The sequence below is a fragment of the Chryseobacterium sp. PET-29 genome (assembly GCF_025736815.1).
In the GTDB taxonomy this organism is placed as follows: domain Bacteria; phylum Bacteroidota; class Bacteroidia; order Flavobacteriales; family Weeksellaceae; genus Chryseobacterium; species Chryseobacterium nepalense.
Genome location: NZ_CP107053.1, coordinates 1,557,129 through 1,672,471, shown reverse-complemented (window position 1 = coordinate 1,672,471; position 115,343 = coordinate 1,557,129). Strand labels below are relative to the sequence as shown.

Sequence of the window (115,343 nt, the reverse complement as noted above, 5' to 3'; positions counted from 1 at the left end):
ACAACTTTCTTAACGGCAGTGGTATTGTTCTTCTTCGGAACAGGACCTATCAAAGGTTTTGCCTTAACTCTGATGATTGGGGTTGCAATGACACTATTCACGTCTGTATTGCTTTCAAGAGTAATGATCTTCTCAAGATTAAATAAAGGAAAAGGACTTTCCGTATGGACGCCGGCAACTAAGAATCTTTTTAGAAATACCTGGATCGATTTCATCGGGAAAAGAAAATATGCTTACATTTTCTCAGCTGTTTTAACGGTGGTTTGTATCATTTCAATCGCTACGCACGGTTTCAAATATGGGATTGATTTTACGGGTGGTAGAAATTATGTAATAAGATTCGACAAAGACGTAAAAGCAGAAGATGTTGAAAACAAACTGGTAGCATTATTTAAAACGGAAGACGGCAAAAACTCTTCAGTAGAAGCCAAAACTTACGGAAATAACAATCAATTAAAGATCTCTACTGATTATCTTATCGAAGACGAATCTTTGAAAGCTGACCAGGTTATTGAGCAGAAATTATACGAAGGATTAAAATCAGAATTACCTGCAGGAACAACGTTAAAAGATTTTAAATCTGCAGATAAAGAACATGCAGGAATTATTTCTTCCGAAAAAGTAGGACCTTCTGTTGCGGACGATATCAAAATTCACGGGTTATATGCGGTGCTGGGAGCATTAGGAATTATCTTTATTTATATCTTATTGCGATTCAGAAAATGGCAGTTCTCCCTTGGTGCGGTAGCAGCATTGTTCCACGATGCAGTTATTATTTTGGGAGCATATTCTTTGCTTCACAAATATATGCCGTTCAATATGGAGATCAACCAGGATTTCATCGCTGCGGTTCTTACGGTATTAGGATATTCCATTAATGATACGGTAATTATCTTTGACAGGATCAGGGAATATTTAAGAGAGAAGAAATCATTAACATTGGCAGGGTTATTTGATGATTCAATTTCCAGTACACTGGGTAGAACGTTCAATACTTCATTTACTACAATCCTTGTAATCTTGGCCATCTTTATTTTTGGTGGAGATAACCTGAGAGGATTTATGTTTGCGATGTTAATCGGTATCGGTTTCGGTACTTATTCATCCATCTTCGTGGCATCGGCAATTGCCTATGACTTCCTGAAAACAGGTAAAGAAGAGGAAGTTCACGGTAAATCTACTACCAATAAAGAAGTACTTGCTTCAAAATAAAAGTAAACTACAATAAATAAGAAAGCCTTTCCAATGTGAAAGGCTTTTTTTTGCTTTGTTAATTGTTGATTGCTTACTGTTTGTATTTCATATTAATTCTTTAAACTCACACTCCGGAATCTCAAATCCTCAAACTCTTCAATTTAATTAGGAGCTTTTTCCTGCTTTCGCTACTCGCTTTTTTCTATTGGTGCGGCGGCGGAGCCGCCGCACCAATAGAAAAAGAGCTCAGACATGCCGCTCAATCAGGGCTAGGGTCAAAGCCAATATTTCAATATCTTATAAACATTAACAATAGCTGTCTTCCAAAAAATAGTAACGATTATATACAGACATCAAAAAAATTAAATTCACCATTAATAATTTATCATTTCATTACCCATTCGTAACCTGCAATTTAGAATCATTATTTTTCCCGATTTGATTATTTTTGCATCATTATGGAAAACTCAAGGAAAAAAGCGGCAATGAGCTTCATATTTATTACGTTGTTAATTGATATTACGGGATGGGGTATCATTATTCCGGTGGTTCCTAAACTTATTGAGGAACTGATTCACAGCGATATCAGTGAAGCAGCAAAATACGGCGGCTGGCTGGGATTTGCCTATGCATTTACACAGTTTATTTTTTCGCCCGTAGTGGGAAATCTGAGTGATAAATTCGGGAGAAGGCCAATCATCCTCATTTCTCTTTTCGGATTTGCCATAGATTATGTTCTGCTGGCTTTGGCACCTACCATTATATGGCTGTTTATCGGAAGAGTTATTGCGGGAATTACAGGGGCAAGTGTTACAACGGCAAGTGCCTATATTGCAGATATTTCAACAGATGAAGACCGCGCCAAGAATTTTGGACTTATTGGAGCTGCTTTCGGACTTGGATTCATCATCGGGCCTGTGTTGGGCGGACTTTTAGGGCATTACGGAGCCAGGGTCCCCTTTTATGCTGCAGCTGGATTGTGTCTTTTAAATTTTCTTTACGGCTATTTTATTCTGCCCGAAAGTCTTGATAAAGATAAAAGAAGAGAATTCAACTGGAAGCGCGCTAACCCGGTGGGATCCTTTAAATTTTTAGGAAAACATCCTGAAATTTCAGGTTTAATTGTTTCTTTAATTCTGATTTATATTGCCGGACACGCTGTGCAAAGCAACTGGAGCTTTTTTACCATGTATAAATTCAACTGGAATGAAAGAATGGTGGGAATCTCCTTAGGAGTAGTTGGCTTATTGGTAGGATTAGTTCAGGGCGGGCTGATAAGATGGACAACCCCAAAGTTGGGCGAACAGAAAAGCATCTATTACGGATTGACACTTTACGCGATCGGAATGCTGTTGTTTGCATTTGCTACAAAGGGATGGATGATGTTCATTTTTTTGATTCCTTATTGCTTAGGAGGAATTTGCGGGCCTGCACTTCAGTCGGTGATCACAAAAAATGTACCTTCCAACGAGCAGGGCGAGCTTCAGGGAGCGCTCACCAGTCTTATGAGTGCAACTGCGATTATCGGTCCGCCAATGATGACCAATTTATTTTATTTCTTCACACATGATGAAGCTCCGTTTAAATTTTCGGGAGCACCTTTCTTCTTAGCTTTTATTTTAATGGCCGTAAGCGTAATCATTACTTATTACAATTTTCAGAAGAAGGCTATAAAAAAAGAAGAACTTGAGTTAAATAAAAAAACGGACCTAATGTAAGGTTCGTTTTTTATATAATATTGTTCAATTCTTTGATTTTGATTGCGTTATTTTTATATATTTGAACAAAATAGCATGAATATGAAAAAAATCAAAATTTTATCAGGGATTATATCTGCGATCACACTTATTAATTGCAGCAGCAATGATGACTCTTCACAAAATAATAGCAATAACAATACTTCTGAAGTTCCTGCCGTTTACAAAAAAATATATGGGGCAGCAAGTATAACTTCAGATGGTACGTATGTTTATATTAAAACAACCGGAACACCAGATCATAAAAGTGTTTATTATCCTACGGGAAATAGTCTTTACGAAAATTTTTCCGGGACAACTTATGGCGGGTACACATTTTCTAAAAATCCTAATTCGATTTCAACAAAAAATTACACATTCAAAATTCCTCTGAATCCGGCAGTTAATTCAGCTCATCCAGCCACACCTCTGGGACCCATTGGAGTCTCACTTAACGGAGTGCCTTTTTTCAATCAATACGCCGGGCCAAATCAGCCCTTATCAGGAGAGATTGTTTCTTTCGATCAGTGGTGGGGACATCCTGCACAGGGAGGAGATTATCATTACCATGTCGAACCCAAATACCTTACTACTGTAAAAGTGTCAAAATCTGCACTGTTGGGTTTTTTACTGGATGGTTTCCCGGTGTATGGTCCTGAAGAAAACGGCGTAGCGGTTACCAATACTTCACTGGATGCTTACCATGGTCATACATCTGCAACTGCAGATTATCCCAACGGGATTTATCATTATCATATTACCAGTTCAGACCCTTATATTAACGGAAATGGCTTCTATGGAACTCCGGGAACTGTCAGTAATTAGTATTTTACTTTTTACTTTACTTTCTTGTGGTTCATCAGATAAAGAACGCATGAAATATTATAATCTGGACGATATTCATTTGGAAAATAAGAATGGAATCATACTGCTGAATAATCAGCCTTTTTCAGGTATTGTATATTCAATGTTCTCCAATACAAAAGATACTGCAGAAATTGTTGCTTTTTATAAAGGAAAAGAACATGGAGAATGGAAAAAATTTTATCCGAACGGTAGGTTGGCTGGGAGGCGTTTTTTTGAGAACGGAACCAAAGTGAAAACATTAAAAGAATGGTGGGAAAACGGAAATATAAAAATATCAGGTTCTTTCTCTGAGGGAGAAAATAACGGTGAATATCGGGAGTGGAACAGGAACGGACAATTGGTAAGGGATATGCATTATAAATTAGGATACGAAGAAGGAAGTCAGAAACAATTTTATGACAATGGTAAGATAAGATCCAATTATTTCGTAAAACAGGGTAAACGCTATGGCTTATTAGGAACAAAAAATTGTGTAAATGTTACAGAACGTATTTTTAAGAAGTAGCCTGATCGTTTTTTTGCTGCTTTTTTCGTGCCGGCAAAAAAAACAAGATGTACCTTATTACAACACTCCGGATTTTGAGCCCCAATTTTTATCTAAAGAGGAAGCTTCCGATAAAATTAATCATACCATTCAACATTTTTCTTTTGTTGATCAGGACAATAGGGTAATTACGGATAAAATAACGGATCATAAAATACATATTGCCAGCTTTATTTTTACATCATGCGGAAGTATTTGTCCCAACATGATCAGAAATCTGAAACTGGTAGACCGTAAATATAAAAATGATCCCGATGTAATCTTACTTTCTTTTTCAGTAACACCTTGGATTGATACCTCAGAAAAATTGAAAGATTTTAAAACAAAGAATAAAATTACAAATGCAAACTGGCACTTTCTTACCGGAAATAAAAATGAAATATACAGGCTTGCCCGGAAATCTTATTTTGCTGAAGAAGCTTTAGGATTTACGCGCGACAGTGCAGAATTTCTTCATACAGAACATATTATTCTTGTAGATGGGCAGAGAAAAATCAGAGGAATTTATAATGGTACCCTACAATCTGATATGCAGCAGCTTATAACGGATATAGATTTGATTAAAAAGAATACGTTTTAAAACTTAATATTTTATTAAAACTTAATAATAAGTATTGAGATTCACTTATCTTTTGTAATTTTGTAACATGGAACTAAGCATTGGAGAAATGGCACTGATTGCCGTGGCAATCGTAGTATTATTCGGACCGGATAAGCTTCCTCAAATCGCCCGTGATCTGGGTGCAGGGGTAAGAAAGATGCGTGGTGCAGTGGAAGATATCAAAACCGAGATCATGAAAGAAACGGATAATCCTGTTTCTGAGATCAAGCGTGAGATTGAAAAAGTAAAAGACGCCGCAAAAGATTTTAATCCGATGAAAGATGTTCAAAGCGATATTCTTGCTGATTCCCAGTCTTCAAATGAACCTCCAAAACCAAAACCTTCAGAGGATGAAACCTATGAGGGGCCTGTAAGCAGATAACGTATGGAGGAAATTATTCAGGAAGATAAAAAAGTCTTTTTATTTCTCAATAATTTAGGAGATTCTTCTTTTGACCAGTTCTGGATGTTGATTTCCAGCACCTGGATCTGGGTTCCGCTTTATATTATTTTCTGCTATTTTCTATATAAAAATTATAAGCTGAGATCATTAATTTTTATCCTGGTATTTATTGCAATAGGGGTAACAATATCAGATCAGCTGGCCGGTGTTTTTAAACATGGTATAGAAAGGCTTAGGCCTTGCCATGATCCTTCTCTTCAGGATCACATGAGGATTGTAAAATGCGGCGGACAGTTCGGGTTTTATTCTGCCCATGCTTCCAATACATTCTTTTTGGCAGCTTATTTAAGTATTTTGCTAAAAAATAAGATTAAATGGTTTCCTTATGCTATATTTGTGTGGGCTGCAATAATATCATACAGCCGCATTTATTTAGGAGTGCATTTCCCGATAGATATTTTGGTGGGGGCGTTTGTTGGAACTTTATTGGGAGTGGTGTTTTCTGCACTCGCAAGAAAAGTAATCAATAAACAAAATATAACCTCATGACAAAAACTCTATTTCTTTTAGCATTAACATGCTCCATAGTATCGCTGCAGGCGCAGGATAAAAAAATTGCCGAAGATTGTTTCCGTAAAGCGGATTACAAATGTGCGGAGGAAGAATATTCCAAATTGGTTCAAACTGAAAAAATTCAGAAATTCAAATCAGAATATTACAATTATCTGGGTACGTCACAGAGAAGGCTTGGTAAAACAACCGCAGCGTTCAAATCATATGAATCTGCATTAAAAGCGGATCCTATGTCTGCTGCAGTGTATGCTAATTTAGGTTCTATTCACGGACAAAAAGGAAATAAACAGGCTGCATTGGATTATCTTAATCAGGGACTTAAGCTTGAACCTGAAAATGCAGATATGTACCTTACCCGTTCTAAAGTTTATGAAAATTTAGGCAAGAAAGATCTGGCAGCGAAGGATCTAAATCAGATTCTCAGTTTTGCCCCGGATAATATTTACGCAAGAACCGGACTGGCCAATCTTAAAAAAAACAGCGGTGATCTTGAAGGTGCCTTAAAAGATTATAACCAGCTAATTTCAGAAAAACCGGAATCCCTTCTCTACAGTGGAAGAGGTGACGTCTACTTTAAACTGAAAAAAAATAAGGAAGCTCTCGCTGATGTCAACAAAGCAATTTCAATTGATCCTAAATTTGCTCAGGCGTACGTAAATAAAGCCTTAATTTTATTCGAAACGGCTAAGCCGAAGGAAGCTTGTGCAAGTCTTGATAAGGCAGTAAGCCTGGGATATGAGAAACCTTTGCTGATAGAATATTACTCTAAATGTGAAGTTAAGAAATAATGATATGCATTTTTATTAAATTGGTTTCAGTGCTCCATCGCCGAAACCAATTTAATAAAAACTTAAAAGCTCTATCAGTCGTTATGATAGGGTTTTCCCTGCAAAATCTGATCTGCGCGGTACAGTTGCTCTACAATAAAAAGCCGGATCATCTGATGTGTAAAAGTCATTTTTGATAACGATATTTTTTCGTTGGCTCTGGCGTAAACTTCTTCCGAAAACCCGTATGCACCACCAATCAGAAGATGAATTTTTTTCACTGAAGAATTCATCCAGGCATCTATTTTCTGAGAAAATTCACGGCTGGTAAATTGTTTACCTTTTTCATCAAGAATCATTACAAGATCTGTTCGGTCTATGTAATTCAGAAAAAGTTTGGCTTCTTCTTTTTTTAAAAGCTCGGGAGACAGGTTTCTGGCATTTTTTACATCCGGAATTTCAATGATTTCAAAATTCCAGTGTTTAGGTAGTCTTTTGATATAATAACTGATCAGGGAAGTAATTTCCTTATCGTCCGTTTTACCGATACAAAGCAAGCTAATCTGCATTTATTCCTAATTAAGCTTCAAAGATATTTATAAATCAACAGAATTCATAATCGCACTTTTCCTTGTACGAACAAAGTCTGAAAAAATCATTATTTTTGTACCACACCAATCCAATGAAAATATCAGTTTTACCTTTTTTGTTTTACTTTTTTCCACTAATTTCTTTTGCACAGGAAATTAATAAAAATGATGAAGCACGATATCTGGAAGAAGATAAAAAGAAAATTTCTGTTGTAGGAGGACTGAGTTATCTGCATAATTCATTTGGGTTGTTATATGAAAATAAGATTTTTCGATTAAGACCGAATGACGCATTTTATACAGAATTTTTTCTGCGGTACAGATGGCTGGATGTAAGTTTTTCATTTGCACCAAAGCTTACCAATATCAATAATGACGATCCTGAAAAAGGAAAGACGAAATATTTTAATTTTGGATTTACTTTTTTCCTAAGTCCGAAAATCAGGCAGTATCTGTATTTCAGCCAGGTAAAAGGTCTGTATTTTCAGGATACCAAAGAATTTTTACAAATGCTGTATGGCAGTGATTATAACGAAGAAGGATACCTCCAGTTTCCGGATGCAAAATACCGCTCTTTTAAAGGGGAAACGAGTTATCTCTGGATAGGAAATAAATCGGATTACCGAAGTTTTAACAATATGACTTATCAGCCTCTAAAGGATGTTTTCGTGGTAAGTACAGGCCTTTTTTACCAGTACAATATTCTTAGTGATATGAATAAAACAATCTATCAGGGAAATACTTTTACTGAAATTCAAAACAGTCCGTCTAAAGATATCAGGATTGCTTTAAGATCGGGTGGGGGTATTCAGAAAAAAATTAAAAACTGGTATGCCATATTGGAAGTTTATCCTGAAATATACTACGCAAAACTCATTGGCGAAGATTTTCATGAATTTAATATTGGGGGCTATTCTAACGGGAGAATTGGTTATGATAATGGAAAATGTTTTTTCGGCGCCGGTGCGCAGCTCAACTTGATCAATAGCTCCAATGAAAATTTTTATTCTGCGACACAATGGCTTTTTCGTGCGGGAATTGGTTTTCGTTTGAATTCTCCTACATTTGTAAATAAAAACTTTGATAAAATAGATAATATTTTAAAATAATATGGGTCTGAAACTTCCAAAATTTATACATAAAATTCAAGAATTTTTTGATGATATACACATTCCCCTTTTGGGAATATCGCTGTGGCAAATGTTTCAGATTTATATCAGGGGAATTTTTAAAGACAAAATAGGAAGAAAAGCAGCGGCTATTTCCTGGAGTTTTACAATAAGTTTATTTCCTTTCATTCTCTTTATACTTTCGGTAATTCCCTATATGCCGCATTATGAAACCTTGCAGTATTATATCTTTGATGTACTGATGCATAATGTTTTCCCTGCAAGTATGGAAGGAGATGTACGAAGTTATATTGAAGCAAGTATCGTCCCGAATATGAAGGGAATCAGTAATCTGACTATTGTTCTTGCCTTGGTTTTTGCCACGAACGGAACGTTTTCACTCATCAATGGATTCAATGAAAATACCCGCGAAAAGATGAGCGATGTCAAAGAATTTATACTTTCTTTTTTTATTACCATCGGCTTTGTGCTGATTGTTTTTCTTGCACTTTTCGGATTGTATTATTCTGAAGTGGTGTTAAAGCAGTTTACACCTGTTTATGATGTTTCATGGCTGGTTAATAACCTTTCGGAAATTATCGGTTTTGTTTCCTTTCCTTTATTTTATTTTATTCTTCTTACGCTGTTTTACTGGTTGGGAACCGTAAAAATTGCAAGATTCAGGCAGGCTATTCCGGGAGCGATCTTAACCACAGTACTGTTTGTGTTAACGACCTACCTTTTCGCATTATATATAAAGAATATTGCGCGCTACAACGTGCTTTACGGATCAATCGGAAGTATGATTCTTCTGATGGTGTGGGTAAATGTAAACGTTTATCTTCTCCTTTTCGGAAACGAATTGAATATGGCCATCAGAAAGCTAAGGATCGAAAAACTATTGTCTGACGAATTGAGAAAATCAAGAAATCAAAATACTGATTCCGATCAAGACGAATAAAATTCATTCTGAGGAATCGATCAGTTTTTGTCTGCTTCGGTAAATCTTCTGCGTAAACCGAGATTGAGAACAGGATATCCGGAAATGGCAACAATGAAAAAGCAATAAGAATGACAAACTTCCCTCATTCTGCATTTTAATTTCATTTTTAAACGACAGCAGTGCGATAAAAGTCTGCATGGTAAATTCTTATTAGCCAACAAACCTGTACCGATCATCTATTCCAAGAACTTTGAGGTAAAGAACTCAGTTTATCTCTTTTATTCTTGACCCATAAGCCTGGAAATTTTCTGCACCGGACGAATTAAATGAGTAAAAATACTGCAGCAAAGAAATCAGGATGATTCCTGAAGTCTGGTTGCTGCTGAAAATTTTAAGTATTTGTAAGACTCGTACTAAGACTGCAGTCTTCTCACCTTCGAAACTCCATTAATATCATTGAGTTTTTTAAAGGTTTGTTCAAGCTGACTTTTATTTTTTACTTCAAGATTAATAGTTCCTGTGAAAATACCGTCGTTGGATTCAATAGACATACTTTTCATATCCATTCCCATCGCACCGCTGATTACGGTTGTAATATCGTTAATCATTCCCATCCTGTCGAGTCCTTCAATCTCTATTTTCACTCTGTTTTTGAAACTTTCCGCATTTACCCATTTGGCAGGAATTACTCTGTAATCATACTGCGCACGGAGATTAATGGCATTCGGGCAGTTGTCGCTGTGTACTTTTATTCCGTCCGAAATGGTAATAAATCCGAAAATCTTATCTCCCGGAATTACCGTACAGCACTTTGCGTAGGTGTAATTGAGCTTTTCTTCGTCTTTACCGAAGACAATCATATCCAGGTTCTGCTCTTTAGGCTCTACAAAAGCAGTATTTTTTGAAGGGGATTTCCTGAATCTTGAAAGCAGGTTGTTGAATACGTTTTTACTTTCAATATATTTTCTCAGGCTGCTTGCGTCAAGTTCATTGCTTTGAAATTTAAGAAACAGCTCCTGCGAGGTTTTGAGGTTAAAAAATTTCTGAAGCTTATTCACTTCATCATCATTAAAATTAATCTTGGCATGGCGAAGCTTTCGCTGAAGAATTTCTTTTCCTTCCTCTACCAGCTGATTTTTTTGTGAGTTTAAATAACTCTTGATTTTCGATTTGGCTTTTGAGGTAACCACAAACTCCAGCCAGTCGGATTTTGGTTTCTGGTTTTGTGACGAAAGAATATCAACCTGATCTCCATTCTGTAAAACATACGAAATCGGAACAAGTTTTCCATTGATTTTTGCACCCAAACATTTCATCCCCAAGTCTGAGTGTACCGAGAAAGCAAAATCAAGGGCTGTTGCATTGGTTGGCAGAATTTTAATTTCCCCTTTAGGAGTGAAAACAAAAACTTCCTTGGAGTAAAGATTGAGTTTTATATTATCCAGAAGCTCGGAAGTGGAAAGATTCTGCTGTTGCTCCAGTACTTCACGGATTTCAGTTACCCAGTTTTCAAAATTCCTGTCTTCGGAACTTTGTTTGTATCCTTCTTTGTATTTATAATGAGCAGCAACACCTTTTTCTGCAATTTCATCCATTCTTTCGGAGCGGATCTGTACTTCAATCCACTTCTTGTCCGGTCCTAAAACCGTAAGGTGCAGACTTTCGTATCCTGTAGAACGTGGTTGCGTGATCCAGTCACGCATTCTGGAAGGATTACTGTGATAAACGTCCGTTACAATAGAGTAAATTTTCCAGGCCAGAAATTTTTCATTCTTTGCATCAGATTTATAAATAATCCTTATGGCGTAATTATCATACACTTCCTCAAAAGAAACTCCCTGCTTCAGCATTTTTCTGTAAATGGAAGAGATTGCTTTTGCACGCCCTTTTATCTTAAAATTCAGGCCTTCTTCATGCAGTTTTTCAGAAACTTCTTTTTTGAATTCTTCAATGTAGCGTTCGCGGCTTTCTTTGGCCAGCTCGAGTTTCTGTGTAATTTCAGTATAAACGTCGGGATTATTGTATTTTAAAGAGAGGTCTTCAAGCTCGGATTTGATGTTGTACAAACCTAAACGGTGCGCCATTGGAGCATAAATATACACGGTTTCGGAAGCAATTTTTTTCTGCTTGTCCGGAGCCATGCTTTCCAGTGTACGCATGTTATGAAGCCGGTCTGCAATTTTGATCAGAATTACCCTGAAATCTTCCGAAAGGGTAAGGAGAAGCTTTCTGTAATTCTCCGACTGAACCGATATGTTCTGATGGTTCATGATGGAGATCTTGGTAAGTCCGTTGACAATATTGGCTATTTTCTCACCAAAAATTTTCTTCAGATCTTCATAGGTATAATCAGAATCCTCAACTACATCATGTAACAGTGCACAGGCAATCGACGTAGCTCCAAGACCGATTTCCGTGGCTACAATTTTCGCTACGGCAATAGGGTGGTAAATATACGGTTCCCCGGATTTTCTCCGCTGATCTTTATGAGCGTCCAGCGCAATATCAAATGCTTTTCGGATAAGTTTATTATTTTCCTCATCCAAAGTGCGGTATGTGTTAGAAATCAGATCTTTATATCTGGCGAGTATTTCTTTATTTTCTTGTTCTAAGTCGTAACTCATTCGTGCTAAAGCCTATATTTACACGAAAATACGAAATTTTTTGCACTTTTCAAATACAAAAAGAACCCATAGACGGATCTATGGATTCAGGCATTTATTTTAATCATTTGTATTTTAAAATTTTACTTCGGAATCTATTCCCATGGTAGAACCTTTAATTCTTACATCCGGGCTATTGTGGATTTCCGCTTTGTTTCTGGCGCTGATAAAGTTTTTAAGGGTAGTATAATTTGCCTGTTCAAGACTCATATTTTCAAACAGATATGTTTTCATTACCGTATTTTGGTTAAACACGTTTTTAGCATCATCAATCTGATGTTCTTTTACTGCCACACTCACAATATATGGGGAATGATGATTGTCTTCGTTAAGATATACAATATATTCTGAATTCTCAAAACCAGAATCTTCAAGATCCGCTTCTAATTTTTTGTAATCGCTGTGAGGTTCAAATAATCCAGCTAAAATATTTGACATAGCACTAGTTTTTAATTATCATAAAGATATAAATATTTTTTCACTTTTGTTAAATAATTTTTAAAAAAAATAACATTTTATTGTTTTATCTATATGTAATTTATTTTTTATTTGATTTATCTATTAAATATAGAATGTAAGAAGAGCGGAATATTCCGCTCTTTTATTTAAACTCTTTCATTTTTTATTTCTTCCACGATTTCAGGATTTAACAGTGTGGTAATATCCCCGAAATTACTGAAGTCCCCTTCTGCAATCTTCCGTAATATTCTTCGCATAATTTTTCCTGAACGTGTTTTTGGCAATCCGGAAACAAACTGAATTTTATCCAGTTTTGCAATCGGGCCGATCTGTTCTGAAATAAGCTGATTGATTTCTTTTTTAAGATTTTCCCTTTGTCTGCTTTCCCCTGTTTCTTTTAAAACAACATAACCGTAGAGTGCATTTCCTTTAATGTCGTGAGGATACCCCACAATAGCAGACTCCGCCACGGCAGGATGCTGGTTGATGCTGTCTTCAATCGGAGCAGTTCCCAGATTGTGTCCGGAAACGATAATCACATCGTCCACACGCCCAGTGATTCTGTAATATCCAACTTCATCGCGAAGCGCGCCGTCACCGGTAAAATATTTTCCGGGGAAAGCGGTAAAATAGGTCTCTTTATACCGTTGATGGTCTCCCCAGATGGTTCTGGCAATACCCGGCCATGGAAAACGGATGCAAAGATTTCCGGTAACCTGGTTGCCCATAATTTCATTACGCTTGTCATCCATCAAAACCGGTTGTATTCCCGGAAGCGGTAATGTGGCGTATGTTGGCTTGGTAGGGGTTACAAATGGGAGAGGAGAGATCATGATTCCACCGGTTTCCGTTTGCCACCATGTATCTACAACGGGACATTTTTTCTTTCCTACATGGTCATTAAACCAATGCCATGCTTCTTCATTAATAGGTTCACCAACGGATCCTATCACTTTTAATGTGCTTAAATCATGCTTGTCTACCCATTCCACACTTTCTTTTGCTAGTGAACGGATTGCCGTAGGGGCAGTATAGAATTGGGTAACTTTATGTTTTTCAATTACTTCCCAAAATCTGTCCGGTTCAGGATATGTTGGTACTCCTTCGAAAATAACGGTTGTTGCACCATTCAGAAGCGGGCCGTAAAGAATGTAGGAATGTCCGGTAATCCAGCCTATATCGGCTGTGCACCAATAAATGTCGTTTTCTTTATAATTAAATACATTTTTAAAGGTATAAGCCGTATACACCATGTATCCTGCACAGGTATGGAGCATTCCTTTCGGCTTGCCGGTAGATCCGGAAGTATACAAAATGAAAAGCGGATCTTCTGCATCCATAATCACACTCACAAAATCAGGGGAGGCATTTTCATAAAGGTCTCCCATCCAGAAATCTCTGTGTTCCTTCATTTTGATGTCGTTATGGGTTCTTTTTACAACGAGCACTTTTTCTACGGTTGGTGTTTTTTCTAAAGCTTCATCAACGATACTTTTTAAATCTAAAACTTTATTACCTCTGTAGCTGCCATCGGAAGTGATCACCATTTTTGCTCCGCAGTCATTTACTCTCGAAGCTACGGCAGAGGCTGAAAACCCGGCAAAGATCACAGAATGAATAGCTCCCAGTTTTGCACAAGCCAGCATAGTGACTGCCAGCTCCGGAATCATCGGAAGATAAATGCATACCCGGTCTCCTTTTTCAATACCCATTTCCCGTAAAACATTAGCCGTTTTATTTACTCTGGTATATAATTCACTGTAAGAAATATGTTGTGCTTCTTCTTTGGGATCATTGGGTTCCCAGATAATGGCAGTCTTATCTCCTCTTACAGAAAGATGCCTGTCCAGGCAGTTTTTGGTAATATTTAATTTAGCATTTTTAAACCATGAAATTTTGGCTTCATTCATGTCGTATTTTACGACTTTGCTCCATCGCTGATACCATACAAAATTTTCATCAGCTATTTTATCCCAGAATTTTTTAGGATTTTTAATCGATTTTTTGTAATCTTCAAAATAATGTGGTAAATCTTCTATCAGGTAATTTCTCATATCCTTTTTTTTGAAATTGAATTCTGTTATTTTTAATAGTAGTTTAATTCTTCTTTTCTGCTCTGTATTCGATGATTTTTTGTTGAATTTCATCAATAATCTTCTCATCATCAATGGTTGACGGAATCTGAAATTCTTTTTTGTCCAGTAGTGTTCTGATGAGTTTTCTTAATGTTTTTCCAGAACGTGTTTTAGGAAGACGTTTTACAGTCATTACATTTTTAAGACAGGCAACGGCGCCAATTTTTTCACGTACATTTTTCACAATATCTTTTTCTACTTCTTCTTCAGAAATTTTGGAGCCATTCTTTAAAACAATCGTAGCAAAAGGAATTTGTCCTTTCAGTTCATCATCAATTCCTACTACGGCACATTCGGCCACATCCGGATGGGATGAGACAATCTCTTCCATTTCTGAGGTTGAAAGCCGGTGTCCTGCAACATTGATCACATCGTCAACTCTTCCGGTAATGAAAATATAGCCATCTTCATCCTTGATTGCACCATCCCCTGAAAAATAATAACCTTGATATTGCGACAGATAGCTTTTTTGAAAACGATCATTGTCATTCCAGATTCCAAGCAAAGCTCCCGGAGGAAGTGGTAGTTTAATCACGAGATAGCCTTCGTGGTGGGCGTCCAGCTCATATCCGTTTTCATCAAAAATTGTAATATCATAACCGGGAATGGGTTTTCCGGCAGAAGCTCTTTTGATGGTATAATTTTCATTAAAAGTCATTAAACCCAACATCGGCCAGCCGGATTCGGTCTGCCACCAATGGTCAATGGCGGGAACTCCGATGTGTTCCGCAAACCAGTCCAGTGTGGCAACGTCACATCTTTCACCTGCCAGAAACTGCTTTTTAAAATGGCTTAAATCATATTTTTTTACCAGTTCTCCGTTCGGATCTTCCTTTTTTATAGCTCTGATTGCCGTTGGTGCTGTAAACATTACGGAAACTTTATATTCTGAAATAATTCTCCAGAAAGTTCCGGCATCCGGCGTCATTATAGGTTTGCCTTCAAAAATGACTGTTGTATTTCTGTTGATTAACGGTCCGTAGACGGAAAAGCTATGACCGACCGCCCATCCGAAATCGGAAGCTGCCCAATATGTTTCACCGGGTTCGACACCATAAATGTATTTCATGGAAAATTTCAGTGCTGTGGCATAACCACCGGTATCACGCGTAATTCCTTTCGGTTTTCCTGTGGTTCCTGATGTATATAATAAATAGAGCGGATGTGTAGATTCAACGGAAAAGCAATCTGCTGGTTCTGACTGCCGGATCAATTCTTCATAATCAATTAATCCGTCAAACATTTCATGTTGGTTGTCTGCTAATCTCCTGTTAAAAACGATGATATTTTCTACTTTATCCTGCGCTAATTCAATGGCTTTTTCAACTAAAGGCAAATACGGAATCCTTTTGGCGATTTCCACCCCTGCTGTTGCCGTTATTAAGGCTTTAGGCTTACAATCATCAATTCTCACTACGAGTTCATGCGGTGCAAACCCCCCGAAAACAACATTGTGAATAACTCCTATCCGGGCACAGGCCAGCATGGCAAAGAGCGTCTGTGGAATCATTGGCATATAAATAACCGCGGTATCGCCCTTTTTTAAGCCTAAAGAAATCAAGCCTCCCGCCAATCTCGAAATTTCTTCTCTGGCTTCATTGAAAGTATACTTTTTCTTTTGTTTCGTTACCGGAGAATCATAGATAATGGCAGTCTGATCTCCAAAACCATCTTCAATATGTTTGTCGATGCTGAGATAGCACATATTGATTTTCCCGTCGGTAAACCATTGGGTGTAATCATTTTCGTCTTTGGAAAGAATTTGTGAAGGAAATTGAAACCAGTCGATTTCCTTTGCCTGGTCTTTCCAGAAACTTTCTTTATTTTCTATACTTCTTTGAAATAAATTTTCTGCATTCATAATATTTTTATTTTGTGTTTCAATCTTAAAAACTATCCAAACATTTCTTCGATTTGCTGCATCAGTTTTTTGATAGAGTAGGGTTTTGTAACATAGGCGTCAGCTCCCATCTCCAGGCCTTTTTCAATATCTCTCGGATTATTTTTTGCACTTAGGAAGATGACTTTTGTATTTTGTAATTTTTCATTTTGCTTAATGATCTCTAACGTGCTAAAACCGTCGAGATTGGGCATCATAATGTCGAGTAAAATAACATCCGGAATCATATTTTTTAAAAATTCCAGAACTTCGGTTCCGTCTCTGGCGATATACACGTCGTAGCCGTTTTTCTTAAAGCTGTACTCCAGTGACATTAATATCTTGTGTTCATCATCTGCAATGATTATCTTTTTCATTGTGTATTTCTTCTTTATGGTTCAACTTCATTGTTTTGGTTTTGGGGAACCCGAAGGGTTCAATTTCAATAGCCGTAGGTGAAACCTATGGAACACGGAATGTATTATAAACCAACCCGTAAGGGTTGAATATATTAATGTTCATTCTGATTCAATTCCATGTTCAGCTAAAAGTTTTTTAAATTCATCTTCAAATTTTTCTGTTTTATGATGTTCTTTTTGATTCTTTATATAATTTACAATTATTTCTTTGTCTCTTATCGAATTGGTAAACGCTCCGTACCCTTCCTGCCATCCCGAAAATTCAGGAAATAACCCTGATTCTTTCATCCATAAGTTTGTTGCAACTTTAATGTCTTTTACCAGATTGCTGAGATTTATATTGGGATGGAGATCACAGAAAATATGGATATGGTCCGGCATTCCATTAATTCTGTATAATTTACATTTTTTATTTTTTAAAATACCCCAAATATATTTGTATAATTCTGATTCATTTCTTTCGTTAATTGTTGGTTCTCGATGTTTTGTTCCGAAAACGATATGATAAAATATTTGTCGATACGTTCCCATTTTTCATTTGTGTTTTATTATTGAACCCTTCGGGTTCGGGTTTATTTTATATTCATTTTCATTTCCATAGGTTTTACCTACGGCTATTGTTGTTGAACCCTTCGGGTTCTTTATCACCGATCTTTCTACTTGGTAAAATAATCGTAAAAGTCACGCCCAGCCCGCTGTTTTCCGCGCTGATGGTTCCGCCTTGTGCCTGAACTATTTTTTTACAGATTGCCAGTCCCAGTCCGCTTCCTGTAGGTTTTAAAATATTTTGATTTTTCGACTGGTAAAATTTATCAAAAATCATTTCCAGATCTTCTTCAGGGATATGTTTTCCCGTATTGAAAATTTTAATAACCAGCTGGTTTTCTTTTTTAGATAATTTTGTCTGGATCGTTCCCTGCTCATCGGTGAATTTTAAAGCATTTCCCAAAATATTCTGAAATAATTGAATCATTCGGGCTTCGTCATATTCAAATAAAAAATGATTGAGCAGATTAACTTCGCTTAAATGAATATTTTTTTGATGAATAAGATGCAAAAGCGGATTTAATGCCTTTTTATAGGTTTCAATAATGTTATTCTCCTGAATGTGTAACGCTATTTCACCGTGTTCCAGTTTATCCAGATAGAGAATGTCATTAATAATTTCACTTAATCTGTCGGATTCCGTAATGATATTATTTAAAAACTCTTTTTTGATTTCTAGAGGAATGTCATCGTCATCGGCAAGGATTTCCCCTGCAGAGCGGATTGCTGTAATCGGAGTCCTCAATTCGTGCGCCACAGAGTCGAGAAAATCATCCTTCTGACGGTCTTTAATGATCAGGTTTTCATTGGCATTTCGCAAATCATCGGACAGTTTTTGCAGCTCTTCCGACTGTTCGGTGAGTTTTTTATTAAGCGTGATATTTTCTTTAGATTCTTCCAGAATGTTTAAAACCTCTTTTAAGGAAATTTTATCTTCTTTCGTTACACCTTCGATTAATATTTTTGCTGAAGCTGTTCCTATTCTTCCTGCGAGAAGATTTTCTGAAAACTTGATGAACCTTGAATCTGCAGTTTCTGTCTGAGAATCAATATTATATTTTAAATTAAAAATCCGTAAAGCCTGTTCTGTTTTATTTTTACCTAAAAATCGCTCCAGAATATTTTTAATATCTGATACGTAAGCAGTTCCGCGCCAGATAAATGCATTCTCATGATTTTGGATGTATTTATCGATATCCACATATAATTCGGCAAAATTTCGCTCACGATAATTTCCTTTTACAGTTACCGAAATAATGCTGAAGAGCGCTGTATTCACTAAAATCGACCAAAAGAAAATCTGTGGAATCCGGCTTAGAAAAGATATTTTAAAGAAATCAAAAGCATCATACATATCTCTTAGAACTCCCTTGAATTCCTGATTATAGGAAAAATAATACTGAGGAATTATTAAGCCGAAATAACAAATGATCAGTCCTGCTAAAAGTCCTGTAATAGCACCTTTATAGCTTCCTCTTCGCCAGAAAATAGCTCCGAAAAATGCAGGCGCCAACTGGGCAATAACGACAAATGAAATCAACCCGACAGAATCCAATGAAGTTTTCAGAATAAAATATTTATAAAAGGCAAATGCCATGATGATCAATGCGAAAATGCTGAATTTTCGGATGTTGGTAATATTTCGGGTATTCTGAATCTCGTTTTCCGATTTGAATTTTCCTAACAATCCATACGGAATAATCAGGTTATTGGAAAGCATAATGGATAAAGTGATGGCCGAAATAATAATCATTGATATACAGGAACTTAATCCTCCTAAGAACACCAAAACCGTAATCAGTGTATTGTTGAAATGCTGCGGAATTAAAATGGAGTAGAATTCAGGATTTACTTTCTGACCATCAAAAATTAGTCGTCCGCCCCAAGCGATGGGAAAGATAAATATGGTGAAAATCAGTAAGTAAAGAGGGAAAAACCAAATCGCTGTTTTGATATGTTTCTCTTGTCTGTTTTCCACAATTGCGGTATGAAACTGCCTTGGAAGTATACAGATTGCTGTTCCGGAAATCATACACAAAACCATCCAGTTCATCGCGCCTTCAACGCCGTTAAACGTATTTTTTTCTTTAAAATCTTCAAACTGACTTGCCTTTTGATAAATATCCGAAAATCCGTCAAACACAAAATAAATAACAAAAAGTCCTAAAATAATAATGAAAAACAATTTCAGGAAGCTTTCTAAAGCAATCGCAGAAATAATTCCCAAACGTTTTTCCGATGCATCCACATATCTGGTTCCGTAATATGATGAAAATAAAGCGATTAAAACGACCACGAAAGTCGCATTATCTGTAAGGATATTTTTTGACATAGGTGTTTCTGTCACCAAATGAAAAGTTTCTGAAATTGCCTTGATCTGCAGACCGATATACGGGACGATAGCCAAAAGGCAGACAATCGTAATTACTGCACTAAAACTTCTGCTGTTTCCATATCTCAGGGAGATGAAGTCTGCAAGGCTGCTGATCTTATTTACCCTTGAGATCCTTACAATCCGTGTATTGATGTAGATCCATGCAGGAATAATGATGATAGGCCCGATATAGATTGGAAGATAGTTGAGTCCGCTTGTTGCTGCAACGCCTATGCTGCCATAGTAGGTCCAGGCTGTACAGTATACCGCCAGCGAAAGTGCATAGATGTAAGGATTGTTGATCCATAGCTTACTCTTTTTCTTCTCAGCCAGGTAAGCGACTAAGAACAAAAGTGCCAGATAAAACAAAACCACGGTAAATAAAGCGAAACTACTCATCATATTTTTTTATGATTACAAAAGATATAATGATGGAAATCATCCAGATAACGAAAATATAAATCAGAATCATCGGATAGCCAAGTACTTCCCGGTCGCTGTTGAAAAGTAACGAAACCGGAATGCTGAATGCTATCAAAAGCCCTAGGCTCAGGATGATTAATTTTTGTTCGTGTCTCTTTTTCATGATTGATTGATGAATGATAATTGATAGTTTGACGATTTTGAATTTGCCATTAATCAATTATCATTCATTATTTATAAATTATTCTTTATGGTCAGAGTATTCTCCCGTGAGCGAATAATATCCGAAAATGGCCATTCCACCGGAAATAATCGGCATCAGTACAAAAAGAATGATGATTCCGAAAACCAGATCTTCCTGTTTTCCTGAAGTGATTTTTGGAATTCCTAAAACTGTAATTCCGAAATATCCCACCACCAAAGCAATGGCTATCCAAAGTATGCCTAATATTTTTTTGAGTCCGTTCATTTTAGTTGTTTTAAAATTAGTAAAAAAATTGAGTGATTTCGCTGTTAATCGTGAATATTATTGTTCTTATTTTTAAGATAAAATAATCCGATTAATAAACAGACTCCGGCAACTCCGATAGGATACCAAAGTCCTTCCAGATACCATGTTGCATGCCCTGCCTCTTTTCCTGTGGTAACCAGATAGGTCGCTACAGCCGGAAGCAATCCTCCGAAAACACCGTTTCCGATATGATAAGGAAGAGACATTGAAGTATAGCGAATCCTCACCGGGAACATCTCTACCAAAAATGCTGCGATAGGACCGTAAACCATCGTCACAAAAATCACCTGAATGAATACCATAAAAACGAGATACCATTTTGTATTATCGGCTAATTTGATGCTTTGAGAAACTTTCGGTTCTTCTGCTTTTCCGTCTTTTATAACAGGCCCGGTTGGTGACCAGTGTACAACACTGTCTTTTTTAATTAAAGTTCCGTCGGTGTATAAAGTTTCTTTATGGAAGCTTATCAGGCTGTCGGTTGTGATTTTATCATGAATTTTAGCTGTTCTTGTTTCTGTAATTCCATTGGCTGCTATCGTTTTATTTTCAAGATTTACACTCTTAAACATACTGTCGTAAATAGGTCTGTAGGCCAGAATAGCAATCAGCATTCCCGTCATCATCACGGCTTTTCGTCCGATTTTATCCGAAAGCCACCCAAAGAATACGAAGAAAGGTGTTCCCAGAAATAAAGCCGTTGCCATCAGTGAGTCAACCTGTGCAGATTCTACATTCATTACTTTTTGAAGGAAGCTCATCGCATAAAACTGTCCTGTGTACCAGATGACTCCTTGTCCCATCGCCGCTCCGAATAATGCCAATAAGACAAATTTGAAGTTGAATTTATTCCCGAAACTTTCTTTTAAAGGATTTTTTGAAGTTTTACCTTCACTTTTGGCTTTTGCAAACAGTGGAGATTCTTTCATATTCCTTCTGATGATATAAGAAACACCCACCATTAAAATTGATATCCAGAATGGAATTCTCCAGCCCCAACCATCAAATTCTTCTGCGGAAAGCGTCGTTTTGGTCACAAGAATGACGATTAATGAAATGAAAAGTCCTGCTGTTGCCGTTGTCTGAATCCATGAAGTCCAGTAGCCTCTTCTCCCAGGTTGTGCATATTCTGCGACATAGGTTGCCGCTCCTCCGTATTCACCACCAAGGGCCAGACCTTGTAGTAATCTTAAAATTAAAACTAAAACTGGTGCTAAAAATCCGATGGTTTCATAACTTGGAATACATCCGATAAGGAAAGTTGAAAATCCCATGATCAGCAGCGTTACCAGAAATGTATACTTTCTTCCGATGATGTCTCCAAGCCTTCCGAAAAATAATGCTCCGAAAGGTCTTACGACAAATCCTGCCGCGAAAGTAGCTAAGGTAGATAAAAATGCTGCAGTCGGGTTATCCGACGGAAAAAATTTCGTGGCTAAAACAACAGCCAGACTCCCAAAGATATAGAAGTCGTACCATTCTATTAACGTTCCGAGTGATGATGCCGTAATCACGCCCCAAATCGTGCGATTTTTTTGCCTTTCGGTCATATTCTCGTAGCTTACTTGATTGTTATCGCTCATATGATTAATTTTTAATGTTAATTTGAATTGATATTTAGTTTTCTTAATTGATTTTTATCCGCTTAAATAATCTTAATGGTTAAAATTCAAAGTTTTACAGGTAAATCTGAAATTGTATAATGAATTCTCCTTTGGAAGAAGGGCTGTCGGTTGGACTTGTGTACACCGGCCTTGTAGAATATTGCGTGGTGATTTTTGCGTGATGACCGTCGATAAACCAGTTGGCACCGACATCAAATTGAGAGGAAGATTTATCAAATGCCTCGAAATTTTTATGCGTATAGGCTGCGAATGGCTGGATCCTGATTTTCGGTTTTTCTGCCTGGCTTGGTAATAGTAATCCTGCCTGTGCGTAGATAATATTACCTGTCCCAATGGTCGGTTGCAGGTTTCCCGGACCAGCAATAGCTTTATTTCCGACAAAATTCGGGTCGGAAGAAGCGATATTCATGATGCCGATATTTCTGATATAATTGGGTCCAAATTGATAATTGTAGTATCCTGCATAAGCTGAAACAGCCATTTTGTTTTTGGCATTTCCAAGCGGAATATCTGCAAAGGCATCAACGGCAACAAGTGTAATGTCATGTTTTTCAATATTGGAATTCACGGAAGTTCTCGTTCCGTCTTTCTGATGATAAAATCCGGCTCCGATATTGAAAACCTTTTTTGTTCCTAAGTAAGAACCCACTTTAAAAGGCAAAAGATTCGATTCTTCATCCAGAAACTGGTATTCGACATATCCTGCTTTTGAAAAGTTCGGATTTCCGTTATTGTCAACAGCTACGGCTTTCGATGGATCTGTTACATTCGCCGGAACCAGATCGGTAGCGAAAGGTTTGTTTAAACTGAAACGATATTCCAGTTTTCCATATTTTCCTTTAGCAAACATACCTAATTGCCTCGCAAACTGGTCGGAATTGTCAATCAAAGGCCATGTAAAAATAGGGGAATCCACCGTAAGGAAATTCAGCGTGGAACCCATCGTCATCCTTGAAAGCCCCATGTAGTAATGCAGTCCTGCTCCCAAAGATAAACTGAATTTTCCGGCTTCACCAGGTAAAACCACAGCGTATTCATTCCAGGCATCATGAAAAAACATCTGTGGCTTTTTGCCGTTTCCGTATCCTCCTGTTCCTGAAGTTCCCGAGCCACCGCCATTGATAAAAGTCTGATTATTAATTCCAAAATGGGCTAAGATCATATATCTTTTGGAAATCTGAGCGTATGCCAATGCACGCAACCTTCTATTTCCCAAGCTCCATGAATTATCAGTCGGTTCTCCACCAACCATACTGCCGGGATTCATATCGGTATTCCTCAGCCAAAACTGATCCCATAAAATAAATCTGATGTATTTGTCACCTTGCTGATTGAGATTTATTTTTAATCCACTTCCATAATCAGGTGAACCTTGAGAATATAAAGAATTGCTGATTAAAGTCAATCCAATTAAAGTGAGTAATTTTTTCATAAATTATCAATTTTTGGCGTTGTTTTTTATGAAAGCCAAATTGTAATTAATAATTTGTTTGAAAAAATTTAATATATATTAGTGCTAATGGTATAGTTAATGTTTTAATATTCTAGGTTTAGTTTAAAGTTTATAGTTAGATAATATCATTTTTTAGATTCGCAATTAACTTATTTACAATATACTATGGAAATTATTTTTTAAATCGTTCCCATTTGATAAGCATGTATTTATCTGCAAACTGAGTGATAATTAACCCAGAATTTTTAATATTTTCTTCCTTGCTCATATATTCAATCAATTCGTTTTGCTTTAAAATCTTATACACCGGATGAAATTCTGAATGGGGAGGTCTTGTGATGTTGTATTTCTTAATCCATGAACTGATGCTCACATGTGAAACACCAATAATTCTCTCAATCTCACGGAAACTTAATCCTTCCAGATAGAGCTGTAATGCTTTTGTTACGTAATAATCATCGATCTGTTTTCCTAATTTTTTAACAGTGAAATAATAGTTGCAGTCTTTACAGAGGAAACGCTGTTTGTTATTTACGATCCCGCTTTTTACAACTTTATTGTTATTGCATTTCGGACAGTGATTTTCCATAACTATATCTTTTTAGCAAATATATAATAATTTAGCAAAATATTAAATTTATATAAAGATAAAATTACCTGAATATTAATTTATTTCAATAAAATTATCTTTTATACTTGCTTATTATGGAAATTATATTTTAAATTTGCCGAAAATTTTAGATAAATAAATGGAAATAGAAATTTCCTCATCCATTCATTTGATGTATGTGAATGATATACAGCAGGAAATGTACGATTCTGCACAGCGTCGGGGGACGGGCATTGCTAAACGTTCTATCGAATACCTCAGTAAGAAAATTATTGAAGGAAATGCGGTAATAGCTACTGATAATGGAAAATGGGTGGGTTTCTGTTATATCGAAACCTGGTCTCATGGACAGTTTGTAGCTAATTCCGGACTGATCGTTTCTCCTGAATTCAGGCACTTGGGTGTGGCAAGATTGATTAAAGATAAAGTGTTCACTTTGTCCCGAAATAAGTATCCGAATGCAAAAATTTTCGGATTGACTACCGGATTAGCGGTTATGAAAATTAACAGTGATTTGGGATATAAGCCAGTTATTTATTCCGAACTTACTCAGGATGAGGACTTTTGGAACGGCTGCAAAAGTTGTGTGAATTATGATATTTTAATGAAGAAAGAACGGAAAAATTGTCTTTGCACGGCAATGCTTTTTGTCCCGGAAAATATAAAAAACAGTGCTGAGAAATCTCAGTCTGAAAATCAATACAATAATGAACAAGAAAGTAGTTTTAGCATTTAGCGGAGGTCTTGATACCTCTTACTGCGCTAAATATCTCAGTGAAGTACTGGGATATGATGTATATGCAGTCACTGTAAACACCGGCGGTTTTTCTAAGGAAGAAGAAAAAAAGCTGGAGAATAAAGCTTTGAATCTCGGGGTAAAAGAATACAGGTGTGTTGATGCTCAGGAAGATTATTACAATTCTTGCGTGAAGTATTTGATTTTTGGAAATGTTTTAAAAAACAATACTTATCCCTTATCCGTAAGTGCGGAACGTACAATTCAGGCGCAGGAAATTGCAAAGTTTGCGATTGAAGTCGGAGCTGATGCTATCGCTCACGGAAGTACTGGAGCAGGAAATGACCAGGTTCGTTTTGACTTGATTTTCCAGGTAATGTGCCCCGATGTGGAAATCATTACGCCGATTCGCGATATGGCTTTGTCTCGTGAAGAAGAAATTGAGTTTTTGAAAAGTCATGGCTATGAAATGGAATTCCAAAAGGCGCAATATTCTGTGAATAAAGGACTTTGGGGAACTTCGGTGGGTGGAAAAGAGACATTGACCTCAAGAAATTATCTTCCAGAAGAGGCTTTTCCTTCTCAAATTAAAGAAACACAGCCTTCAGAACTGGAAGTTGAGTTTAAAAACGGAGAAGTTGTTGCTGTAAACGGAGAAAATTTTGAACATCCTGTTTATGCCATTCAGAAAATTGAAGAATTGGCTTCTGCTTACGGAATCGGAAGAGATATTCACGTTGGAGATACGATTGTCGGAATTAAAGGAAGAGTGGGATTTGAAGCGGCTGCTGCATCTGTGATTATCAAAGCACACCATTTATTGGAAAAACATACACTTTCGAAATACCAGCAGATGATGAAGTCCCAATTATCCGACTGGTACGGAAACTGGCTTCACGAGGCACTTTTCCTGGATCCTGTGATGCGAAATATCGAGTCTTTCTTAGTTGATTCTCAAAAAACGGTCAGCGGAAAAGTTTTTGTAACGCTTCATCCCTACCGATTTATCTTAAATGGAATTGAATCTAAACATGATTTGATGTCAGACAAGTTCGGAAGCTACGGAGAAGCAAACAGGGAATGGACAGGCGAAGATGTGAAAGGCTATACAAAGATTGTAAGCAATTCTTTAAATATATACCATCAGATTAATAAGTAAAATTTGGGCAGCTGTATCCGCCTTCCACTCCCAATCTTTTATTCGTCGTTCCTCCTCATTAAAAGGATTTCCGTTCAAGTCGGGCTGCAAGAGAGTCGAATACCAATGAACCCGAAGGGTTCAATATTAATAGCCGTAGGTGAAACCTATGGTGAGATAAATCAAAAAAAACAGAACCCGAAGGGTTCAATACGAATAACCGTAGGTAAAACCTATGGTTAATAAAATCAACAACAATCAGAACCCGATAGGGTTCAATACAAATAACCGTAGGTGAAAACCGATGGAAAATAATAAAATGGAAAAGAAAATTGGAATCATCGGAGCCAACGGTTACACAGGAAGCGAACTGGTTCGTCTGCTGGCTTTTCATCCTCATGTGTCTTTGAATTTTTTATATAGTCGTTCAAATTCAGGAACAAAAATTTCAGATTTGTACCCGGATTTAGCGACAGTTTGTGAAATGGTTTTAACGGATCAACCAGAAGAAGTCGATATTTTGTTTTTATGCCTTCCTCACAAAGAAAGTCAGAATTGGCTGCGTCAGAATCCTGTAAAAGATTCAACGCTGGTTATTGATTTAGGAAATGATTTTCGTTTGGACGGTACTTTCGGAGACAGAAATTTTATCTACGGATTACCTGAAATCAATAAAAAACAACTTTTAGGGGCAAAGAGTATTGCGAATCCGGGATGTTTTGCCACAGCGATTCAGTTGGCCTTGTTGCCTTTAGCACAAAAAGGTTTGTTAAATGAAGTTTATACAACGGGAATTACAGGTTCAACAGGTGCGGGTCAGTCTTTGCAGCCGACAACACATTTTACCTGGAGGAATGACAATATTTCAGCTTATAAAACTTTGAAACATCAACATGTTGATGAGATTTTACAGCAGTTAATTTCTTTTAATAATAATGAAATCAGTCTGAATTTTGTTCCCTGGAGAGGAGATTTTGCGAGAGGGATTTTTACAAGTTCCACGGTGAAAACAAATGTGGAACTTTCAGAAATATATCAATTGTTTGAAGATTTTTATGCAGATGAACTTTTTGTAAAGGTAAGTGAAAAAGCAATTGATTTAAAGCAGGTTGTCAACACAAATCGCTGTGTGATTCATATTGAAAAGAGTGGAAATGTTGCGGTTATTCACTCAGCGATTGACAATTTGTTGAAAGGAGCTTCCGGACAGGCTGTTCAAAATATGAATATTGCAATGGGCTGGAAAGAAAATTTAGGATTGAACTTAAAACCTATTGCATTTTAAAAGAATTATAAATGCAAATTGTCAAATAGTCAATTGTGAATTTTAAAGGCTCGAATCAAAACCGACTTAGGAAAATGCAGCGTTAAGAAAAATAATTTTGTGAACGTTAATAAAATTCTACTGTTCGAAGCGCGACACAAATGTAGAACCGAAGAACAAACATTGATTTCGCGCAAGTTTTAGAATTTTTAGAGAATAAAAATATTTTTTAGCGGAAGTTTCCAAGTCTTGAACTTTTGTTTCTTTTGTTTCAAGACAAAAGAAAAGTTATAAAGATAAGTTGTAAGAAAAACCGACAACTATCAACCAAAAACAATCAACTAAGATGAATTTATTCAACGTATATCCATTATTCAACATCAATCCGATAAAAGCTCAGGGATCATTTCTTTGGGACGATAAAGGACAAGAATATCTTGATTTTTACGGTGGTCACGCGGTAATTTCCATCGGACACAACCATCCGCATTATCAAAACAAACTAAAAGAGCAGTTAGATAAAATATCTTTCTATTCCAACTCGGTGCAGAATGAATTACAGACTGAACTGGCTGAAAAATTGGGAAAACTTTCAGGGTTGGAAGATTATAATTTGTTTTTATGTAATTCAGGTGCTGAAGCGAACGAAAATGCTTTAAAGCTGGCTTCTTTCCACAACGGAAAAAATAAAGTACTTTATTTTTCAGGCTCGTTTCACGGAAGAACTTCGGCGGCAGTTTCGGTGACGGATAATCCGAAAATCGTAGCTCCGGTAAATTATGATGAAAGATTTATCAAGTCTGAATGGAATAATATCGAACAGCTGGAGAAAGTTTTCGAAAAACAAGGAAGTGAAATCTCGTCTGTTATTATCGAAGGAATTCAGGGAGTTGGCGGAATTATGATTCCAACGCTTGAATTTTTAACTAAAATCAAAGAATTGTGCGAAAAACATGATGTTGTTTTGATTTTGGATGAGGTTCAGTCGGGATACGGAAGAAGTGGTTATTTCTTTGCCCATCAGGAATTTGGAATTGAAGCTGATATTATTACAACGGCAAAAGGAATGGGAAATGGTTTCCCGATTGGTGGCGTTTTGATTCATCCAAAATTTCATGCAAGCAACGGTTTGCTGGGAACTACTTTCGGTGGAAATCATTTAGCTTGTGTCGCTGCAATTGCGGTTCTGGATGTTATGAAAGATGAAAATCTCATCGAAAATGCTCAGGAAATGGGAGTTTATATTGAAAATGGAATTAAAGATTTTCCACATATTAAAACAATTCGAAGGAAAGGCCTGATGATCGGGATTGAACTTGACAGGGATTGCTCGGAAGTGAGAAGCAGCCTGTTGTACAATCATCATATTTTCACAGGAAATTCTAACGATAAGGCTGTGCTGAGGATTCTTCCGGCACTTAATATTAAAAAAGAAGAAACTGATATATTCATCAGTGCTTTGAAAGAAGTATTGGAGAATATTTAACCTGTGAAAATTATGCGGTTTGTCATTCTGAACGAAACGAAGTGTAGTGAAGAATCTCTATCATAGTACCAATAGATTCTTCCTTCGTTCAGAATGACAAACATAATTATCATTACCTGAGTGAAACGCCCTTGCGAACGAAAATGTTTTCAATTTTAATAAAAAAAGCTTCGCGATCATAGCGTTAAAAACTCAATCAAATATGTAAGATAAAAAATCTTTAAAATCAATTCAAAATGAAATGGATATTCCATTTGTCCATTGAAAAAATAAAAATTTCCAAATGAAAAAATTCACCGCTGTAAGTGACGTTGAGAACTTACAGGAAATTATAAAAAAAGCTTTACAGATTAAAGAAAATCCTCTTTTAGAACTCGAAAAAGGAAAAGGAAAAACCATAGGACTTGTCTTTTTAAATTCAAGTTTGAGAACCCGTTTAAGTAGTCAGATTGCTGCGCAGAATTTAGGTTTAAATGTTTTAACATTAAATGCAGCTCAGGAAGCCTGGAACCTGGAATTTGCAGATGGTGCAGTGATGAACGGTGAGACCGTTGAGCATATCAAAGATGCGATTGAAGTATTAAATCAATATTGTGACATCATTGCGGTTCGTTGTTTTGCGGGAATGAAAAGTAAAGAAGACGATGTGAATGAAAGCATTTTAAGCCAGTTCGAACAGCATGCAAAAGTTCCCGTTATTTCATTGGAATCCGCTACACGCCATCCTTTGCAGAGTTTGGCTGATTGCATTACGATTACAGAAAACTGGCATGAAGACCGTAAACCGAAAGTGGTTTTAACCTGGGCGCCTCACATAAAGCCGATTGCTCAAGCGGTAGGAAATTCTTTCGCAGAATGGATGCAGGAAATGGATGTCGATTTTGTCATTGCAAATCCTGATGGTTATGATTTGGATAAAAATTTCACAAAAGATGTGAAAGTAATTCATGATCAGGATGAAGCGTTGAAAGATGCAGACTTTATTTATGTTAAAAACTGGTCATCCTTTGATGATTATGCGACGATGCCTGAAGTGAAAGGAAACTGGATGCTGACGAATGAAAAATTGGAAAATACCAATAAGGCAAAAGTAATGCACTGTCTTCCTGTTCGTCGAAATGTAGAATTGAGCGATGAGGTGATGGATGGTGAAAATTCCATCATTTACCAGCAGGCCAAAAACCGGATTTTCTCAGCGCAGGCCGTTTTCTCTGAAATTTTGGATGAATTGAATTCTAAATAAATTAATAGAGTCCTGAAAAGACGAATTATAAAAGGATTGGATATAATCCAATCAAAAAAATGTATAAAATGAAAGAAAAATTATACATCATAAAAATTGGCGGATCATTAATTGATGATGAGGAATTATTAGAACAATTCTTAGAGCAGTTTGCTGAAATTCAGGAAAAGAAAATCCTTGTTCATGGCGGCGGAAAATTAGCAACCACTTTGGCGGACAAACTTGGAGTGGAACAAAAGCTGGTGAATGGACGAAGAATCACAGATAAAGATACTTTAGATATTGTAGCGATGGTGTATGCAGGAGGAATTAACAAAAATATTGTGGCAAAACTTCAGCAGAAGAAATGTAAAGCCATAGGTTTTTCCGGTGCCGATGCGAATTTAATTAAAGCTAAAAAACGGGAACACCAAGAAATTGATTTCGGATTTGTGGGAGATATCACCGAAAAAAGTGTAAACAAGAAGTTGATCTCAAAATTGTTGAAATTGAATCTTGTTCCTGTGTTTTCAGCGATTACCCATGATAAAAAAGGACATCTCTTCAATACCAATGCAGACACCATTGCTTCAGTAATTGCGCAGGCTTTATCAATAAAATATGATGTGGAATTATTGTACTGCTTCGATAAAGAAGGTGTTTTGGAAGATGTAAATAACCCGGAATCTGTTATTAAAAATATTTCTGAAGAAGAATTTTCAACCTTAAAAAACGAAGGAAAACTTCATAAAGGAATTCTTCCAAAATTGGAAAATGCCTTAGGAGCAGTAAAAAATCATGTGAATAAGGTATTCTTAATTAAGGAAACCGAACTAAAAAACCATATAGAAAACCATCATGCAGGAACTGAAATCTGTTTATAGTAAAGAAGAATTACTGAATAACGCAGTGGATTTGCTGAAAAGACTGATTGAAATTCCGTCATTCAGCAAAGATGAATTTAATACATCCGTGGAAATTGAAAATTTTTTCAAAAGACATCAGATTCCGACGAAGCGATTTAAAAATAACATCTGGGCAGTGAATAAGAATTTTGATGTTTTCAAACCATCGATTTTGCTGAATACGCATCATGATACCGTAAAACCAAACAAGGCCTACACTTTGGATCCGTTTCTACCAATTGAAAAAGACGGAAAATTATTCGGATTGGGAAGCAATGATGCAGGAGCTTCTTTGGTTTCGATGGCGCAGGTTTTTTTGTATTTTTTTGAGAAAGAAGATTTAAAATATAATTTAGTTGTTGCTTTGACAGCAGAGGAGGAGATTTCAGGTTTTGACGGGATCGAAGCGTTATTTCCACAGCTTCCGAATGTGGAGCTCGCCATCGTAGGAGAACCAACACAAATGAATCTGGCGATCGCGGAAAAAGGTCTTTTGGTGATTGACGGGGAAATGAAGGGCACTCCTTCTCATGCTGCTCATCCGAATGATGACAATTCGATTGTAAAATGTATGGAAGACCTCCGAAACATTTTGAATTTTAAATTTCCAAAAGTTTCGAATTATTTAGGTGAGGTAAAGATAACGCTGTCAGGAATTCATGCCGGGATTCAGCATAATGTGGTTCCGGAGTCTTGTACATTCACTTTGGATGTAAGAGTTACCGATGAATATACTAACAAAGAAGCATTTGAAATCATCCAATCACAGATGAAATCAACGTTGACAGCGAGATCTTTCAGGTTAAATTCTTCAAAAATCGAAATGGAGCATCCGTTTGTACAGGCAGGTCTTGAGATTGGAAGGACAACATACGGCTCGCCGACTTCATCCGACCAGGCGATTATTCCTTGTACATCGGTAAAACTCGGACCAGGTGACAGCAGGCGCTCTCACACCGCAGATGAATTTATTTTCATCGAAGAAATTGCGGAGGGAATTGAGATTTATATTCAAATTTTAGAAAAGGTTTTGTAGGTTGGAAGCGGGATGCTGGATGCTAATAAAGATGCCTAAAAATATAATTTTTGTTCAAAATAACAATTTTTTTTAATTAATGAAGATAAAGCATTTGGTAGTAAACTTCCAGCACCTAGCTTCCATCTTCGAACAAAAAAAGAAATTTATGAAAAAAATATGGCAAAAAGACGATAATGCCACCAATATATTAGTCAACAAATTTACAGTCGGGAAAGATCTTGACTTTGATGAACGTTTGGCAAAATATGACGTCAAAGGTTCAGTTGCGCATTGTATCATGCTGGCAGAAACAGGTATTATTACAAAGGAAGAATCGGAAAAAATGCTTTTCGTTCTGGCTTTGATTTTACAGGATATTGAAGATGGAACTTTTAACATTGATAAAAATGCAGAAGATATTCATTCACAGATAGAATCAATTTTAATCGAAAAATTAGGGGATACCGGAAAAAAAATCCACACTGCGCGTTCAAGAAATGATCAGGTTTTGCTGGATATTAAATTGTATTTATTAGATGAAATCCGTGAAATTACAGCTTTAACGGACGAATTCTTTCAGATCTTAATCAAATTGGCAGAACAGCATAAAAATGTTATGCTTCCGGGCTATACGCATTTACAGATTGCGATGCCTTCCTCTTTCGGATTGTGGTTTGGAGCGTATGCAGAAGCGTTGTTGGATGACCTTGAGATGTTGTTTTCGGTAAAAAATATCATCAATAAAAATCCATTAGGTTCGGCGGCAGGCTATGGTTCCTCATTTCCGATTGATCGGGAGAGTACAACCTATAACTTAGGCTTTCAATCCATGAATTACAATTCGGTTTACGCTCAGATGACGCGCGGAAAGTCAGAGAAAATGTTGTCGATGGCAATGGCAACTTTGGCGGGAACTTTAAGCAAATTTTCTTATGATGTGTGTCTGTATTTGAGCCAGAACTTTGATTTTATCAGTTTCCCTAAAGAATTTACCACGGGAAGCAGCATTATGCCCCACAAGAAAAATCCGGATATTTTCGAGTTGGTTCGTGCACGTTGCAACAGAATTCAGTCGTTGCCGAATGAGTTTATTTTGTTGACCAATAATCTTCCTTCAGGCTATCATCGTGATATGCAGTTGACGAAAGAAATTCTTTTCCCGGCAATTGATTCATTAAAGGAATGTCTTGAAATTTTAAGTTACACTTTGCCGAATATTCAGGTGAAAGACGGGATTTTGGAGGATGAAAAGTATAAATATCTTTTCAGTGTAGAGAAAATAAATGAAGAAGTGAAAAGCGGAAGTTCATTCCGCGATGCTTATATAAAGGTAGGGCAGGAAATTGAAAAAGGCGAGTTTGATTTTAAAATGGGAAACCTGAATCATACGCATCAGGGAAGCATCGGAAATCTTTGTCTGGATAGGATAGAATATCAGTTTAATAAACTGAAAAGTAAATTGCTGGGATAGTTTAGTTTAAAAAAGATTAATTAAAGAAAATTATTTTAATTTATTAACTATTAATTCGGTTTCGTTATAAGGCAGAATACTGTTGTATTCAAGCTTACCATCTGATATCTCAGCAACAATCATTGGCATGGTAATTATTTTTTTGTCAACAATTATAGCGATTCCATTTCCAAAGTTTTCAGATGTAATTTTCTTTAATTTTCTACTTCCTGTTTCATTAAGTTCGAATAGGACGGTGGGGTATTTATTGCCATTTTTATTTAAAATAATATTTTTTATGTCAGTTGAATTTAGGAAAGCAATGCTTTCAATTTCGAGCGTATTTTTGTTATTAGGAGTTTTTTGTTCGATAACGAGGTAGAATCCGTCAGGTTTTTCGTAGGTTTTGTCAAAAAAGGAAGTGAGATATTCTGCGATATAGTTTTGTGTATCTCGATCTTCGTTGTTTTCAACCTTTCCATTGTTGATAACATCAACAACTTCGGAAGTATTTTGCGAAAAGCACAGACTTGATGCCATTATTCCTATTATTAATAATGTATGTTTCATTATAAATGAATAAAATGTTGTGTTATGCTAAATGATACTGATTTTTAAATTTTAATCCAGATCAATCTTAAACTTCGTAGACTTCTTCACCTCGTGAAGCACGATAGAACTGTGATATTGCCCGATGTTAGGAATATTTGAAATCACATTCACGGTAAAATCATTATAAGAATTAATATCTTTCGCAATGATTTTCAGCATATAATCGTATTCGCCGGAAAGACTTATTATTTCCTGAACTTCATCATGCTGCATTATGTTTTTCTCAAAAGTTTCCAATACTTTTTTAGATTGTTCTTTTAGTCTTACGTTACAATATACAACAATATTAAGCCCTAGTTTCTCACGGTTTAAAAGGCCTACATATTTTTCAATGATTCCCTGTTTCTCCAGTTGTTTGATGCGCTCATATGTCGGAGTAAAAGTAAGCCCGATTTTTTCCGAAATTTCTTTTACAGAATAAGTAGAATCTTCCTGAATAATGCTGAGAATCATTTTGTCTTTTAAATCCATATTGTATAAAGGTTGATAGGGTAACAAAAATAGTATTTAAAAATTAAATTATTTAAAAATCATGGTATTTTAATAATAATGAAATTTGGTTTTGTCGGTTTATAAAATTGTTGTATCTTTGCACCTAATGAATAACACAGTATTTATATCATTAGAATTACCGGGCGATAGCGCCCTTTACGATATTTATTTATTTTAAGCGAAGATGTTTCTTCGCTTTTTTTTTGTAAAAAAATTAAAATATTATGTTTACGATTACAGAACTAAGCACCGGGAGAATCAACAGGATAGTGACAGAAGCTTTGGCTTTTGCGAATGGAAAAACGGCTAAAATTGAAGGAGAAGTTTTTTGCTCGAATCTTTTCTTTGAAGACAGCACCAGAACAAAAACGAGTTTTGATATTGCAGAAAGAAAACTGGGCTTGCAGGTAGTGCCTTTTGATGCTTCAAATTCTTCCGTAAACAAAGGAGAAAGTTTGTATGATACCGTAAAGACCATTGAAAGTTTAGGTGTAAATCTTGTCGTAATCAGAGATAAAAAAGACAGATATTTTGATGAATTAAAAAATATAAAAATTCCGGTAATCAACGGAGGAGACGGAACGGGAAATCACCCGTCTCAATGTATGCTGGATCTAATGACGATCTATCAGGAATTCGGGAAATTTGAAGGCCTTAAAGTGGGGATTGTAGGTGATGTTAAACACAGCAGAGTCGCCAATTCAAACGCAGAGGCATTGAGAAGGCTTGGAGCGAAGGTATACTTTTCGGGACCTGAACAATGGTTTGACGAGGGAGCTTTAATCAACGGAACTTACTTAAACGTTGATGAATTAATTAAAGAGGTTGATGTTTTAATGTTGTTAAGAATCCAACACGAAAGGCATGATGCCAAAATGAGCTTCTCCGCATCTGAATACCATAGAAAATACGGTTTAACCAAAGAAAGAGAAAAAGCCATGAAAAAAGATGCCATCATCATGCATCCGGCACCCATTAACAGAGACGTGGAGATTGATACCGACCTCGTGGAATGCGAACGTTCAAGGGTTTTCAAACAAATGCAGAACGGCGTTTTTGCAAGAATGGCCATCATAAAAGAAGCCTTGGAAAATCAAGGATATACTTTTAAATAAGAGGCAAGGAATAGTTTAAAAAAATTTTGATGAGCCCTGAAAGGGCGATTTATAATAGCGACGGGTGAAGCCCTGGAAAACAAAAACATACAGGTTGTCCAAGCTCCATAGGAGCGACATGTTAATAGCCGTGGGTGAAACCCATGTGGATATATAAAATAAATAATAAGAGATAAAAGTTTAAAATGAAGAAAAAATTAATACTGGAGTCCGGTGAAGTATTTCATGGAGAAGGTTTCGGAGCAGAATTGGAAACGGCAGGGGAAGTAGTTTTCAATACCGGAATGACAGGGTATCAGGAACTGATCTCTGATCCGTCTTATTGCGGTCAGATTGTGTGCATGACCTATCCATTAATCGGAAACTATGGAATTAATAGAGATGATTATGAGAGTATAGAACCGGCGATCAAAGGGCTTATTGTAAAGGAACTTTGTGATCTGCCATCTAATTTTCGTACTCAGATTACTTTAGATGAATTATTTAAAAAGAAAAACCTTTCAGGAATTTCAGGAATCGACACCAGAAGACTGACAAGAATTCTTCGTAACCACGGAGTAGTGAAAGGAAAAATTGTAAACGCTGATGCTGATGAAAACACCGTAGTTTCAGAATTAAAATCAACCAACTTTCCAACCGATCAGGTGGAGCAGGTTTCTACAAAAACACCGTATGCAAATCCGGGAAGAGGCTTAAAAGTGGTATTGGTAGATTTCGGTTCCAAATTAGGGATCATCAGGGAGTTATCTCAAAGAAACTGTGATATTACGGTAGTTTCCCAGGATGTAACAGCAGAAGAAATTTTACTGATGAATCCGGACGGAGTAATGTTATCCAACGGTCCCGGTGATCCTGAAGATAACCAGCAGGCTTTAGAAATGATCAGAGGAATTTTAGGAAAAGTTCCGATTTTCGGAATCTGTCTGGGTCACCAATTAATAGGTCTGGCCTGCGGAGCAAAAACATTCAAACTAAAATTCGGACACAGGGGAGGAAACCATCCGGTGTTGGATTTAGAGAAAAACAAAGTGGCCATTACTTCCCAAAATCACGGTTACGCGGTAGATCAGGAAAGTTTGAAAAATACAGATTTAATTGAAACACATATTGCATTGAACGACAGGACGAACGAAGGTCTGAAGCACAAAATTCACCCTTGTTTCTCCGTTCAGTATCACCCTGAAGCAAGTCCGGGTCCTGAAGACGCGAATTATTTATTCGATGATTTTATCCAGTTGATGGAAGATTTTAAAAAGTAGAATATGAATTTGGACAGCTTAATCCGCCTGTAGTTTATCCTGAGCGAAGTCGAAGGGCTCCCAATCTTTTTTGCAGGACTTTTCTGCGAAAATAGAACAAACAGGATGGCAAAAAAGGATTTCCGCTCAAGTCGGGCTGCGTGCAATTCGCTGCTTAAATTAAAAGAATCCGAAGGATTCAATTATGAATAGCCGTAGGTGCAACCTATGGAAAACGGTGAAAACCATGAAAATGGTAAAACAACGAACATCAGAACCCGAAAGGGTTCAACATTAACAAAAAGGATAAATTTAAAAATGAAAAGAAACGACATAAAAACAATTTTAGTAATCGGTTCAGGACCAATCATTATCGGTCAGGCGGCGGAATTTGATTACGCAGGAACGCAGGCTTGCTTATCTTTAAAAGAAGAAGGCTACAAGGTAATTTTGATCAATTCAAACCCTGCAACGATTATGACGGATGTTGAAATCGCAGATAAAGTATATATCGAGCCGATTTCACTTCAGTTTGTAAGTCATATCATCAGAAAAGAACGTCCGGATGCGCTTTTACCAACGCTTGGTGGGCAAACCGGACTGAATATGGCGGTAGAATTGGAAAAATCAGGAATTCTTGAAGAATGTAAAGTGGAAGTGTTGGGAACCAAGCTTTCAGCCATCAACAGAGCAGAAGACAGAGATTTGTTCCGTGAGTTGATGAGAGAACTGAACGAGCCGGTTCCGGAATCAGACATCGTGAACACAGTTGAAGGAGCTTTAAAATTTGCTGATGAAATCGGATATCCTGTAATTGTTCGTCCGGCCTTCACCATGGGTGGAACAGGAGGTGGTATCGCTTCCAACGAAACTGAATTGAAGGAAATTGCAGAATTAGGATTAAAACACAGTCCGGTTACGCAATGTCTGATTGAAAGATCAATCGCAGGTTTCAAAGAAATTGAATATGAAGTAATGCGTGATGCAAACGACAACGCAATTGTGGTTTGTAACATGGAAAATATAGATCCGGTGGGAGTTCACACAGGAGACTCCATCGTTGTGGCGCCTTCTCAGACGCTTTCGGACAGAGAGTATCAGATGCTGAGAAATGCTTCATTAAAAATCATCAGAGCATTAGGAATTGAAGGTGGATGTAATGTACAGTTAGCATTAGACCCACATTCATTCAATTATTATATCATCGAAGTAAACCCTAGAGTTTCCCGTTCTTCAGCTTTAGCATCAAAAGCAACAGGATATCCGATTGCGAAAATCGCTGCGAAAATCGCGGTAGGTTTAACACTTGATGAAATCATGAATCCGGTTACAGGAAAAACGTATGCTTGTTTTGAGCCGGCATTGGATTATGTAGTGACGAAATTCCCAAGATTCCCGTTCGATAAATTCGAAACAGCGGACAGAAGATTATCAACTCAGATGAAAGCAACGGGTGAAGTAATGGCAATCGGAAGAAATTTCGAAGAATCTTTACAAAAAGCCATCCGTTCCCTTGAAACAGGAATCAGACATATCGGTTTAAAAACCAAACAAGCCGAAGCTTTAACAGCGGAAGAAATCGAAAGAAGAATCAGGGTTTGTGACGACGAAAGATTGTTCATCATCGGGGATGCTTTAAGAAGAGGGTACGACTGGGAACAAATTGTAGAATGGAGCAAAATCGATAAATTCTTCATCTGGAAAATCAAAAAATTAATTGATTTCGAAAAAACGATTGCAGAAAATAAATTCAGCAAAGAAATTCTGATTGAAGCTAAAAAATTAGGTTTTGCAGATTTAAATATTGCTCACCTTTGGGATGTTACACAAAGGGAAGTGTTCAATTTCAGAAAAGAAAACGGGGTAATGCCGGTGTACAAAATGGTAGACACCTGCGCCGCAGAATTCGAATCTGAAACCCCATATTTTTACGGAACTTATGAAGAGGAAAATGAAAGTGTTGTTTCAGATAAAGAAAAGATCATCGTTCTGGGTTCAGGACCGATCAGAATCGGGCAGGGTGTTGAGTTTGATTACGCGACAGTTCACTCGGTTTGGGCGATCAAAGAAATGGGTTACGAAGCGATTATCATCAACAATAACCCTGAGACAGTTTCTACAGACTTCTCCATTTCAGATAAATTATACTTTGAACCTTTGACGGAAGAAGATGTGATGAATATCATCGAACTGGAAAAACCAAAAGGTGTTGTGGTACAGTTTGGCGGTCAGACGGCCATCAATTTAGCGGATAAATTGGCTTCTCATGGTGTTCAGATCTTAGGAACTTCTCTGGAAGATCTTGATAGAGCGGAAAACAGAGATAAATTTGAAAAAGCGCTTCAGGAAATGCAGATTCCGCAGCCTTTAGGAAAAACATCTGTTTCAAAAGAAGAAGCGATAAAAATTGCCAACGAGATCGGTTATCCGGTATTGGTTCGCCCGAGCTACGTGTTGGGAGGTAGAGCCATGGAAATTGTTTATACAGAGACTGAACTGGCACATTACATGGAAAACGCGGTAGAAGCAAGCCCTGAGCATCCTGTTTTGGTCGACAAATACATGGTTGGAAAAGAAGTGGAAATCGATGCGATTTGCGATGGTGAAACAGTGATCATTCCTGGAATTATGGAACACATCGAAAGAGCAGGAGTTCACTCCGGAGACTCAATTGCAGTGTATCCTCCACAGAATATTTCACAAAGCGAAATCGATACTTTGGTTGATTATACCAAAAGATTAGCAAAAGGACTCAACGTCATCGGATTAATGAACATCCAGTACGTTCTTTTCGAAGGAAACGTTTATGTGATTGAGGTGAATCCAAGATCATCACGAACAGTTCCTTTCTTATCTAAAATTACAGAAGTTCCGATGGCAAACTTGGCTACGAAAGCAATTTTAGGTCAAAAATTGAAAGACCTAGGCTACGAAAGCGGACTGGTTCCGAACAAAGAAGGTGTTTTCGTAAAAGTTCCGGTGTTCTCTTTCTCAAAATTAACGAAAGTTGATATCTCTTTAGGCCCTGAAATGAAGTCTACAGGAGAGGTTATGGGTAAAGATACCACCCTTGAAAAGGCGCTTTATAAAGGATTGGTTGCTGCCGGAAGAAAAGTTCCGATGCACGGTTCCATCCTGTTCACGGTAGCAGATAAGCATAAGCAGGAAGCGGCGGATCTGGCAGCGAGATTCCATGAAGTTGGTTTCAGAATCTGGGCAACGGAAGGAACGGCAAAATTCTTCGAAGAGAAAGGAATTCCTTGCAAAATAGGATATAAAATAGGAGAGGAAAGTGTTAACCTGATTGATCTTATCCAGAAAGGAAAAGTTCAGTATGTGGTGAACACCATGACGAAAGGAAAACAATCCGAAAGAGACGGTTTCCAGATCAGAAGAATGAGTGTGGAAAACGGGGTACCTTGTTTAACATCCATGGATACGGTAGAAGCCATCTTAAAAGTAATCGAAAGCATGAGCTTCAAAATGGAAACGATGTAATGTAAAATTATTAATGTTTATATAATCAACCTCACGGGTTTTAAAAACCTGTGAGGTTTTTTTATGGATATTTTTCCGGATTCTGAGAAGTGTGAAAAACTCGGGCTATAATAATTGTACGCAGATCTTTATCAATCATGTAAAAGATTAGAAAAGGATATTTTCTCATTGGTTTACAATGAAAACCTTCATGCCAAATTTTAAAAAATGGGTTCTTAGAAATAATATTTAATGAAGATTTAAAATCTTTGAAAAATGATCCGCAACTTTTTTACTTACTTTTCTTTGGTAATAAAGATAAGAATGTTCTATATCAATTTTTGCTTCATCGGAAATGATGATCTTAAATATCATACTTCGATTTCATTTCATTAAGAAAAGTATCAATTTCCGTATGCTGTTCGTATGGTCTTTTTTTTATTTTTTGAAGGCTTTCTTTTTGTTCTTCAGAAAGTGTAAAAGTATTGCTTTCATCTTTAAGAATTGCTTCAATATAGTCTAAAACTTTTTCCAGAACGCTTTCCGGAGCATCTTTTAGTAACTGCTGAATATTTTTTAATGTAACAGATTCCATCTCTTTGTTTTTAACAAATATATAAAATTTTTATTGCACGAATCAGATACTAATTTCCAAAAGACAAGTGAGAAACGACAATCTTTAACAAAATTTTAGCATCCCGAACAAATACTTTTCTGATCCCGATTTTGTATTTTTAAACAAAATTTTAAAAGTGAAAAAATTACTATTTGCCATTTGTATATCAGTTTCGGCTTTCAGTTTTGCACAGGATTATTCGGTACCGGCGGCAAGCCCGCGTCAGAAAGTAGAGCAGCAGTTCTCAATGTCTAAAATAACGGTTGACTATGGAAGACCGGGCGTGAAAGGACGTAAGATCTTCGGAGAATTAGTACCTTACGGACAGGTTTGGAGAGCGGGAGCCAACTCTTCTACGAAAATTACTTTCGGACAGTCGGTGAATTTCGGAGGTAAGATTGTTCAGGCAGGAACGTATGGCTTATTCATCGTTCCTACAGAAAAAGAATGGAAAGTAATACTCAATAAAGACTTCCAGCAGTGGGGTGCTTATACCTATGATCCGAAACAGGATGTAGTAGATGTTACCGTTCCGGTGAACAAGCTGGCTGATAAACAGGAGTGGTTTGAAATTACCCTGAATCCTACCGACGAAAATGCTGCTAATCTTGTGCTAAAATGGGACGATCTGCAGGCTGAAGTTCCGGTAAAACCTTCCAAGCCGGATGCTGTCAATAAAATTGCCGATAAACTTAGAGAAATTAAAAAAATCGAAGCAGATGCTGCTAAAACAAAGAGTTAATTGCAGTTCAGCATCAATAAAAAATAAGCAATGAAATTTTCTATTCAACCGGTTTTAGAAAATGAAAAATATCAGTTAATCCCCTTGCTGCAAGGGGATTTTGAGTCTTTATATCACGTCGCTTCCGATCCGGAGGTCTGGAGCCAGCATCCGAATAAAGACCGGTATCGTAAAGATGTTTTCAGTACTTTCTTTGAAGGAGCTATGAAAAGTGGCGGAGCCTTTAAAATCACCGGAAAATCTTCTGACGAAATACTGGGAAGTACCCGTTTTTATGATTATAACCAACATGATAACAGCATTTTCATAGGTTACACTTTTTATGGAACAAAATTCTGGGGGAAAGGGATTAATTCTCAAATCAAAAAAATAATGCTGCATTATATCTTTCAGTTTGTTGATACGGTGTATTTCCATGTCGGAAAAGATAATATTCGTTCCAGGAAAGCTATGGAAAAGCTGGGTGCGGAAGAGAGAGGTGAAGAGGAAATTGCTTATTTCGGAGAACCTTCGAGAATCAACATTTTATACCAAATCAAAAGAGAAAAATATGAAAAAATTTAAAATCCAACAGACACCATTCGTGGTTCCGACGACCGATGGAAAACTGATTGAAGAACATTGGGGAAATTCCACCGGAAACTCAGACCTTTCAATTGCCCACATGATAGCTCCGCCGGGATGGAGCGAGCCGCACCAGACACCGGAATTTGATGAATTTACCCTTATTATTTCGGGGAAAAAACAGTTTGAAATTGACGGTGAAACAGTCATCCTGGAGAAAGGGCAAAGCATCATGATCGAAAAAGGCGCCAGAATCCGCTACAGCAATCCTTTTGAACAGGAGTGTGAATATATTTCAATTTGTCTCCCTGCATTTTCTATGGAATCGGTACATCGGGAAGAGGAAGGAGTAGATTAAAATTGCATAATGTACCAATTTAATAATGTAACAGTGTAACAGTCAAAAATATAATTTATAATGATATTAAACTGACTCGATATATAGTTGTTTTTTTGACCGGTGACAGATTATTCGTAAGTTCGCGCAAATTTTTACGAAAGATAAAACTAACTATGAAAAACAAACTGTCAGTAGCCCTTTTAGCGGGAATCGCCCTTTCTGTAACTTCATGCGCAAGTATTCTTACAGGAACAAAAGATAAGATCACTTTTAATTCGACTCCGGAAGGTGCCAAAGTATTTCATAAAGGACTTGAAAAGTGTAAAACTCCATGTACCGCTGAGATTCCGAGATCCTTAAGCAAACAAATGGTAACTTTTGAAAAAGAAGGATTTAATACTAAGGAGGTTAAGCTTACCAAAACCTTTAATCCGGTGACATTGGTCAATATTCTTTTAGGTGGAGCTATTGGTGTAGGAATTGATGCGGCTACAGGTTCTCTTACCAAATATTCTCCAAAAGCATATCAAAATAGAGCTCGAGCAGAAAAATTAATTTAAAATTTAGCAGTGTAACAATAAGTAATTGTTACACTGTTAGATTATTTCAGGATTTCTTTTAAAAACATCAGAGTATGATTCCATGCTCTTTTTGCCATAACAGGATTGTAATCCGGAGATTTTGGATCGGTAAATGTATGTTTTGAATGCGCATAGGTGATGATCTGCCAGTCGGCATTTCCTTCATTCATTTCCTTGATAAGATTGTTATAATCTTCCGGCGTTACACTTTTGTCATCTGCAGGATTTTCAACCAGGATTTTTGTAGAAATCGGTCCGTTTTTTCTTGTCTGGTCTTTCCCGATACTTCCATGGATCGAAACTACACCCGCCACAGGAAAACTTCCTCTCGCAGACTCCAGAGCACCTGTACCCCCAAAACAATAACCTATTACAGCAATTTTTTCAGGAACAGCTCCGTTTTTCTTTAGTTCTTCCAGTGCCAGTAAAATCCTTTTCTGGTAAGCCTCATAATTTTTCTTATAATATCCCGATGTTTTTGCTGCCGACTCATTATCTGCAGGAATGTTTCCTTCACCATAAATATCTGCAACAAAAGCAATATACCCTTGTTTTTCCAAATCTGCAGCGGCATTTTTTGCTTCATCGTCAATACCTTTCCACGCCGGTAAGACTAAAACTCCGGGAAGTTTTTTTCCGGCATTTGAGGTGATTAAACCGTTTAGTTTTTGCGAACCGTCCTTGTAGGCCACAGGCTTTAAATTCTGACTGAAAAAAGTTCCCGAACCCATCAGGAATGCTGATAATAAAAGTGTGCGTATCATATTTTGTAATTTAATTTTGTTAGAGTTATTGGATTACCTCGAAAATCAGTGTTTATTTTTATTTTAAGCTTTTCCGGCTTTCGCTACTCGCTTTTTTATTTTCGGCGACGCGGCGAAGCCGCCGCCGAAAATAAAAAGAGCTCAGACATGCCGCTCAATCCGGGCTAGGAAACCCTGCATCATACTTCTGTTTCCATTCCAATACCATCAAAGATATCCTATCTAAATTACTAAAAATAACTCAAAAAACAGACTTAAACTCAATTTTAGCCTCAACCTGAACCTATAAATCTTCAATCCGGCTTATAAAAATGATATTCGCCATTCTCGTAAAACGCATGAATATGCTGCAGCCCGTTCGTTAAAACAATCTCTTTCGCTCCGATTATAGAATTGTATCTTGCCGTCTGCTCAAAAGTCTTTTCAGTAAGTTTAATTTGCGGCGCTTTGCATTCAATTAAAATTTTCGGCTCTGTCTTTTCAGTGATTAAAAGATCAATTCTTTTTGTTAAACCATTTAAAACAATTTTTTTTTCTGTAATTAAAGCAGAAACAGAGTAGGACTTTACCGTAAGATAATGATGAATCCAGTGTTGTCGTACCCATTCTTCAGGAGTGAGCAAAAGGTAAGTTTTACGAACCAGATCATAAATAAAAAACTTATCTTTGTCTTTCTTGAATTTAAAATCAAAAGTTTCCTGAAAATTCAGTTTTGGAAGTTCCATTTATAAGATGAAAGAATTAGATTTAATCCTCAAAAATATTAAAAATAAAGAAGTTTTACCGATTTATTTTTTCCATGGAGAAGAGCCTTACTTTATAGATCTTGCAGTAAAAGCACTTGAGCACGACTTTCTGGAGGAAGATGAAAAAGCATTCAACCAAACCGTTGTGTACGGAAAAGATACTTCTTACCAGGAAATTCTTTCCCTGGCAAGACAATTTCCGATGATGGGCGATAAGCAGGTAATCATTGTAAAAGAAGCACAGGACTTAAAATTCAATGAAGAAGAAAACAGAATTCTGGAAGCTTATGTTGCCAATCCAGTTCCTTCCACAGTGCTGGTTTTTGCGCATAAACATAAAAAACTGGACAGCCGTAAAAAAGCTACCAAAGCTCTCGACAAAGCCAATGCTTTAATTCTTAGCGAATCGGTAAAGGAAAACAATCTTCCGAAATGGATCTCCGATGAGTGCATCAGGCTGAACATCAAAACTGCCCCGAATATTTCTCATCTTCTTGCAGAATATTTGGGCAATGACCTCTCCAGAATCGCCAATGAGCTGAACAAATTAAAAATTATCCTTAAGCCTGGTGAAGCGCTTGACGGAAAAATAGTGGAAGATCATATCGGGATCAGTAAAGAATACAATGTTTTTGAACTGCAGAAGGCTTTAGGAACTAAAAATGCCAATGCAGCTTTTAAAATTGCCCATTTTATGGGTAAAAATCCTAAAAACAATCCTTTTGTAATGATGTTGGCAAGCTTGTACAATTACTTTTCAAATGTCATTATTTACAATACCATGGCAGGTCAATCCCCACAGGCGATTGCCTCACAGATGGGCGTGAATCCTTATTTTATTAAAGATTATGCAGAATCTGCAAGATTATATCCTTTAAAACATGCGACGCGGGTCATCTCTATTTTAAGGGAATTCGATATGAAAGGAAAAGGTTTGGGAGCCGTCAATATGAGTGAGGCAGAGCTTATTAAAGAGTTGGTTTACAAAATCATTAACGTAGATAAAATTAAAATGAAATTGTGATTGGTCGATTGTTAGTTGTTGTTGGTTGATTGACCTAAATTTCACCATCAACTGACAACCAATATCGAATAACTAATATCGAAATTCAACATATTAGATATTGACAAGTATCATTAAAATAACTTTAAATAAATATTAAAAATTACGAACTTAGCGGACGTAAATTTTAAAATCTTTTGAAAAGCAAATTATGGAGCAAAACATTTTAGATTGTGTGATCGTTGGATCCGGACCTTCAGGCTTTACCGCAGCAATTTATGCCGCAAGAGCAGATTTGAAACCTGAATTGTACACAGGTTTGGAGCCGGGCGGACAATTAACCACAACTACGGAGGTTGATAACTTTCCGGGGTATCCGGCGGGAATTACAGGTCCTGAAATGATGATGGATTTGCAAAAGCAGGCAGAAAGATTCGACACAAAAGTGCATTATGAAATGATCACAAAGGTTGAATTTTCCAAAGAAGTTGGCGGAGTTCATAAATTATATGCAGGCAATAAAGAAATTTTTGCCAGAACAGTAATTATTTCAACCGGGGCAACAGCAAAATATCTTGGGCTGGAAGATGAGAAAAAATATGCAGGAGGAGGTGTTTCCGCATGTGCAACCTGCGATGGTTTTTTCTATAAAGGAAAAGATGTAGTGGTGGTGGGAGCAGGAGATACGGCTGCTGAAGAAGCTACCTATCTTGCCAAACTTTGTAAAAAAGTAACCATGCTTGTGAGAAAAGATGTTTTCAGAGCATCCAAAGCTATGATTCACAGAGTACACAACACGCCTAATATTGAAGTAAAATTTCATCATGAACTGATTGCCATTGAGGGTGAAAATAACCTGGTGGAAAGAGCCGTAGTTATCAATAACCAGACTCAGGAAACTTCTACCATTGACGTTGATGGAATTTTTATCGCAATTGGTCATAAACCTAATACAGATATTTTTGTAGGGCAGGTTGATCTGGATGAAAACGGATATATTCTAACCGAAAAAGGATCGGCAAGAACCAATCTTCCGGGAGTTTTTGCAGCAGGTGATGTTCAGGATCATATTTACAGGCAGGCGATTACAGCAGCAGGAAGTGGATGTATGGCGGCTATGGATGCAGAAAAATACCTTGCGGAATTACATTAATTATTCAATTTTTTAATACATTTAAACGCATTTTTTTTGAAATGCGTTTTTTATTTGTGTCCTAAAGCCTATTGTTTAATGTCAACTATTTAAATTAGAAAAATAATTTATCTGATTTATAGAAGATTATTAAGTTTTGTTAAAATTTCTTTCTGAAATATTTTGGCAGTATACAAAAACATTCTATATTTGCACCACTGAAAACGACGATATAATCGGAGTTTCTGGAGAGTTGGCAGAGTGGTCGATTGCGGCAGTCTTGAAAACTGTTGACTGTAACAGGTCCGGGGGTTCGAATCCCTCACTCTCCGCCAGTTGGGAAACCAAAATAAGCTAAAAAGCTGTAAACATCAATGTTTACAGCTTTTTTTGTTTTTGCTCTGTATCAAAAAAAATCAAAATAGGTCACGATTTATATGTCCTATTTCGTGTCCCATTCAAAAAATCACAAAAATGGGTCACGAAAAATCAAGGAAAGCCCGACCAATAGGCAGTCTAACGATTGTACATCTTGCAAAAAGTGGTAACAAAAAGTAAATTATTAAACCATTAAAGTTATCACACAATGAACAAAACATTCAACCTGCTATTTTTTATCAAAAAGAATAAGATCAGAACAAACGGAACCGCTCCCATCTATTTAAGAATCACTATAGATGGCAAGGCAGCAGACATTGCTGCTAAAAGGTATATCGATCCAAAGAAATGGGATGTTAAAGCACACAAGGCATTGGGTAATTCGCAAGAAGCCAAAACACTTAATCTCTATCTTAAAACTTTGGAACAGAAAGTTTATGATTTCCACTATCTGATGCTGAAAGAAGAAAACTTTGTAACGGCAGAGAGTTTAAAATCTAAACTGCTTGGAACTGATATTGAGCAAAGAATGCTTATTCCGATATTCCAGGAGCATAATGACAAAGTGGAAGCTTTGGTCGGTCAGGATTTTGCCCCGGGAACATTGGAGCGTTATAAAACTTCTTTAAAGCATACGCAGGAATTCATCACTTGGAAATACAAAGTTTCTGATATTGATATCACGCAAATCGATCACGGTTTTATCAGTGATTATGATTTCTGGCTCCGCAGTGTCCGTAAATGTGGAAACAATACGGCCGTAAAGTATCTCAAGAATTTCAAAAAGATCATCCGACTATGTATGGCGCACGGTTGGATCAGTAAAGACCCTTTTCTGGGCTATAAAGCAAAAATAAAGGCTGTGGAACGTCCCTATCTTACCAAGGACGAAATTCAGATGATCTATGAAAAGGAATTTGCATCAGATCGACTGAATCAGGTTCGCGATATCTTTCTGTTTAGCTGCTACACAGGTCTGGCCTATGTGGATGTAAAGCAACTGTCAAAATCTAACATCAATATCGGCGTTGATGGCGACCAATGGATTTTTACCCATCGTCAAAAGACCAATACTTCAACGAGAGTTCCGCTACTGCCTTTAGCTCAGGAAATGGTCTTAAAATATGAGAACCATCCGCAATGTATCAATTCAGATGTTTTGTTTCCTGTTCTAAGCAATCAGAAAATGAATTCTTACCTCAAAGAAATTGCGAGCGTCTGTGGTATCAATAAGGATTTAACATTCCATATTGCAAGACACACATTTGCTACTACTGTTACTTTGTCAAACGGTGTTCCTATTGAAAGTGTGAGTAAAATGCTCGGTCATACGAATATAAAAACGACACAGCATTATGCGAAGATTCTGGATAAGAAAGTAAGTGATGATATGGCGGTTTTAAGATGTAAACTTGAGGATAGTGATTTTAATTAAGATGGTTAAAATACGAATTCCTGCTTTTTTTAAGATATTAGATTTGAACATGATTGTAAATATTTATTCCAACTGTTAAAAATTGCTACTACTTCCTTTCTCCGGGATGTATTTGTTCTGACTAATGTTTTCTCATCACGGATTCTTTTTAAAATATAAATGATTAAGTAAAATTTAAACAATTGTCATTTTATAAAGTGATAAATTGAAAAACTCTACAGATTCTAAATTTTTATTGAAGAATCAGTGAAATGTTGTAAGATTGACATTAAGAGCATCCTTACTATTTCTTATTTAAGTTTTTTATATACAAAAGAAATGATAATTTCTAGTAATAAACCTACCTGCAGATGGGATGATATAAAATCTAAGTTAAATAAAGATGATTATTGGGAACAAAGGTTTATGATAAGTTAGTAAAACTGCTTCCAACATTCCTTTACTTCCATCTGCAGAGAAAATTATTGAGATGTATAAGCATCATCCTTTATGCATAAACAGTGGGAAATTACTACCGGTTTTAAGCAATCAGAAAATGAATGCGTATCTTAAGGAGATTGCAGATCTCTACGAAATTGATAAAGAATTAACCTATCATATTGCTCGTCATACTTTTGCTAAAACAGTTACTTTGGCTAATAGTGTACCAATTGAAAGTGTTAGCAAAATGCTTGGGCATTAAAATATAAAAAATCACTCAGCATTATGCTAAGATTTTAGATAAGAAAGTGAGTGAGGATATGTCACTTTTGAAAACTGTTTTGGCTAATAAAAGACAAGTACAAAAATTAGAATAATTTGTAGAAACCAATTTATAAAATTGAAAGCGGAATAATTTATTAGCGACTGACATTTTTAGACTCTAACAAACCTGCAAGAATACTTCAGTAAATTTTTAATTGATAAAATATTATTTGCGTATATTTAGCTTACTAATAATCTAAATAATATGAATTTTTCTTACGAAGAAATCTACTTCGATTTCGGACAATACGACACCTTTGTCATACTACGTTTTGACCGCAATTCTGACGAATTTAAAAAATTTGGAAGTGAGCTAATGGGCGTTTTTCACTACACACTACATGAACGAGAAGATTGTGAAAAAATCCGAGATACTGTCCCAATGCCCCGCAACGATAGAAAAATTAAATTTATTCCTTCCGAACTCGAAAATTTATCTGAAGAAGATGTGATCTTTTTAGATCAGGAAGGAATCAGGGCCAGTAGTATAAATCTGGTGTCATTTTTTGATAGAACTAGAGAGAATAGATTTAGCATCACCGAAAAAAAGAACATTGAAAATCAAATTCAAATTAAAGGCCCTTCATTTAGTGGATGGGAGGAATTAAATAGAGTAAGGTTCGGATTTTTAAATTCTCTCTATAAAAAGGGAACTAGATTAACACCTAAGCAAAAAGCAGAATATTGGGCATTTAGAACGCATTTTAACATTGATATACAGGCAGACGATTATCAAGAATTTTTACAAACAACCGATCAAAATTTTAAGGATGAGGTCAGATTAATCGAACTCGAAACAAAACTTCAGGAAATGACGATGACGGAGCCCGAAGCAAGTGAATTTGTAAAATTGAGTGTCGATAAAAGATTAAATAAGAAAAAAGTTATCGATTTAGAAATTCAGAAGTCACACGAGAAAATAAAGGAAATTGCTAATCATTATGGGGCTGAATTGGAAGAATTGAAAAAAGCTTGCTATAAGTTTGATGAAGAAATCATTACGTTTGGGGAGATTCCAATCTATTTGTCATTTGACCGCTTTGTACATATATATGCAAGGCACACAAGTGAAACTCAGATAGGAGATAGATTTCGTGGGAAGACTGTGTTCCAATATAAATACGAAGATATATTGCATGTTCTTAAAATGGTTGTAAATCAGGAAAGACAGAATATACAAGAATTCTTTCGCCAAAATCCTGAAAGACCATATTTAAGAATGATGCAAAGAGCTATTTATGTTGATGGAACTTACTATCGGCTTCAAATAGAGCCGGATGGAAGCATAAAAGACTTCCATCCTTATAATAATAACGAAGAGAGAGAGGCTGATAATCAAATCTAATTTATTAATGACCAATGTTGAGCAGGTAAGGGTATTTGTGTCATGCCCTGGAGATGTAACTCCTGAAAAGGATATTATCAAGAAAGCATGTAAATCGCTTAGTCAAGATCTCCAAAGAAATAATGTTAACGTACACTTTGAAGTACTTGATTTCAAAGATATTGTTGGTGCATGGGGTGGAAGGCCACAAGAAGACATTAATGTTAGATTTAAAGATTATGATATCTATATTGGATTGCTGTGGATGCGATTTGGGTCCCCGAGTGGAGGATCTGATCCGCTAACAGGAAAGCCTTATGAATCAGGGACAGAGGAAGAGTTCTCCATTGCCAAGACAAATTTTTTGGCGGGAGCTAATATTAAGATCTATTTTTTCTTTAAAGAGCCTAGGGCAACAAGAGGGAAGGAAGAAGTAGAATCGCTATTAAAGATTGAAAATTTTAAAGAAGATATTCAAGCGGGATGGTACAATACCATTCCAAACTCTGAAGAGTTCCCTTTTAGAATTTACTCAATATTGAATGACTTTGTTTTTGGTATAAGAAACAATAAAATTAAAGCAGAAAAAGAAGATTTTTTATTAGACATCAAATACGTCAAAACTGATCTTAGCAATATTTACATAGAAAGTTTTACGGAGCATGCTTTGGTATTGGAGAATGCTATTAGGCGGACCGTCAGCCAATTTGATCATAACAAAGATATCAGCAATTTGTTTGCAATAGAACAACACGGAGAAGATCTTCAGAAAGTCGTTGAAAAGCAAAGCAGAATAGTCTTATTGGGTAACGCTGGATCTGGAAAATCCACTGAACTTTCAAATCTTGCAAAATACTATACGAAGGAAGATTCGATTTTTGTCCCTGTCTTCCAAAAGATGAATACTTACGTCGATGAAAATCTTGAAGACTTTCTACCAGTAGGTTGGGAAAAGATACCAGAAAGTACCTGCCTTGTAATTCTAGATGGTCTTGATGAAGTACAACCGTCTAATTTCAATACAGCTGTCAGAAAAATCTCAACTTTTTTTGCGAGGCATCCGGAGATTAAATCTGTTATTTCTTGTCGGACAAATTTCTATGAACTTCCTACTGCAACTTCGCCAGGAACACTTTCGGATTTTTCGGTTTACTTCATAGATGATATTGATTCGGGAAAGATAGAAAATTTTGTAAGGACACATTATTCGGTTAATGCGCAAACTTTTCTCCACAAAGTAGAACAGAATGGCTTTAGAGATCTTGTCTCACAACCGTTCTTTCTTCAGTTGCTACTGCGAAAATACAAATATAAGGGCAATCTTAATATCAGTAAAGTAGAGCTACTAAATGATTTTATAGAAGAGCGTTTTGATTTTGATAAAAAGCACTTTACCATTACCAAACCTTTAAGAGATAAAAAGGAATATGTCATGAGGTTACTTAAGAAAGTGGCGCTGACTATGGAATACATGGGTATAAACCATATATCTTCAAATGACCTTCAGAAAGTACTGCCAAATCCTGATGATATTGAATTGTTAAGATTTTCAACAGCTTTCAAGAATGACGAGACAGATCCTTCATATTGGGGATTTGAGCATAATAATATCCAAGAATTTCTTGCTGCAAGCGTTTTGGAAGAAATGGATGTTGAACAGATAAAGAAAAGTATCTCTTTTGATGAAAAACGCGTTAGACCCAGCTGGGTAAATACGCTATTTTTTTTGATGGGCATTATTGATAGTCAACGAAGAGATATTCTGATTAAGTGGATGCTGGCTGTTGAGCCTGAAATTTTGGTAAAAATAGAACCTGATAAAGTGGATTCAAAAACGAGGTTCAAGATATTCAAGAATATCTTTGAACACTATAAAAAGCTCGATGTTTGGATTGATTCGAATAAGTTTACACGACATGAGCTTTCAAGGTTTCCCGATGCTGACATTGCCAGCAAATTCTTACTGGACGAGCTGTCGGATAAAACAAATTCTATCCAAGCCAGATTGAATGCTATGGATCTTATCAAACATCAGAAGCTCAATAGCCAACAAAAAAGAGTTACAGAAAATGTTCTGCTTGATTTTATTTCTGAAAATGAAGATAATCCACATATCATTAATGCTGCAGTGAACACGTTGACAAATCTTGTACTTGGTAGTGCCGAAGTTTTGGAATTTCTGATGTCTCTTTTCGCAACTCGCAAAAATCAATATATAAGGGCATCTATTTATAAGATGATCCGATCAGCAAATCTGGAAAATATTTACATTGATTACTTAATCGAAGGCATCAGTATTCCCGACAAGGGAGATGATAGAGAACAGACGATGTTATTAGATGAATACAGTGAACTTGTCAAGCTGCTTGATGCCGATCTTACAATAAATAGCCTGAAAAAATTACTTAGTTTATTGAGGGACAACTCCGCAAAATCATGGTACTTTTATGATTATCATTATCGTCTTTTAAGTAAAATTGTTGTGGATTGTGCTAATGCTTATCAAGAATATCCGGAGTTGTATAATTTGATGTTTGATATCTATATAAATTACGGACAAACAAACGATTTGAAAGCGACGAGTGCAATTGTAGAATTTTTTGAGAAGACTGGCACTAAACTTAGAGCTTACAAAGAATTATATAATAACAATAGTTTATTAAATTATCAGAAATCTCAATTATATGTAAGATTACTTGATAAAGATGTGACAGATAGTCTTATAAATGACTATACTTCACACCATTTGAATAATAAGGAGCTCTACGATTTTTACAAAAGTGTAAAGTTCTATAGTAATGAAGCGGAGCACAAAAATGTACAATATTTAGAGAATCAAATTAAAGAAAACTCTGACATTCTTGACAATATAAAAGAAATTGATTACAAAGAACTGAAATTGGCTCATGATCGACAGAATCTCTCGTTATACTTTGAGCCAGAAAATGTAAGAAAAGAAATTAGCAGCTTTTTTGAAAGAAATGGCATCAATGAGCTTGATTGGAGTACTCTTTATAGTTACAAAAAATATGACTTTACTGAAAAGGCAGAAATGGGAGATGCTGCTTTTGATTTATTAACTTTATTTCTGCGGCAAAGAAGACAGCTCACTCTTGATAATTTTTTGAAATATACTGATGACATACAAATGCTGAAAGATTATTTATTTAGATCACTAAAAGAGAAATTAAGTCAACAAAATTCTATTCAAATTACTCCCGAGCATAAACATAAATTACAAATATGGGTTACGGAAAGAGCATCTAATACAAACATAAAAAATGCAGTAAGAATTAATGAGACCGATAGGAACAAGATTAAATTTGATATACTTACCCAAACACTTTGGTTTTATATAGAGAAATTTGATCTTTCCCTCGAAACTGAAAAAATTCTTGATTTTACAACATTTGATGATCCTGCAAACAATTCACAGAACTCTCTGGATTTCACTGTTATTGAAAAGCAAGTTGGTACGGAAAATATACATAAGAGAATAGTTTCTAATTTGCAGGCAGGCATTGATTATGATATTGCTTGGGTTAACAATGCTATTTATGCGTTGAATAATAAACTTAAAGAGGCTTACCGGTTTATTGATAACGAATTGGCAAATCCGGAAAGACCTGATTACTATAGGAGTCAAGTCTTGGAAGTTTATCAAACGAAAATAAAAGATACGACAATGCTTCTGAATCTTTTGGATAGAGTAAAAGCGGAACCTTTTAGGTGGAAATTAATACAAATTTTATTTGAAAATGAGGCACCCCGGGAAAGAATTATCAATTTGCTCAGGGAAATTATGCTTAATAAAAATGAAGATGATTATCAAAAGTTCATTGCTTCTCATTTTCTTACCAAGGCTGGAGATTCCCAAGGGACTACATTTTATCTGGATTTTTTAATTGCCAATAGTGGTAGTAAAGATTTTGACTACATTTTTGAAATATCTTCTCTTATCGAAATAACCGACCCTTCGTTTTTGCCGCAATTAATGCAGCTTTATAGAATAGGTAGAATAAAAGAGGAAAATGATGAATTCAACAGACTTGCGTCAACTATAGCCGAAGTGCTCGTGAATTTGGCACTAGCAAGTGAAAGCAATCTGAAACTTGTCAAGCATGCGATTTTGAAATTTATTAAAGAAAATTACGAAATAATTAAGGATGTCCGGTATATGCATGCCTTTATTGAGCGTATGGATTATCAATTTTATTTAAGCAAATCGCAGATAAATGATGTAAACGTTGCTTTAGAGGAAGTTAACAAAATATTGTCTTTTGGTATTTAGCACTATTATCAATTGTTACTAAAGAATAAAATTTTCTCCAATGAAAATTCTTAATAATGCCGTTGAGGCAATCCAAATAGGTCTTGAAGACTATATGAATGATGATCCAAGGCGGGCACAATCTGCGTTAAGAAATATTTTTGCAGGAATACTTCTTTTATTTAAGGAGAAACTTCGCAGAATGTCCCCTGAAAATAGTGATGAGGTTTTAATTAAAAAGGATATAAGGCCCGTTTTAAATTCCGACAATGGTTTATTATTTAAAGGCAAAGGTGATAAAACAGTCGATGTTGCGCAGATATAAGAAAGGTTTAGTTCATTAGGTGTAAAAGTAGATTGGGCGGTTCTCAACGAGATCGGTAAACTTCGAAATACTATTGAACATTATTATACAGAAAAACCGCCATCGGTAATTAATGAAATTGTTTCAAAATCTTTTAAAATAATAAACGATTTCTGTAAAAACCATCTAAACGAAAATCCAATTGAACTCTTTGGTATTGATTCTTGGAGCGTTTTTTTAGAAGCAGACGATATTTATGAAAGAGAAAAAAATGGTAGCGTAGAATCTCTTGCTGAGGTAGATTGGGCATTTCCTACCCTTATTTCTGCTATCGAGTATCTTAGATGTCCAACTTGTTCGTCTGATCTTATTTATGCATCATGTGAAAAAGAATACCAGCCCGCCTCAAAAATGACATTGACTTGTAAAAAATGCCAGAATGAATTTGATTTTGAAGAAGTCATTGAAGAATGTATTCATGAACAACTAAAGGCCGATGCTTATATAGCTGTTACCGATGGAGGAGATCATCCTTATGATGAATGTCCTGAATGTGGTTTAGCAACCTATATTTATTCCGAAGAATGTTGTTTACGCTGCGGTTACAAGCAAGAATCAGCTCGTTGCTCAGTTTGCGCAACACCCCTAGATTTGTACGAAGCACACGAAGGCAATCTGTGTTCTTATCACAAATGGTCAATTGAGAAATCAGATAAGTGAATTAATTAATATCTTATCATATAAAAAATCATCTTAATTTTGACAATTGTAATACCGAGTAGTGATTACTACAATTTATTTGTAATTCACTATAATTAACTTCTTTTTATAAATAGAGAAAAGTCAACAGATTTTCACGATACAATTTTCTTAGCTCTCGCTTAATAGAATTTTTGAAGAAAGTTCATTCATTTTAATCTCGTGCAATCGAATTTCATTAACAATCGAATTTATCTTTTCATTATTAAGCGTTAATGTTTGCTCTAACAATGATTCTTGGAGATTTTTCTGTCTCTCATAACAGAATATTAATTCATTATGAAGATCTTTTTTATGCACAGGTACAGTAATTGAGCGTAATTTTATTACTGTATCATTTAAATATGAGATTAAAGAGTTTAGGTTTTCTTTAATTTTAAAAAGCTTCTTTTCAAGATTAGATTCATTATTTACTTCGAATTCACTGTGAACCGATTTATATTGTCTTTCAGTAAAAATTCTTTTTATTTTTATTCTCCAATTTTCAGTTAGAAAAACTGATTGAAAAGATGGTACATCGATTAAAACTTTAGATAATAGTTTTTCGTGTAGATCCCTGAGGTTTTCCAAATCTAGATCTGAAATAGATCTGTTATGTGCTTCTTCTCGTCTCAATCTATTTAAATCATCCATTAAACCTTCAAAATTAGTTTGGGTTTGAAAATAAGATTTGAACAAATTAAAGTGGGTTAAGATGATTTTTTTTAATTGTAAAGTAAATGTGTAGGATATTAAAATATCACCATTACCACAGTCAATATCAAATTGCTTAAAATACATTTCTTTTACTTCTGCTCCCAATTTATTGTTAAGACCAATATCCCACCACTCATCTCCAAACTTGCTTTTTAGTTTGATTTTTACGATCTCTCTAAGACCATTCTCAATTTCAGAAATAATTTGCTTTGCTTGGGATAGACGATAGTCTTCGGTATTCTCTTGAAAAAGGGTTAATTTTAACCACTCGATTGATCTTCCTTTTCCTATATATTCTGCAGCTGATTTAGTTGATAGAGCGTTCAGTATTTCCACATTGTTCGTATCATATGCTCGAACCGCATAATAATTGAAATTAATATTTTCATAAGAAGTATCTTTAAAAAAGCCATTGAAAAATCCCATAATAGTAGCAATCTCTAACTTAATATCATTAGATTTTTGTGAAATAGGATAAAAGCTACAGCAAAGTGTATCCTCGTTTAATAAACTAACTTCTTTTAAATTAATTTCCTTACAGTTAGGACTCAAAATGTGAAGTATTTTGAGCCCACCAGCAACCGCCTTGATTAAATTTTCTAATTTCATCCTTTATATTTGCAAAATGTTGTTTAAAATTTACGACTCTTTTCTAATTCAATTAAATAATCCCAATAATCTTGTCCCATTTCTTCTGGGTTCGTAAGCATTATGGAAGGTATTTGTAATTCAATGTAACCAATAAGGCGGTCAAATTCTTGCCTCAAATCTTCTAAAAAACTATAATTTGATCTAAACTCTTTACTGAAATCAAGAAGTGCATCAAGAGCATTATCTATAACTAGCATCTTAATATATATTTTTAAATCATTATCCTCTAAACTATCATTTGATTTAAGCTTAAATAATTTTTTGTCTGAGCTATAATCAGGTCTATATAGGTGGGAAATAGTATAAGGGTTTCCGTGCTTAATACTACTTAAAACAGTATATTGCATATAAAAATTCTTTTCCTCGAAAGGACGTTTGGTTGTAATATTTTTACTTCTACGTTCATTCTCTAAAACATCACAAACCATATCGTAAACTCTCCAAGGAGCTTTTTTTGTTAACGCATGATCTGTATGAATTTGAGCATTTCGAATTGGATCAATCAAAATCTTCCTCAGTGTTAAAATACGTTCCCAACATGCAGTAGCAATTGAGCCAGCACTTTCGATATAACCTTTATCCATTAAATCACGCAGTGTATGTAATAATTCAACAATTGAACTCAAATAAATCCCGCAGGTTCCGAGTACCTTTTGTCTTTCTTCATTAAGATTGTCAACGTCAATGTAATGCAAAGCGCTTTCGAACTGACCTACAATTATATCATACATTGAATTGTAAGCTGTTTTGTTTTTGTCGTTTATTAATAGTTGTAAGTCTCTAACTGTTAATTTCATGATGCAAAGTAATTACTGACGTGCGCATTGTTTTTGCGTAATAAAAATATTTATCTAAATTTTAAAGCATTTGAGTATTTTTTTATTTTGATTCCAATGGACTTGTTATGTAAATTAGAAGCAACAAATAACAAGTTTTATCGAAATGTTGAAGTATATAAATCGTAATCAACGGTTCTTTCTGGATTTAGAGAGTTTAAAATAATATTTTTCAGGTCCTCTTCTATACCATTATAATATTTATCCAGTATTCCTAAAAATATAAATTGAAAATCGTCGTATATATAGCTATAGTCCTTGCTTGGATAAACTCCTTTTGAAGAATATTTGTCATTCATTTCTTCTAGAAATCGTACCGAGCTTCGCATCTCATCATTAAAGATTATATTTAAGTCTTTTTGAGAATTTATTTCCATTTTGTTATCATATAATCTTTCAAATAGCTTCCATCGTAAGGTAATAAATTGTCTCTTAAAATACTTGTTGTTTTTTTCGACTTCAATAATTCGGATATCTAATAAATTTTTCCACTCATTAAATCTGTCCTGTTTTACCTTTTCTCTATTGGCTAACTCAGCGGCAGTTAATCTAAGGATCCCAAAATAAGCGACGATTAGCGTTATTGTTGCGGCAAATAACTCTTTAAATTCACTAAATTCTTTTAAATAATTATTTAATCCGATTATACTAGGATCAAAATTTTCCTTACGGAGATTTACTTGAATAATAATTAAAGCACTAGCAGATATTGCTACTAATATTAAAGATGTCGCTATAATTATTATATTCAAAATTTACTTTATAAGAGCGAATTTTTTAATGGACATTTGTTGATTATAGTTTTTATTATCCTCAAATTTACATTTTTTAGAGCTAAAGAATATTCTCTACCTTTTTCTTTTTGCTTCAATTTGAATATTTATTTCTGGTTGATAATTTATCTCAACCAGAGGAATTTTACTGAAGGATTGCTTTTCTAATAATAGTTTAAACATTGCTTTATTCTCGTTAGCTCGGTCGTTTACAAAATTAACTTCTTTATTATTTTTCACTATTTTCGCTTTCTCCTCCTTATAATGGTGAATTAGATGTGTCTTAATCTCTGGAAGCTCCTCCAATTTTTTATCCAATTCAGCAATTGTATCTTCCGTGTTTTTGGTTTGAATTTCTATTTCCGCGACATTAACCCCTTTTTCACCTAAGAGTTCGATTGTTTTTTGAACTTCCGCTTTAGCCTGGTCAATCGTCTTCTGGTAAGAAGGGAGTTGATTTTTCCAGTAATAGGTATTCTCATCTTCATTTTGGCAGTAGCCTAGGATTCTGTTATAAGATTGTTCAGCTTTGGTTACCATTTCCTTCACTTTTAGAAAGTCTTCCTGTTTTCTAAGGACGAACGCAATATCAGCCAGATGCTTATTTTTCTCACTTTCGATCTTCTTTTTCATCAATTCAATTTCAATATTTGCTCTTGTTTCAGGATTCGTAATGATAGACGTTTTAAGTTCCTGCGTACTGATATCAGAGATGTCCAGTACATCTGCACCTTTTTTCATTGCTTCCATGTATCTGGCCTGTTTCGATTGCAATTTCTGCAGCATAAACACATCAATACTATCATTGGTCAGCATAAAGTTGACCCTGAAATTTTCGTGCTTATTTCCCTGTCTCCATGCGCGCCCTTCCACTTGCCTCAAGGTCGTAAAGTTGTAGGGTAGGGAAAGTAGGTACAGATCCGTAGTGTTTTCCTGGAGATTCATTCCCTCCTGGATCGCTTCACTTCCGATGATGATCTTCATCTTTCCGGAATTAAAATCATTCTGAATGGATATCTTTTGAACCTTGGAGGTAGCGCCAGTAATAATACCTATTTCATCGGGATTGTAACCGATATTGGTTATCAGATATTCTTTCATCCTTGGAAATTCCGAGACTGCTAATTCAGAATAAATGATCTGTCCGGCGTCCGGAATGTCATTTTTATTCTGCCGGATGAGGTTCATGGTTTCTTTCAGCTTCGGTGAGTTTTCGATAAATTCTTGTACTGTTGGAAATTCCCCTTCGTAATAAGGCGACAAATACGGAGAAATGGCAATTAATCTCGCATTCAGAATATGGGTAAGAATCGCCCCTTTTTCCGTTTCGCTGAAATTCTCGGTCAATAGATCATATTGCTCGCGAGTCAGGTCATTCTGCTCGATCTTGTATTCTTTGTTGATCTTGTTAGGACGAATCAATTCTGGATTATCCTCTTCGCCTTTGATATCAATAAATTCAGACAAAAGCTGCTGAAACAAAGAATTGTTTTTAAATCGACGTACATTGGATTTGAACTTCACATCACCTTTCGCATCGATCTCCATGTCGGTATCCGCTTCCATAAAGGTTTCGAAGAAGGTATTGACATTGAAATAGCCCGATTCTTCAAGCCGTTTATTGGCGATCAGGGACAAGATGGAATAATATTCGAGCGGTTTGTTAGTGAATGGCGTTGCAGAAAGTAGGGTAACATTTCTTCCGTCGTATTTCTCCTGAATATATTGTGCAGCCATCCACGTATTGATACCTAATTTAGAAGTCTGTTGATTCTGGCTTCTGAAGTCCGAGGAAAATCTTCTGTCCTCAATTCTGACCTTACCTACAATATGATTGGCATTATGTACTTCATCAAAGGTCATATGGTCGAAACCAAAATACTCCCAATCGTAGATCTTTCCGCGCTTCATTTTACCCTCCACCTCTCTGGTCTTCTCCAATTCTCTCTGGAAGTCCCTCTCGCTGATCGAGTTCACACTGCGTAGTTCGCTTTCGGAAATATAAGAGAACTTGGAGGCCAGATCCTGGGTAATACTTTCCGAGAAACCTATGTTGTTGAAGCCCTCATACGTCACGATGGTAATTTCTCCGTCCTTGTTGTCAAATTTTGAAAGGTCATAATCTTTACCGAGATTGCCTAATACATTGACCTTAGCACCCGGTATCGTTTCAAAGATGGTTTCGACCCATTGCTTGAGTATGCTGTCGTTGGGAACCACGATCAACGGTCTTTTGGAATTTGCCCGTTCCATCGCTTCGTGCATTGAGAGGATTCCGGATAAAGTTTTTCCGAATCCAACCTCGTGTGCCAGTAAGCCGACACCCTTTGTTGTTAAACGCCCGATTCCTGCTTTCTGAACTTCGGTTAATCTTAATTCCTGTCCTTTGAAATTCTTATAGATCTTAGAAAATAAAGGAAACCTGGAATAGTCGGGAACGTGAATATTGTTGTAATTTCTGTTAAAGTCTTTAACAAACCGTTCCCTAAGATCATCCGATAATTCTTCACGGATAAATTTTTGAAAGAGATCATTGGCCGCAGCTTTTCTTCTGTCCCGGACTAAAGCATTTCGCTCCTTATCACTTCCCGTTACGGTCTCATTATCCACAAACTGTCGGACCTCCCAGGCTGAAGAACCTTGAAAAGCATCACTTGATAGAGTTCCGACAAAATCTTTGAATTTCTCTGCCAGGTTATAGTCAACAGTGACGACCTCGCTTAGTTTTGTATTATAGTTGTACCGCTCTTTTTCCACCTGTCCCAATGCGAATCGATGGACAAACTCGTGATTGGGACTGATCGATATTTCATCAATAGATTTTGGTCTCGGCAAAACACGCTGTAGTAATGCTTTTTGTTTTTCGTACTGGTCTTCCGTCCCGCCTATGGAATGTTTGTCGGCAAAGTCCCTTTCAAGCTGCTCCAACTTGGCGTAGATGTTTCCTTCCGCATAATAAAAGTCGTGTACCCATCTGCCGTTTATAAAGTTGGCGAATGGATAGTGTTTGCCCCTGTTATTAATCGTTCCGTCATAATCCGTGTCCCGAAAGGCTTCAATTTGTTGCGGGCTGATATCAGAGCTATTCTGAAGCGAAGTATTGATTACTTCATCTGTTTTGGAAAACAGGTATTTTAATATTCCTTTTTTGATTTGCGGTTTGGTCTGGACGCCGTATTCAGATTCCTTTCTTTTATTTTGAGCCTGAAGTATTTTATCGGTCTTTTCAATAATTTCAGACAGTTGATCCTTATTGAAGTTGTTAGGATTATTGGTCACCTGAGTTTGCAGATTGGTGTATTTCTCAATCTCCTTTAAAATAGCCGGTGACTTGAATTTGATGTCGTTGAGTTGGGAAAGGACCGTTTGGAGTTTATCCTGAACCTCTGAAAGATCAATTTCAGTTCCGTGCTCCGGATCACCACTTTTTTCGGGCAGAACTGTTTGTTGTATTTTTGCTTCGGCTTTGGTATTCTCAAAAAGCAGGTCTTCAAAAAGATCTCCGATCCTCTCAGTTTGCTTTTTGGTTTCAAGTCTTTCCAGCCTCTGTAATGCTTCATCCAGATCTCCGTGGACATAGAGTTCCACCCGTCCAAAACGATTCGATCTCTCACGCATCTCACCCAAAACGTTTTCAGGAAACTTTTCGAAGTGATCAGAGATATTATGCTTGATTGTTTGCGAGGACTTTTTCAGGATAATGATATCCGTTCCGATCTGTGTTCCTGCAAATGCTCCCATTGGTAACCGGAAAGCTTTGAGCAGTTCAGCATTTTCAAGCTCTTTCTGGCGGTTTAGCCAGCCGGAGGGAAGGACCATCGCCAGGATTCCGTCGTCTTTCAAGACATCCAGGCTGCGTTTAACAAAATAATCTTCATATTTGGAAAGTTTCGGTTCCTCACCCAAACCTTTATAGAGACCGCGATGTTCCCCATAAGGAGGATTACCGATAACCAGATCATACTGTTGAGAGAAGTCTTTTTTGTTTCCCTTCTCGTCGATAAATTCGGTTTCAAAAGAACGGAGATGGATAGTTGCTTCGGGATGGATTATTTTCGCGATCTTCGCAGCGGTCTTATTGATCTCAAAGGCAAATAGATTTGTCTTAGAAGAAAGTCCCTTGACTGCATACAAGAAGTTGCCCGTTCCCACACTAGGTTCCAAAATGCTTATTTCCTTCCTGTTTTTGAGTGGTTCCTTGATGAGGTTTCGGACGGCGTCAATTAGCTTCCCATCGGTGTAATATTCGTCAAGAATACCACGACCTTCCTTTGCGACACCGCCGCTTTTGAACTGATTGCAGATGTCTTTCAATTCATTGGTAATGGCAATGCCATCTTTAAAAACAACCTCTTTGCTTTCGGAAATAAAACAAGCTGCAGAAACAACTTCTGCAACTTGCTGGTTGGTCAGCTTCTGACCATTATATTTTGAGATGAGACCGTGTAGTTCTGCAACATTTGCAGAATTTGTGTTTATCTTGGGTATTTGTCCGTCGGATCTTCCTGTGTTGGGTGCAATTCGCCCGAATAGGATTCTGCCCACGGAAGGTTTTTCTTCAGCATGCTTCGATTGTATTCCGTTAGTGGATCTTCTTCCTCGTTCTCCGGCTGTGAGACCGCTCCGCTCTGAGCCTGAAGGTCCATTTCCAGCATTTGGGCTGCCCATAATTTGTCCTCTATCGTAATCTCCTTTTTGTTCGGATTGGCTGTCCTGCAAAGGTTTTCCAGGATCTCTTCCAGAAAATTCGGATCCCATGTGCTGAGGGTTGGATATTCCTTGTGGTCTAATTGTAGTGGCTGCATTTTCTGATTCTTTTGATGTGACTAAATTACTGCTTTTGTCAAGATGATTTAATTTGTTGTGAAGATATCCGGTCAGATCTTTATTTCCATCGCCGGATATCTTGTACATTTTTCGGATGTCTTTAATATTCTTTTCTTTAAGATCCATCAGGATCTTCAGCGTTTCCGCATCGCCTGTCCGGTTTCCTTCAAGACACAAAAAGATCTTACCTTCAAAATGTTGGAACCGGTTAATGAATTTCTTCGCATTGACAGCGGTATTAAGGGTAACAAGGGTTCTGCTATTGGACTGCCCGTTAAGTTCCAAAAGTTTTTGGAACGACTTAGCATCCTCACTTTTTGCAAAAAGTACCAGTTCATTTTTACTTCCTTCAATGATAGTGAGGTCATCGTTAATTTGTAAAGACTCACTCATTTTTACTGCGTGTTACAAAATGATCAAACTCAAATAATTCTCTAGCTATGTGATCCCAGTTTTTTCTCGGAATCAATTGAAGCGTGACAAAGATGTCGTTCTTCTTATTGTAAGAGTCGATGCGTTCCAAACGGCCGTGATAATCAAGTTCCGCGTGCCGGTATAATGAGTAGGGTAGGATGGTGTCGGTGGGGTAAATGTAGAACCGGGTATAGTTCCAGGGGGAATTAATTTCAAAGCGTTTGTATTGCTTTCCAAACAAAACGGTGTCAGATAATTTTCTTCTGTTCCTGTAATTCGGGATCCATTCTTTTGAGAAAACAGCACCCTCTTTCTTATCCCACACGAGCAAAGGCTTTTGTTTTAAGACAATCTCCGAAAAGATGGTGGTCTTTCTTTCGTAGCCTATTGCATAGCAGAGAGAATCTTTGATAAAATAGATCTGCTTACTCATTTCCGGAAAGGTTCGGTCGGGAACGATCTCTATCAGGTTATCGTTTGAGTAGCTCATTTTGGAAATGTGGAAGCTCTGCATCCTTTCAAGGCCTCTGGAGGCTTCGAAATAGACATTGGAAATGATATCAATTCCTCCTTTCTCGGATCTGACTTCCTTGTGGCAGGAGCTAAAGCATAGAATGATCGCAAAGGATAATATTGTCAATTTTATTTTCATCGTGTTGATTTTAAAAAAGCGGCAGACCATAAGACCTGCCGCTTTCGGATATTGGTCAGGTATTTCGTTATCGTTTGATGCTCTGCTCTTTCACGTTATTTTTTTCGTGCTTATTATCTTGTTCCAAACCCTCCAAAGGTTTATTGGTATTCAGCCTGTTCATATCATTATCATAGAGTTTAAGGTTTCTGTTCTGAGGGTCCAGAACTGCTTTTCCCTCTATGACGTTATCGTCCTGCTGAAATTTTACTTTGACGATATTTCCTTTCTCCAACGATTTTATAGCATTATCCTTCCATTCCGGTTTATCGAAGATCAAATTTGCTTTCTCTACGATCTTCGATGTATCAACCCCATAATTTTTATAGAAGTTCTTGAAGTAGTAGTTTCCGTTATCGGTTTTTGGCTCATCGAAATTTAACTGGACAAACGCCGGTTCCATCTGTTCGGTCTTCGGGTTTTTAAATTCTATTTTAACGGCGCGCCCTTCCAGAAGATTCACGGCTTCCTTAGCAGTGAATGTATGCTCCTTGCTGACCTGGAATTTCTGATGGATGGTCTCATTTTTGTCATTATCCAGGATTGCATGGTAAGAATTGAAAAATACACCCCCGCTATCCGTTTTGTTAAATCGCAATAGAAACCCTACCTTATTTTCAGGCAATGTCTTATCAGAGGACGTTTTTAGTTCAAATTGCGTTTTGCTGGATCTAATGCCTTTTTCGAGATCTTTGTGAAGCTGTTCGCTTTCGCCGAAACCTAGATATTTCAGCTGGTCTTTCAGGTACTGCACCTGGTCGAAATCTTTTTGTGTTTCCATAATGTTTGAATTTTGATCGTTATATTTTATTTCATTGATTGATAATGGCCTGTATGCGGACATCTCTTCTTCGTCCAGGAACATTTTGATAATTCCACCTCCCGGCAATACAGAGTAAGCTTCTGCGTACTGCTGTTTTTGAAGTAGGCCATAAGCCAACTCGTATTTATCATTCTTAGATAGCTGGTGTCCATCAATGAAATCCGGTAGTTGTCTTAATTGTTGCTCAGTTAAAGCGTAGTCTCCGCTTGTTGTTCCGAATTCTTTCTCTTCCAGGTAGCTCTCCCTTTGGTGTTGGTTGATATTCAGATCTTGCAGTATAAATTTTTTCTCTTTTGTATTATTTTTGTGATCGAGCAGATCATTAATTTCTTGGTCGGAAAGCTTCGGGGAAAGAAGGTTGACTAGGGCCTTTTCTTTCAGATCATTTTCCGCAAAGCTTTTAAATTCGCTTAGGCTTTGTGAAGTATCAAAAGAGACCTTCATACCTGTCCACTCGTTTTTACCGTACGGTAATCGGTATTCCTGGGTTTGCAAATCATAACCATAAAAGCTGTTCCCATTCGGACTTTTCAGGGAACCGCTTCCATCATCGTAATCATTCCAATTCCATCCTTTTGGAAGATCAGCTGCTTGCGTTTCATTTGTTGATATCATATTGTCAGTATTATGATGATCGATCACATTATTTAATTGTTGATTGTCTGAACTGACGAGACGCAAATCAAATGGCTGTGCATCTAATTGATAGTCGAAGGTGTAACCGACAGCTTCACACTCCTGCTGAAAAGCTTTACAATCCTTGTAATCAAGTCCCACATTTGCTTCTTTTTGCTGCCACTTATCCAAGACTGCCTGCAGTTCTTCGGGAAGTAGGTGGTAATTTTCAAATAGATCCATTGTTTACATTTTTGAGTTAGGTTTTATATTTTTTAAGAGAGCGTCAGTGGCTCTTAAAGGACTTATCTTTTAAATCTTCGTTTTTCTTCCTGCTGCTGTTCTGCATTTTCCCGGTTGCGGTTAGCGTCTTCATAGCGATCCCTATCATTGACGTTGAGCTGAACATCGGAATTACCATTGTGCATTCTTTTATCTTCTACAGATATTCTCGTAACAGAATCGATTTCCCTGGAGACAATGTTTATATCATTAGAAATTGCTTTGGCGATTTCCGGGTATTGGTCGATTTTATCGTAGAGGTAATTTTTCAGCTTCTGTAGTTCGGCTTTATAGCGGCTGAGTTCCTGCACGTCCTTTTGATCGGCAATAATAGCGGTGAGCTCAGTGGCATTTTTAATAAAATCGAATTCCACTATTTTTCTGTTTTCTTTATCGAAGATGAATGCTTTTTTTTCGATATTCCATTGGTCGGGAGATTTTGACAGGTCTTTGATATCCGAATACTGGACTTTTTCTTTGCTGTTTTCGAGAATTTCCGCAAGGCTTTTGTCCCGCTCAAGAAAGATGACCTTCAGCAGGGTATTATTGTCGGTGAGTTGAAAAGTAGCGCGGTTCCTGTCATTATCAGCGACGATCGTATAGCCTCGGAGAAACTTTTGGACGTCGTCAGCACTTAATTTTTTGGAGAATGTCAGGTCTTCATTGATGATGCCATAGGTTTTCAGTTCTTCCGTGGGCAAATTGTTATTTTCCATATGATGATATTTTTCGTTAGAGTGTAAGAATATTTAGTTTTGATAGGATGTAGCAAGCCAATGATCTGCTACGATAAGGTCATTGAGAAATTGGACAGGATCGATGTACTTCCCATTTTCCCTGACCGCGAAATGTAGGTGTGCTCCTGTAGAATTTCCGGAATTCCCGCTTTTGGCAATGACATAACCCGCTTTTACCAGCTCCCCAACTTTGTAATAGATCTCTGAGAGATGCAGGTAAGCTGTTTCATACCGGTTGTAGTGTTTTACTTTGATGTAATTTCCGCCGCCTTTGGGATCCCAGCCTGTTGCGGTCACCATTCCATCCATTACGGCATATACATTTTCGTAGAGGGCTTTCAGGTCAATGCCGTTATGTATTTTTGACTTTCCAAATATTGGATGTATTCTCCTTCCGTAAGATGATGTCACTGAAATTCCCCGGTTTAATGGCATTGCGATCTTTGGCAACGTTATGTCTTCAATTTTATTTTCAAAGCCATTCTTCGTTAGAGGTCTATTTCGTTTTTGTTCATCAATAATTTTACTGTGAAGCTGAAAAATAAGGGAATCCTTCACATTCTGTATATTCCATTTTTCAATGTCGTAATCTGTATTTTCTTTGATCATTGTTTTCAGAGAGTCCAGTTCTTTTTTCAGGTCTGCTTTAGAGATCGTACTAAAAATATCCTTCCGGAATTTTTTGCCTTTTTGCTGTTTCAGAACTTTATTTTCTCCCGTCTTCTCCAAGATCTGAGCGTTATCTGTTTTCTTCGGCAATGCAGGCGTAAGCGTATTGAATTGCCCATAGACAAGGCAATGAAAAGATAAAAGCAATCCGATCAAAAAGGTTGTTGTAAGTGTTTTCATGAGGCTGGTCTTATAAATTCATTGACAATAAGCTCGACTTCCTTGTTGATCTTCCGGAAATTGCTCATCAGTACTTCTTCCTTACGGTCAATTCCCCTGCTATCTATAAATGAGTAATAGACCGGCATCGGAGCATAATGCTTCTCTTCTTTTTTAATGGCTTTCATATCCAGATCGATTTTTCCATGGATCGCTGATGTTTTGTATTCTTCCGCATCGTTTTCTTCTCCTTGCGCGATCATTCCCACCATTTCGCCGGTCTTCAATGCTGCTATTTTTCCCGCAGGGATCATATGGTCCATTTTCTCATTTATGCTGGTGGTTGTTCCCTGCTGCGATATTGACTGCGAATAAGATTTCTGCTTGATCTTCCCAAACAATTTTTCCAGCCAGTCCAGTGTATTTTTATCCCGGGCAGAGCCGGAGAGAATATTTCCGACAATGGCAGAAATGGTATCCGCTACCTCCTTTTTATAAAATTGGCGGAGCTGAGGAATCTCCTGAAGTCCAAGCAACACAGCAACCCTGTTACTTCTTGCAGTTGCGACCACATTGTCTATTTTGTGAATGTAAATGGTCGGAAACTCATCTGCAATAATGCCTCCCGGCAGATTGTGCTTGGAATTGACCAGACGCAGCGTTCTGTTCAGTACCGAAGAGTACAACGCAGAATTAATATCCTGTGTTCCGGGGTCTGAGGCTAAAATCAGGATGGACGGATTTTCCCTGTCGGTAATTTTCAATTCCACTTCATCACCGGAAAAAACCCAGAAACTTTCTTTGGTCGCTAGTCTGGAAAGAAATATCTTCAATGTTCCGATCTGTCCTTCCAACTGGTCAAAAGCTTTATTATCATATGCCGTTTTGAATGGAGAAAGGAGTGACCCAATTTCTTCGTTGGTAAACAGCGTGTCAAAAATTTCCTGGTAGCTACGGTTCATAAAAGAGAGAATATGAGGCAGGTCTGAATATTTTCCGTTTTCCAGGGTGGCAAAGAAGTAAATGCAGGATGAGAGGAAGTTGATCGCAGATTGGGTAAAGAACGCATCCGATCCTCCTCCTGAACTGCTTCCGCCTTTCTGTAGTGAGGACACCATCGATTCCGCCATTTCCTGTGCTTCCGCAAGGGTTTGAATATACTTTTTATGAAAAGGATTGACCCTTTTTGATCTCTCGACCTCATTCAGGTTGATGACATGAAACTGATAGTTGTATTTCGTTTCCTTACTTTTTTTGATCAAATAGTGATAGTAGGCAATCTGCGCCAGGTCCGGAAACTTGAAGTCGTAAATGCACAGGCACAAACCTTTGGCTATCATCTGACGGATGGACGGATTGATCACCCCGAAAGATTTACCGCTGCCTGGCGTTCCGATGATCATAGTTCCGCGGAATGGATTGATGTTGATCCAGCCTTTGTTGATCTTGCCGTTATGCCGGAACAGATAAGGAATATTAATGCTGGTATCAGTATTGACCCGCTCCTTATTCTGGTCAAAAGATTCTTCTTCCACGTTCCATCGGTCTTTCCCCATTTTCTGCTGCATCAGCTTAGAGATGCTGTCTGCACCCATCTGAAGAATTACAGCACCCAGAAAAGAGAGAACCGCATAAATGACCTGGTACAGGTTCATCCCGGGGAAGACTTTTGGAAGTTTGGTGTCTCCTGCTTCTTTCTGCCATAATAGGGAACAGAACATCATTGCCAGTCCCAGAACCATTGGAACAATGATCTCCTTTGCTACATTGAGGTCTCTCTTTTTTTTTGCCTTTGTCCCGACAGCAACCAACCCGATCAAAATGAGTGTGGCAAACTTGGCATTAATGGGTGGATAAATAAAGCTCATCTTCGAGAAGTTCTTCAATAGATTGGAGACTACCGGGACTTGAGCCTGGAGGTAAAAAAGAGAAGCACAATCCAAGGCAACTACTGCGTAGACTGCCTTTTGCAGGAATCCGTAGATTTTTATCTGATGTTGTTGCTCTTGCATTTCTTTTTATTTAAAGTTTAGAAAAATGGAAGCGGAACTTCCGTTAGAAGGTGTCTGCTTTAAGAATTTCTGAATAGTTCACTTTCATTTCGATGGTCCTTCCGGAGAGCTGTTCCTCGATTAGCCGTATCATCATTACTTTTGAGTTCGGAAACGTGAATTTTTTGAACACATAAATATTTCTGAGGTTTTTCCTGAAGTGCTTTTGAGAGTTCATCTGAAACACCGGTGTCATTTCAATGCTTTGATTATTGGTCGCTTTATGGATCTTTTTATCCTCTATGGAAAACTTGAGTGTTTCCAGATCGTAGCTCAGGTTGGAGGTATTTTTAAAGGTCATATCCAGAAACATGTAATCACCCATCACATATACATTATTAAGCTGCATACTGAGATTCAGGTTGTTTTCTGTTCTGATAGGCTTTTTGTAAGCTTTATTTTGAATGATATCCAAAGTAAATTGTCTGAGTTCACGATTTGAGAAGGTCATTTTATCAAACTCGATAGGCTGCATGGCTTCAGGCTGAATGTGGATGTTGGTAATGGTATTGAGATTATCCGGGCTTCTATAGACCGCTTTATATTGCGCTATGAAAGATTGCCCGACAACCGTGATGATACCCACTGTATCTCCAGTGAAAAAAGGCGTGGACTGTTTTTTCTTATCCTTATCAGAGGTCTTGTTATCGCTAATTTTAATCCTTGCGATATTGTTGGCAGGGAGATCTCCGGTCAGTTTATCAGTGGAAAGGTCAACGTATTGAATGGGTTCCGGTGATATCATATGAAGGTTGATCCCTTCGCTGATCTCAAGTTCCGGCAGTTCAGAAATGATCTGCTCCGTGGTTGCTGTTTGTGCATTTAACAAGTTTGCTGTAAACAGTATCAGGCTGTATAATAAAGTTCTCATTATTTTATTTATTTTGCTGGTTTTGTGATTCTTTAAGTTGTTTTTCGTCGATCAGGAATACGTAAGAGTTGTATTTCAATTTGGCTTTATTAGTTTTGATCAGGTTAGCAATGGATTTGGAAGTGGATGTGAACAACTTGGAACCTATGCTGGTAAAGAAACCCTGTCCGCCCACATCCATCTGCGTACCCTGAACCGAATTGCTGCCCATTTCACGGATCATATCACGGAACACACTTTGGGGAACATATAGACCTTTCATCCCGTCAACATCATAGATAGACAGGTTAACCGGAAATATCTCTCCCTGGGTAAACACCGATATGATCTTAAGATCAACCCTTTGCATGGAGAATCCCGAGATCTGCCCATAGAGAATGGAACCTTTGCTGATTTTACGGTTGCTTACAAAAATGTCTTCCAGTAAACGGAACCTGATCCGGCTACCGAGAAACCCTTTGTTGTTTTCGTCAATGACCGCTTTGATAAAGCTGTTTTCCTGTTCTTTATAAAAGGCGTTGAAAACATTGTTGATTCCTGATTTGCTGACATTGAAGGTCGAACTAAGAAATTCTTCCATCTTTTCCTTATTGGCTATGAGCCGTTGTTCCGCCGCCAGTTTACATTGGTATTCCGGATCTCTGGCCTTTTCCAGGGAATCCATGACAAGCATCTGCTCTTTCAGGTATTTGACAGGGTCTGGTTGGACCGATTGTGTTTTTTCTTTTGGTGTATCAGCGTATTTATTTTCCTGATTTCCATACGATTTATCATTGAGCATCCGGATCATTTCCGCCGACCTTTTATAATCGTTATCCTCGTTGCCTTTCTTTGAATCATAGTAGGATGAAGGATTTCCTTTGGCCTGGTATTGATTCTGTCTTGACGATACCGCTTTCAGCGAATCGATTTTTCTTTTTTGAGCCAGTGATAATTGGTCATCATAACTCAGCAGGCTATCCCGTTCCTTATCCAGTCCTTCCAGCATCGTCCGGTTGTCATCTTTCTTGAAAAATGCATCATAGGCATCGTTCTTATTCATAATCGAATCCTTAGTTTCTCCGAGCGAAAGGGAAAGCTCCTTAGGCTTGTCTTTGGGCTTATCCTCTTTCGAGAACTCCGCACCGACGTATCCGAAAAGAAGCAGGAACGGCAGAGCCAGAAGCGGTAGCACATATTTTTTCTGTTTGAAATTGATTTTCTTCATTGCTTTTGATTTTTACATGAGAGGACTTCATTACTAGCGGCTATTTTTTAACTGTTGGAATCGGTTAAATAGAAACTCTATTCTGAGGCTGTCTGCTTTTTGCAGAGCATTCCGGTCTCTTTTGTCTTTCAGGAATTTCAGCTCGCTGACGATCTTTTCCATTTCCGTGTCGTGAGCAGAAACCGTATTTTGGCTGATCCCACTATTAGAATAAAGAACAGGCGGTTTTATGGTAAAGGTCTTTTGGGAAGGAAAGAAAATACCCTGTATCAGCGACCCGATGAATGAGACTGAAAGAATGATCATCGAATACACAAAGAACCTCTTCGGATTTTTAGCCACGCGTTCCAGAAATTTCTGTCCGGTTTGTTTTATAAAAGCATTCATCTTAATAGGAATTTTTGGTTTGATTGGAGAGTTCCTCGTTATCGATGATGCGCCAGTTCTTAAGCAACACCCCGTGAGGATTGTTGGGGCTTCGAATGATGTCTTCAAAAAATCCTTCGGTGATCAGCTTCCGGGTAATGACCGAAGATTTTCTGGTGATCATCTGCTTTCCGAAGAATTGAAATTTATTCTGCTCCATATTGAGGCTGATCGAATCGGAGTGGATGCTGACCATTGAGCTGGAAGCCACGATCTGATTATAAAATCCTTTTTCCCTGAGATTGGTGTATTCCTTTTTACCACTGTCGTCAATAAGATAGAGTGACTTCTGAATATTCTCCTTAATGTAGGCATCATCCGGAGCGAGGGTAAAAAACAGACGGTGGAACAATTCGATCTGCGCCTTATATTCAACCGGCCGGTTCAACAGCATATCCGTTTGCTTGGCCAACACCGGAACCCCATTATCGAGAACATAAATCGATCTGCGGGAATCCTGGATCATCCGATAGGAAAAGAAAAACCCGCCAATGACAATGAATACGGCAAAACCAATGGCTGATAAGGATACGATCTTATTGATCTTGATTCTCTGTTCTATATTTTTTATCAACATATTTTATTTCTTTTTGTTATTCATTGCACTATTCACCCGACCTGATGCAGTACCTGCTGTGGCTGATCTGGCAACTGACGCCGCTGCTGCCGCACCTCCTGTTTTCACAGTCAGTACTGCTGTTTTGGCACTGCTTGCCACTTTTCCAGCCGCATTTTTCATTTTTGTCATCGCACCTGCTCCGCCTGCTGAAACAATACTGTCTGCTATTGTTGGGGTCATCAAAACTCCGATACCCGTCACGATATAAGCGACACAAGTGAAGAGCTGGTTGTAGATCATCCCGGAATTACTGACATAGACCATCAAGGCATCCAGATTGGTCACTGTTCCGTTGGTAAGTAAGGTGTCATAACGTTCGATCTCCATGGTGTAACCTGAAGCAATAAGCTGTTGTCCAATATTGATAATCGTGTAGGCCACAAACGTGTAAAGGTTGATATTGATGAATTTGGATACCCAGCTGTACAGCGAATTTTCAAATCCCGGTACTAATGCCATTCCAACCGCAATAGGACCTAAAATGATAAGAATATATGCCCAGATCTTCTGGATAAAGAATATCAGGTAAACACAGATCCTAAGAATGGAGAGGCAGACAAACTCGATCACTTCGGCAACCAGTTTCTGCATTTGGAACTGCATCCTGATCTGCCATTCCTTGATAGGTTGTAGCAGCTTATCGATCCCGTCGCTGATATCAAACCACGAATCATCTGCATCTTTAGAGGTATTATTGATGACTTCCTGCTTGGCATCTTCTTCGGCATTGAGCTTAATGACCGCGTCCAGCAATTGCTGTTGCTTCTTAAACCGCTGAACCCTCAGGTCATTGACCTCAGATTCGATATCACTGAAAATCGCAATGCCGGGTTCTGCGATGGCCTCAAACGGTGCCTGTATCAGATTGACAAATCCTGTCCAATACACTAAAGTAAAGCCGATCAGAATCGGTTTAAGCATCGGGGTGATTTCCCATTCCCGGTCTCCGGCGGCCATCTGCCAGCCCATATAACCGAGATACATCAATGCACCCAGTCCTCCGATAGCCCTTCCGACCAATGCGGAACCTTGAGCATTGTCCTGAATACTGGTGTCCAGCTTGGTAAAGACCTCCATAAACCACCTCTCAAAAGCGCCGTCCCCCTTCAGGAACTGAAGCAGGTTGCTGTAATCACCATCGGTCTGCGCAAAGGCGATGACCGGGAGTACTATTGCCAAAAGGCAAAGAGTTAGTTTTTTATTCATCTCTAATATTTGTGTTTATATTGCTGCATCACGTTTTGAACAATTCCTCTATCTGAGGCCGGTGTCCATTGTGTAGGCAATGCGGTGGGTAAATGGCTGTTCAGGATGTTTTTATAATCCAGAAGCAGCGTTGTCCTGTTATTGTACTTTCTCAATTCCTGCACAAATTTTCGCCAACGGATCAGCGTTTCGTGATACATGATGAAACGTTTTCCCCTCGGCATATCCATTGTCCGGGACAACGTGTATTTCTCTTTTATAAGATCAAGCTCTTCCTGAAGCCGTTTTAATGTTCCCGTACTATTAAGCGTTTCGTAGGTCTGCTGGTCCTTCAGTCGCCATTCCATAAAATTCTGCGGGATGTCCGGAAATTCCGTGATCGGCTTGAGCATTCGTTTATAATACAGTAACCATATCGGGTCTGCATCAACTGTGGCCGAAGTCCAATGTGCCAGATCCTGAACGCTTCTTTTGTATATGGTGTCGGATGCAGCCTTGATCTTCTTAGCTTCCTCTTCCTGAAATTTTAGTTGTGCGAATCGTAGATTTTGTTCTCCTGTAGGTTTCAACGGACGGATATCGTCACCGTCCTTGTAATCCCTGTTAATTTTGGGTGCCCACATTCCCCAAACCGTTGCATAGGCAAAATTGGTCTGGATACCCAGGAAATATTTGGGATATGGCCGCCAGTCTCCCCAGCTCTCAAAGGTCATTCTCTTATGCTGGGCAACGATCGAAGGATCGTTCAGCCTCTTTACACTGACCTGTCCGGATAGTACAATGGTGATCAGCAAAAACATAAATAATTGTATTTTTCTACGTAGTGTTTTCATAATTTTTTAATTGAAGATGTATTTATATTTCTGAATAATATCTCCGACGATTGCCCTGTCTATATTGATGTAATTTCGGAGTACAGGCACTTGATAGAGGTAGGGGATCTTCTTTGCAGTCTCTAATCTCAAGATGATGTACAGAACATTTCCGTGAATATTCCTCACCCGGGTAAAAACCTTTTCGATCAGCATCTCGCGATCCATCGCATCCATCAGAAAATCCTTATCCTCGTTCAGAATATTCTGCGTAACTTCCTGCTGGAGCTTTAAGACCTGTTTACCTATCTCAACATAATATTTTGAAAGCAGCACAGCATATTCGGGATGCTGTGCAGACAGATCCATCATTTTATTGGAGTTGTTGATGATTTTTCCCAGATACTGGTAGAGATAGATCAGCTTTTTACTTTGGGTAAGTGCCGCATTAACATTCTTCAGCTGCTGGTAGATGTACTCCTGGATGGCGATGACCTGCATCGTTTTATTGTTGATATCGTCGTATAATTCTCTCTGCTTCTCATACGAATCCAGGAATGCCTGTTCACTCGCAAGTCGCACCCCGTGATTAACGGTAATTTGAGTCAACAGCTTATCATTGATGACAATTTGCTGGCTATCAACCACAATGACGGAAAAGAGAAATGTTCCGAAGACTACTATTTTCTTCATTATTAAAAGGATTTGATGTTGTTCATAATACTTTCCACAACCTGCTTGTCTCTGTTGACGTAATACTGGAAAGCCCTTTTGTTCCGTAAGACCTTAGCTTTGATGTCCCGTATCTTTAAGAGCATATGGGTGGAATTCCTGCTGAGTGTCTTGACCTCGCCCAAAGCATAATCCAGCAGGATCTTGCGTTCGGACTGTTCCATCTGGTTAATGGCTCCATAGGACAGGATGATCCCCGTAAGTAACCGCAAGGTCATTTGCAGGTCATCTACAAACTGTATTTGTGAAGGCAATGCCGCGATAATTGAGTAGGGTGCTGTATTGATCTCGTTGATAATGGCAGTTTGATTATCTATGATTTTGGTTGTTTCCCTGCTTACTACAATTCCCGCTGGAATGGCCTGTATAGCAAATGATACGATCCGTAACCGGTCCTGGATCTTGGTTATTTTGTCTTTAAAATTCTTCCATTGAGACTGGTTGGCAGTTTCCACAGAGGCATTAAGCGTTTGCTTTTGCCGCATCTCTTTCTGCCGGTCGTGCTCTTTCATCGTGGCATTGATCTCAATATCCATCATAGGGAACGAGACATTCTCTTGTTGCCAGGCTGGTGTGGAGCCACCACCGGAAGACATCATCACCATACATACGATAGGAATGAATACGCTTATGAAGATCTTCTTTTGCATTGTACAGGCTTTAGAAATTTCTTTTATAGCGGTTCATAATGTCATCCACAATGGCCTTATCGGTATTGATATAGCCTGCAAAAGGATTGATGGAATTCCAGAATCCGAGCCTGTTGGCTTTTTCCAGTCTCAGCTTAATGGCCAGAAGCCACAGCTTTAAACTTTTCACATTTCCGGAAATATTTTGCAGGATCTTGTAACGGTCTCCGGCGGTAGCCAGATTTAATTCTCCCGATGCCAGGATATCCGATACGTCGGTTACGATCTTCAGGCTTTGCTCATAGGTCTTTTGCGAAGCCTTGGTCCCGAAAATGGCAAACTGCGGATGCTGTGATGCCAACTGGACCACCTGCGAGGAATACGTATAGCATTTATTCAGTTCAGAATAGATCTCCTGTACCTGGATGCCATTCTGCAAGGTTCCGGAAACTTCCTTTAATCCTTTCAGTATTTTATTCTGAATATCATTGGCAGCTACCATCTGTGTTCCGACCCAGGTCTGGGCATCCTTTAGTTTGGAGGTTTCATCAATGACCTCGTTTTGCTTGGCTTTCAGATTTTCCGAATAGAGGATCATCGCGGCGGTTACCGTTGGGTCGATGTAGGTATTCTGTGCAGATACCCATCCGCAGAATCCTAAAAATAACAGGCTAAGCTTTTTCATACTGATATTCATTTTTATTGATTAATTCAGGGAAATTGATGTTTCGTTCTTCCAATTCCTGCGAGATGATCTTGAATATATTTTTCCCGGGATGGTTTTTCTTCATATCATGGTAGTAGGAAACCACCTTCTGATCCAGAGGATGCTGGTAGATATTTACCAAAGACATCAGATTCTCAAGACTGTCACCAAAAGCTTTTAAGTCCGAGACGATCTTTATCAAAGCTTCGTCATAGTTGCCATACTTTTGTACATAATACTCTACGGCTGATTTCTCTGGCTTTTCGGTAGTGTAGGTCAGATACTGTTCGAGGGAAACTTCGTTGCCGTAGACCTCACCTTTGGAACCTCTTTTCAGGTAAAACTCCTTGAACCGGCTCCTGCCAAGTTTGTTGTTAAGATTGTTTATCGTAAAAATTTTGTTTTGCTCGACCTTGTTGAGCGAAAGCAGTGAAGCGATCTTGTCGAAATTGTCTTTAAATTTGGTCTGGTCCAGTAGGATGAAGGTGTCGGAATTGTTAATGATAGAATCCTTCACCACAGCGTTTCCGATGATGTCATCCAGTTCCTGTGTCACGACCACAGCCTCGCCCCAAAATTTACGGACCGTTTTATACAGATACAAAATGTAACCTCCCATCAGCTTACTGGCAATCGCTTTCCAGGCTTCTTCAATGATCAGGGCTTTGCGACGGTCTTTTCTCAGACGCATTTTCTGAATGAACGTATCCATAATGATCAGCGTCACAATCGGAAACAGCTTCGGGTTATCTTTCACATTATCGATCTCGAAGACAATGAATGATTCATTAAAGAGCGTATTATCGGCAGATTCATTTAAGGTTGTTCCGTATCTTCCGCCTTTGTAAAAATCCATCAGAACAAATAGAAATGTCCTAAGATTGAATTCTCTTTCTGTGATACTGTGTTTCTTATTATTCAGATAAAGAGGAAGAAATTTGTCGCAATAATCATAGAAACCATTGAAGGAAAGTTCTTTTGCATCCAACTTCTCTTCGAGTTCTTTAATCTTTTTAATGATGGCTTTTCTAAAAGACTCATCGCAGTTTTCTTCTGTTTTGTCCTGTTTAATGATCTCATTTGATTTTATGAGAATCAATTGAGTTTCATTGTAAATCTTTCTCCGCTGCTCATCGCTCAGGGTTTCATACGCTTCATACACTTTATAGAACCTTTCGCTGTCATAATCGGGATTATTGAGGTTTTTATCAGGATGGTAAGATTTCAACAGTTTTCGTCCTGTCTCTTTGATCTGATCTGCAGATGCATCAAATGGTAGCCCCAGAATATCGTAATAGCTATTTTCGAAAGCCTCTCTCGTCGGTGACCGGTCGGTGACAATATCTTCTTCGTGAATATTATATTTTGCAAGGTAAAGAATCAGTTCTTCTGATGTTTTACCTTCAAACCAATCGGTTCCTGAATTGAAATATTGATGATAATAAGACATCAGTACATTGTCCAAAATAGATTTCTGGGCAGCCGACATGACGGCATCAGGACCTTGCCAGATCAGAAAAATAAGATTTGTCAAAAATTCAATTTTCTCGATATTGAATTCTTTCTTGTCCATGAGAAAAGGATTCATCGTGATCGGTTTTTCTTCGGTATATTGTATATATCTTCCGCCTTTATATTTGCAGGTTCCTGAATAGGAATCCCCAGTATCCACGATCACCACATCATAATTGTAGGTGAGATATTGCTCAATAATATTGTTCATCAGGAATGACTTTCCTGAACCGGATGGTCCCAGAACAAATTTGTTCCGGTTGTTTATCCTACCGGTCTTCATCGGCAGATCAGCGGGGTCAACCTTCAAGGGAACGCCCTGCCGGTCTGTGAATCGTAGGTAGAAGTTGGATTCTTCATTCACGGGATAGCTTTCTTTAAAAAAAAAACACAAGGCGGCTTCGCTTGTCGTCATAAAGAGATCGTATTCCCTGAGTTCCGTGGCATTGCCCGGAATGGCAGCCCGGAATAGCTCCAGCTGGTTATATGCATTTTTGGATATGATGATCCCTTTTGTAAACAGCTTGTTCTCGATCAGGGACTGTGTCCCCTCCATTTCTTCCAGCGTGTTTGTTGAAAATATTAGGGAAAAATGGGCATTGACCACCAGCTGGCCATCAATAGCGATATTATGCAGCAGGGTTTGGATCTCTTCTGCGATGATGACATTGGATGGTGAATTGTTAGCAGCACCCTCGTGTTTTTTCTTTTTTTTATCGAGTTCCCGTTGCTGTTGTGCCTGCAGTGGAATTGTGATGACCTGGTTGTAAACAATGGTTTCATAATCTTCCAGTTCATTGATGAAGGTAAAATTATCTACCGCTGTTTCCGAAGCGGCTCCATTTCCGCCGAGGATGGAGTAGGGCTCTATTTCGGAAGGCAGATCGATATTTTCCACATCAACATACGCGATGTTTTTAACAAACCGGTTGCCTATTTTAATGTATTCACTGGTGCTTTTGATGTTGTCAAATACTGGTACATCGGAAAACTGCATAGACAAAACGCCTGAAATGTAATATTCAAGATCTTTCTCAAACAGAAATTCGGGCTCGCAACCACTCTGCTTCAAAAGCATAAATACCTTTTGGGATTTATCGCGAAGCTCTTTGTAGCTTTTTTCGGAAAAATTGTAGTGCTTATTTTTCTTTTTAAGTTTATCATCAACAATATCCGTGAAGAAAAGCACCGTTTCAATGGTTTTGAAAAGCCGTCCGTCAAAATGTTCGGAATATTTTTGTTGTAAAAATTGATTTGATGGTTCTGCCTTGTATTTTTTCTTGCTGAAGATATCGAGCTTCTGAACGATCCTTCCCTCACCGATGATCGACACGACCTGATTAAGTACCGTGTGGAAGTTTAGGTAGTTATCCGGATCGGCAGAATACTGCTCAACAATGTTTTTGATCCTGAGACCGATAATGGGATTTCCATACTGTCCGAAAAGTACATCGAAGTCCCAACCGTGATCTTTTCCGTGATCATAGCCTACAAAGGGAATATCAAATATTTGTTTTTTCGGTTTCATTTCGTTTTAAAAATGTTTTGTTGTTCAATCGTTTTGGGAAGATCAAGATCTGATCGAAGTTTTTGGTCTTGTCGTAGAGTCCATATTTGTCCTGCCTGTTGAAGATGAGATAAACGCCACCTCCGGTAGCAGCAAGCCCGATCAAAGAGCCTAGCAGTCCAAATTTGGACAAGATCAGTGCGGCTACGACACCTGCGCCGATCACTCCGACCGCATAGATGATATACTTTCCTTTGAGCCCGAAGAATACAAGAGGCCTTTTCAACCCCTTGTATAAATAGAAACCCATAACTTAGGCAAAGAATGAGGTTACGAACTCGGGAACAACGATAAGGAAGATCATCGCTCCTCCATAACCAAGGATCTCTTTGTTGACATCCTGATCGCCGTTTGTCCATTTATTATACACTCTCAGACCGCCAATAAAACCGACCAGTCCCCCTACAGCCTTTAAGATCAGTTTGATCGGGTCCCAATAGTCCTTGATGTCATTGGCTGCGTTGGAAATGGCTGTTGCCCCGCCTTGCGCAAACATTGGCGTGACCGCCACAAGAAGCAAAGCCGCAGTGAATAATTTTTTTGTCGTCAGGTAACTTTTGCATTTGTGTTTCATAATACTTGAGATTTTATATTTGAATTGTGTTTTTTAGTTCAGAAAAGGGCATAGGAGGTGTGCTATCCGGCTCAATGGAGCGAATCATCTGAAGATTTAAAAGCTTGGGGTTTCTTTTAGATCATTGAATGGTAGACCTTAAAGCCATCACGGTCTGAAAGGACCTGGACCTGGGTTTCGGCAAGGTTGAGGAATTGGTTGAATTGTTGTTTGAGCTTTAAAGCAGGATCTTCTTTCTTGTGTTTGGATTGAACATTATCTTCTTTTTCAGAAGGAGCTGCTGACAACTCTTTTATCTCATCGCCATGAATATTTTCTTGTTCAACCGAATGGTATTCCTTGAGTTCGTTTATTTCCGTTGAATGTCTATTATTTTCAGGCCTGGTCTCAAATGCATCTATATCCTGCTCGAATTCAAATTTCTGACGCCAGTGTTCTAAATCGTGCGGTTCATCAAATTCTTCGTCAGTTGTAGAAAACAGTTCCTTCTTATTAAATGAAGCGGGTGTATTGAGATGCTCCACATCATCGATGCTGACTGCTTTTATTTGATTTGTATTCTCTTCTGCAAAAGCTGTAAGGGCATATTCTTCACTTTCAGATTGTTTGGCGAGGCCATCCTTTTTCAGAAAAAGGTCGTAGACAATATTTCCTGCATAATACAGTAGATAAATGGCCAGGATAGTAAGAAATATTTTGATCATTGTAAGTGTTTTTAAAATCGTTAATGGTTATAAAGTAATTTCAAGCATTTGGTTGATGTGTTCGATCAGTTCATTGAAAGGGTGCTTGACCGCATACTTCTGTTCGTAGGTCAGTTTTCTGGTATCGACAGTCTGAAGACAGTTCCTTTTGAAAACAGGATTTTTCAGAAGCTTACCGTATTTCATAATTTCGGTATCCATTCCTTGCTGGTTTTGGTATTTATAGCCTTTGTCATATTTGGAACGGATGAATATTCGCTCTGCCTGGCTTTCAAGCAATCCCAAAAAGTTGATAAAGACCAGCGTCGATTTTGCGGAGACATTGGAATACTCAAATGGGATCACAATAAAATCACTGTAGATCAGAAGGTCGCTATACCGGGCGTCTAACGTTCCCGCAAGATCAAAAAGGTTGATATCATCGCTTTCTTTCATTTCGATCAGATGCTCAAGATCGGAGAAAGGCTGTTCATTGTCCTCATCAATAATCCTGACTTCATACAGTTTAGGCAGTTCTGATTCTTCATCTTCGATCCATTTGTGATAGAAAGATTTCTGAAAATCAAAATCGAACACATTGACCTTTCTTTCAGATATTCCCGAAATATAATTGGCAAAAGCAATCGCAAGTGTGGTTTTGCCTGTTCCTCCTTTTTGTGTTCCAAAGGTGATAATCATCTTTATTGTTGTTTTTTATCTCTTTTTTCTTCGCTTTTTCAATTCGTTCTCGGACGGGTCTTTTTCTGTTCCGGAAGATTTCATCCATTCAAAAATCATTTTGTTGACCGCTTGCTTTAGCTCGTTTTCGGTATTGTTTTCAGGCTGTTTTTCATCGATCAGTACAGTGTTGAGAAACTTTTGATACTGCTGTTCGCCGACCAAAGATTGCAGCTCTCCGACAAAGTGAAACCTGGCATGGATCGCGTAATATTTTCCTTTCTCGGATCTTAAAAGACTGACTTGATCTCCACCCTGACTTTTAAGATATTCTTTTACATCACTTCTGATGGCATTGAATGTTTCCCTGTTCTTCAGCTTTTTATTCTCAAACAGCATAAAATCGTTCAGCTCATTTCCAGGGTATCTTTCTTTCAGATATTTCAGCATTATCGTTTTGGTTTCCGCATTGGGAATGCTATAATCTTTCAGCTGTTCAAATATCCTTTTATCCATCGTAGCAGAAGTGAATTCAAACAATTCCCCCATCTTCATGATCTCACTGCCTTTATAAACTGTTGCTGTCTTATGATCGATCAACGTGTATCCGAAAGGCATTCGATCATCCTTATGATGAAATACGATGTCGATGCCGAAAGAGTCTCTTAGTTTTTTCTGTAGCTCACTTTCATATTCGATTTCCGGTTTCCAATGATCTTTCAGTTTTTCTATGGGAAGCATGGCTTCCTGTTTTCTGTAATCATCTACTCTAAACACTTTGTTTGAGTATAGCTGCCTATATTTTGAAAAAATGGCCCTGATCTGCCTGATCCGTCTCTCGCTTTCCTTATTGCTGAAAACAATTTGATCTGCCGAGATCCTTCGCTGCACAATGCCGTTTTTAGAAATGGTAATGGATTTTCCATCATTTGCGTTTTCGGTCAGTTGGTAACCATTTCTGTTGAGCAAAATTTTCAGCTGCTGAAAAGAGCCAATTTTGTAGTTTAAAAGTTGATTAAATTTTTCCTCTTCATTGATTCCGTAAAGTTTTTCCATCACTTCGGCCAAAGCTTTTTGGGCTTTTAGCTTTTCGTAGCTGTCATCGATCTTTTTCCCGGTTTGTTTATCCACCCTTGTGGAAACAATATGGATGTGATTGTTCTCCGTATCATGGTGAAAAACCACGATATATGGTTGCTGTCCGTAACCCATTTTATCCATAAAATCCTCGCTGATCGCTGCAAGTTCCTCTTTGTTATGCTCCTGAAATTTAGTGGATATCACCGCGTGGAATTGTGGTTTTTGTACCTTCTTGCTTTTCGATACCGCTTTGAGATAATCCCTGACCTGTTGCTTGCCACTGTCCTGATCGATGAATGACGGAAAATTCTTCATCAGCATCAGTTCTCCCTTTCCTTTATCTATCTTCTTATCGTTGTAATCTACTCCGGGAAAGTTTTCTCCTGCCGGCTTCATGAGCTTGACGATCATTTTGAAAGTAATGCGTAAATATTTTCAAATATTATATTCTGCTGTGCTTTCAGTTTTGCTATTTCTGTGAGCTGTGCGGAAAATACTTCTAATTGACTTTCCGAGATGAACTTCTGTCCGTTAACCACTCTTGCCAACTGATTGACATTGGTTTCGATCTTTACAAAGATGTTATCCTGTTTTTCAATGAACTCAAGAACCTTTCTTCTCTCATCATCCATAAGCCTTTTTTCTACAGAATCGATGATCAGGCTGGTCAAGGAAATATTTCGTTCCTTACATGTTTGTTTCCAGTTCTCTTTTGTTTCGTTTTTAATACGGAATAAGATCACTTCAGAATTCGTATTCCCATCTTTTTTCACGGTGAGCTCCAACTCGGAATGCCGTTCACACTTTTCAGGACGTAGGTTCCAACGGCTGGTGGCGGGGGAATGACTTCAGTAGCGAAACCAAAAGAACCATCGGACTTTGCCACTACTTTCTTTGTATAGGCAGAATCTCCGTCTGCATTGGGCATTTGTGAGGGCGTTACACTTAATTTGCCGTTGATATTCAGCCATCTTTCAGAAAAATCGCCTGAGATAAGGGCAAATTTGTAATCAGTATAGTTATTTGTTATACTATCCCAAAAACCATTCTGGTTTGTAGTGACAGGCGTAGAATGAATGGCCAGCTTGTTACTGACGCTTCTATCTCCGACGGCAGGGCTTCCTGCTCCCACACCAATAAAGATATTGTTCGACCCTGAGCGGTTTCCCGTTCCGGATAAATAGCCAATGGCGATATTATCATTTCCCGAAGTGATGTATGACATGGCGCCGGGTCCTATACCAATATTCCTGTTGCCGGATATGGTTCCGTTAGCAATACCGTTCAGTGCCGATACGCCCGCTCCGTAATTCAATTTCCCAGTCACCTTTCCCTGAGACATAGCATAAGCAAATGCTGAGTTCCCTTTGCCGGAGGTTATATTGGAATCTGTTGCCACGATGGTATTGTATTCACCGGTGATCGGACTTCTGGATTTTCCCAGGATATAATTTTCTTTCTGGTCAAAATCGAGTTTAAGGAAATCCTTTACGACAAGTTCTACCGTGGAAGTATTGCCTCTTAGTGCAACCGCTTCCAGTGGATCGTCTTTAGAGATCTCAAGCCACTGCTGTCCATCAAAGTAATACAGTCCCGATCTTGTCAGGTGAACTTCCTGTCCGGTTAGATTGGTTGCAGGAGAGGTCACGAATACGAAAGCTCCTTTTTGTGCCGCTGAATAGGTCTTTGCTGCTAATTCATTACCGGTAATGCGTGGCGGAATGATGCCGTCAAAATGATTTGCATCATTTGGTTTTCCGACCACTTCCAACGTAGCTTTTGGTGTCTGTGTATTAATACCGACCTGTGAAAACAGGTTAACAGTGACCAGTGCAAAAAGTAAGGTTAGGAAATTGTTTTTCATTGTTTGTTTTTTTGTTAAGGTTTATTGTGTTTTTAGAATCGTTCATCATTTTTCGAAATGCTGTTGATAGCATTTTGTATTGGCTTATTTTAAATGAGGTTTCGTCCAGCTTGAATATCCTTTGGCTTCGCCCACTGTATTGGAAGTTATGGCATTTAAAGTTGATGCCGGGATATGAATTGAATTGTTTTGCAGAAAAACGGACATCAGGGCTGTGGAGTTTTCCGTATGGAGCCAGGCGACGTCAGTAGGGAAGTATCCTATTTCATTACAGATATCAGAAATGTTCATGATGGCATCATCTGAAACAGGTTCGGACCCTGCTGTTCGTGAAACCAGAAATTTCACATTGATGATCCCGTCAATTTTTTTGAACGAGACTGCTCCCTCTAAGCCACCAAATTTTTTTGTTCCCAAACTGTAGAATTTCGTAGAGGTAGGATAAGTGTCCTTATGGTCCCAAAGTTTGACAGGCTCACTCCATTTGGAAGATGCCGTAAGTGGACTGTCTGTATTACGGTCAAAAATAAGGATCGTTTGATATTCTACCTTCTGATCGTTTTTTGCAGGTTGCCATAGTTTGCCGTCAAAATAATAGAGCCCAGGCTCTGAAATGTTGATGACCTGCCCGGACAATATGTAAGGCGGAAGTGTTACGAATAGTAGTGCACCCTTCTTTGAGATGGAATAGATTTTCTTTGAAAGCTGATCACCGGTGATGCTTGGTGGAATGATACCATCGTAATGATTAGGGTCGTCAGGTTTTCCGACGACCTGCAAGGTAGCTTCGGGATCTTGTGTATTGATGCCGACCTGCCCCGAGACGGATATCGTTAAAAGGCTAAAGAAAAAGTAAAGAAGTGTTTTCATCTTTTTTTGATTAAGATTTCTGTTGCAAAGTTGTAGCATTAAAACATTGAAAACAATAGTGTTAGAGGGGAGTGGATCAAATAAGAAGAATCTGGATTACTCTGTAGGCCGTGGAGATTAAAAAAGAATAATATGGAATCTAATAGCTTGTTTCAGGAAAAAAACGAGTTCCGAGGTCTTTTTGACTTTGAAAAAGGCAAGCTGTGATAAATGAACAGTAATATTTTAGAGGTTTAAAATATGATTATTATATACTTCAATGTACCAGATTGATTTTTTTGTAAAACTCAATCCACTTTTAAATAGTAAACTTGGATTATAAAGTTGGTATTAATTTAATATTTTTTGATTGGTACAGCCAAATATATACTTGTCAAAATAATTTGTACGATAAAGTATATTATCGCCTTATTTTTGGCAATGATATACTTTGGTGCACAAAATTATTCTTCTTGCTGTAACGGATTTTTAAGATCGGATAAGCGTACTATCTTATTGAATCCATGATTTACCATAAAATCCCAAAATCTGGAGAGAATACCGACAAGGTAACATTCACTGAAATGCTTGTTTGATCTTACTTCCGATCAGAACAAAAGGGATGATACCCACAGACAACAATGCCCAGAACCATAACGGATGAACGCTGCTTATCCATAGCCATAAGGCAACGAAGGTCATGGTGACTCCCGTTATATACTGCTGTCTGTTTTCCCCTCCGCATAGAGCAGTAACAATACCTCCTATGATACAGCTGAGGAAAACGCACACTAATTTGATCACCAGCTGGATGACATCATCAGAAGCCCAGGTCACCTGTTCAAAAAGTTCCAGAGAAGAAGGAAACAAAATGCCCTGTATTTTAGCAAGTACCGAACTTAAAAAACCGATGGTCCCAAACCCGATGACGACGGAAAGTACTTTTTTGAAGCTCATCTTTTAATTGATCTTAAAATTCAACTGCTCTTCATTAAGTACAATGGGATCGGTCATTATTCTTTTCAGTTCGATGTCGGATGCAGACCTGAAAGAGTCGACAAACCGGTCAAGCTTCTGCACATCAGCAGGGATGAATGAAGAGGCATTATTTCTGGCATTGCCCTGGAATTTGCGGATGATGGGCTGCATCAATATATTATAATTGTTGCAGGCGGATGTTAGATCATAGGGCGTTTTGCTGATAAAATGAGATAATGCCTTTGCTCCGTAGATTGAGAGCGAGGCTCCCATCCCGGAAAGGGCAGTGGGGCAGTACCCGGCGTCACCCAGCAGCACCATATTTCCATTAACCAGACTGGGTGCGTTTACCATTCCCATCTTATCGACGAACATTAGGCCTTCCTCTGCAAAACGGGTGAGAAGATCTCTTGTCTCGATGCTGTAATCACTGAAAGAGCTTTGTAATAGTTCTGCCGACCTTTGCTTTATCGTTGCAATATCACCCTTATGATGGATGTAACACTGGATTGCGATTTCGTTGTTTGCAATCGGGTAGATAGAGAGCATTTTATTTACATCAATATAGACCTTAAAGGAGCCTACAGGATACGGATGTTCCGTCTGCAATCTTCCACCCATGTACAACGTATTGAAGTCTTCCATGTGTGAATCGGTAAAATAGCGTTCCCGTGTTGAAGAACGTAAGCCTTCAGATATAATTACAAGATCTGCTTCCATCCGAGATCCATCAGAAAGTGTCACCTCGGTTCTATTATCCGTCGAAGTGATCTCGGAGATCGTTGTGTCGAAAAGAATGTTTACATGGCCTTTTAGATTTTCATATAAGACATGGTGAAGTCCGCCGCGGGAGATCAACACCGAACGTTCAATATTCTCATTCATTTTTTCATAACTGATGCGTTGGATGACCTGCTCATCTTTTTCCAGGAAACTTACGAACTCGGATGGAGAAGATGCCGCCTGCAATTCGTCCATCAAGCCAAGTTCTTCAATGATCCGGACGCCGAAACTCTTCAGGGAAATTAGAAAACCTGCCTTTGTAAAAGATAAAGCCCTGTCGATCACCGTAACATGATGGCCCTGCGCTGATAGCAATTTTGCGGCCGTCAATCCCGCAATTCCGCCACCGGATATTAAAATGTTCTTTTTCATTTCTATAATTTTTTAAATGCTTATTGCAAAATTAGTTTTACATTTAAGTATAAAATAGTCCTGTTCGTAATAAAAATAGTCCATAAAAATGAATTTATCTGAAAACAAAAAACAGATGCTTGATCTGGCAGAGAAATTGGGAATGCCTGCATCCGACTTCAGTGACAACCTGGACCTTTTGCGGCTTAATGAGGTCCACATTGTCGATATGCTTCCGGAAATGCTGCTGATGATTCGTTCTGTGGTCGCTAAGGAAACCTTTACATATAAGAGAAAGCCTATTAATGCTGCAAAAAGGGGTCTGCTTTTTTCTTTCCAGAACATTTCCGGCCATTCTTCAGATAATGATGAGAAACAGTATCAGGTAAAATCACTTCAAGTACGGCCTCATGTCCGGATAAGTCCTCTCCACCTTGAAAGTGAAGTGGTGTTTCCGAAAGGATCTACGATCAGCCAGATCACTATACTGATCGAACTTGATTTTCTCAGAAATTTTATCGGAAAAGATCAGGACACATTCGGTTATCTTTTCAATGAAGAAAAAACTTTATTGATCGAAGAATTTATGTCGCCTGGCATGGCCTACCTGGTTAATGAGATCGCAGGGATTCCTGAGACGGGTATCCTTTCTGAAGCTTATTACAAATTGAAAGCATTGGAGCTGCTTTACCTGCTCTTTAAAAATCTATCCAAAAGACAGCATGTCAAATATCAAAGTCTCCGTAGTGATGAGATAGAAGCAGTTTACCGTGTCAGGGATGCGGTTTCATCTTCGCTCGAACGACCATTGACGCAGGAGGAACTGGTGAGGGTCAGTGGGATGAACGTGCTCAAACTCAGAAAGCTTTTTACGCAGATCTTTGGAAAGGGCATCTATGAGTATGGCCAATACCTGAGGATGCAGGAGGCAGCGAGACTGATGAGGGAGAAGCATCTTTCGGTCTCAGAAACCGGATATCAGCTAGGCTTTACCAATCTGAGTTATTTCGGAAGGTTGTTTGAGCAGCATTTTGGCATGAAACCCAAGAAATGGAGTGCGCAGCATCGGTTGAAAGGCAAATAAGTTTCTGTACAATAATCGTAAATAGAATACGGCAATCCATAAATTATATTTTGTAACATTGAGATATTGCAGATGAGATCACAAATAAATCAATTAGAATATTTATCACTTAAACCCGACGAACGACTTAAGCATATAGTAGAAAGTATCTGGATGGTAAAAAATCATAATGATGAAAAAAAAGAAGGGATCATCGTTCCGGACGGGAAAATAGATCTATTCCTTTTTTTAGGAGAAGATGCGGATTTTGAGATCTTTATATGTGGAATTTGCACTAGGCCTGTCAGCAAACCGCCATTCCCTAGACGGGAGTTAGCTAATAATATTTGCTTGATCGATCTTTAAAATTCAAATTATAATATAAAACTAAGTTTATGGCAATTAAAACAAGAGTTTACTCAAGCAAAATTTAACTTTAATTTGTAATAAGTAAAATAATTTGTACAGTAAAGTATATCATCGCCATGATCAATAAGGTATCTGATTCTTCTTTAACTTTAAGGACACTTTTTTAATCTGTGGTACAATAATCAGAATGATGATTATAGAAATAACGCCAATCAGTATCAGAGTATAATAATCACGCGTTGCGCGGGCCAATATCTGCTGTCCTACCATTTTATTAAGATAAGCCGTCGACAGGACCTTTGAAGTATACATGTCATTACCTCCCATGACATATTGATTTTGGATATCAAGTAAAGTAACAGGTAATTGAGGATTGATCTCAGTTATCGATTCCCTTATTTTTTCCCTGACCGCTGACTTTGCAAATAATTGAAGTTCATTGCTGAATGCCAGACTTGCAGTAAAACCCAGGAACCTAGCCAATATTCCGAGGAGTGAAGCATTCACAGCAATGGTTGGAGGGGCAGATGAATTTGTAAATGAGACTATCGGAACAAACAGAACGCCTGTTGCAACGCCATATATAAACATAGGAAATATGAAATCAATGGTTTCTCCCTGTACAGAAACAAATAATATTATGTAAACATAATACACCGCCATTATCACAAAACCTATAATAATGATTTTGATGAGGTTGAAACCCATCAATACAAACCTTGAGGTGACGAACATACTTATAACAGTTCCCACAATCACAGCCATCCATATTGGAATAGTACTAAGTGGATCAGTACCAAGAATAACTTCCAGATAGCCGTAAGCAAGTCCTGTACTGCCTTTGAAAATATAGAACGTAAAAAGCATTAATAGTCCTATAACGAAATTCTTTGCTTTGAAGATCTGCAGGTTGATCAATGGTCGTTTAAGCTGTAGCTCTCTGATGATAAATACCGAAAGAGTAATTAGGATAAACAATATTAAAATAAATATTAAAGGACTGTCGAGCCATCCCAATTGTCTTCCATAGACAAATAGATAACCTAATAGTAATATCAATGATGCATATAAAAGATAGCCTATCCAATCCAATTGATACAGAGGTATCTTTTTGGTAAATCTTGCTTTACCATTCATTGTTAGCAGTACAACAGATGCCAGTGTAACGAGTATTACAGTGTATCCGTAGAATAACCAGTTGAAATCGAAGAAATGAAGTACTATACTTGTATAGATAGAATATAGTGGTGCAGCGATCTGTATACTCCCGTAAAGAAGGCTGTAAGCAATAACCTGGGCACGCATCGAATGTAACCTCGGAAAAATTAACTGTAAAACAATGCCGGACATCAAAGCGCAGGTGATTCCCTGAACAAACTGACACACCATAAACAACGTATAATCTTTGAAATGAAAACAGATCAACGAACATATTGCATTAAGTGCGATTGCTGTCAGCAAGTACTTCCTTGCCTCAAAATATTTCACGATACGAACATCAAGCGCCAGAAAAGCCACGGTCGAACCATACAAGATCACCATTCCAAATTGTACATCAGTGGATTGTATCCCATAATAACCCATCGCTGCAACAGGACTGCCGTAAAAAGCGAAACCGAAAAGACATGTCATCAGGATGGCGAATATGATGGATCTTGCCATCCATTCGGATACCCAAGATTTGAAAACCGGTATTTTATGAGTCTGCATTATCAATTTTTTAAAATATAGACATTAGCATTCATCCCCGCAGAAAGTTTTTCTAATCTTTCAGGCTTATCCGTCAGTTTGATCCGCACAGGAATCCGTTGGATGATCTTCACAAAATTACCTGTCGCGTTATCAGGAGGAAGTAATGAATAACGGGAACCTGTCGTCGGTGAAAGTGATTCGATCACACCGTTGAACTTTTCATTGGGGAAAGCATCTACTTCTATGGATACGGCTTGCCCTGTTTTGAACTGGCCAACCTGTGTCTCCTTGAAATTGGCCATCACCCATTTTTCTTCTGCTTTGTTGACTAAAAATGCCAAAGTCTGTCCTGGTTGTATCAGTTGTCCTTCCTGAATGGTCTTTTTACCAATTTGTCCGTCGAAAGGTGCAGTAATGACCGTATACCGAACGTCCAGTTCCTGCCTCTGGAGCAGTGCTTCTTTGATTTTGATCTCTGCCTTTATAGCATTACGCTGCGCTCTGAAATCATTTAATTTAGATTCGGCAACCTGCAAAGAAGCTTTTGCCTGATTATAATCAGACTGCGCGATTGACAAAGCGGCACTGATGTTGTCGAATTTCTGTTGAGTGGTAGATTCATCAGCCAGTAGATTTTTATAGCGGTCAAATTCTTTTTGCTGCTGATCCAATCTTACTTTGGCAGCTGTCAATTGGGCTTTAATAACTTCAATATTTTTAATTTGTGTTTCTTCATTGGCCGCCAGGATTGGTAATTTTGCCTCTGAGCTCATCATTTCAGCGGATGCTGCATTTCTTTTAAGTCCATATTCGTCTACTTCGATAGTAACAAGCGTGTCACCTTTTTTAACCTGCTGATTATCTTTAAAATATATTTTACTGATATAGCCGCCTACTTTTGCATTTATAGGGGATAGGTATGCATCGACCTGCGCATCATTGGTCTGTTCATAGCGGTATCCTTTTAAGAAATAATTTATTCCCCAAATAATTGCTCCGATCAATAAGGCAATGCCGACCCATTTGGTAAGATTGACGATTATTTTATCTGTTTTATTGTTGTTCATAATTTTTATATTTAAAGAATTCCTACGATCGCCAGTAGTCTGATATGGTTGAGTTGTACGTTGGTCTGTGCGGTGGCTAGATTAAATTTCGCTTCCAGTAAAGCATTTTCGGCTTCTAAAAGATCGGTCAGCAAAGATTCCTGATTGAGATAGCTGCTCCTGATCACCCGAACGGTTTCCGTTGTTTTTGCGATGTTTTTTACGGCTGTTTCCACAGCTTCCAATGCCTGTTGTTCTTGCAGACAGGCTTCTTTTATCTGAAGGGAAATTTCATCCTTCCTGATCTCTGCCTTTTCCTTTGCCTGATCATTGACCATCTGCGAACGAGCGATGGAATGCTTGATCTTGTACAGATTATCGATAGAGAACTGTATTTTGATTCCCGTCTGACCAAAACCCCAAAGATCATTAGAGTACGGATAAAATGAGATCTGCGGGTAGGTATAATTGTAATTGGAGTACAGGAAAACTTTGGGCAGGACTGAAGCTTTGACCTGTTTAATATTGAATTCACTCAATTTGATGTCGCTGTTAGCGATCTTATATTCGGGTGAATTGTTAAAAGCAATATTTATATAATCATTGTAATCCGGTGCTGTGACAGACTCTGATTCAACAACATTTTGATAGCTGATGGTGAATTCTGTTTCATTTTCACGACCCATCAGGATATTAAGACGCTGTTTGGCGATTGCGATCTTTTTTTTTACCTCCGAAAGACTTAGTTCAAGTTGTGATAATTTTACTGAAGTTCTCAGTACGTCACTCTTCAGCACGATTCCGTTTTTATGGAGACTTTCTATAAGCGACAGCTGTTTCTTTTCCGTTTCGATCTCGGCATCAAGAAAATCATTGAAGTGCAGCAATTTATACAAATCAAAATAAGCCACTGCAACATTGTATTTTACATTGTGCTTTTGCAGTTCAGATTCATATCCTTTTCGAATCTCTTCTTCCTCCTTGATGGCGACATTTCTTCTATCCTTTCCACCATTGAAAAGGTTAAAGTTCAAATTGTATCCTACACCATAACCATATCCTTTGACAGGTACATTCTGCGGGGAAGAGAATAATCCATTGTCATAGATCAGAAACTTGGAATTAAGCTTTACATCTCCTCCCAACGAAAGTTCCGGCAGCAAGCGGTCTTTGGCTTCCAGTACTTCTAAAGCACTTTGTTGACGATTAAGGTCAGAGAGCTTTAGTGTGCGATTATTAGCTTCGGCGATTTTCCACATCTCGTCCAAACTAAGGGTTTGGACATTTTCGGTATGTTGTGCCTTAAGAGATGGTGAACATAAGAACAGCATTATTCCAATAATTGGAACTGTTGAAAAGTTTTTCATCAATTTTTATTTTTAGCAGTTAACCATTCTTTAACCATCTTCTTCAATTCATCAAATACCAGCGTTACATTGACGATAGGCAGAAAAGGGCCGGAATAGGAATAATTGCCCGAAAACCAATCGCGGATATTTATGTCAATGCCCTTCTCATAAGAGAAACTTTGACTGTCAAAAGTTTTGTCTTGTGTCTCGGAATTAATCCGTTTATGGCTGTTTAAAGTGTTGTTTTTCATAATGGCTGCATTATTTTATACAGCAAAATTATCGAAGAAGCCTTTTTGTTATTTTATATAATTAGCCTAATATTTGTTATATTTGGCCATATGGAACTTCTTAGTCAATTGATCAACATTGTCGATCAAAATCCTGATTCGATCCTGGTGATGCGGCAACAGACAGAACAGCGATTGCCTTTACATCAGCATGATAAAGCTCAGCTGTTATTGGTCTATGGCGGGATCGCATATCTGCAGACAGAAGAAAAGGATTTTTATATTCCTTCCAATCATTATATCTGGATACCCGAGAATTATCCTCATAACCTGATGTTCAATTCTCAGGATCTATTTATCATCAATATCTATTTTCCGGGTGAAAAAGAAAATGGTTTTTACGATGAGTTGGGTATTTATCCTGTAAGTAAGTTGTTATCGGAAATGCTGTCATTTAGTGAGAAGTGGCAGGGCGATTACCATAAAGGTTCTTTTGAGTTTGAATTTCTATCAATCCTTAAAAAATTGCTTTCCAAAGAAAACCTTAAAAAGTTCTCTATTCAGTTACCGACGACAGACGATCAGCGGCTGAATACCATAACCGATAGTCTTAGAATGCGCTTGCATGAAAATCTTAGTTTAGAAAGCACAGCAAAGCTATTTGGAATGAGTGTGAGAAGTTTGACCAGATTGTTTCAAACGAAACTCCACATCACTTTTATTCAGTATATCAAAATGCTTAGGATTATCAGGGCTATGGAATTAATAAAAACTACCGATCTGAACATGACAGAAATAGCCTACGAGGTTGGCTATTCCAACATCTCAGCATTCAGCAATAATTTTTTACAACTGACCAATATGCGTCCTTCCGAATTTAGGATGTCGTCTTAAAGCCATTTAATGTTTAATTTTGCAGGTATTAAGATGCATAACCATTGAGCTTAAATATGGATCAATTAGAGTATTTATCGCTTGAACCTGACAATTTCCTTTCAGAAATGGTGGAAAGTATCTGGATGGTAAAAAATCATAATGATGAAAAAAGAGAAGGGATCGTCGTTCCGGACGGGAAAATAGATTTATTTCTTTTTTTAGGAGAAGATGAGGATTTTGAGATCTTTATATCCGGGATATGTACCGGGCCCGTCATCAAACCGCCATTCCCTAGGTCGACGATGTTTGCCATAAGCTTTTATCCGATAGCCGCTGAATATATATTTAAGCAATCCTTTGCGGGTTTAAAGGATAATAAGCAAATTCTTTCTCCCGATTACTGGGGATTTTGTAAGAGCGATATGGCTGATTTTGAGCAATTTTACAGGAGAGCCTGTAACGTCATTAAGATGAAAGTAGAAAAGAAAATCGATGAGCGTAAGAAGAATTTGTTTGAACTGATTTATTTATCTAAAGGAGAAACTACGGTTGAGGAATTGTCACAAAAGGTTTCTTGGAGCAGCAGGCAGATAAACCGTTATTTTAATACCTGGTTGGGAGTATCATTGAAATCATATATAAATATCATCCGTTTTTCAAATTCGTTGAAACAGTTGAAAAAAGGCGATTTCTATCCGGAACTTAACTATGGCGATCAATCCCATTTTATCAGGGAAGTAAAGAAATTCGCTGGGGTAAAGCCTACGATCTTAAACAAAAACGAAAACGACCGATTTATCCAATTGAGCCTGATATCAGAAACCTAATTTTGTTTGATCAATAGAACAAATAAAATTATACAAAATGAGTTTGAATCATATCAATCTGGTGGTAAAGGATGTAGACAAGGCTTTGCATTTATTTACAAATTATTTCGGCTTCAGCATAATCGCAAATCGGAACAGCAAAATGTCAGTCCTGGAAAACAACGACCAATTTGCCCTTGTGATCTGGGGACAGGTATTGAATAAAAAGGAAGATATGCCTAAATATCCCGAGAATTTCCATATCGGATTTTATCAGGAAGATCAGGAAGCTGTTTGGAATATGTACAGAAAGCTCCGAGAGGAAGAAAACTTGCGATTGGAAGCAGAACCTAAACCGATCAGAAATACGTTTGGTTTCTATTTCTATTTTGAAAATTTCATGATAGAGATCAGTGTAAATCCATTCAAAGAAAACCTTAAGTGATTTGCACAAGCTTATCGATGGGGAGCCATGTTAGTGGATGGTAATGGTAGCAATATATTTTTAACGCAACAAAATTTTATTGGGCAATGCATACTTTGATATGCAGAATTATTTTTGTCAGTGATATACTTTATCTTATTCCGTATGTTATCTAAACAATCTTTTACTCCTGTCTCGCAAAGATATGAGTCAACAGCAATCCGGTATTTCTATCCATTCTTATAATGTTTCCTCCCGAAAATGAAATGCCAACTCCACCGGCTGGCATATAATTCGGAGAAGCTCCAAATCCTGTAAAGTTTATAAAAACAGATTCACTATCCCTCGGTTTTAATTTCAATGTCGTTCCAAATGCTTTTCCCTTGCTGATTGTCATTTCCTTGTCAAAGTCTGATACAGCATATTTGAAAGGTTCTACAGACCTGACCTCGCCATTCAATTTGTATTCTTCAGCTTCATTCCTGTTTATATTATCCCTGCCAAAAAGGTAAATTTTATTTTTGGGCAGAAAATCTTCATTTGACTTTTCGAGATTCTCATCAATAACATAAGCATCAAGTACAATCTCAGCGATTCCATCTTTATTTTTAAAATCAACATATTTAAAAGCATTGGCCCCTTTTTTCTTTGCTTTGTCGGAAATGAAAATTATCGCGAGATTGATGTCATTGATCTTACCGGTTGATTTTACCCTTCCGATATATCTTGCTGTTGAAATATTGGTGTTGTGGTCAAGATAGATAAAGTTATTTTTTTCCCTTTTGGGCAATGAATCATTCTTGATGATAAAATCAACTTTGACTTTTTGGGCCGATACACAATGGATTGAGAAAAATGTAATCGCAATTATATAAAAAGCACGTATCTTCATTTTTTATTGAATTTTAAAGCTTACAGCTCATATCAAATATACGCAATTATATGATCGGAAATGTATAGGCTAAATTATCATAAAGAGCTAAGATATTAACCATATCCAGGTTATTACAAAAGACATCAAGCAAAAGACGTACGGAATTCCAAAGGCGAGAGGCCGGTCCTCACCCTGAACATCTTGCTGAATGATTGCGGATGCTCAAACCCTAATTCATAGGCAATCTCGGCCACCGTCAGGTCAGTGTTGGTTAGCCTCTCCTTTGCTTTTTCAATGACCTTGCCCCGAATGTACTGCTGTGCATTCTGTCCGATCAGTGAGCGTAACAGGTCACTTAGATAGCCGGGTGAGATCTTCAGCTGATCCGAGAGGTATTGTACGGTCGGAAGCCCACGATGAAGTGATGCCTGGGTATTAAGGTAGTCATCAAGAATACTTTCTGTTCTCTGGAGAATGTCGTTATTGACCGCCTTTCGGGTTATAAACTGCCTTTTATAAAACCTGTTGACATAGCTTAGTAGCAGCTCTAGCTGCGCAATCACGACCTCCTGGCTGAATTCATCCACGCGGCTGTTAAGCTCCTGTTGCATGATCCTGTAAACGGAAAGAATGACCTCTCTTTCACTATCGGAAAGATGGAGTGCCTCATTGGAGGTATAGGAAAAATAACTATACTGCTTTATTTTACGGGCGATAGGATGGCCCAGTAAAAAATCGGGGTGGATCAGTAAAATATAACAATAGGTCTCGCTGTTGTAATCTGTACTTCCTACTAACTGATTAGGCGCCATGAACAGCATGCTGCCCTCATCGTAATCATAATAGTTTCTTCCGTACTTCAGCCTTCCTCTGTTTCTTGTAATAAAGGTGATCTTATAGAAACTCAGGACATCATAGATCGGCGCCATTGACGTATTAAAAGGATTGTCCTGATTGAAATGGACAAGGCTGATCAACGGATGCTGAGGTGCCGGCAGTCCGAATGCCTGATGGCTTTCCGATATCGATATAAAGCGTATCAGCTTATCTTCTTTAGATTTCATACTATAAATGTATAAAAACCTACGACCGGTGATCATAGGTTTTGTGTTAAAACTACCAAGGCAGGATGTTGTCTTTCCCACTGAAATCAGCAGGACCTGTAAAGCTTCCCGTGGGAAGATCCTCCGCCAAAGCTACCCGGATCGGTTCCTTCGAACCTTCCTCTACAGAATCCGTTCCCTGAAAATTATTGAGCGCCGTAGCCGTAAATCCAGGGCTTACCAGATGCACCTTGATGCCGGTGTTCTCCAGGTCAATGGCAAGGGAAAGAAAAATTCCGTTGAGCGCAGTTTTCGAAGCACCATATACCGCATCAAAATTTGAACGGTACGGATTTTCAGGATTGGCATTGGTTGTCAGCGATCCCAAAGCACTGGAAACTGTTACGATCCTTGCACTCGGGGCTTTGCGCAGTAGTGGCAAGAAGGCCTGCGTCAAAGCTAACGTTCCAAATACATTGGTATCCCAAACTTTCTTTAGTTCGCTGATCGGTGCTATGCTCGCACGCTGTGCACCCATGATCTCTTCCAATGTACGTCCTGGAGTACCCGCATGAGAGACTGCGGCATTGTTGACCAATAAGGTCAGGTATCCGTGTTCTTTTTCGACGATCTCCACCGCGGAATGGATAGACCCTGAATCCGTAATATCCAGCTGGATCGCTTTTGACGATCCGCCCAACTGTTCTACGGCTTCTTCACCCTTTTGCAGGTCACGCGATCCGACATAAACTTTATAACCATTTTCTACAAGGGCTTTAGCGATCTGAAATCCTACACCGGTGTTCGCACCCGATACCAGTGCTACTTTATTTTCACTGTTTTGCATAATCTTATTGTTTTAATTTAATGAACCAAAGATGGATATTAAAACGAAAATTGATGTAACCCAATCGAGACTACTTGAAGCCCAATCAAGGGTATTTTATTGATTTTACAGAAAAGTTGAAACTTCTTTAAAACGAGCACCTTTTAATTAGTAGCAAATAACAATATCTTTGTTGGGAATTTTTTTGAATGATTTTTATCTATGTCAGAACAAGAGATCATGTATCCGGTTTATTCGCCGGCGTCCGTCATTGGAATCTTCAGCAATGCTTTGAAGCTGAATGCAACGGTTAATGTCATCTGTCTTAAAGGTCGATATTCCTTTGGTGGTGGTAAAGCCTACGGCAATTATTTTTATGACCTTCTGTTCTCAGAAGGTGACCACGTTTCCATAGGGGTTCGCATCTCTTCTCTGCTGAGAAGCAAGATGATCAACAATGAAATATACACGCTCAGAGGATATATTGAAAAGAGCATCAAAAACTCATCTATTGAATTAAGATTTGTAGTGGACGAGATCATCCAGCAGGAAGAAAAGTCTATATCGGAAGAGGAATTGCAAAGATATGAGCTGATACAGAAAAAACTTCAAACAGGATCAAAAGATCTTGAGATCCTTATCAGAGATAAGATGCTGAAAGATGAAAAGGTAAAGATTGCCAATATTTATGGGAATAATGCTATTGTTCACAAGGATTTTTCTGAGGGGTTGGATGTTTCAGTGCAATATTTTGAGATCGATGACCATAGTTGTAATATTACCTCCGCAACGGCAATCATTTCCAAATTGAATGAAATCTCGTCGATGGAGTATGATATAGTTGCTTTGGTAAGGGGAGGAGGCGACCGTCAGAGCATGGAGACGTTTAATAATAGTCAGCTTTCTGAGCTGTTCATTGAGCTTAATACGTTAACTATCACAGCAATCGGACATACGGTCGATGAGACCTTGCTTGACAAACTTGCAGATAAACGTTTCCATTTACCCCATGACTATGGAGCAGGATTGCATGCCATAGCAGAAAAACTGTCTCTGGAACGATCCAATTCAAGGGCACTATTGATCGATGAGGTTAAGAAAGATGTTTCCAAACAGTTCTCTGAGCAGGTTAAAACCTTAACTGAACAACTATCTAAAAGAAACGAAGAATTCCAGAAACTTCAGGAATCGTCTGTTAAGCAGCTTCAGGACACGCAGAAGAACTTCGCTGAACAGGAGATGAAACGTAAAGAAGAAATGGAAAGCTACAAAAAGGAGATCTCAACATTGCATGAAAAGAATATGCAGTCTGCCATTAACGAAAAGACAATTTCCTTGAAAGTAGGAATGGAATCTCTGATAAAGGAAAATATAAAATTAAGTGCCGAAGCAGCGGAAAGCAAAAATAATCTTACAAAGGTAGTTATCGCTGCTATTGTAGCACTTGTTATTGGTTTTGCATTGGCTAAAGCTTTTTAGAATGTCTTAAGGTTATTTTAATTCCTTAATTTCTGCGGTGACCTCAATAAAGTTTCTCGTAAGAACTTTTCACCTAAGATTTTGATCACGCCACTGAATTGTAATTTGTCGCACGCTATTTGTAAATTGCGTAGTAATTAGAAGAGAATGAATACACTTGCACAGAAATTGGCAGCGGTGGAGCATGGCTTTAAGCCGTTTGAAACTGAGGCGTAATATATCGTTGGCTGCAAAGATCTATCGGAGTCGAAAGCTTTAGCTGTAGATATGCTAAAGAGTGACTATTACCAGGTCAGATGTTGTGCCATCTTTATATTGGGATTTATTGCAGCCAGAGATGGTACGGTACTTCTGTTGCTTAAGGATACTGCTCGTTCGGATGAAGGCTGGCAGGTACAGGAAATTATTGCAAAAGCATTCGATCGGTACTGTAAAGATAATGGCTACGAAAGTTCACTCCCTGAAATTAAAGCTTGGCTCAGCGATAAGCATCCCAATGTTTGCCGTGCGGTTACCGAAGGACTAAGGATCAGGACAGGTAGGCCTTATTTCAAAACGCATCCTGAGGTCGCTATTGATCTTCTAAGCCAGCATAGATCGGGTGATAGCGAATATCTCCGGAAGTCAGTAGGCAATTCGTTAAGGGATATCAGCAAGAAGTATGGAGAACTGGTGAAAATGGAAATATCAAAATGGGACCTTCAGGATCAGCGTATTGCTTTCACCTGCGATCATGTGCTAAAAAGACACTGATAAGATTTTTTTGGAGAAAATATTTAAAAACAAATAATTAAAACCATGAAAAAAATATTGATTATTAACGGCCATCCGAACAAAGCATCTTTTAATTTTGGAATTGCTGAAGCCTATAAAAAGGGAGCTGTTGAATCCGGCGCTGAAGTAAAGGAAATTATTATTGCGGAGCTCAATTTTAACCCTAACCTTCAGTTCGGATATCAGAAAATAATGGAACTGGAACCTGATCTTACGGAAGCTTGGGAAAAGATCATCTGGGCAGATCATCTTGTATGGGTCCATCCTGTATGGTGGGGAGGCTTACCTGCGATCACGAAGGGATTTGTTGACAGGTTGTTTTTGCCGGGACGCGCCTTTAAGTACAGAGAAAATTCTGTCTGGTGGGACAAACTCCTGAAAGGCCGAACAGCGCATATTATTACAACATTGGATCAACCGGGCTTATATTACAGGTTAATGTTCGGAAGGCCGAGTGTAAATCAGCTCAAAAAATCGGTTTTACAATTTTGTGGGATAAAACCGGTAAAAGTTACCTACATCGGAATCATTAAAACCTCCAATGACCATCAGCGCAAAGTTTGGCTTGAGAAAGTAAGATCGGCGGGCATCAGACAAAGTTAATTTTTCTAAACTTATTCTTTGATAAAATATTATCTAAAATTTTAGCATTTTCTAAAGTTCAGGTAATTGATCAATAAAACTTATTAATAAAATAATATTATTTGTAGAATCTCCTGATTTCCGGTTTGATTACCTGCTTTCTTCCTGAAGCAATTGTTTCGGAGGACATGATCATCAAAAGTTTGTCAGAATTTGGAATCAACACCATTGAAGATATCGGTTAGAACCTAATCTAATATCTATTAAATTCAGCTTTTAATAGGAAAAGATCATTGATCATTATCTCACTTTTGCTTTTAAAAGTGAACATGGATGCGCAATTAAAAAACAATCATCTAAAACAACAGAAAAATATGAACAACACAACAATCCTGCATACGGCCAATGAATATGTGTCAAAAGGCGATTATGAAAGTTTCTTGGCTTACTGTACCTCTGATACGAAGTGGGTATTTGTAGGCGAGCGTATCCTTAATGGAAAAGGGGAGGTTCGGGCTTATATGAAAGAATTCTATATCGAACCACCGGTATTTGACGTTGAATTGGCTATCGAGGACGGCAACTTTGTCACGGTAACAGGCAGCATCAGTTTAAAAAATAAGACCGGAAAATATGAACATTTTGACTATTGTGATATCTGGCGATTTGAAGATGGGAAAATTGCGGAGCTGAAAGCATTCGTCATAGAGAAGAAACCTTAAAGGTTGAACTGCGGGTTAATGGATACGATTGTTGTCAATGTTGAATAGAATATTCCACATTGCAACTTTCAGTTCTATTTTTCCAACAGCTCCATTGCTTTTATGATTTTCTTGTCCCTCTTGAGATCTTCAAGGTTATCACCCTGCAGAAACTCAACATCAGGCTTGATATTCCCTCTGTAGATCTTTAAATTTCTGTCTACTACATGATCGGTAGACAGATTCAGCCCAGCATCCTTATTGATCCTGAAACCTTGTACAGCGGTCGTGTAGTCTGCTGTCGGTTCACCTACTACATACGTATTCTTTCTTCCGATCAATGATATGGCGGTCATTTCACCGGCGCTGGCGGTGTAACAGCTGGTCAGAACAACGATCGGTATATCTTTTCTGATCGGAACTGTTAAAGGGACCTGTCTTATAAGTTCAATACCATCGATCATCATTTTGCCATCTTTGATCTCCCATCGCCCTGATGATTCCCCTTTTGAATTCCTGAATCCACCGAAAACAATATTGTCACTGCCGATGAATTCCTTCATGCCAAGTAAGATCGGGTACATATTGCCACCGGTGTTAACTCTCAGGTCGATGATCCAGGACTTGACCTTTGCTGAGTTGACTTTATTGATATGGGTGGTGATATCGTTCGCAATACTATCAACCTTTTTAAAGCCGAAGTCATCATTGCCCGGTATCCTGATATAGCCGATTGTTTTATCGATCAGCTGGCTGACCACGGCCTTCTCAGTTTTTAACTTTTCCTTCAGATATGCATTGGCGGAACCTGCGGGTTGGGTCCATCCGTAAGTTTTGCCCTTGTATTTAAGGCCTCCATGATAGTCGTTGAGCAGTTTGAAAACCTCGGTGTATAATGGAGCCAGGTCTGAAACTGAGTCAAGGTTTCGTGCTTTATTGTATAATGTACTTTCGATCAACTTGATGTTGGACGTTTCGACCGCATTTGATCGGATCAGATCGATGGAGGTATCCACAAATGATCTGATGCTGTCATTTCTAAAAGTTTGGGAGGAAGAAGAAGTATAAAACAGTAGAAAGATGCAGAAGAGAAAAGATTTGATCATATTCAAAATAGGATATAGTAACATAGCAGCAAGCTACAGAAAAAAAAATTACTTCAAGCGAAGGCTGAGGCTTGACTTTCACATTCGGCTTGCAATTATTTATATTTCAGAAATTGCAGGTTGTTGCTTTTTTGGTGATGAAGTTCAACAGATTTACCGTACTAGATCGTTGCTTCTTTGCGATTTTCCACCTTTAGCATAGCTGTCATAGTCATTTGAACTTTTAGGAAACAATAAGGTGCATCATTGAAAAGCCTTTAACGTTTCCTGCTTCTTATTTTTTCGATGGTTACCCTGTATTTGATCTCGTCTTCAGACAATCGCAAAAGTTTTGCTATATTCAAACATTGAAAAAACTATATGAAGAGTCGTCTGATTTTCTTGATGATTTGTCAGATCAAGCTAAAATGGGCTACTTCTGTTCATTATCTTTGTGTCGTTTGAATGATTACATGAAAAGTAACTAATAATTCTATTTAGAAAATGCGGTTGCAATTTTACCAGCCTAAAGTGAATTCCTGAAAAAATACGTTCAGGGTTATTATTTCATTCAGAGAGTACTGTTTTGACTAATTATGTCGGACATTGCTGAAAATGCAGGAATATGTTTGAGAAATTCTTCAATTTCCGCATTTGTTGTTTGCAGGATTTCAAGTTTCTCCAGCGCTTCAATATGAAATCGGCTTGGTATTAACTTATAAAAGCTTTCAAAATCTGTAAGCCACCAATTTTCTATCGACAATCTTAATATATTTTCGTGTCCTTTTTCGTCCACTGTAAAAGTCTTTGCAGAACCTTTCACAATAAACGCAATGAATTTGCAAACGTCACCTCCTTGTAAAAAGTATTGTCTTTTTCGGAGTTTTCTCGGTTTGAAATGTATTGTCAACAAAAGCCTATCATTTCTGACAGCACTTTTGCCTGAATTTCTTGAATGTAATCGAAAAATATTTAAAAATTGGACATTTTAATAGCAACTAATGACCTGCAATTTACTTAGTTTAAAACATATCTCAATATCGAAATATCAGATATCGATAGGTTAAATTGATCTGCGGATTCTCTAAAAAATATAGAACCGCATATCACTTTGAACGTCTATGCGGTTTCATTTTATTTAAATTTAATTAGACTAATAATGTGATCCAACTTAATTAGCTGCCGCCTGTAATTCTTTGATTTTACTCCCACCTTCAGTATCCAACCATTCTTCGAAACTTGTCAGCTTCGGCATCCACGATGAAATTAAATCATAATTGATAGGATCATAACCTTCTTTAGCGATCATCTCTACCAATTGTGCAAACGTTTCACTTTGCTGATACAGAATTTCGACAGGAACCTGTATGAATTCAATTGGCTGATTTAATTTTTCTTCCAACAATTCTAAAACCTGTTTTGGGGTAAACAATTCACCTCCAAAATCAATAGTTTTTCCATTAAAATATTTGTAATTCTGAAGTATAATACGTGCAAAAGTTCCGATGTCTTTTGTAGCAATCCAAGAGATGGCAGTTTCCTCAGGTAATGGATTAACAAATTTTCCTTCACCCAATCCAAAACTTGGTAAGATAAGATTTTCCATAAAAGAAGCAGGTCGTATTACAGCACCTTGCAATTTGCTCTCAAGAAGGTATTTTTCTATGGTAAATTTAAATTTAGGACGGAAAGTGTGCTGCTTATCCGAAGCCATCACAGAAGAGTATAGCACAAATTGAACGCCTTGTTCTTCGGCTAATTTCAAAGTTTGTATGCCTAATGCAGCTTCAGCTTCATCCGTTTCTACACTAGATACCCAAACACCAGGTAAGACCAAATACAGACCATCCACTTTGCCCAATGTTTTTCTTAAAACCTCTACATCTTCCAAATCCCCTTTTACCAATTGAGCCCCGGCTTTTTCCAGCTGTATTGCTTCCTGTGACTGCGGATTTCTGGTCAATGCAAATACTTCAAAACCATTTTGTAATAATTCATAAGCTGTTGCGCTTCCTTGTTTTCCTGTAGCTCCAGCTACCAATATTTTTTTCATTTTTAAAATTCTTTTGAACAAATTTACTTTCTCCGTTTAGTATATTTGTAATTGGTAACCTTTAGGAAAGTATGATGGAAAAGAAGATAAAACCTTGTATAGACAATGAACAGATACTTAAGCAAAGATTTATAGCTTTACGTGATACTTTGGACCTTTTAAGCGGGAAATGGCGCTTTTCTATCCTTCTGGATTTACATTATCACGAAAAACTGAGATTTAAAGATTTTTTTGAAGTTTTGAAAGGTATTTCTCCTAAAGTTTTAAGTTCTGAACTTTCATTACTGGAAGCACACCGACTGATACAAAAGAAAATTGAATACACACCGACTCAGGATATTACTTATTATGCCCTGACCGAGCACGCTCAGGAAATCTGGACAGTTTTGAATACGCTGATTGATTTTGGCCTGTCTAACCGCCAACAAGTGATGAAATCTCTTTATCCAGATAAGGAGGGTTAATTTTTTCAGTAATAATCTATAAATCAAATAATTAAATATGTTAGGGGTAATGTGATTTAAATGGATTATTTACTCAATTGATCTTCTTTTTTCGTGGTAATCCTATTTCGTGCTCCTGTGGATAAGGTTTTCTGAAAGTTAAACTTACATCTTCTGAGAGGTAGATATTCCTTTGGTGGAGGGAAAGCGTATGGTAATTATCTTTATGACCTTCTGTTCTCAGAAGGTGACCACTTTTCCATAGGAGTTCGTATCTCTTTTCTGCTGAGAAGCAAATTGATCAACAATGAAATATACACGCTCAGGGGGTTTATTGAAAAGAGCCTCAAAAATTCATCTATTGAATTACAATGATGTTTCAATTGAGATGTTCCCAAAAGGGGTCTTGATTTTTATAAGATTTCTTTTAAACCTACTTTTACAGGACACATCAAATAAGGACAGGGATATTATGATTTTGAAGAAGGTGGATTGGCGTTTTTAAAACCTAGGCTGATCGTTTTACCACCGGAAGAAATAGAGAGTTATGAAGGCATGGCTCTCTATTTTATTCGGACTTTATTCGAAATTATCCGTTGGGAAAAACAATAAACCAATATGGATCTTTCTCTTATGATGTTTCGGAAGCCCTGTTTTTTATCAGCCAAGGAAAAGGAGATCATCGCCAATCTATTTGCTTCGATAGCTACTGAACTGAACAATAATATTGACAGCTTTAGCCAAGATGTTCTGGTGTCGCAAATAGAACTGCTATTAAATTACAGCAATCGATTTTATAATCGACAGTTTATTCACTACAAATCTTTCCGTCTCGGAAATTGCCTATGGCTTGGGTTTTAAACATTCGCAATCGTTCAGTAAGCTCTTCAAGATGAAAACCAATGTTTCACCTTTGCAGTTCAGGCAGTCGTTTAATTGAAAATTAGTAGCGGGCTTCAGCAATAAAGTCTCACAAGAAATTGTGTAGTTTAATCCATTTTGGGTTGATTAGGTTTTATTATCGAAAGTGAAAAAAATATGGGATTTAAAGAGGATTGTTATAATAGGTTTTCATCTTTACTTACAGCGATTATGCCATATTCTGAAATAGTAAACATTTGCCGTTCAAAGATTGATTTCATAATAAGCCATACACGGTCTGTTAATGTAAATGCTTTTTGATGAGTTTCATTTTTTTCAGTAAGTAATCCTGTAAAAGTAATATTCTTAATTTTTTTAATAGTATTATTAGAATAGATTGTATGGTCAGAATAATCATATTTTTTTGATACAAGCTTAAATGACTTTTGATCATGCAAGTGTCTTTTAAATACCATAACTGCATCAAATAATTTTATCTTATATCCATTACTGTTTTCAATTATAATCTGATATTGGTCTTTCTCAAGTATTGAGCTTTTCTCTCCATTATCATCTTCCACTTGTATTGCAGTAATTTCAGGTCGTTTAAGATGAGTAGAAATTACAAAATCTAACAATGCTATTTCCGTTTCTTTTTCGACATGATGATCCTGCTCGCCAACCTCTCTCAAATGAACCATATTAATATTGTTATGCTCAGCAAATTTTTTTGCATCTCGTGTAAATCCACTTTTTGACACGATTATGCCACGATTTACATCCGTGTCATTAATGATTGAAAGTAGCTTCATTACTATATCTTTATCTACTTTCTTTTTTAAATATTTACATTCAATTGCTGTTTTACAAGTAGTATCACCATCAGGTTCAGATGTTAAAACATCGATCTGATGATATACTCCTGAATCACCTAATATTTTGCATTCTCGACCATATCCCTCTATTTTGACATTGTATTCTTTTCCCAGAGTTTCATAAATGTATTTGGTCACATGCTCATACAGCGCCCAGTCCAAGTTGTTTTTCTGCTCCATCAGGATAGTTTCAGGGTTATTAAAAATAAAAAATACACTAGATTTTCAGTAACTAACAAGTAAATTTATTTATGCTGAAAATCTTCATAAATATAGACGAAAACGTGATATTTTAAAAATATGATCTTAACATTATCGGTCTATATCATCATTTCTGATTTCAAAGCAGTATTCAATACTTTATTCAAAATCTATATTGCATGTGAGGTTCTCTCATTTTCTATAGCAAATATATTCCGTTGTCACTGCTGAAAAAAATCTTTTTGGGTATCCGGAATCAGAGATTCCAAAACCTCCACAAAAATATTTCAGGCTTTCATCAATCTGCTTTTATATTGTTTTCAAGGAATTGATTGCAGTTTTCATTGTGCCTGCCTGAATGGGTTATCCGCATAGAAAAGTCAGAAACCTCACAAGATGCAAATGCAGTTCATTGAAATTTTGATCCTTATTATTCTTTTGATATCAATCAGTATAGATAATGAAATTGTTGACCGAATAATCAGAATAAAGCGTTAACGCTTTATCAGATATTTTGAATCAATTCATTACATCACACGATTAAGTAGAATAGAAAAAGTCAAAGTTTCCTTCAAGCTGCAATTACATAATCGATAAGGTTTTTAATTGAAGGTGCGGGAAAAACAAGTCTCCGCCGCACTCGGAGCAGATGACATGAAATTCAATATTGTGAACGAAATCAAATTGAGCTATTCAAGAAAAGGAAATTGTGAAAGGTCTATAGCGTCATCGAGGGATGCAATGGAGATTTTCAGGGAGCATTTCGATGGGGATGAGATGGACTATCGGGAATCTTTCTTTGCATTGTATCTGAATCAGGCAAACAAGGTTTTAGGAATTAAGAAAATATCCGAATCCGGAATTTCTTCAACATTGGTAGATGTCCGAATTGTATTACAGGCGGCTCTTCTTTGTAATGCCTCCGGGATTATTGTTGCGCATAATCATCCGTCAGGTAATTTGAATCCCTCTTCAAGTGATGTTAAAATGACTGCCCAGATTAAAGAGGCATCCAAGGTGATGGATATGACTTTGCTGGATCATGTGATCCTGACTTCAGATTCACATTATTCCTTTGCGGATGATGGGATGATATAAATTCTTAAAAGCTGTCTTAAAATGTAAAACAAAATTCTCAGGCTTTTACAAAGCAATGAAATTGTAAAAGTTGGGAGCTTATGAGAAAGGGTTCTCTTAAGGCAGCTTTTTTAACGATTCATCTTACAATATTGTTGAAATACACAAATCTATACGTTGAAGGAGGTATTAATCCATTGCAGGTATTTCAAACAAGTTTGTACATCAATTTTAATTAAAGACTAAAGACAATAATAACAACTCATAAAATCAACGTCATGAATAATACAATCAATAATACACCAATTTCAGAAGCCAATACCTTATTGGTACTTCACCACAGTAATAATTCCGTTGGAATGGTTCAGAATGTCAGTCAAAATGGACATCTTATCGATGTTGCTCCAGATTCTGCTGGTGTCGATTCGATAATACGAATCGATTCTTCAGCAGAGTCTTTTACTGAATTCTATGCGGATTTTTATAATCAGCTTAAAAATCCCGAAGCCTATTCATTTTTTAAGGTGAAAGAATTTGAAGCGGTGGAAACTGCGTTGGAATTACAGGATTATATCGACAGTTCTTCATCGATCGATAGAGAAGATCTGAAGCAGTATGAGGTTTCGATTGATGCAGTGGAGGTTCTGAAGAATAAAAAGAAGTTGAAGACTGATAGCTCGAATGGGATTTCTGATTCTAAGAGACCATCTGCTCATGTAATTAATCCAAGATACCGTTATCAGATCGAAGATGTAGACTGGGATGCGGTATCTCGGATTGGACTTGATCGGGAGATGTTGGAAAAGTATAATGTTTTGTATGAATTATTAAAAGGATTTAAGTCTTCGGTATTGGTTCCTGTACGATGTGATGACGGGGAAGAGGGAAGTAGTGTTAATGCCAGATTACAGTTAAAATTAAATGACAATGGGGAAGTGGTGCTTCACGTTTACAGATCACAAAAAATGCCTGATTTCAGGAAGAAGTTTTTGGGTCATAAGTTTTCAAAGCAGGATCGATTGAATCTTTTGAATATCGGAAATATGGGCAGGGTGGTAGAGCTTGTGAATCCTGTCACAGGAGCCATAGTTCCGTCATTGATAAGCAGGGATAAGCTGACGAATGAACTGTTTTCTTTACCAATGGATTTTGTCAGAATTCCTTCGGTGGTCTGTGGCGTGGTTTTGAGTTCGGAACAGCAGGAGGTTCTTCGTTTGGGAAAGCCTTTGTTTATTGAAAATATGTTATCTAAGAGTAAAAGGCTTTTTAATGCGACTTTGCAGTTTAATGCAGAAAAGCAGTGGTTGGAGTTTTTCTTTAACAAGAGATTGAAAGGAGGTAATAATGAACATTGCTTTGAGTTTGTAGTTCCTTCAACTTTCAGAGGTAAAGCTCTTCGCAGATGGCAGATTGAGAAATTAAAGGCAGGGGAGATGGCTTATATCAGTGGGTTGATTAGTAAAAAAGGCAGGGAATATCAAGGGTATATTCGTTTTGATAAGGAGGTTGGGAGGATTGTGTTTTCTTTTAAGAAGCCGGGTAGATAATGACTTGTCGTGGACGCTTAATTAAGCTGATATAAAGGGATTATTTAGCTTTTAATATTATTTTCGAACCTGTAGAGTTAAGGCTATACAGGTTTTTGAAGTTGATGGGATAGGGGGAATTTGACGCAAAAATGCGATTCCTCTCTATGGTCGGAATCACATTTTTGCAGTGTTTGGAGCAGCTCTATTTCTAAAACATTTCTTGATTTTTGAAGGGATATGTTTTTGGAAAAAGGTCGCCGATTCTATTAATTATAGATAATTAGTTTTTTAATTATTTAGTTTGTTCAAGAAAGATTTCTTGCAAGTCATCTAAAGGTGTCCAGATTCCGGACTTAACTTTTAAGTAAGTTTTACATAGTGAGACTATTTTTTCTTCATTTCCAAACCTTACACTTTTTCTTTCTAATTCTGTTAAACCTTCAAAAGCATTTGGAGTAAAACCATATGTTGACAACAATAATCCACTATCACTTTTTTCATTACAAATAACATTTACAAACTCTTTTACATATTTTTGTCCAACTTGTTTTTTCGATTTCCAGTGTTTAACCTCGACTAGATATCTTTTTGTATCTCCTTTTTTATTGATTTCCAAAATTAGATCTTTGCCTCCGTCTTTGCTTGGTGCAGTGAGTTTAACATCAAAGGCTAAACCCTCAAATATCTCTGCAATTATTTTTTCCAATTCTCTCCATTCCAATTTTAGCAGAAAATTAGTGTCATTAGCAATTTTCTCTATAAATGTTTTACTAACAATTTTGATAATGTCCTCATATTCAAGACATGCTTGATCAGATTCTACCTCTATTCTGGATGTCCATGATTTAAGATCATCTAATGTTAAGAGCTCAACTTTCAAAGGGTTAGTAACATTTACAAAACGATAGCACTCAGTGGTAAATCCTTTAGGTCCAAATAAAATAAGACGATCATAAGGATAGTTGAACGCAAACGAAACTCTCTCATGTACGCGTTCTTCAATAACATTTTTATTGGTGTTTTGTAGAGAAATGCATATTCTCTCTCGAGAATTCTGCTTTGTACACATGAAATCAAAGTTACTTGTGTCTGGGCTTGGATTAAGTATCGTTGTAATACCATCGTTTGACAATAGTTTTGAAATCGCTATATGAAATGTGTAGCAAATTTCTCGATCATCTTTGGGGTTTGTTATAGAGTTTTCTAAAACAAGAAGGTCACGGACTAGTTGATCTTTTGCAGAAGGTGTCATGATTAAACAGTTATGATGACTAAAACAATCAAGCAACAATTAGTTTAAAATAGTTGTTTTAACTCAGTTCAGCATTATATTATACGAAAAACAGATATTCTATATATTTCTTTTTCATATTTTAACGGATGATTTTTCGTGAATCAAAAACTAATAAAAATTGTCTTATATCATACCTGAAATAAATTTCTTTGCCAATTTGTTGAAGAATTTCAAGACCATTTTCTCTATTATAATCACTTATATAATCAGTTTCCAGAATTCTATCTGTTGCTTTAATGACATTCTCAAAGTAATAGCGTTCCTGTTTTAAATTCAAAATCATTTCATCGAATAATGTACTTAAGGTTGTGCTAAATCTAGCATCTTTATTATCTAATAATAAAGGTGAATGAAACGCAACCTCAGTGCCAGTGTTTGTAAATGAATAATAATGATTTGAATCGAGAACTCTTTCGTGCGGAATTATTGATATATGTTCCCTCAGAAAAGGAACCTGAAATATATGCGATACCCATCTGTAATCATAGATCTCATAATCTTCATCAAAAAATGGATATCTCATAAATCTATTGTGTCGATCAAATAGCTTTTCTTCGTACTCCCTTTTGCTTAACGTGAGTGGAGCAACATACATAGCTTGAGAAAAGCCAGTATTAGCAAATTTCAAAAGAATATTGTGTTGTAGTTCGGTTGCTGTTTTTGCTAAATCTCTTAATTTAAAATATAATGAGGGATTATCATTTAAAAAGTTGCTTTGGCGGAAAGTTCGGATTTTATTCAAAGGAAATCTTTTAAAGTACGGATTTAAAATAGGACCGTTTAACGGTCTTAGTCCTTCTGAGACCTTAAATTGGAGATAAATAGGGAAAACATTATCAAATCTTTTGTCCGCGCCGGTAATCTGCTCATTAACATCGATTAATCTAAATGGTTGTTTCGATGGTGGCGTACACCACCCTAAATATGTTGCAACATCTGATTCAATTTGCTTTTCGGTCAACTCACTTTTTAATTTGTATTTCATTATAAGTATATATAATCATTGATTAAATTAACAGATTACGTTTTATTTTGTGAGAAACTGTTTTAGCTATGTAGAGATAATTGTTTAATAATTTAAAAAAATACTCATTTAAGCTTTAGCACCTCAAAGAAAAAAAAATTAAACGTCTCTTTTAGAGTTGGTAATAAATTTTTTTCCTGAAATAAGTCCAAAATAATATTGCTCATTTAAAAAGCTTAAAATATTTTTACATGCCTTTTTATCGTTTGGTAATTTAAGTTTACCGTTTTCCATTTCAATATCAAGATTAAATTTTTTGGCTGAGGCCTTAATTTTTTTAGGAGAAGCAGAGACTATGACCTGACTTTTTTGAATCAATGTGATTTGCTTTCTGATCATTGTATCACTATTCTCTTTAAGCCAATCCAGATCTAATTCAAAAATCACATTGCCAGCAAACTCTTCAATTGTTTCGTTGGATGCCTCTTCGAAGAAATCGCTTAATGATATAATTTTGTTTGCGTTGGCGTACGATTTAAAATAAAATTTACCGTCCTTGTAAATGGCATTAACCATATTTTCTACAATGAGTGCATCTTCCTTTAATTTGTGATAGGTTTTTCCACTATAAAAAATAACATTTTTATTCTGAAGTAATTTTCTTTTATCAAAATTTTGAAAATAATAAATGTCATCTTCAATCCACATCAAAGCTTTTATATCATCTCTATTAATGTCCAAAACTTCCAAACCAATTGCATTAGTATTAGCTTCAATAAGATTTTCAGGCAAATCCATTTTTACATATAATACTTCGTCCCCATCTATCTTGAAGTTTCCGTCAAAAAGAATCTCCTCCGTATCAGAGGTCATTAGTGAATTTGAATTGTTAATAAAAACGTTTTTAATATTTTCGGTAATAGATTGTAACAGATCAATCTTTCTTACCGAATCATCCTTAAGGACTGCGAAAAAATTGCACGTGGTAGAGCTTCTGGCCATAATTTTAGTTTTTAATAATCACATAATCCGTCAAGTGGGAATAAGTATTTACCTGATTGGTATTGATCAATTTATCTTTAGATATCATGGTATAGGTTACATCCTTCTTTGTCGAAATCTCATAATACCTATATCCAAAAATTTTCAGACATGGATTGTAGAAATATGTTTTTAAGTTAATTAAAATAATAACCGCCAATATGATGCACCATACTGTTAAATATGTTGAGTCCTTCTTGACCAGCTCAATACAGGGTAAAAAATAACTTAATATAAAAGTGGGCAAATTAAAATCAGCGCTTTTGATTGCCTTGATATCAATCTTATTTTTAGTCAGATTATTTTCTGCCCATTTTACAATTAAAACACTGAATGGGAGTAAAAAGAAAAAGCAGAAGATAAAGTTGATACGATTGAAAATTTCTTTCCAGGAATCTACGAATGTAATTGAATGCCCTTCTTTGCTAAGGTTAAGTATTTCAACCACCCCAACAATTAGAAGTACTGGTGAATAAGCAGAAATAACAAATAAAATTTTAATAAAATTTGAAAACATTAAGTATTTGGTTATCAGTTTTAATTACAAATATAAAATTTAATTTTGTAAAAAGTTGTTAATGCAATTTTCAAATGAATCATATCTAATATTTATGAAAAAGTAAAGCTATATTAAATAATACTTTAATCATTATGGTTATCCGTAAAAGAATCTTTTTTTGATATTTAAGTCGAAATAGAGTCGTTGAAAACCTAATTTTAATAATTCTCTTTTCTGATGCAAATCCTAAATTATACTTCAAAATATGTTTTCTTTGAGTTGAAGGGTAAGTCGTTATAATATTTTAGAAATGATGTTGATATGTAATCAAAGTTAAAAAACCTACAATGACCTTTTTAACATTTGTTCAATCCATATTAAAGTAGAAATAGATCACACAGCGCGATTTAGATCTGGAATCTTTCTGTTAAAAAAGGCTATGATAAAGCATTAAATTCGCGAAGAAAAACCCTTGACCAACTTTAAGAGCTCAAATTTATATAAACATTAAAGGTCATTCGAAATCGGTTTTTGCCAAAATTGATTCTAAGTCTACAAGATTTTACTTGAAATCGAAGGCAAGGGTACTGGAAGAATATGAAACACAATTCAGGATAATTTTCCGCAGAAAGAGGTTGCTTTTGTTGCAAAGATTGA

The 115,343-nt window shown here is 37.3% G+C and carries 107 protein-coding genes, 1 tRNA gene and 1 pseudogene (1 of these 109 only partly in view); 47 read left to right on the top strand and 62 right to left on the bottom strand.

What is annotated here, in order from left to right; translation table 11 throughout:
* The 8 genes from secD to ODE14_RS07260 form a co-directional block, all read left to right on the top strand.
* A protein-coding gene (gene secD / locus ODE14_RS07295; RefSeq protein WP_263603548.1) for a protein translocase subunit SecD crosses the window boundary here: on the top strand, positions 1 to 1,212 show its 3' end. Its footprint begins 1,701 nt before the window's first position; only the last 1,212 of its 2,913 coding nucleotides appear in the window; the start codon falls outside the window, past its left edge; the stop codon is at positions 1,210 to 1,212.
* Between the two features lie 440 nt (positions 1,213 to 1,652).
* Entirely contained in the window at positions 1,653 to 2,912 is a 1,260-nt protein-coding gene (locus ODE14_RS07290) for a TCR/Tet family MFS transporter (protein WP_263603547.1), read from the top strand.
* An 81-nt stretch (positions 2,913 to 2,993) separates the two neighbouring features.
* On the top strand, positions 2,994 to 3,755 hold the full coding sequence (locus ODE14_RS07285) for a YHYH protein (protein WP_263603546.1): 762 nt from the start codon (positions 2,994 to 2,996) through the stop codon (positions 3,753 to 3,755).
* Positions 3,727 to 4,302: a toxin-antitoxin system YwqK family antitoxin gene (locus tag ODE14_RS07280; protein WP_263603545.1), complete on the top strand. Its 576-nt coding sequence runs from the start codon at positions 3,727 to 3,729 to the stop codon at positions 4,300 to 4,302. The genes ODE14_RS07285 and ODE14_RS07280 overlap by 29 nt, the downstream gene beginning before the upstream one ends.
* Entirely contained in the window at positions 4,274 to 4,921 is a 648-nt protein-coding gene (locus ODE14_RS07275; protein ID WP_263603544.1) for an SCO family protein, read from the top strand. Before ODE14_RS07280 ends, ODE14_RS07275 begins: the two co-directional genes overlap by 29 nt.
* Positions 4,922 to 4,988: 67 nt before the next feature.
* Complete coding sequence (locus ODE14_RS07270) at positions 4,989 to 5,324, top strand: twin-arginine translocase TatA/TatE family subunit (RefSeq protein WP_248392550.1); 336 nt, start codon at positions 4,989 to 4,991, stop codon at positions 5,322 to 5,324.
* A gap of 3 nt (positions 5,325 to 5,327) precedes the next feature.
* Positions 5,328 to 5,894, top strand: a complete 567-nt coding sequence (locus ODE14_RS07265) for a phosphatase PAP2 family protein (RefSeq protein ID WP_248392552.1) — start codon at positions 5,328 to 5,330, stop codon at positions 5,892 to 5,894.
* Positions 5,891 to 6,706 (top strand): tetratricopeptide repeat protein, encoded by an 816-nt coding sequence (locus ODE14_RS07260; RefSeq protein ID WP_248392554.1) that lies wholly within the window; start codon positions 5,891 to 5,893, stop codon positions 6,704 to 6,706. The genes ODE14_RS07265 and ODE14_RS07260 overlap by 4 nt, the downstream gene beginning before the upstream one ends.
* Before the next feature lie 74 nt (positions 6,707 to 6,780).
* On the opposite strand, the gene ODE14_RS07255 is transcribed toward ODE14_RS07260, so the two are convergent.
* Complete coding sequence (locus ODE14_RS07255; protein ID WP_263603543.1) at positions 6,781 to 7,254, bottom strand: 23S rRNA (pseudouridine(1915)-N(3))-methyltransferase RlmH; 474 nt, start codon at positions 7,252 to 7,254, stop codon at positions 6,781 to 6,783.
* 113 nt (positions 7,255 to 7,367) lie between these two features.
* Between ODE14_RS07255 and ODE14_RS07250 the strand changes: the two genes are divergently transcribed.
* Together ODE14_RS07250 and ODE14_RS07245 are read left to right on the top strand one after the other, a co-directional pair.
* Positions 7,368 to 8,384 (top strand): DUF4421 domain-containing protein, encoded by a 1,017-nt coding sequence (locus ODE14_RS07250; protein WP_263603542.1) that lies wholly within the window; start codon positions 7,368 to 7,370, stop codon positions 8,382 to 8,384.
* Between the two features lies 1 nt (position 8,385).
* Positions 8,386 to 9,345 carry a YihY/virulence factor BrkB family protein gene (locus ODE14_RS07245; protein ID WP_263603541.1) on the top strand — a complete coding sequence of 320 codons (960 nt, stop codon included), beginning with the start codon at positions 8,386 to 8,388 and terminating at the stop codon, positions 9,343 to 9,345.
* 20 nt (positions 9,346 to 9,365) lie between these two features.
* On the opposite strand, the gene ODE14_RS07240 is transcribed toward ODE14_RS07245, so the two are convergent.
* From ODE14_RS07240 to ODE14_RS07180, 13 genes are all read right to left on the bottom strand, one after another.
* The gene (locus ODE14_RS07240; RefSeq protein ID WP_263603540.1) at positions 9,366 to 9,491 is read right to left on the bottom strand and encodes a hypothetical protein; all 126 of its coding nucleotides are present in this window, start codon (positions 9,489 to 9,491) and stop codon (positions 9,366 to 9,368) included.
* A 249-nt stretch (positions 9,492 to 9,740) separates the two neighbouring features.
* Positions 9,741 to 11,951, bottom strand: coding sequence for a RelA/SpoT family protein (locus tag ODE14_RS07235; RefSeq protein ID WP_248392558.1), 2,211 nt, complete (start codon positions 11,949 to 11,951; stop codon positions 9,741 to 9,743).
* Between the two features lie 114 nt (positions 11,952 to 12,065).
* Complete coding sequence (locus ODE14_RS07230) at positions 12,066 to 12,428, bottom strand: hypothetical protein (RefSeq protein WP_263603539.1); 363 nt, start codon at positions 12,426 to 12,428, stop codon at positions 12,066 to 12,068.
* A 167-nt stretch (positions 12,429 to 12,595) separates the two neighbouring features.
* Positions 12,596 to 14,503 (bottom strand): acetate--CoA ligase, encoded by a 1,908-nt coding sequence (acs, locus tag ODE14_RS07225; RefSeq protein ID WP_412059350.1) that lies wholly within the window; start codon positions 14,501 to 14,503, stop codon positions 12,596 to 12,598.
* A gap of 43 nt (positions 14,504 to 14,546) precedes the next feature.
* Positions 14,547 to 16,445 (bottom strand): AMP-binding protein, encoded by a 1,899-nt coding sequence (locus tag ODE14_RS07220; protein WP_263603537.1) that lies wholly within the window; start codon positions 16,443 to 16,445, stop codon positions 14,547 to 14,549.
* 32 nt (positions 16,446 to 16,477) lie between these two features.
* Complete coding sequence (locus tag ODE14_RS07215; RefSeq protein WP_263603536.1) at positions 16,478 to 16,840, bottom strand: response regulator transcription factor; 363 nt, start codon at positions 16,838 to 16,840, stop codon at positions 16,478 to 16,480.
* A gap of 141 nt (positions 16,841 to 16,981) precedes the next feature.
* Positions 16,982 to 17,413, bottom strand: coding sequence for an IS200/IS605 family transposase (tnpA, locus tag ODE14_RS07210; protein WP_263603535.1), 432 nt, complete (start codon positions 17,411 to 17,413; stop codon positions 16,982 to 16,984).
* Between the two features lie 73 nt (positions 17,414 to 17,486).
* Complete coding sequence (locus tag ODE14_RS07205) at positions 17,487 to 20,201, bottom strand: ATP-binding protein (protein WP_263603825.1); 2,715 nt, start codon at positions 20,199 to 20,201, stop codon at positions 17,487 to 17,489.
* Positions 20,194 to 20,388: a hypothetical protein gene (locus ODE14_RS07200; protein WP_263603534.1), complete on the bottom strand. Its 195-nt coding sequence runs from the start codon at positions 20,386 to 20,388 to the stop codon at positions 20,194 to 20,196. Before ODE14_RS07200 ends, ODE14_RS07205 begins: the two co-directional genes overlap by 8 nt.
* A 78-nt stretch (positions 20,389 to 20,466) precedes the next feature.
* The gene (locus tag ODE14_RS07195) at positions 20,467 to 20,694 is read right to left on the bottom strand and encodes a DUF6814 family protein (RefSeq protein ID WP_248392570.1); all 228 of its coding nucleotides are present in this window, start codon (positions 20,692 to 20,694) and stop codon (positions 20,467 to 20,469) included.
* 44 nt (positions 20,695 to 20,738) lie between these two features.
* On the bottom strand, positions 20,739 to 22,319 hold the full coding sequence (locus ODE14_RS07190) for an MFS transporter (protein ID WP_263603533.1): 1,581 nt from the start codon (positions 22,317 to 22,319) through the stop codon (positions 20,739 to 20,741).
* A 94-nt stretch (positions 22,320 to 22,413) separates the two neighbouring features.
* On the bottom strand, positions 22,414 to 23,793 hold the full coding sequence (locus ODE14_RS07185) for a porin (protein WP_263603532.1): 1,380 nt from the start codon (positions 23,791 to 23,793) through the stop codon (positions 22,414 to 22,416).
* Positions 23,794 to 23,986: 193 nt separating this feature from the next.
* Positions 23,987 to 24,403 (bottom strand): terminase gpP N-terminus-related DNA-binding protein, encoded by a 417-nt coding sequence (locus tag ODE14_RS07180; RefSeq protein WP_263603531.1) that lies wholly within the window; start codon positions 24,401 to 24,403, stop codon positions 23,987 to 23,989.
* 160 nt (positions 24,404 to 24,563) lie between these two features.
* On the opposite strand from ODE14_RS07180, the gene ODE14_RS07175 reads away from it, so the two are divergent.
* From ODE14_RS07175 to argH, 8 genes are all read left to right on the top strand, one after another.
* A complete protein-coding gene (locus ODE14_RS07175) occupies positions 24,564 to 25,160 on the top strand; it encodes a GNAT family N-acetyltransferase (RefSeq protein ID WP_263603530.1) in 597 nt (198 codons plus the stop codon).
* Complete coding sequence (gene argG, locus ODE14_RS07170) at positions 25,132 to 26,319, top strand: argininosuccinate synthase (RefSeq protein ID WP_263603529.1); 1,188 nt, start codon at positions 25,132 to 25,134, stop codon at positions 26,317 to 26,319. The genes ODE14_RS07175 and argG overlap by 29 nt, the downstream gene beginning before the upstream one ends.
* 298 nt (positions 26,320 to 26,617) lie before the next feature.
* Complete coding sequence (argC, locus tag ODE14_RS07165) at positions 26,618 to 27,583, top strand: N-acetyl-gamma-glutamyl-phosphate reductase (RefSeq protein ID WP_263603528.1); 966 nt, start codon at positions 26,618 to 26,620, stop codon at positions 27,581 to 27,583.
* Between the two features lie 325 nt (positions 27,584 to 27,908).
* Positions 27,909 to 29,048 (top strand): aspartate aminotransferase family protein, encoded by a 1,140-nt coding sequence (locus tag ODE14_RS07160; protein ID WP_263603527.1) that lies wholly within the window; start codon positions 27,909 to 27,911, stop codon positions 29,046 to 29,048.
* A 283-nt stretch (positions 29,049 to 29,331) separates the two neighbouring features.
* Entirely contained in the window at positions 29,332 to 30,291 is a 960-nt protein-coding gene (locus ODE14_RS07155; RefSeq protein WP_263603526.1) for an N-acetylornithine carbamoyltransferase, read from the top strand.
* Positions 30,292 to 30,359: 68 nt separating this feature from the next.
* Entirely contained in the window at positions 30,360 to 31,154 is a 795-nt protein-coding gene (gene argB, locus ODE14_RS07150; RefSeq protein ID WP_263603525.1) for an acetylglutamate kinase, read from the top strand.
* Complete coding sequence (locus ODE14_RS07145; RefSeq protein WP_263603524.1) at positions 31,129 to 32,211, top strand: M20 family metallo-hydrolase; 1,083 nt, start codon at positions 31,129 to 31,131, stop codon at positions 32,209 to 32,211. Before argB ends, ODE14_RS07145 begins: the two co-directional genes overlap by 26 nt.
* Before the next feature lie 148 nt (positions 32,212 to 32,359).
* A complete protein-coding gene (argH, locus tag ODE14_RS07140) occupies positions 32,360 to 33,664 on the top strand; it encodes an argininosuccinate lyase (protein ID WP_248392593.1) in 1,305 nt (434 codons plus the stop codon).
* A 30-nt stretch (positions 33,665 to 33,694) separates the two neighbouring features.
* Here the strand turns inward: argH and ODE14_RS07135 are convergent, their stop codons facing one another.
* Positions 33,695 to 34,213, bottom strand: coding sequence for a SecDF P1 head subdomain-containing protein (locus ODE14_RS07135; RefSeq protein ID WP_263603523.1), 519 nt, complete (start codon positions 34,211 to 34,213; stop codon positions 33,695 to 33,697).
* A 51-nt stretch (positions 34,214 to 34,264) separates the two neighbouring features.
* Positions 34,265 to 34,726: an Lrp/AsnC family transcriptional regulator gene (locus tag ODE14_RS07130; protein ID WP_248392595.1), complete on the bottom strand. Its 462-nt coding sequence runs from the start codon at positions 34,724 to 34,726 to the stop codon at positions 34,265 to 34,267.
* A 245-nt stretch (positions 34,727 to 34,971) separates the two neighbouring features.
* On the opposite strand from ODE14_RS07130, the gene ODE14_RS07125 reads away from it, so the two are divergent.
* From ODE14_RS07125 to carB, 3 genes are all read left to right on the top strand, one after another.
* The gene (locus tag ODE14_RS07125; protein ID WP_248392596.1) at positions 34,972 to 35,862 is read left to right on the top strand and encodes an aspartate carbamoyltransferase catalytic subunit; all 891 of its coding nucleotides are present in this window, start codon (positions 34,972 to 34,974) and stop codon (positions 35,860 to 35,862) included.
* Between the two features lie 185 nt (positions 35,863 to 36,047).
* Positions 36,048 to 37,121 (top strand): carbamoyl phosphate synthase small subunit, encoded by a 1,074-nt coding sequence (locus tag ODE14_RS07120; protein WP_263603522.1) that lies wholly within the window; start codon positions 36,048 to 36,050, stop codon positions 37,119 to 37,121.
* A gap of 297 nt (positions 37,122 to 37,418) precedes the next feature.
* Positions 37,419 to 40,598, top strand: a complete 3,180-nt coding sequence (gene carB / locus ODE14_RS07115) for a carbamoyl-phosphate synthase large subunit (protein ID WP_263603521.1) — start codon at positions 37,419 to 37,421, stop codon at positions 40,596 to 40,598.
* 343 nt (positions 40,599 to 40,941) lie between these two features.
* Here carB and ODE14_RS07110 read toward each other — a convergent pair whose 3' ends face one another.
* Positions 40,942 to 41,172: a hypothetical protein gene (locus ODE14_RS07110; RefSeq protein ID WP_263603520.1), complete on the bottom strand. Its 231-nt coding sequence runs from the start codon at positions 41,170 to 41,172 to the stop codon at positions 40,942 to 40,944.
* A 157-nt stretch (positions 41,173 to 41,329) separates the two neighbouring features.
* On the opposite strand from ODE14_RS07110, the gene ODE14_RS07105 reads away from it, so the two are divergent.
* The 4 genes from ODE14_RS07105 (at position 41,330) to ODE14_RS07090 (ending at position 43,399) form a co-directional block, all read left to right on the top strand.
* Positions 41,330 to 41,935: a DUF2911 domain-containing protein gene (locus ODE14_RS07105; protein ID WP_263603519.1), complete on the top strand. Its 606-nt coding sequence runs from the start codon at positions 41,330 to 41,332 to the stop codon at positions 41,933 to 41,935.
* A 30-nt stretch (positions 41,936 to 41,965) separates the two neighbouring features.
* Entirely contained in the window at positions 41,966 to 42,499 is a 534-nt protein-coding gene (locus tag ODE14_RS07100; RefSeq protein WP_263603518.1) for a GNAT family N-acetyltransferase, read from the top strand.
* On the top strand, positions 42,486 to 42,857 hold the full coding sequence (locus ODE14_RS07095; protein ID WP_263603517.1) for a cupin domain-containing protein: 372 nt from the start codon (positions 42,486 to 42,488) through the stop codon (positions 42,855 to 42,857). The genes ODE14_RS07100 and ODE14_RS07095 overlap by 14 nt, the downstream gene beginning before the upstream one ends.
* Before the next feature lie 155 nt (positions 42,858 to 43,012).
* On the top strand, positions 43,013 to 43,399 hold the full coding sequence (locus tag ODE14_RS07090; protein ID WP_263603516.1) for a PEGA domain-containing protein: 387 nt from the start codon (positions 43,013 to 43,015) through the stop codon (positions 43,397 to 43,399).
* Between the two features lie 41 nt (positions 43,400 to 43,440).
* Here ODE14_RS07090 and ODE14_RS07085 read toward each other — a convergent pair whose 3' ends face one another.
* On the bottom strand, positions 43,441 to 44,184 hold the full coding sequence (locus ODE14_RS07085) for a dienelactone hydrolase family protein (protein ID WP_263603515.1): 744 nt from the start codon (positions 44,182 to 44,184) through the stop codon (positions 43,441 to 43,443).
* A gap of 293 nt (positions 44,185 to 44,477) precedes the next feature.
* A complete protein-coding gene (locus ODE14_RS07080) occupies positions 44,478 to 44,909 on the bottom strand; it encodes a type I restriction enzyme HsdR N-terminal domain-containing protein (protein WP_248392620.1) in 432 nt (143 codons plus the stop codon).
* A 7-nt stretch (positions 44,910 to 44,916) separates the two neighbouring features.
* Between ODE14_RS07080 and holA the strand changes: the two genes are divergently transcribed.
* The 9 genes and pseudogenes from holA to ODE14_RS07035 all read left to right on the top strand — a co-directional run bounded on the left by holA (position 44,917) and on the right by ODE14_RS07035 (position 56,240).
* Positions 44,917 to 45,954, top strand: a complete 1,038-nt coding sequence (gene holA / locus ODE14_RS07075) for a DNA polymerase III subunit delta (RefSeq protein ID WP_263603514.1) — start codon at positions 44,917 to 44,919, stop codon at positions 45,952 to 45,954.
* Between the two features lie 190 nt (positions 45,955 to 46,144).
* On the top strand, positions 46,145 to 47,086 hold the full coding sequence (trxB, locus tag ODE14_RS07070; RefSeq protein ID WP_248392631.1) for a thioredoxin-disulfide reductase: 942 nt from the start codon (positions 46,145 to 46,147) through the stop codon (positions 47,084 to 47,086).
* Positions 47,087 to 47,312: 226 nt separating this feature from the next.
* Positions 47,313 to 47,400: transfer RNA gene (locus tag ODE14_RS07065), tRNA-Ser, on the top strand.
* Positions 47,401 to 47,651: 251 nt separating this feature from the next.
* Positions 47,652 to 48,878 carry a site-specific integrase gene (locus ODE14_RS07060; protein ID WP_263603513.1) on the top strand — a complete coding sequence of 409 codons (1,227 nt, stop codon included), beginning with the start codon at positions 47,652 to 47,654 and terminating at the stop codon, positions 48,876 to 48,878.
* Positions 48,879 to 49,299: 421 nt separating this feature from the next.
* Positions 49,300 to 49,675 (top strand): annotated as a pseudogene (locus tag ODE14_RS07055) (site-specific integrase); the annotation flags it as partial.
* A gap of 152 nt (positions 49,676 to 49,827) precedes the next feature.
* On the top strand, positions 49,828 to 50,967 hold the full coding sequence (locus ODE14_RS07050; RefSeq protein ID WP_263603512.1) for a hypothetical protein: 1,140 nt from the start codon (positions 49,828 to 49,830) through the stop codon (positions 50,965 to 50,967).
* Between the two features lie 7 nt (positions 50,968 to 50,974).
* On the top strand, positions 50,975 to 55,237 hold the full coding sequence (locus ODE14_RS07045; protein WP_263603511.1) for an NACHT domain-containing protein: 4,263 nt from the start codon (positions 50,975 to 50,977) through the stop codon (positions 55,235 to 55,237).
* A gap of 40 nt (positions 55,238 to 55,277) precedes the next feature.
* A complete protein-coding gene (locus ODE14_RS07040; protein ID WP_263603510.1) occupies positions 55,278 to 55,541 on the top strand; it encodes a hypothetical protein in 264 nt (87 codons plus the stop codon).
* Between the two features lie 390 nt (positions 55,542 to 55,931).
* Entirely contained in the window at positions 55,932 to 56,240 is a 309-nt protein-coding gene (locus ODE14_RS07035; protein ID WP_263603509.1) for a hypothetical protein, read from the top strand.
* Positions 56,241 to 56,390: 150 nt separating this feature from the next.
* Here ODE14_RS07035 and ODE14_RS07030 read toward each other — a convergent pair whose 3' ends face one another.
* The 29 genes from ODE14_RS07030 to ODE14_RS06890 form a co-directional block, all read right to left on the bottom strand.
* Entirely contained in the window at positions 56,391 to 57,584 is a 1,194-nt protein-coding gene (locus ODE14_RS07030) for a Swt1 family HEPN domain-containing protein (protein ID WP_263603508.1), read from the bottom strand.
* Positions 57,585 to 57,607: 23 nt separating this feature from the next.
* Positions 57,608 to 58,423: a hypothetical protein gene (locus ODE14_RS07025; protein WP_263603507.1), complete on the bottom strand. Its 816-nt coding sequence runs from the start codon at positions 58,421 to 58,423 to the stop codon at positions 57,608 to 57,610.
* Positions 58,424 to 58,560: 137 nt separating this feature from the next.
* The gene (locus tag ODE14_RS07020) at positions 58,561 to 59,214 is read right to left on the bottom strand and encodes a hypothetical protein (RefSeq protein WP_263603506.1); all 654 of its coding nucleotides are present in this window, start codon (positions 59,212 to 59,214) and stop codon (positions 58,561 to 58,563) included.
* Between the two features lie 96 nt (positions 59,215 to 59,310).
* Positions 59,311 to 64,455: an Eco57I restriction-modification methylase domain-containing protein gene (locus tag ODE14_RS07015; protein ID WP_263603505.1), complete on the bottom strand. Its 5,145-nt coding sequence runs from the start codon at positions 64,453 to 64,455 to the stop codon at positions 59,311 to 59,313.
* Entirely contained in the window at positions 64,448 to 65,128 is a 681-nt protein-coding gene (locus tag ODE14_RS07010) for a hypothetical protein (RefSeq protein ID WP_263603504.1), read from the bottom strand. Before ODE14_RS07010 ends, ODE14_RS07015 begins: the two co-directional genes overlap by 8 nt.
* 67 nt (positions 65,129 to 65,195) lie before the next feature.
* Positions 65,196 to 66,848: a DUF6449 domain-containing protein gene (locus ODE14_RS07005; RefSeq protein ID WP_263603503.1), complete on the bottom strand. Its 1,653-nt coding sequence runs from the start codon at positions 66,846 to 66,848 to the stop codon at positions 65,196 to 65,198.
* Positions 66,849 to 66,910: 62 nt separating this feature from the next.
* Entirely contained in the window at positions 66,911 to 67,603 is a 693-nt protein-coding gene (locus ODE14_RS07000) for a hypothetical protein (RefSeq protein WP_263603502.1), read from the bottom strand.
* Positions 67,604 to 67,636: 33 nt separating this feature from the next.
* Positions 67,637 to 68,473 carry a M23 family metallopeptidase gene (locus ODE14_RS06995; RefSeq protein WP_263603501.1) on the bottom strand — a complete coding sequence of 279 codons (837 nt, stop codon included), beginning with the start codon at positions 68,471 to 68,473 and terminating at the stop codon, positions 67,637 to 67,639.
* The gene (locus ODE14_RS06990) at positions 68,470 to 70,464 is read right to left on the bottom strand and encodes a type IV secretion system DNA-binding domain-containing protein (protein WP_263603500.1); all 1,995 of its coding nucleotides are present in this window, start codon (positions 70,462 to 70,464) and stop codon (positions 68,470 to 68,472) included. The genes ODE14_RS06995 and ODE14_RS06990 overlap by 4 nt, the downstream gene beginning before the upstream one ends.
* Positions 70,465 to 70,507: 43 nt before the next feature.
* Complete coding sequence (gene traN, locus ODE14_RS06985; RefSeq protein ID WP_263603499.1) at positions 70,508 to 71,374, bottom strand: conjugative transposon protein TraN; 867 nt, start codon at positions 71,372 to 71,374, stop codon at positions 70,508 to 70,510.
* 4 nt (positions 71,375 to 71,378) lie between these two features.
* On the bottom strand, positions 71,379 to 72,581 hold the full coding sequence (traM, locus tag ODE14_RS06980) for a conjugative transposon protein TraM (protein WP_263603498.1): 1,203 nt from the start codon (positions 72,579 to 72,581) through the stop codon (positions 71,379 to 71,381).
* A 33-nt stretch (positions 72,582 to 72,614) separates the two neighbouring features.
* Positions 72,615 to 72,968, bottom strand: a complete 354-nt coding sequence (locus tag ODE14_RS06975) for a hypothetical protein (RefSeq protein WP_263603497.1) — start codon at positions 72,966 to 72,968, stop codon at positions 72,615 to 72,617.
* Position 72,969: 1 nt separating this feature from the next.
* Entirely contained in the window at positions 72,970 to 73,584 is a 615-nt protein-coding gene (gene traK, locus ODE14_RS06970) for a conjugative transposon protein TraK (RefSeq protein WP_263603496.1), read from the bottom strand.
* A 3-nt stretch (positions 73,585 to 73,587) separates the two neighbouring features.
* A complete protein-coding gene (locus tag ODE14_RS06965; RefSeq protein ID WP_263603495.1) occupies positions 73,588 to 74,832 on the bottom strand; it encodes a hypothetical protein in 1,245 nt (414 codons plus the stop codon).
* A 2-nt stretch (positions 74,833 to 74,834) separates the two neighbouring features.
* Positions 74,835 to 75,665: a hypothetical protein gene (locus ODE14_RS06960; protein WP_263603494.1), complete on the bottom strand. Its 831-nt coding sequence runs from the start codon at positions 75,663 to 75,665 to the stop codon at positions 74,835 to 74,837.
* Between the two features lie 6 nt (positions 75,666 to 75,671).
* Complete coding sequence (locus ODE14_RS06955; protein ID WP_263603493.1) at positions 75,672 to 76,337, bottom strand: hypothetical protein; 666 nt, start codon at positions 76,335 to 76,337, stop codon at positions 75,672 to 75,674.
* A 2-nt stretch (positions 76,338 to 76,339) separates the two neighbouring features.
* Positions 76,340 to 76,915, bottom strand: a complete 576-nt coding sequence (locus tag ODE14_RS06950) for a hypothetical protein (RefSeq protein ID WP_263603492.1) — start codon at positions 76,913 to 76,915, stop codon at positions 76,340 to 76,342.
* 121 nt (positions 76,916 to 77,036) lie between these two features.
* Positions 77,037 to 77,690 carry a hypothetical protein gene (locus tag ODE14_RS06945; RefSeq protein ID WP_263603491.1) on the bottom strand — a complete coding sequence of 218 codons (654 nt, stop codon included), beginning with the start codon at positions 77,688 to 77,690 and terminating at the stop codon, positions 77,037 to 77,039.
* Positions 77,677 to 80,751 carry a TraG family conjugative transposon ATPase gene (locus ODE14_RS06940; RefSeq protein ID WP_263603490.1) on the bottom strand — a complete coding sequence of 1,025 codons (3,075 nt, stop codon included), beginning with the start codon at positions 80,749 to 80,751 and terminating at the stop codon, positions 77,677 to 77,679. The genes ODE14_RS06945 and ODE14_RS06940 overlap by 14 nt, the downstream gene beginning before the upstream one ends.
* The gene (locus ODE14_RS06935; protein WP_263603489.1) at positions 80,726 to 81,040 is read right to left on the bottom strand and encodes a DUF4133 domain-containing protein; all 315 of its coding nucleotides are present in this window, start codon (positions 81,038 to 81,040) and stop codon (positions 80,726 to 80,728) included. The genes ODE14_RS06940 and ODE14_RS06935 overlap by 26 nt, the downstream gene beginning before the upstream one ends.
* Before the next feature lie 3 nt (positions 81,041 to 81,043).
* Positions 81,044 to 81,364: a DUF4134 domain-containing protein gene (locus tag ODE14_RS06930; RefSeq protein WP_263603488.1), complete on the bottom strand. Its 321-nt coding sequence runs from the start codon at positions 81,362 to 81,364 to the stop codon at positions 81,044 to 81,046.
* Between the two features lie 116 nt (positions 81,365 to 81,480).
* Entirely contained in the window at positions 81,481 to 82,068 is a 588-nt protein-coding gene (locus tag ODE14_RS06925) for a hypothetical protein (protein ID WP_263603487.1), read from the bottom strand.
* Positions 82,069 to 82,095: 27 nt separating this feature from the next.
* Entirely contained in the window at positions 82,096 to 82,746 is a 651-nt protein-coding gene (locus ODE14_RS06920) for a ParA family protein (RefSeq protein WP_263603486.1), read from the bottom strand.
* A gap of 15 nt (positions 82,747 to 82,761) precedes the next feature.
* Entirely contained in the window at positions 82,762 to 84,216 is a 1,455-nt protein-coding gene (locus ODE14_RS06915; protein WP_263603485.1) for a relaxase/mobilization nuclease domain-containing protein, read from the bottom strand.
* Positions 84,213 to 84,578, bottom strand: coding sequence for a plasmid mobilization relaxosome protein MobC (locus tag ODE14_RS06910; protein WP_241613749.1), 366 nt, complete (start codon positions 84,576 to 84,578; stop codon positions 84,213 to 84,215). Before ODE14_RS06910 ends, ODE14_RS06915 begins: the two co-directional genes overlap by 4 nt.
* A complete protein-coding gene (locus ODE14_RS06905; protein WP_241613748.1) occupies positions 84,575 to 85,669 on the bottom strand; it encodes a hypothetical protein in 1,095 nt (364 codons plus the stop codon). The genes ODE14_RS06910 and ODE14_RS06905 overlap by 4 nt, the downstream gene beginning before the upstream one ends.
* 84 nt (positions 85,670 to 85,753) lie before the next feature.
* Positions 85,754 to 86,539 carry a hypothetical protein gene (locus ODE14_RS06900; protein ID WP_263603484.1) on the bottom strand — a complete coding sequence of 262 codons (786 nt, stop codon included), beginning with the start codon at positions 86,537 to 86,539 and terminating at the stop codon, positions 85,754 to 85,756.
* 555 nt (positions 86,540 to 87,094) lie between these two features.
* The gene (locus ODE14_RS06895) at positions 87,095 to 87,475 is read right to left on the bottom strand and encodes a hypothetical protein (RefSeq protein ID WP_263603483.1); all 381 of its coding nucleotides are present in this window, start codon (positions 87,473 to 87,475) and stop codon (positions 87,095 to 87,097) included.
* Positions 87,476 to 87,478: 3 nt separating this feature from the next.
* Positions 87,479 to 88,651, bottom strand: a complete 1,173-nt coding sequence (locus ODE14_RS06890) for an FAD-dependent monooxygenase (protein WP_263603482.1) — start codon at positions 88,649 to 88,651, stop codon at positions 87,479 to 87,481.
* Between the two features lie 88 nt (positions 88,652 to 88,739).
* Between ODE14_RS06890 and ODE14_RS06885 the strand changes: the two genes are divergently transcribed.
* A complete protein-coding gene (locus ODE14_RS06885; protein ID WP_263603481.1) occupies positions 88,740 to 89,714 on the top strand; it encodes a helix-turn-helix transcriptional regulator in 975 nt (324 codons plus the stop codon).
* A gap of 72 nt (positions 89,715 to 89,786) precedes the next feature.
* A complete protein-coding gene (locus tag ODE14_RS18730) occupies positions 89,787 to 90,059 on the top strand; it encodes a DUF6597 domain-containing transcriptional factor (protein ID WP_307305547.1) in 273 nt (90 codons plus the stop codon).
* A 123-nt stretch (positions 90,060 to 90,182) separates the two neighbouring features.
* On the opposite strand, the gene ODE14_RS06880 is transcribed toward ODE14_RS18730, so the two are convergent.
* From ODE14_RS06880 to ODE14_RS06865, 4 genes are read right to left on the bottom strand one after another with little or no spacing between them, the layout of a single operon-like run.
* Positions 90,183 to 91,772 carry an MFS transporter gene (locus ODE14_RS06880; protein WP_263603480.1) on the bottom strand — a complete coding sequence of 530 codons (1,590 nt, stop codon included), beginning with the start codon at positions 91,770 to 91,772 and terminating at the stop codon, positions 90,183 to 90,185.
* A gap of 2 nt (positions 91,773 to 91,774) precedes the next feature.
* Entirely contained in the window at positions 91,775 to 92,821 is a 1,047-nt protein-coding gene (locus ODE14_RS06875; RefSeq protein WP_263603479.1) for an HlyD family secretion protein, read from the bottom strand.
* A gap of 11 nt (positions 92,822 to 92,832) precedes the next feature.
* On the bottom strand, positions 92,833 to 94,167 hold the full coding sequence (locus tag ODE14_RS06870) for a TolC family protein (RefSeq protein WP_263603478.1): 1,335 nt from the start codon (positions 94,165 to 94,167) through the stop codon (positions 92,833 to 92,835).
* Entirely contained in the window at positions 94,167 to 94,400 is a 234-nt protein-coding gene (locus tag ODE14_RS06865) for a hypothetical protein (RefSeq protein WP_263603477.1), read from the bottom strand. The genes ODE14_RS06870 and ODE14_RS06865 overlap by 1 nt, the downstream gene beginning before the upstream one ends.
* 90 nt (positions 94,401 to 94,490) lie before the next feature.
* Between ODE14_RS06865 and ODE14_RS06860 the strand changes: the two genes are divergently transcribed.
* From ODE14_RS06860 to ODE14_RS06850, 3 genes are read left to right on the top strand one after another with little or no spacing between them, the layout of a single operon-like run.
* Positions 94,491 to 95,273, top strand: a complete 783-nt coding sequence (locus tag ODE14_RS06860; RefSeq protein ID WP_263603476.1) for a helix-turn-helix transcriptional regulator — start codon at positions 94,491 to 94,493, stop codon at positions 95,271 to 95,273.
* A 56-nt stretch (positions 95,274 to 95,329) separates the two neighbouring features.
* Complete coding sequence (locus ODE14_RS06855; protein WP_263603475.1) at positions 95,330 to 96,082, top strand: helix-turn-helix domain-containing protein; 753 nt, start codon at positions 95,330 to 95,332, stop codon at positions 96,080 to 96,082.
* A 37-nt stretch (positions 96,083 to 96,119) separates the two neighbouring features.
* The gene (locus ODE14_RS06850; protein WP_263603474.1) at positions 96,120 to 96,506 is read left to right on the top strand and encodes a VOC family protein; all 387 of its coding nucleotides are present in this window, start codon (positions 96,120 to 96,122) and stop codon (positions 96,504 to 96,506) included.
* Positions 96,507 to 96,669: 163 nt separating this feature from the next.
* On the opposite strand, the gene ODE14_RS06845 is transcribed toward ODE14_RS06850, so the two are convergent.
* The 3 genes from ODE14_RS06845 to ODE14_RS06835 form a co-directional block, all read right to left on the bottom strand.
* Positions 96,670 to 97,377, bottom strand: a complete 708-nt coding sequence (locus tag ODE14_RS06845) for a hypothetical protein (RefSeq protein WP_263603473.1) — start codon at positions 97,375 to 97,377, stop codon at positions 96,670 to 96,672.
* Positions 97,378 to 97,502: 125 nt separating this feature from the next.
* Positions 97,503 to 98,423, bottom strand: coding sequence for a helix-turn-helix domain-containing protein (locus tag ODE14_RS06840; RefSeq protein ID WP_263603472.1), 921 nt, complete (start codon positions 98,421 to 98,423; stop codon positions 97,503 to 97,505).
* Between the two features lie 52 nt (positions 98,424 to 98,475).
* On the bottom strand, positions 98,476 to 99,249 hold the full coding sequence (locus ODE14_RS06835) for an SDR family NAD(P)-dependent oxidoreductase (RefSeq protein WP_263603471.1): 774 nt from the start codon (positions 99,247 to 99,249) through the stop codon (positions 98,476 to 98,478).
* 201 nt (positions 99,250 to 99,450) lie between these two features.
* Between ODE14_RS06835 and ODE14_RS06830 the strand changes: the two genes are divergently transcribed.
* From ODE14_RS06830 to ODE14_RS06815, 4 genes are all read left to right on the top strand, one after another.
* On the top strand, positions 99,451 to 100,707 hold the full coding sequence (locus ODE14_RS06830; protein ID WP_263603470.1) for an exodeoxyribonuclease VII large subunit: 1,257 nt from the start codon (positions 99,451 to 99,453) through the stop codon (positions 100,705 to 100,707).
* A gap of 219 nt (positions 100,708 to 100,926) precedes the next feature.
* Positions 100,927 to 101,460: a HEAT repeat domain-containing protein gene (locus ODE14_RS06825; protein ID WP_263603824.1), complete on the top strand. Its 534-nt coding sequence runs from the start codon at positions 100,927 to 100,929 to the stop codon at positions 101,458 to 101,460.
* Between the two features lie 45 nt (positions 101,461 to 101,505).
* Positions 101,506 to 102,084: an NAD(P)H-dependent oxidoreductase gene (locus tag ODE14_RS06820; protein ID WP_241613740.1), complete on the top strand. Its 579-nt coding sequence runs from the start codon at positions 101,506 to 101,508 to the stop codon at positions 102,082 to 102,084.
* Between the two features lie 353 nt (positions 102,085 to 102,437).
* Positions 102,438 to 102,785, top strand: a complete 348-nt coding sequence (locus tag ODE14_RS06815) for a nuclear transport factor 2 family protein (RefSeq protein WP_241613738.1) — start codon at positions 102,438 to 102,440, stop codon at positions 102,783 to 102,785.
* A 74-nt stretch (positions 102,786 to 102,859) separates the two neighbouring features.
* Here the strand turns inward: ODE14_RS06815 and ODE14_RS06810 are convergent, their stop codons facing one another.
* The 3 genes from ODE14_RS06810 to ODE14_RS06800 all read right to left on the bottom strand — a co-directional run bounded on the left by ODE14_RS06810 (position 102,860) and on the right by ODE14_RS06800 (position 105,902).
* A complete protein-coding gene (locus ODE14_RS06810) occupies positions 102,860 to 103,870 on the bottom strand; it encodes a S41 family peptidase (RefSeq protein WP_263603469.1) in 1,011 nt (336 codons plus the stop codon).
* A 550-nt stretch (positions 103,871 to 104,420) separates the two neighbouring features.
* Positions 104,421 to 104,762, bottom strand: coding sequence for a Crp/Fnr family transcriptional regulator (locus ODE14_RS06805; protein WP_263603468.1), 342 nt, complete (start codon positions 104,760 to 104,762; stop codon positions 104,421 to 104,423).
* 258 nt (positions 104,763 to 105,020) lie between these two features.
* Complete coding sequence (locus ODE14_RS06800) at positions 105,021 to 105,902, bottom strand: NmrA family NAD(P)-binding protein (protein WP_263603467.1); 882 nt, start codon at positions 105,900 to 105,902, stop codon at positions 105,021 to 105,023.
* Positions 105,903 to 105,973: 71 nt separating this feature from the next.
* On the opposite strand from ODE14_RS06800, the gene ODE14_RS06795 reads away from it, so the two are divergent.
* Complete coding sequence (locus tag ODE14_RS06795) at positions 105,974 to 106,366, top strand: winged helix-turn-helix transcriptional regulator (RefSeq protein WP_263603466.1); 393 nt, start codon at positions 105,974 to 105,976, stop codon at positions 106,364 to 106,366.
* Between the two features lie 829 nt (positions 106,367 to 107,195).
* Complete coding sequence (locus ODE14_RS06790) at positions 107,196 to 107,285, top strand: hypothetical protein (RefSeq protein WP_263603465.1); 90 nt, start codon at positions 107,196 to 107,198, stop codon at positions 107,283 to 107,285.
* 118 nt (positions 107,286 to 107,403) lie between these two features.
* Here the strand turns inward: ODE14_RS06790 and ODE14_RS06785 are convergent, their stop codons facing one another.
* Positions 107,404 to 108,261: a restriction endonuclease gene (locus ODE14_RS06785; RefSeq protein ID WP_263603464.1), complete on the bottom strand. Its 858-nt coding sequence runs from the start codon at positions 108,259 to 108,261 to the stop codon at positions 107,404 to 107,406.
* A gap of 690 nt (positions 108,262 to 108,951) precedes the next feature.
* Between ODE14_RS06785 and ODE14_RS06780 the strand changes: the two genes are divergently transcribed.
* Entirely contained in the window at positions 108,952 to 109,380 is a 429-nt protein-coding gene (locus tag ODE14_RS06780) for a JAB domain-containing protein (RefSeq protein ID WP_263603463.1), read from the top strand.
* Between the two features lie 257 nt (positions 109,381 to 109,637).
* Positions 109,638 to 110,906 carry a DUF3945 domain-containing protein gene (locus tag ODE14_RS06775; RefSeq protein WP_263603462.1) on the top strand — a complete coding sequence of 423 codons (1,269 nt, stop codon included), beginning with the start codon at positions 109,638 to 109,640 and terminating at the stop codon, positions 110,904 to 110,906.
* A 274-nt stretch (positions 110,907 to 111,180) separates the two neighbouring features.
* Here the strand turns inward: ODE14_RS06775 and ODE14_RS06770 are convergent, their stop codons facing one another.
* From ODE14_RS06770 to ODE14_RS06760, 3 genes are all read right to left on the bottom strand, one after another.
* Entirely contained in the window at positions 111,181 to 112,140 is a 960-nt protein-coding gene (locus ODE14_RS06770; RefSeq protein WP_263603461.1) for a restriction endonuclease, read from the bottom strand.
* Positions 112,141 to 112,261: 121 nt separating this feature from the next.
* Entirely contained in the window at positions 112,262 to 113,167 is a 906-nt protein-coding gene (locus tag ODE14_RS06765) for a hypothetical protein (RefSeq protein WP_263603460.1), read from the bottom strand.
* Positions 113,168 to 113,305: 138 nt separating this feature from the next.
* Positions 113,306 to 113,944 (bottom strand): hypothetical protein, encoded by a 639-nt coding sequence (locus ODE14_RS06760; RefSeq protein ID WP_263603459.1) that lies wholly within the window; start codon positions 113,942 to 113,944, stop codon positions 113,306 to 113,308.
* Positions 113,945 to 115,343 lie beyond the last annotated feature (1,399 nt).

Excerpts from the sequence above, each read along its gene's own strand:
- ODE14_RS07290 (WP_263603547.1), top strand. The coding sequence starts at position 1,653 with ATGGAAAACTCAAGGAAAAAAGCGGCAATGAGCTTCATATTTATTACG.
- ODE14_RS07285 (WP_263603546.1), top strand. The coding sequence starts at position 2,994 with ATGAAAAAAATCAAAATTTTATCAGGGATTATATCTGCGATCACACTT.
- ODE14_RS07280 (WP_263603545.1), top strand. The coding sequence starts at position 3,727 with ATGGAACTCCGGGAACTGTCAGTAATTAGTATTTTACTTTTTACTTTA.
- ODE14_RS07275 (WP_263603544.1), top strand. The coding sequence starts at position 4,274 with ATGTTACAGAACGTATTTTTAAGAAGTAGCCTGATCGTTTTTTTGCTG.
- ODE14_RS07270 (WP_248392550.1), top strand. The coding sequence starts at position 4,989 with ATGGAACTAAGCATTGGAGAAATGGCACTGATTGCCGTGGCAATCGTA.
- ODE14_RS07265 (WP_248392552.1), top strand. The coding sequence starts at position 5,328 with ATGGAGGAAATTATTCAGGAAGATAAAAAAGTCTTTTTATTTCTCAAT.
- ODE14_RS07260 (WP_248392554.1), top strand. The coding sequence starts at position 5,891 with ATGACAAAAACTCTATTTCTTTTAGCATTAACATGCTCCATAGTATCG.
- ODE14_RS07255 (WP_263603543.1), bottom strand. The coding sequence starts at position 7,254 with ATGCAGATTAGCTTGCTTTGTATCGGTAAAACGGACGATAAGGAAATT.
- ODE14_RS07250 (WP_263603542.1), top strand. The coding sequence starts at position 7,368 with ATGAAAATATCAGTTTTACCTTTTTTGTTTTACTTTTTTCCACTAATT.
- ODE14_RS07245 (WP_263603541.1), top strand. The coding sequence starts at position 8,386 with ATGGGTCTGAAACTTCCAAAATTTATACATAAAATTCAAGAATTTTTT.
- ODE14_RS07240 (WP_263603540.1), bottom strand. The coding sequence starts at position 9,491 with ATGAAATTAAAATGCAGAATGAGGGAAGTTTGTCATTCTTATTGCTTT.
- ODE14_RS07235 (WP_248392558.1), bottom strand. The coding sequence starts at position 11,951 with ATGAGTTACGACTTAGAACAAGAAAATAAAGAAATACTCGCCAGATAT.
- ODE14_RS07230 (WP_263603539.1), bottom strand. The coding sequence starts at position 12,428 with ATGTCAAATATTTTAGCTGGATTATTTGAACCTCACAGCGATTACAAA.
- acs (WP_412059350.1), bottom strand. The coding sequence starts at position 14,503 with ATGAGAAATTACCTGATAGAAGATTTACCACATTATTTTGAAGATTAC.
- ODE14_RS07220 (WP_263603537.1), bottom strand. The coding sequence starts at position 16,445 with ATGAATGCAGAAAATTTATTTCAAAGAAGTATAGAAAATAAAGAAAGT.
- ODE14_RS07215 (WP_263603536.1), bottom strand. The coding sequence starts at position 16,840 with ATGAAAAAGATAATCATTGCAGATGATGAACACAAGATATTAATGTCA.
- tnpA (WP_263603535.1), bottom strand. The coding sequence starts at position 17,413 with ATGGGAACGTATCGACAAATATTTTATCATATCGTTTTCGGAACAAAA.
- ODE14_RS07205 (WP_263603825.1), bottom strand. The coding sequence starts at position 20,201 with ATGAGTAGTTTCGCTTTATTTACCGTGGTTTTGTTTTATCTGGCACTT.
- ODE14_RS07200 (WP_263603534.1), bottom strand. The coding sequence starts at position 20,388 with ATGAAAAAGAGACACGAACAAAAATTAATCATCCTGAGCCTAGGGCTT.
- ODE14_RS07195 (WP_248392570.1), bottom strand. The coding sequence starts at position 20,694 with ATGAACGGACTCAAAAAAATATTAGGCATACTTTGGATAGCCATTGCT.
- ODE14_RS07190 (WP_263603533.1), bottom strand. The coding sequence starts at position 22,319 with ATGAGCGATAACAATCAAGTAAGCTACGAGAATATGACCGAAAGGCAA.
- ODE14_RS07185 (WP_263603532.1), bottom strand. The coding sequence starts at position 23,793 with ATGAAAAAATTACTCACTTTAATTGGATTGACTTTAATCAGCAATTCT.
- ODE14_RS07180 (WP_263603531.1), bottom strand. The coding sequence starts at position 24,403 with ATGGAAAATCACTGTCCGAAATGCAATAACAATAAAGTTGTAAAAAGC.
- ODE14_RS07175 (WP_263603530.1), top strand. The coding sequence starts at position 24,564 with ATGGAAATAGAAATTTCCTCATCCATTCATTTGATGTATGTGAATGAT.
- argG (WP_263603529.1), top strand. The coding sequence starts at position 25,132 with ATGAACAAGAAAGTAGTTTTAGCATTTAGCGGAGGTCTTGATACCTCT.
- argC (WP_263603528.1), top strand. The coding sequence starts at position 26,618 with ATGGAAAAGAAAATTGGAATCATCGGAGCCAACGGTTACACAGGAAGC.
- ODE14_RS07160 (WP_263603527.1), top strand. The coding sequence starts at position 27,909 with ATGAATTTATTCAACGTATATCCATTATTCAACATCAATCCGATAAAA.
- ODE14_RS07155 (WP_263603526.1), top strand. The coding sequence starts at position 29,332 with ATGAAAAAATTCACCGCTGTAAGTGACGTTGAGAACTTACAGGAAATT.
- argB (WP_263603525.1), top strand. The coding sequence starts at position 30,360 with ATGAAAGAAAAATTATACATCATAAAAATTGGCGGATCATTAATTGAT.
- ODE14_RS07145 (WP_263603524.1), top strand. The coding sequence starts at position 31,129 with ATGCAGGAACTGAAATCTGTTTATAGTAAAGAAGAATTACTGAATAAC.
- argH (WP_248392593.1), top strand. The coding sequence starts at position 32,360 with ATGAAAAAAATATGGCAAAAAGACGATAATGCCACCAATATATTAGTC.
- ODE14_RS07135 (WP_263603523.1), bottom strand. The coding sequence starts at position 34,213 with ATGAAACATACATTATTAATAATAGGAATAATGGCATCAAGTCTGTGC.
- ODE14_RS07130 (WP_248392595.1), bottom strand. The coding sequence starts at position 34,726 with ATGGATTTAAAAGACAAAATGATTCTCAGCATTATTCAGGAAGATTCT.
- ODE14_RS07125 (WP_248392596.1), top strand. The coding sequence starts at position 34,972 with ATGTTTACGATTACAGAACTAAGCACCGGGAGAATCAACAGGATAGTG.
- ODE14_RS07120 (WP_263603522.1), top strand. The coding sequence starts at position 36,048 with ATGAAGAAAAAATTAATACTGGAGTCCGGTGAAGTATTTCATGGAGAA.
- carB (WP_263603521.1), top strand. The coding sequence starts at position 37,419 with ATGAAAAGAAACGACATAAAAACAATTTTAGTAATCGGTTCAGGACCA.
- ODE14_RS07110 (WP_263603520.1), bottom strand. The coding sequence starts at position 41,172 with ATGGAATCTGTTACATTAAAAAATATTCAGCAGTTACTAAAAGATGCT.
- ODE14_RS07100 (WP_263603518.1), top strand. The coding sequence starts at position 41,966 with ATGAAATTTTCTATTCAACCGGTTTTAGAAAATGAAAAATATCAGTTA.
- ODE14_RS07095 (WP_263603517.1), top strand. The coding sequence starts at position 42,486 with ATGAAAAAATTTAAAATCCAACAGACACCATTCGTGGTTCCGACGACC.
- ODE14_RS07090 (WP_263603516.1), top strand. The coding sequence starts at position 43,013 with ATGAAAAACAAACTGTCAGTAGCCCTTTTAGCGGGAATCGCCCTTTCT.
- ODE14_RS07085 (WP_263603515.1), bottom strand. The coding sequence starts at position 44,184 with ATGATACGCACACTTTTATTATCAGCATTCCTGATGGGTTCGGGAACT.
- ODE14_RS07080 (WP_248392620.1), bottom strand. The coding sequence starts at position 44,909 with ATGGAACTTCCAAAACTGAATTTTCAGGAAACTTTTGATTTTAAATTC.
- holA (WP_263603514.1), top strand. The coding sequence starts at position 44,917 with ATGAAAGAATTAGATTTAATCCTCAAAAATATTAAAAATAAAGAAGTT.
- trxB (WP_248392631.1), top strand. The coding sequence starts at position 46,145 with ATGGAGCAAAACATTTTAGATTGTGTGATCGTTGGATCCGGACCTTCA.
- ODE14_RS07060 (WP_263603513.1), top strand. The coding sequence starts at position 47,652 with ATGAACAAAACATTCAACCTGCTATTTTTTATCAAAAAGAATAAGATC.
- ODE14_RS07050 (WP_263603512.1), top strand. The coding sequence starts at position 49,828 with ATGAATTTTTCTTACGAAGAAATCTACTTCGATTTCGGACAATACGAC.
- ODE14_RS07045 (WP_263603511.1), top strand. The coding sequence starts at position 50,975 with ATGACCAATGTTGAGCAGGTAAGGGTATTTGTGTCATGCCCTGGAGAT.
- ODE14_RS07040 (WP_263603510.1), top strand. The coding sequence starts at position 55,278 with ATGAAAATTCTTAATAATGCCGTTGAGGCAATCCAAATAGGTCTTGAA.
- ODE14_RS07035 (WP_263603509.1), top strand. The coding sequence starts at position 55,932 with ATGACATTGACTTGTAAAAAATGCCAGAATGAATTTGATTTTGAAGAA.
- ODE14_RS07030 (WP_263603508.1), bottom strand. The coding sequence starts at position 57,584 with ATGAAATTAGAAAATTTAATCAAGGCGGTTGCTGGTGGGCTCAAAATA.
- ODE14_RS07025 (WP_263603507.1), bottom strand. The coding sequence starts at position 58,423 with ATGAAATTAACAGTTAGAGACTTACAACTATTAATAAACGACAAAAAC.
- ODE14_RS07015 (WP_263603505.1), bottom strand. The coding sequence starts at position 64,455 with ATGAGTGAGTCTTTACAAATTAACGATGACCTCACTATCATTGAAGGA.
- ODE14_RS07010 (WP_263603504.1), bottom strand. The coding sequence starts at position 65,128 with ATGAAAATAAAATTGACAATATTATCCTTTGCGATCATTCTATGCTTT.
- ODE14_RS07005 (WP_263603503.1), bottom strand. The coding sequence starts at position 66,848 with ATGGATCTATTTGAAAATTACCACCTACTTCCCGAAGAACTGCAGGCA.
- ODE14_RS07000 (WP_263603502.1), bottom strand. The coding sequence starts at position 67,603 with ATGGAAAATAACAATTTGCCCACGGAAGAACTGAAAACCTATGGCATC.
- ODE14_RS06995 (WP_263603501.1), bottom strand. The coding sequence starts at position 68,473 with ATGAAAACACTTACAACAACCTTTTTGATCGGATTGCTTTTATCTTTT.
- ODE14_RS06990 (WP_263603500.1), bottom strand. The coding sequence starts at position 70,464 with ATGCAAGAGCAACAACATCAGATAAAAATCTACGGATTCCTGCAAAAG.
- traN (WP_263603499.1), bottom strand. The coding sequence starts at position 71,374 with ATGAGAACTTTATTATACAGCCTGATACTGTTTACAGCAAACTTGTTA.
- traM (WP_263603498.1), bottom strand. The coding sequence starts at position 72,581 with ATGAAGAAAATCAATTTCAAACAGAAAAAATATGTGCTACCGCTTCTG.
- ODE14_RS06975 (WP_263603497.1), bottom strand. The coding sequence starts at position 72,968 with ATGAATGCTTTTATAAAACAAACCGGACAGAAATTTCTGGAACGCGTG.
- traK (WP_263603496.1), bottom strand. The coding sequence starts at position 73,584 with ATGTTGATAAAAAATATAGAACAGAGAATCAAGATCAATAAGATCGTA.
- ODE14_RS06965 (WP_263603495.1), bottom strand. The coding sequence starts at position 74,832 with ATGAATAAAAAACTAACTCTTTGCCTTTTGGCAATAGTACTCCCGGTC.
- ODE14_RS06960 (WP_263603494.1), bottom strand. The coding sequence starts at position 75,665 with ATGAAAACACTACGTAGAAAAATACAATTATTTATGTTTTTGCTGATC.
- ODE14_RS06955 (WP_263603493.1), bottom strand. The coding sequence starts at position 76,337 with ATGAAGAAAATAGTAGTCTTCGGAACATTTCTCTTTTCCGTCATTGTG.
- ODE14_RS06950 (WP_263603492.1), bottom strand. The coding sequence starts at position 76,915 with ATGATGGATATTGAGATCAATGCCACGATGAAAGAGCACGACCGGCAG.
- ODE14_RS06945 (WP_263603491.1), bottom strand. The coding sequence starts at position 77,690 with ATGAAAAAGCTTAGCCTGTTATTTTTAGGATTCTGCGGATGGGTATCT.
- ODE14_RS06940 (WP_263603490.1), bottom strand. The coding sequence starts at position 80,751 with ATGAAACCGAAAAAACAAATATTTGATATTCCCTTTGTAGGCTATGAT.
- ODE14_RS06935 (WP_263603489.1), bottom strand. The coding sequence starts at position 81,040 with ATGGGTTTCTATTTATACAAGGGGTTGAAAAGGCCTCTTGTATTCTTC.
- ODE14_RS06930 (WP_263603488.1), bottom strand. The coding sequence starts at position 81,364 with ATGAAACACAAATGCAAAAGTTACCTGACGACAAAAAAATTATTCACT.
- ODE14_RS06925 (WP_263603487.1), bottom strand. The coding sequence starts at position 82,068 with ATGATCAAAATATTTCTTACTATCCTGGCCATTTATCTACTGTATTAT.
- ODE14_RS06920 (WP_263603486.1), bottom strand. The coding sequence starts at position 82,746 with ATGATTATCACCTTTGGAACACAAAAAGGAGGAACAGGCAAAACCACA.
- ODE14_RS06915 (WP_263603485.1), bottom strand. The coding sequence starts at position 84,216 with ATGATCGTCAAGCTCATGAAGCCGGCAGGAGAAAACTTTCCCGGAGTA.
- ODE14_RS06905 (WP_241613748.1), bottom strand. The coding sequence starts at position 85,669 with ATGAAAAACAATTTCCTAACCTTACTTTTTGCACTGGTCACTGTTAAC.
- ODE14_RS06900 (WP_263603484.1), bottom strand. The coding sequence starts at position 86,539 with ATGAAAACACTTCTTTACTTTTTCTTTAGCCTTTTAACGATATCCGTC.
- ODE14_RS06895 (WP_263603483.1), bottom strand. The coding sequence starts at position 87,475 with ATGAGCTTCAAAAAAGTACTTTCCGTCGTCATCGGGTTTGGGACCATC.
- ODE14_RS06890 (WP_263603482.1), bottom strand. The coding sequence starts at position 88,651 with ATGAAAAAGAACATTTTAATATCCGGTGGCGGAATTGCGGGATTGACG.
- ODE14_RS06885 (WP_263603481.1), top strand. The coding sequence starts at position 88,740 with ATGAATTTATCTGAAAACAAAAAACAGATGCTTGATCTGGCAGAGAAA.
- ODE14_RS18730 (WP_307305547.1), top strand. The coding sequence starts at position 89,787 with ATGAGATCACAAATAAATCAATTAGAATATTTATCACTTAAACCCGAC.
- ODE14_RS06880 (WP_263603480.1), bottom strand. The coding sequence starts at position 91,772 with ATGCAGACTCATAAAATACCGGTTTTCAAATCTTGGGTATCCGAATGG.
- ODE14_RS06875 (WP_263603479.1), bottom strand. The coding sequence starts at position 92,821 with ATGAACAACAATAAAACAGATAAAATAATCGTCAATCTTACCAAATGG.
- ODE14_RS06870 (WP_263603478.1), bottom strand. The coding sequence starts at position 94,167 with ATGAAAAACTTTTCAACAGTTCCAATTATTGGAATAATGCTGTTCTTA.
- ODE14_RS06865 (WP_263603477.1), bottom strand. The coding sequence starts at position 94,400 with ATGAAAAACAACACTTTAAACAGCCATAAACGGATTAATTCCGAGACA.
- ODE14_RS06860 (WP_263603476.1), top strand. The coding sequence starts at position 94,491 with ATGGAACTTCTTAGTCAATTGATCAACATTGTCGATCAAAATCCTGAT.
- ODE14_RS06855 (WP_263603475.1), top strand. The coding sequence starts at position 95,330 with ATGGATCAATTAGAGTATTTATCGCTTGAACCTGACAATTTCCTTTCA.
- ODE14_RS06850 (WP_263603474.1), top strand. The coding sequence starts at position 96,120 with ATGAGTTTGAATCATATCAATCTGGTGGTAAAGGATGTAGACAAGGCT.
- ODE14_RS06845 (WP_263603473.1), bottom strand. The coding sequence starts at position 97,377 with ATGAAGATACGTGCTTTTTATATAATTGCGATTACATTTTTCTCAATC.
- ODE14_RS06840 (WP_263603472.1), bottom strand. The coding sequence starts at position 98,423 with ATGAAATCTAAAGAAGATAAGCTGATACGCTTTATATCGATATCGGAA.
- ODE14_RS06835 (WP_263603471.1), bottom strand. The coding sequence starts at position 99,249 with ATGCAAAACAGTGAAAATAAAGTAGCACTGGTATCGGGTGCGAACACC.
- ODE14_RS06830 (WP_263603470.1), top strand. The coding sequence starts at position 99,451 with ATGTCAGAACAAGAGATCATGTATCCGGTTTATTCGCCGGCGTCCGTC.
- ODE14_RS06820 (WP_241613740.1), top strand. The coding sequence starts at position 101,506 with ATGAAAAAAATATTGATTATTAACGGCCATCCGAACAAAGCATCTTTT.
- ODE14_RS06815 (WP_241613738.1), top strand. The coding sequence starts at position 102,438 with ATGAACAACACAACAATCCTGCATACGGCCAATGAATATGTGTCAAAA.
- ODE14_RS06810 (WP_263603469.1), bottom strand. The coding sequence starts at position 103,870 with ATGATCAAATCTTTTCTCTTCTGCATCTTTCTACTGTTTTATACTTCT.
- ODE14_RS06800 (WP_263603467.1), bottom strand. The coding sequence starts at position 105,902 with ATGAAAAAAATATTGGTAGCTGGAGCTACAGGAAAACAAGGAAGCGCA.
- ODE14_RS06795 (WP_263603466.1), top strand. The coding sequence starts at position 105,974 with ATGATGGAAAAGAAGATAAAACCTTGTATAGACAATGAACAGATACTT.
- ODE14_RS06785 (WP_263603464.1), bottom strand. The coding sequence starts at position 108,261 with ATGGAGCAGAAAAACAACTTGGACTGGGCGCTGTATGAGCATGTGACC.
- ODE14_RS06775 (WP_263603462.1), top strand. The coding sequence starts at position 109,638 with ATGAATAATACAATCAATAATACACCAATTTCAGAAGCCAATACCTTA.
- ODE14_RS06770 (WP_263603461.1), bottom strand. The coding sequence starts at position 112,140 with ATGACACCTTCTGCAAAAGATCAACTAGTCCGTGACCTTCTTGTTTTA.
- ODE14_RS06765 (WP_263603460.1), bottom strand. The coding sequence starts at position 113,167 with ATGAAATACAAATTAAAAAGTGAGTTGACCGAAAAGCAAATTGAATCA.
- ODE14_RS06760 (WP_263603459.1), bottom strand. The coding sequence starts at position 113,944 with ATGGATTTGCCTGAAAATCTTATTGAAGCTAATACTAATGCAATTGGT.